We start from the raw sequence: 83,955 nt of genomic DNA, 5'->3' as shown, positions 1-83,955 counted from the left end.
GTTAGCATGGCTTTACTTGGGGCTTGGCGGGTGGAATGCGGGGTTGGGGGTATGGGGCGAGGGTAAGGCTGTAAGGCGTTTACCGCTCGAATAGGGTCGAGGCAAGGGCCGGAGTTTAGAGATGTGGGGCACGGGCGGTGTTTGGCAGCGTCAGGGACTTCGGTCGTTGCATGCCGCGCGGCCGGGTGCGGGGGGACAACGGGTAGCAGCTGACGCAAGCAAAAACGCTCCTCCCCAAGCTTAGCTTGGGAAAGGAGCGTTATGAAAACGGGCTATTACCGTTACATGACTCGGGATCTCGGCGGCGCGCTCAATCTTTCCGGCCGGATACCGCGGGAAGCGGTGCCGGCCCCGCGCAGCAGCGACAACTGGCTGCTCAGCTCTTCAAACCACGTCCGGTCGCGTGTCTGCAGCGCCAGATCGATCATGTCCAGCAGCTCAGCTTCCGAGCGGGCCCCTTCGGCGGCAATCGGTTCGACTGCGGCGAGCGCCGCTTCCACCGTCGAGCCGATGATGGATTCGCGATCCGATTCCAGCACTTTTACTTTCACTTTGCCTCCGTACGAGTCGATGCGCTCCACGTAGCCCCGAAACTTCTCGTCGTTGGCCGTCTTGCCGGATATCCAATCGCCTTCGTTTAATACAAACGGCAGCTTCCGCATCGTCATCCCCGTCCTTCATCGTAAAATATCGTTAATCGGCCAATTTTAGGCCAAGTGTTACTCTAACGAATACAGTTATTACTGTTAGTATATGCATTACAGTTATCTCTGTCAAGGGACGTCTGCCCAGCGGTTGGGAGATGTTTGAATGGAACCTGATGCGCTCAATATTCGCTCGTGATGAGCGGCGTACCGACCGTAAGACGCCAATGCCCGTTCGTCGTGTCGCGATGAACTGCCGCCTGCAAAGCAATGTTATGGCTGCCGCTGCGTATCGTGCGGTGTAGCCGCTCCGTGCTGTATGAAACGCTATAAGTCCCCTCATCCTTGTACGTCTCCAGCGGCTTCGCCGTGAAGCTGCGGGCGATAGCGGCAAGCGCCGTTTCCGGCTTTACTCCGGGCGGGAGCTCGCCCTGCAGCTGTGCGGTCCACGCGCCGTCCAAGCCGAGCTCGGCGAGGCGCTCCTCGGCGCCTCGCTGCCACCCAAGCAGCGACTCCGGGTCCGCCAGGCGAGGGGCGTCCAGCTTCACGATGAGGAAGCTGGAGCCGCCGTCGCCGGAGCCTGCGAGCAGCAGTGTGGCGCGTCCGCTCGACGCGCTGCCGGCAGCGCGGTCGGCGGCGGCTGCCTCTGTGGCGAGCGGGACATCGCTTGTGGCGCGGTAAGCGGCGGCATCGCCTACGGTGAGCGGGACACTGCTGGCGGGGCGGTTGGAGGCGGCATCGTCGGCCGCCGCTTCGGTCGCGGCAGCGTGCAGCCCGAGCGCGTGCGCTGCCGCCATAGCGGCCGGGCTTGCCTTCTCGGCCGAGCCAAGGTCGACGCTGCAAAATCGCAGCGTCACCGCCGGCGGGGCGGCGAACTGCGCCCCGGCCCCCGCGATCAGCGCGGCGGTATCCGCCGCCGCACTAGCGCCGACGACTTGCGGTGCCGCGGCAGCCGCCACCGCATCGGCCGCGGCTGCCTGCTGGCCAGCCTCAGCTGCTGCTACGGCGTTTGCTGTGGCCGTTTGCAGACCGGCGTTGGCAGGCCTAGCCAATGTCCGCGCTTGTGCTACGATTGCCCGGGGGCCAGCGTTGGCAGCCCCAGTTGCCGCTACCATGTGCGCTATAGTCGTAAGTTGGCCAGTGCTCGCTGGCCAGTTTAGCCCTCCTGACTGTAGCCGATCACTTATTACTCCTGCAGCCAGTAGCAACCCTGCGGCAAGTAGCAACCCGAATTGCTTTCCGCGTGCATGCATCGGTTTGTTTATCCGACATTCAGACCGAGTATCCTGTACGCCCGCTTCACCCACCACGATATAGCGCCGCAACGCCGGCCACGAAGTCGTTGGCGCCAGAAAGCGTGCCTCCTGCAGACCTTTTCCACCAAGAACTAATCCATTATCCGACTCGTTCCGCCGCACCGACACTCGCCCTCTCATGCCGCTCACCCCAAAAATCCGATTCTATCAATCTAGTAAATAGAATCTCCATTCGTATCACGTTTTAAACTTGCAGCGAATAACTATTCATTGCCTTTGCCGAAACGGTCGGAGAACTCGAGCCTCTCCGTGCTGCCGATACATCGGGAAGTCGGGGAGCGCTCTCGCGGATGTTTGGTTCCGCTATACATTCGGACTTGCGCAGACTACCCGCTGCCTTGTAAAATAAGCATGTCAGCATCTGTACTGCGAGTCGTGAAGCACACGCCGCTCCCCTTCTATCGAAGGGCGGGCGGCTTTTTTATTTCATGTAAGGAGGATGGAAAGAGATGGGCTTTCATGAGGAGTATGAAGCATATGTCAGTCGGCATGCGCAGCTGCGAAAAGGCGAAAGGCTGCGCCGTTTGGCAGAGGGACACGGGCATGCGGAGAAATTGTTTTTGCAGCAAGTTTGGTGGCCGGCGGTCGGGCATTTCGACTATCTCCACCCGGAGTATGAGGTAGTGGACTTTAAGGATGGATCGAGGTTCCTCGACTTTGCCTACGTTCGAAACGGCGAGCGCGTCGCCATTGAGATCGACGGCTTCGGTCCGCATTTTCGCGACGCTAGCCGCCAGCAATTTGCCGATCAGCTAATTCGCCAAAATCACCTTGTTCTGGACGGCTGGCACGTCATCCGGTTTGCCTATGACGATGTGAAGGACAAACCGCGCCGCTGCCAGCAGATCGTGCAGCAATTCATCGGACGGTGGTACGGTGCCGACCGGCCGTTCAAGATCGAAGGTCTGTCGCTCTATGAGCAGGAATTGATGCGTCTTGCCGCTCGCAACCCACAGCCCATCACTCCGGCTGATGCAGCCGCCCGCCTTGGTGTGAGTGACCGCTATGCACGCACGCTGCTGCACAGCCTGGCGCAACGTGCCATCCTTATTCCGGCAGCCGGCCGGCTCCGGATTCGGGCTTATCGGCTCCATCCGAATGCCCGGCAATCCGGCACTCCATTATAATTCGAGGTTGATGGCAGGCGTTAGCGGAACCACGTTCCGTTATTTCGTGCAAATGCGAGATATCGCTGGCACTTAACGGAACACTGTTCCGCTATTACCGTTCCGTATGCCGAAAATAAGCCCGATTTGCCCCCAACCGGAACAAATAACGCTCTCTGGTTCCGCTAATTTGGGGAAATACTCGGGAAATCGCCTGTTAACGGAACTGGGTTCCGCTATGCCGCGCGCTTGATTCAAGTCCGGAGATCCGACCCTCTCCGTACAGTCTCTTGCGTTGCGGGTCCTACCCTGTGCAGTCACCGGCATTCACCGTGATGTACCGTCAAACACGGTCCAGCGCACGCTCCACCGGGTGCGGCCCGTGGCGAAGTCATTACCAACAGGCGATTTTCCCGGCTCCCACAATGAACGTTCGCCAACGGTGCCGCGCGCTTCGCCTCCGCGGTCCGTTGCCGTGCGAAACCCGCTTCCGGGCGGACTTTGGGGGAAATCCGGCACAGGCGACCCTATGCCGACCCGCCCACCAAGTTCAGTAATGGGAAATCTCGATCAAATTGCCGTCCGGGTCGCGCACGTAGACGGACATCATAGGCCCCACGGCGCCCGTTCGCTGCACCGGCCCTTCCACAATGTCGACGCCGCAGCTTTGCAAATGCCGGACGACGTCCGGCAGCGGCACCCCAGCGATGAAGCACAAGTCGGCAGAGCCCGGCAGCGGCGTCGCCGCTTTCGGCTCGAACTCCTTGCCCGCTTCGTGCAAGTTGATCTTCTGCCTGCCGAATTGCAGCGCTTTGCGTCCCGCTCCGAACGTGATCTCTTCCATACCGAGCGCTTTCGTATAAAAACGGCACGTTGCCTCGATGCTTCGCACCGTCAATACCAAATGATCCAATCGGTCAATTCTCATCATCGCAAGCCGCCTCTCTAACCGTGGGGAGAGAAACCCCTAAAGGAGTATTTTAGAAGATGGACTTTCAAATTTTGCACAGTAAAACTCGCTTCGTAAGCCGGATGTTGTGAACATTTCACACCGAATCAGCGCCCCGCACCTTATAGCGACGCAGGCGACATAAAATAAGCAAACCACAGGTTGGTCATCCAAATGTCGAGCGCAACAAAATACAGCAGCTCGAGTCCGGCGTTGCGGTAGTCGGCATCGCGGTGCAGCAGCTTTGTGGAGACGTAAGCCAGGACGGCGATGAGCGCCACAATGGCCAGATGCGCCGCCACAGACTGCACGGCGGGCGGCATAAGCTCGAGCGCCTGCGGCTTGCGATAGTCTCCGAGCAGCACTAGCTTGGAAGCCAAATACAGCCCGAGCGATATGCCAAAATGCAGCGCCGGATGATTATCGTAGTGGGCTTCCCGCAACGTGTACAGCACAAGCAAATAAGCGGCCGGAAGCACGATCCACTTCAGCGACAATAGCGCCGTCAGCAGAGCGATTCCCCATAACAGCGGCAACGTCTCGGCGCTGCGCTGGTAATCGGCGCCTGTGAGCTTATCGGTCCGGGTCCGGTACGGCTCCAGATTGGATGTGTAATGGACCAGGTACGAATCGTCCCCCTTCGGCTCGAGCCACACTGCCAAAGCATGTCCTTGCCCGTCGTAAGCAAGCGCCGGATAATCGGCGAAGCCGGCGCTATGGCTGACCAACGCCGCGGGCAGCTGCGGTTTACCGCCGGTCAGTCCGATCCGGTATACCTCTTGGCTTGTCAGCCTGCGATTTTTCACATACACCGAGGAAACGACCAGCTCGGAGGTGCCCGGCGGATTCGCAACAAATGCCGGGTGCAGAACGGTATCCGATACGTCGGCTCCTGTAGCGGCATCGCTAGTTCCGGCGGGAACAGCGGCGGAACCGGCGGGCACAGCGGCGTCCCTTTTCACCGGCAAATCGAGCCGGATCTCTTCCGCCGCTTGCGGGCGGTCGCCGGGGAACGTCAGGAGCCGGGCGTAGCTTTTGCCCGATTTGGAGGAGCTGATCGTATACGCTGCTGTCCAGACGGACCGGTCGCTGCCGACCGCGATATGTTCCAGCCTGTTGTAGGAAGCGAGTTCTACCTCCTTCAGCTTGCTTTGCAGCACCGGCTGCAGCGAACGTGCGGCGAGTTTGACGAAACCGAGCGAGACGCGCCCGTTATGCTCAGTCGCATAAACGACGCCGACTCCCCCGTCTGTGGGGTCTGATGCTGCAGCCAAGCTGCTGATGTTAGGCAGGTCGAGTTTACTCCACGTCACTTCGGCGCCTTTCCGGTATACGCCCGCATAGAGCGCTTGCTCATCGTAGCGGAGCAGCACCCGATCGCTCCCCGGCACGCCGCCCCCAACCGCGCTCAGTCCCTTCATTCCGCCTCCCTCCGCCAGTAGCCGCATTGCCGACCAGGCGCTTCCGCTCCATTCTGCGCCATACAGCTTGCCCCCGTCCCCGATCCACACCGCGCTGTCCGCCGTAAGCTGAGCATCGCTGAACAGCCCGGGTGCAGGCAGCGGCCTCGTCGTTTCGGCTGCATTGCCTTCTGCGTCCGTCGTCACCATAACCAGCGAGTCGCCGGACCGGTAGGCAAAAGCTCCTTCGCCAAGCATTTGTACCGTTTCCGCCGCTGTAGCCGGATGTGCCAATACCGTCGCCCGGCCGAAAGGATTGGGATAAGGTTTTATTCGTTCGTTCGCGAGCAGTACGGTCTGGATGAGTCCGATAATGACGGCCGCCGCCGCGAAAGGTATAACTCTGATCCATTTGCCCATGCTTGTCGTTCCCCATGCTTTCGTCCATAGTATTGATGGCTTGCGAAACTTCCGCCCGCGCGTCGCGACGCTACCGGTGCATCGTCGGGCCCCTTTGCAGCGCCGCCAAGAACCAGATGATTGGTATTCGGCTCCGTCCTTTGACAATCCTTCCTTTCGCGTGAAAAAACTGCAATTTTGTCGAATCTGCAGGCATGCGAAGCGGCGGAACCTTACCCCTTAGTCCCCTTCGCAAAATGAAGCGCATTTCCTGGCCAGCAAGGAAATGCGCTCATAGTCGCCGCCGGCTCCCCCGGAACGATCGTTACCGACCGTCTGAATCGAACAGATAAGAAACTAGCGAAGCGGCAAAAGTCTCGTCTAACGCCGCATGCCGATTCAGAAGCCGGTACCACATCGGTCCGTAGCATAAATCAGCGATTAGCTCCAGATCGGCATTTTGCGGCAACTCTCCGCGCTGCACGCCGCGCTCCAATATTCGGATCAACGTTTGCCGCCGCGACGAAATGAAAGTTTCGCGAAAGACGCCGGCGAAGTCCGGGTTGAGCTGCGCTTCCGCCATCAGACTGCGTACGGTTTCACCTGTGCCCTCCGTGAGGGAACGGAAAGTTTGCTTCAAATATTGGTGCACGTCGCTTATCAGCTGTCCAGTATCCGGACTACCAATTTCACTTTCCGCCTGAAGCATGAGCGCCTCCATCACAATGAATGGAACGCCTGACCACCACCGATACAAGGTCGGCTTGCCGACACCGGCCTCTTTGGCGATCCTCTCCATCGTTAATTGGTTATACGAAGTCGTTTTCAAAAGGTTCAGCGTTGCCGTCATAACGGCTTCCAAAGCTTTCCGGCTTCTGGGACGGCCGGCGCCCGTCTGCTTCTCTTGTCGTTCATCCATTAGCCATCATCCTCATTTAAAATTCGATATTTACATTTCGTTACGTAACGTATTATAATTCAATCAATCAAACGTTACAATTCTCTCGAGGAGGCAAATGAGTATGGTAAATAACGTTAAAGGCCAACGTGCCATCATTATGGGCGGAACTTCCGGAATAGGGCTTGCGGCAGCCCGCATGCTGACCGAAGCCGGTGCGGAAGCAGTCGTCACAGGACGCGACAAAGCCAAGCTGGATAGCGCGCTGCAGCAACTGGGGCCGAGCGCTCAAGGAGCTCAATTGGATGCTGCGTCTTATGAAGACTTGAAAGCTTTCTATTCCCGCCAAGGCAGCTTCGACCATCTCGTAATCGCAGTTTCCGGAGCCAAAGGCGCCGGAAACTTCCGCGAGCTCTCGCTGAATGAACTGCGCGAAGGGTTTGACGCAAAATTTTGGCCCCAAGTCATGGCGGCGCAGCTCAGTCTGGATACGCTCAGCAGCAATGGCTCCATCACTTTCCTGACCGCTATTTCGGCTCGTAGCTCCGCCCCGGGTATTGCCGGACTCGCCGCTATCAACGCTGCGCTGGAGTCTATGGTTCCCATTTTGGCGCTTGAGCTGGCCCCTATTCGCGTAAACGCGGTATCCCCGGGAGTCGTCGACACCCCGTGGTGGAATTGGATGCCGGAAGAACAGCGGGTTGCCGCGCTGAAATTTTACGAACTGCAGGCGCCAGTCGGAAAAGTCGGTCAGCCGGACGACATTGCCAAAGCAATTTGCTATTTGATCGATAACACGTTTGTAACCGGAACGGTACTCGAAGTCGATGGCGGGTTGCGCCTGAAATAGATCAATTCTCCAGCCAGCGCGGAATGCTACGGCAAAGAGTGGCCGTGGCCACAGGCCGCGGTTGGAGTATGGGGGCAGCGGGCAGTCGGATGCCGTACAGCAGAGCGCGAATGCCAAAGCCTAACCCCATGCAAAATGCTTCCGCCAGCGCGATGCGCAGCTTCGGAAGCATTTTGCCTATTGCGAATCCTTGCCTGAAGCAGTCGCAATATCGTCATCAGGTTATCCGCCTCTTCCCTGTCCTTTTCGCTCCTCACATTTTATTCGCCTCGTTAATTATTACTAGTATATACTATATTTCGGCATAACGAATCTTTAATGAGCGAGGTGCGGCAATTGGAGCTGAACGATGCGCAGGAGTGGATTAAACGTTTTTACGGGGAACGGGGATGGACCGATTACGGCCCTTTCATACGAGTCGGCTTTCTGATGGAAGAAGCGGGCGAGGTAGCGCGGGTTGTCCGCACGTACGAGATCGGCAGAGGACGCCCGGACGAAGCCGACCAGCCGAAAGCCGAGCTACGCCGGGAGCTTGTCGGAGAAATCGGCGACGTCCTGGGAAACCTCGCGTTGCTGGCAGGCCTATACGGCATCACGTTGGAAGAAGCTTTCGACGCACACCGGCAAAAGCTGCTCAAGCGATTTGAGGAGTAGGCTGAGACGAAGCGGCTTGCGTGCTTACCGGTCTAGCCGGTGCGTTTTGCTGGTGCGTTTGGCCGGTACGTTTGGCCGGTACGCTTCGCGGGAAACGCATACCGAGCACGACCCAAACGAAAAACAACCGCCGCGGCCCCCTGCAGGCCATAACGGCGGTTGTCGATTTTCCTTATATAGCCACGTTCTGATTCGTTATCGCTATATCCTGTTCCTCGCTCCCGGCTTGTCCCGGGTTGAATTCTTTCTCGCTCTTGGCGATGACGACGGCGGCTACGCTGTTGCCGATAATGTTCGTAATCGCGCGCGCTTCCGACATGAAGCGGTCTACGCCGAGCAGCAGCGCCATCCCTTCGACCGGAATGACGTTGTTCGGAACTGCCGCGAGCGTTGCCGCCAGCGTGACGAAGCCGGAGCCGGTAACCCCTGCCGCCCCTTTGGACGTCAGCATCAGCACGCCGAGCAGCACCAACATTTGCACTACGGTCAGCTGAATGCCGTACGCTTGCGCGATAAAGATCGCCGCCATCGACAAGTAGATCGAAGTGCCGTCCAGGTTGAACGAATACCCGGTAGGAACGACGAGACCGACGACAGACTTCGAAGCGCCGAACTTTTCCAGCTTCTCCATGACCCTCGGCAATGCCGATTCGGAAGAAGAAGTTCCCAGCACGAGCAGCAGCTCTTCTTTAATATAGGCGAGCAGTTTGAACAGGCTGAATCCGGCCATGCGGGCTATCGAGCCGAGAACAATGACGACGAAGAGAAGCATGGTCAGGTAGACGGAACCCATCATTTTGCCGATGGAGAACAGCGAGTGGACCCCGAACTTGCCTATCGTGTAGGACATCGCGCCGAAAGCCGCAATCGGAGAAACTTTCATAATAAGGGCTACGAGGCGGAAAAACACTTCGTTCAGCCGCTCGAACAGTGCCGTTACCGGCTTGGACTTTTCTCCGAGCGCGGCCATAGCAAGACCGAACAGTACGGAGAAGAACAGCACAGGCAGCATGTCGCCTTTGGCAAAAGCGCCCATGACGTTGTCGGGAACGACGCTGGACAGGAAGTCCATGAAGCCGTGGCTCGATTCCGCCGCTTGCTTCGTATATTTCGCCACGTCGGCGGCTTTGACGGCACTGTGGCTCATCCCTGCGCCAGGCTTGATTACATACATGACAGCGATTCCAATAGCCATCGCGAACGTAGTCACGATTTCAAAATACAGCAGCGCCTTGCCGCCGATTCTGCCGATTTTTTTCATGTCCCCCATGTTCGCGAAGCCGACGACGATCGTAAAGAACACGATCGGGGCAATGACCATCTTGATCATTTTGATAAAAATGTCGCTGATCGCCTTGCACGTATCCGCCCATTGCGGGAATGCCATGCCGACAACGATACCGATAATAATGGCGGCCAGCACTTGAAGCGATAAGTTTTTCCACAGTTTCATTCGGATACCCTCCATTTCGGATTTAATTGCTCTTCTCGCGCTTTTTCCGCGCCACTCCCGATTCGTACGCAGCGGCCACTACCGCACTGCGCACCCGTTCGGCCACTTCGTGATTGAACACCGTCGGAATGATGTAGTACTCGTTCAGCTCGTCGCCCTCCACGACGGATGCAATCGCTTTGGCCGCGGCGAGCTTCATCTCTTCGGTCACGCGGGAGGCCCGGCAATCGAGCAGCCCTCTGAACATGCCCGGAAAGCACAGCACGTTGTTAATCTGGTTCGGATAATCCGATCTTCCCGTCGCCATAACCCGCACATAAGGCTCCGCTTCTTCGGGCAAAATTTCCGGCGTCGGGTTCGCCATGGCGAATACGATCGGATCGGCCGCCATGTTCCGAACGTCGTGCGCTTTGAGCACTCCCGGACCCGAGACGCCGATAAATACGTCAGCGCCGCGAATGACATTGGGCAGCGAGCCCGTTTCTCCGTGCGGATTCGTATGCTCGGCGAACCATTGCCATCCCGGATTGTCGTACGTCCCGCCGCGCTGGATAGCGCCGTGCCGGTCGACGCCGACAATATTGACGGCTCCGGCGGCGATAAGCATTTTGGCGCATGCCGTGCCTGCCGCGCCTAAGCCGCAAACGACGATTTTGCAATCGGCGAGCTGTTTGCCCGTGAGCTTCAGAGCGTTGAGCAGGCCGGCGAGAATAACGACCGCCGTCCCGTGCTGATCGTCGTGAAACACGGGGATGTCGAGCTCTTCGATGAGGCGCTGTTCGATTTCGAAGCAGCGCGGCGCCGAAATATCTTCCAGATTGATGCCCCCGAACGTCGGTGAGAGCGATTTCACGATGCGGACGATTTCGTCGGTGTCTTGCGTAGCGAGACAGATCGGGAACGCATCGACCCCAGCCAGCTGCTTGAACAGCATCGCCTTGCCCTCCATTACCGGCATCGCCGCTTCGGGTCCGATATTGCCTAGACCGAGCACTGCCGAGCCGTCGGAGACGACAGCAACCGTGTTCCTCTTGATCGTCAGAGAATGGGCCAGCGCCGGCTTCTCCGCAATAGCCGTGCATATTCTTGCGACACCCGGGGTGTATACCCGCGACAGATCGTCCCGGTTCTTGATCGGGAATTTCGGATTCGTTTCGATTTTCCCGCCCAGATGAAGCAGGAACGTTTGGTCCGAGACGTGCGCGACGCGAACTCCGTCCAGCTTCCCGACCAATTCGACAATCAAGTCGGTATGCTTCGCATCAAAAACGTTGACCGTAATATCCCGCACGGTCGCATGTTTATCGGTACGCACGACGTCAATAGCTACGATATCTCCGCCGGACTCGCTGATCGTGGTGGCGATCGATCCGAACGACGCCTTCTCTTTTTGCAGTTCCAGTCTTATAATGACGCTCGTATTCGCGCCTGTCGGAATCGACATAAGGTTACCGGCTCCTTTCCGTATAAGCTGCGGGCGCTTCAGATTCACATGATATCGCTTTCACTCCGATCGGGGAATCATTTGGCCATATTGTCCTTTTTGGTCTTTTAGGTCTCGGGAGAAGGGGGCAAAGACTGCCGCGCCAACCGCCCGCTAGCATGATACAAAGTCGCGCATCCGGCACCATAACCCGCAATAGCCATAACGACAACAAAAAGGCGATCCCAAAAAAGCGGATCGCCTCGCAATACGTATGCCGTTATTTTCGCTTCACCCGGTACCGGTTGACAGGCCTGCCGACGCTGCCGTAATGGACGTCGAGAGCGAGCACGCCGCTCTTCTCCAAATGCTCCAAGTACCGCCGCGCCGTCACTCTGGCAATGCCGACGCCGTCCGCCACTTCTTCGGCGGAACGCGCCTCCTCCTGTTCGAGCAAATAGCCCATAATCTGGTTCTTCGTTTGCTCCTGCAGCCCTTTGGGCAGCGCATTCGGCGCAGAGCCGCCGCCACTGCCGCCGTCCCCGTGCTGCAGCATGCGGTCCAGGTCCGTCTGCGACAAGCTTGCGCGCGCTTCGATCTGCGTCCGCAGGTTGCGGTAGTGTTCGAGCGCCCTTTTCACCCGGTCGTACTTGAACGGCTTCATGATGTAATCGACTGCCCCAAGCTGCAGCACTTTGCGGATCGTCTGCGTGTCGTTCGCGGCCGTAATGGCGATAACGTCGACGTTGACAGGCTCGGAGCGCAGCTGCTGCAGCGTCTCGAGTCCGTCCTGCATCGGCATGAAAATGTCCAAAATCGCCAAGTCCGGGTGCAGCCTGCGAATGAGCTGGGCCCCCTCCGCTCCGTTGCCGGCCGTGCCGACGACGGCAAATCCGGCCGTCTGCTCGATAAATTGGCGGTGAATGTCCCGCACCATCGGATCGTCTTCAATCAACACAACGCGAAAATGCTGCGGCCGCCCTTTAATCATCAGCCGTCACCGCTCCATTCCGCTTCATCGGGAACGTGATCATAATGCTTGTTCCACCGCCCTCGGTCGACTCGATTTTCATCCGCCCGCTGCCCTTTCTCAGCACGTTGCCGACCAAATACATGCCGATGCCGCGGCCTTCGCCTTTGGTCGAATAGCCTCGCTCCAGAATGCGCGCTTTGGTCTCCTCGTTCATGCCGCAGCCGTTGTCTTCAACGAGCAGCGAACACACTTCGTCGTCCTGTTCGATGCTGATCAGAACTTCCTTCTTGCCCTGCTGCTTCTGCAGCGCTTCAAAGGCGTTCTCCAGCAAATTGCCGAGCACAACGACCATGTCGTGCGTATCGAGCGCTTCCGGCAGCGTCTCCATCCAGCTCTGATCGTCAAGCTTGACGTCGATGCCGAGCTCTTTGCCGCGGCTGATTTTGCCGAGCAGGAGCCCGGTAATGCTGTCGCTGTGAATCCGTTTGTTCATGAAGCGGCTCAGTTCCTCGTGCTGCTCCGTAATTTCGTATAAATAGTCCATCGCTTTTTGCTTATTATCCAGCTGCAGCAAGCCGCCGATGGCGTGCAGCTTGTTTTTGTACTCGTGGCTCTGCACGCGGAGCGCCTCGACGAAAGCCTGCACGCCGGTCAGCTCCTCGGCCATTTTGGCCACTTCCGTCCGGTCCTGCATGACGGCTACGGCCCCCACTACTTTGCCCCGTACCGTAATCGGAACGCGGCTCGCCATCATCGGCACGGAACCGATGAGCAGCGTTTCGTTGTGAACGGGTTCGCCAAGCTGCAGCGTCTCGTGCAGCCGCGACTCCGGCAACACTTCCCGAATCGGCTTCCCGACCACGTCTTCGCTTATCTTGAGCATTTCCTGCGCCTTCTCGTTGAAAATCGTCACGTTCTCCCGGCTGTCGATCGCAATGATTCCTTCGTGCATCGCCTGAAACGTGGCCGTCCGTTCGACGAGGAGACGCGCGATTTCCGACGGCTCGAGATTGAACATTTGTTTTTTGATATGGATCGCGAGCAGCCACGAGCCCCATACGCCGAACAAAAGCGTGAACAGCGCGACGACATACGCTTCTCCCCTCATCTGCGCCACGATTTCGGAAATTTTCGGCAGCAGCTTTCCTACCAGCACGACCCCGATCTGATCGCGGTTTGCGTTCATAACCGGGACGAACGCCCGCAGCGCCGTGCCCAGCTCCCCCTTCGCCTTGGACAAATACGTGTGCTCGGCGAACGAAGGTCTTTCGTCGGTGCCGCCGGACGGCGTGCCGATTAACGAGAGCGACGGATGCGTATAGCGGATGCCGTTCATATCCATGACGACGATATAATCGACATCGTTCACGATGCGAATGCGTTCCGCCACGCTCTGCAGGCCCGCCCTGTCGGCGGGAACGGACAAGCCTTGCGCCACCGAAGGGAGCTCGGCCACGGTCCGGGCGGTGACGAGCAGCCGTCCGCCAAGCTCCTCCTCCTGCAAATTGACGACATAGCCCGTAAGCATAATTCCGCCGATGCAAATGGCGAACAGTACGATGCAGAACGAAAACAGGGTGATTTTCCACTTGATGCCGATTCGTCGAATCACTTATAGCCACCTCGAAATGAGCGCGCTTTCCTTCACCATCATAACTTATGTTACACTGAATTCATAATATCGGGTATCGACTCGCATTCGCAGGAGGCAGGCATGAAGGGGTATTTGGGAATCGGTTTGTTCGTCGTTATAGGGCTCTTGGCTGCGTTCATCGTCGGATTTTACAACCAGCTTTCCGCAGGCCCCGTTGCCATCGACGACGACAAACCGGTCTCGGCCGAAACATCGTCATCAAATTCAGTTATTCGGTAGCGGAAAATACGCCGAAAGGCCAGGCGGCGCTGAAATTTGCCGAACTGGTCGAACAGAAGACGAAGCAAAGCGTCAAGGTCGAGCTGTTTCCGAACGGCATTCTGTACAACGAGACCGATGAAGTGCAGGCTCTGCAAAACGGCAACGTGCAAATGATTGCGCCCAGCTTCTCCAACATTTCCGAAGTCGACCCTTCATGGATGATCTTCGACCTCCCGTTCGCCTTTCCTTCCGACGATGCCGTTAACGACGCGTTTCGCGGCGATATCGGCAAACGGCTGCTTGCTTCGCTTGCGTCCAAACAAATTGTCGGCCTCGCTTTTTGGAACGGCGGCTTCCGCCAGATCACCAGCAACAAAGGTCCGATCGTGCACCCTTCCGATCTGAGAGGGCAGAAATTCCGCATCCAGCCGAGCAAAGTGATCGAGGACCAATACCGGTTGTTCGAGGCGAAGACGTTCTCGATCCCGTTCAACCAAATATACCGAAGTCTGGAAAATGGCACTGTCGACGGGGAGGAAAACAGCATTTCGAACATTTATTCCAAAAAAATGTTCCAGGTGCAAAAATACTTGACCATGACGAACCACAGCTACCTCGGCTACGGAGTGCTCATTAACAAAACGTTCTGGGACAAGCTTCCGCCCCGCATCCGGCAAAGCGTCAAAGAAGCGGTAGACGAAACGACGGAGTGGGCGAACCGCAATGCGGTTCTCGTCAACCGGAGCCAGTGGCAGGACATGCAGGCGAATTCGCAAATGCAAATATACCGCTTGAGCAAAGCCGAGCGGGAAGAGTGGCGCCGCGCGTTCGAGCCCGTGATCAACCAGTACGGGAACGTCATCGGCGTGGACTCCATGCGCGATCTGGAGCAAATCCGGCTCAAATACGCCGATACGGTTCCCGCGATTCAGTAGGACCCTCCGCATAAATGGTTAGCGCGATGTCAATCGCGATGTCGCCGTCCATGGCCGAGACGCCAGGATTGCGAGATATGTCGGAATGCCCGGGCTGAGGACGCAGGCATGCGGGGAATGCAGGTGATGCCGGGCGTGTGTGGCAAGCCGGGGGCCGGGATGCCGGGCGTATCCGGGATGCCTGCCTTGTTACCCTCCGATCAAAGCCAGCACCGCCGCAAAAAGGCTGCCGGCGATCCCGGCGATCGTCATCGCCAGCCCGCTCACGCTGCCCCGCAGCTCCGATTCGCGCACAAGCCGCCCGGTGCCGATGCCGTGCGCGGCCGTGCCGACAGCGGCGGCGACGGATACGTCGTCGCGGACGCCGCACAGCTTCAGGAAGGCCGGACCGCACACGCTGCCGAACAGGCCGGTAATGACGGCGAACACTGCGGCGAGCTCGGGCTTGCCGCCCAGCATCCGGGCGATGTCCATCGCAATCGGCGTCGTAACGGACTTGGCCATCATGGCCGGCACAAGCGTCCGGTCGCCGCCCAGCGCCCATACGAGACAAGCCGCGCTCGCCATCCCGGCCGCCGTTCCCGCCGACACGGAAGCAAGCAGCGGCGCCAGTGAGTGCCTTAGCCTCCGCATATTTTTATAAAACGGTACGCCGAGCGCGATCGTCGCCGGGCCGAGCAGCACCTCGATCCAATCGCCGCCGACCTTGTACGCCTCGTACGGAATCCCCGTGGCCGCCAGAAATACGATAATTCCGCCGGCAGCGACGAGCAGCGGATGGATCGCAGGCCATTTGCGGTTGACCGCAAGCCCGGCCATGTAGGCGAGCCCCGTAACGACTATGCCGAACAGCGGATCGTTAAAGTTCATGCTTATGCTCGCGCTCCTCTCCCCGGCTGCGCCGCCCGATCAGCTGCATCGCCTTCCCGGTCACGAGCAGCACGACGAAAGCGCTGAGCGTAAGGCTAAGCGCCGCCGTCAGCAGCTGCGTTTTCAAATACGGCCAGAACGCCATCGTTCCGACGATCACCGGCGCGAAAAACAGCATTAGATGCTTGACGAGAAATTCCGCTGCCGCCTCGACCCACGCCAGCCGCACAAGCCCGAACTGCAGCGCCAGCGTGAACAAAATGAGGCCGATCACGTTCGCCGGAAGCGGAACGTGAAGCAGCAGGCGAACGGCGTAGCCGGCCGCCTCGAAAGCGAGTAAAATGACGAGTCCGAGCAAGATGGGTACCGCCTCTCTAGCGCATTTACGTCACTAGTATTATAGCGGAATGCGGGCGGATCCGCAGGAAAAAATGGCTCCGCCGAAAGCTTGTGCTTCACGGCGGAGCATGGTCTGCTCGCACCCCTGGGAAGGTTAGAGCAAGGAAGAAATCGCCACACTAGGAGTAATCTTGGTTTAGGCAGAGAGGCCAGAGACTCCATGCTATGGCTTTCATCATTTTTTTGAACATCACGTGGTTCGTTATCGCCTCGTATATAACCTCCCCCTGCAGCATTCGGAAACAGGAGAACGCGTTTTTGTTTTTATTCGTGCTTGCCTTCAACATTAGCGTAACGTGGATTCCGCTGGATGAAGGATAAGCCTCAGCCGAGTCCGGGGATTTCGTAAGGCCGGTAAGCAGGATAATGCTCCTGGCCTGGGACTGTAAACTATTTGGAAAGAAGAGCGCAGAAAAATAGACCGTCCTCGCTCAAGGTTTTCGATCTGCTTGGATGCAATTGTAATGTTTCGGGAGCTTAGGGCTGCGCTGCGGAATGGGAATGTGGGTCCCCGGCATCGCCCTCACTCGTGTTCCCCTGAATTTGAAACCAGTGGGACGGAACACGAGTTCAAAGGCTGATACTTACGAAGCGAGTTTTGCTACGCAAAACTTGTAGCTCCCAGGGCCCACATTCCCATCCTCCGCTGCGCCTTTCTCGGGCAGTCTGAATGTTTGCGATTGTTTATGCAGCAAGCTTAGTCTTCTTGCCTACACCCTTCTCGTCATATACACCTGGGACACGTTCGTTTCGAATCCGGCCTCCTGCAGCAAAGCGATCGCTTCGTGGTCTGCCGGAATGTTGAACGCCCGCTGCGGCAGCCCCGCCTCTGCGCCGAGCACTTGCCCCAGCAAGCGGCGCAGAAGCGCTTCACGGTCCGGCCGGCCCGCCTGCACTGCACATTGGTACAGCGTTGTCGACGCATGGGCAAGTCCGGCATCGAAAACACGCTTGAAAATGGCATAGGCAGCAGCGTTCCCTTCCTCATCGCACAAAACGACAGCCTCACCGTCCCGTACGCTCGCCCATTGCGTCTGCCATGGCGTCAGCGGTTCGTAAAAATCGAGCCGGGCGGCCTCTTGCGGCCTGCAATGCCGCACCGTGTAACGGACTGCCGCCCCCGTCGCAATTGCCATCCCTGCCGCCGCATCCGTAGCGCCTGACGCATGCGGCGCCTCCTCCGAATTCGCCGCCTGTTCCCCGCTGCCGGCCTTCCGCTGCATAATCAGCAAGCTGCCTGCGACGGAATACCCCATGTCCTTGTACAGGGCGATCGCCTTCACGTTGTCCTCAATCGCTTCCAGCGTGGCAAGAGTGACCTGCTGCTTGCGGTAAAGCTCGAAAGACGCCTCCAGCAGCTCCCTGGCGACGCCGCGCCGCCTGTGTTCCGGGGCGACTGCCGTCCCGCCGTTCCATGCCACCCGCTCCCCGCCTATCGTACGGAACCCGTTCACGATGATACCCGCCGGCACGCCGTCTGCGAACGCCACGACGGAATGCTCGGCCGACAAGCTCTCGTTGGCCATCCGCGCCAGGAAGGCGTCGGCGGTCATCGCGACATTCGCATAGTACCCTTTGAAGCCTTCGTTCCATGCCTGCAGCACATCGGTTAACGTGCATTCGCTCATTAGCTTGATGCTTAACGATTCCACAGCTCGCGCCACCCTCTCTTCATCAAACCGACTGGTCGGTCATTATACAAGATTAGTGTAAGCGCTCCCGTTTCGTTTGTCAACGGGCGATTCCCCTTGGCGCTAATCGGGCGCCGATTTGATTATGCCGATCGCGGTCTAAACGAACGTAAGACGTTAAAAACTGACGTATGTGTCTTGCCAAGCGAAACCGCTTGGTACAGGTGCCCGCCTGACGAGATGAGGCACGTTTGCCGCAAGATGCCAGCGCCTTCCAGTACGATACTCTTTCCGCTTCATGGCGGAATGTAACGACGGTTCGATGGAAACACGGAAGAAAAGGCCCCGAGTCCGGCCCCTGTTCCGAACAGACGCCGCTGGAGGAGGAAATAGAGCCCTTGTTCGCTAATCAGAGACTTCACAGACGCTGATTTTCAGCCTAAATGGAAAGACCAGCCTTTAGCGTCGTGAAAGTCGTTCCATGCGAATTTTCGTCGCTATATAGAGCACAATCGGGCCTTACCCATTCATTCCGTCAAATCGTCGCTTAATAGCGCCCCGCAAGACGCTGCATAGCGCATCGGTTCTTTAAGCAGGACAGCTTTGGGTACGAGCAGCTTTACTTGCAGGATAGCTTTGTGTACGGGCAGCTTTACTTGCAGGACAGCTTTGCAGACGGGCAGCTTTACCTGCTGGACAGCTTTGCAGACGGGCAGCTTTACCCTGCTGGACAGCTTTACAGACGGGCAGCTTTTCTTACAGGACAGCTTTGCAGACGGGCAGCTTTTCCTACAGGACAGCCCCGCCTACAGGACAGCCCCGCCTGTCCGAATCCATTCAAGCCTAACTCCATCATCGCCAATCTGCGCCGATCCATCCCGGTAACGCTTCGTCATCCGAGAAGCTTTTCAAGCCGCAGCACCATGATCTTCAATGCACTCTAACGCTTCAACTTGCAAAAAAAATGCTGCCCTTAACGTGGTCGTTAAGGGCAGCATTTTGCCGGGGCTTACAGCTTTACGACGTTCTCGGCTTGCGGGCCGCGATTGCCTTGCACAACGTTGAATTGTACGCGCTGGCCTTCGTCGAGCGACTTGTAGCCTTCGCCTTGAATGGCGCTAAAGTGCACGAACACGTCGTTGCCGCCTTCAACCTGGATAAAGCCGAAGCCTTTCTCCGCGTTAAACCATTTTACTGTACCTTCTTGCATAGCTAATTACCTCCTCATTACCTTATTTACATGACTCTTTATTTTCGACAAATAAAAATTCACATATTGTCAAAGGCACCCGCGATCCCATGAGAACCTTGGACCATATGTGAATCAGGTTATCACTTGCGATTACCGATATCATACCACGTTTCCCAGCTCAATACAACTCCTCGCCGCCGCTGTCTGCCCCGGCCGTACATAACCGCTTCCGCCGCTGGTCAATAATATTCCTGTTCATCCAGACATTACGCTCAGGAAACGGGGGTAGCGGTCGCTATGGAATCCATCGAAGAACTGACGGCGCCTTTTCTGCTGCCGGGGGCGGGAGAGCGGGCTTCGACCATGATCCTCATGGTGCACGGCTTCACCGGGTCGCCTCTGGAATTTCGCCGGCTCGGGCATTACTTGAACAGGCACGGATACACGGTGCATGCGGTAAGACTGCCGGGACACGGCACGACGCTCAAAGACATGACCAGGACGAGATGGTCCGATTGGTGGGCGCACATCGTGAGCTCCTATGAAGACGTCATCCGCTTCGGCGGCAAAAAAATCGTCGCAGTCGGCCACTCGATGGGCGGCCTGCTGGCGCTAAAGCTCGCTGTGGAAAAAAAAGTGGACGGGGCCGTATGCCTGTCGACCCCGATATATATCCAGAAACGGCTCGCTTGCGTCGAAGTGATGAAACAGTGGCTGGGCAACTCCTCCAAGTCCGCTCCCGCCGCTCCTGCCGCAGCCGAATCGTTCTATTACGCGAAGCCTCCGCTGCAATGTTTGATCAGCCTGTGGTTTCTGCTGAGCCATGTGAAGCGCTCCTTGGCGCAAGTAAGAACGCCGCTCCTCATTACGCAGGGAAGCCGGGACGAAGTGGTGCATCCTAGAAGCGCCGATTACATTTACGGCAATACGTCCTCGCCCTTTAAAGCCATTAAATATTACCCGAATTCGACCCACGCCATTTTAACGGATCATGACCGGGATCAGCTTTATTCGGACATTTACCATTTTGTCAATCGGATTATCGGCTAGCGGCGCCGGCGGCCTAGTCCCACACTTTCGGCCTGTCCAGTCCGGCCATCCGCATATATTGCAGCAATTGCCCCGTATGCACGGACTCGTGATAAGCGATCCGGAGCAGCATGTCGCCGAGGGTGCGGCGGTAGCCGACGTCGCTTCGGTCAATGACTGCCGCACTGATGTCTTCTTCCGCCAATCCTGACACATACGTCAGAAAATCTTGAAAATACGGCTCGGACAGCTCGATCTCCGTTTCCGCGGCGGTAACCGGGATCGAGTCGAAAGGGCCGCTCTCCTCCGCTTGCAAGGAACCGCGGTTCATCAATATACGCTGGTACCAATAGGTGGCGGTCCATACATGCCGGATCATCTCCCCGATCGACATCGCTTCGCCGTCCGGCTTCCAGTCCAGCATCTCCTTCGGTATCGCTCTCCAGCACAGGATGGAACGCCGGCGCGTTTCCCGGAAATTGTATATAATCGCGTCTTTGGCCGTGAGCATGCGTTTTCCTCCTTATTGTTCGGCGGCTGATTCAGTCAGCTTCGCACAAAGCACTTCCAGATTCGTTTTGAAGTCCGATGTAAAATACCAGCTTCGATAAGCTTCCGGCACCTGCACCGCGTCCGGGCTGCCTCCGCTTCGCACGAGGTGTTCGGCCAAAGCGAACATATCTTTCAAATAGGTCCGGGCCTTACCGATCGCGTCCGGCGAGCAAACGGGCCCGTGGCCGGGTACGATAATTTCCGCTTGCAGCGCTTCCACCTGATCCAGGATGTGCAGCCACTCTTGCGGGTTGCCGAATCTCAGGACGAGATGATGGCCGGAGAGCACCAGGTCCCCAGTTATGGCGATTTTGTCTTCCGACAAGTAGACAAAAGCGTCGCTTTGCGTATGTCCCCCGCCGTATGTGATCAGCTGCGCGCTCCGCCGGCTGCCATGCAGCGTAATCTGCTGCTCGAACGTGATCGCCGGCAGCGTATAGACGACATTAGGGAGCGCTCTCATATACTCGCGATCGCTTGCGACTTCCCATTCCATCTCCATCCGAAGCTTGGCATCGCTCACCTGCTTGCTTTGCTCTTCCCATTCGTCAATCGCTCTGTGAAGAGCTTCCGGCTCGGCCAATTGCTGGGGCAACCGTTCTTTCGCGAACGCGGCCATAATATCACGTGTCCGGGAAGTAGAGATGATCTGCGCCGCAGGCGCAAACACTTGATTGCCAAACGTATGGTCCGCGTGCCAATGCGTGTTGAACACGTAAGAAGCCGGCCGGCCGGTCAGACGCTCCGCAGCGTCCCGCAGCTGCTCGGCGGCTTGAATCGTCAGAAACGTATCCACGACAAGCGTCGCGTCGCCAAGATCGACGATAGCCGCATTGCCGAGCGAACCTGTCCCCGGCACCGATATGGCGGCGTATACTCCCTCCGCCGCTTGCTCAAGCCGAAAATGCTTGTATTCCGGCAAGTCTCCCACATTACATTTCGCCATTTCGGTCCCCCTGCTCAAAAGTATGGGCAACGCTCGCATTACGAAGGCTTGGTCTCCCGCTCGAGCCGCGACAAGATCGCTGCGGCCTCTTCATTCGAATGGCCGCACATTTCCTCCGCGGGCTTCAGGCTGGCGCACACGGCGGGACGCTCCGGCATGCCGAACAAACGGCACCGGTTATCGTCCGCCAGTTGTACGCACCGTACACCCGCCGGCTTTCCTTGCGGCATTCCGGGAATGGGCGATGAGATCGAGATTACGATACAGCAAGCCGCACAGCCCACTCTGCATTCCAACGGCAAGCCCTCCCTTTATATTCGCAGCCAGCTATCCAGCTCCTGCTGCAGTTTGCTGATCCCTTCGCGTCTTAAGCCGTACGCGACGGCCGAATCCCCGACGACATAAGAACGGATCAAACCGGCGGAGCGAAGTATGAGCATATGCTCGTATACCGTGCTTTTGGCCAAACCCATATGCTTCACCACATCGATATAGCTCTGGGGGCCGCCGCGCAGGAAACGGAGCATTTTCAGCCGGTTCACGTCGGACAGCCCCTTCGCCGCTTCCTTCAACAGCCGGGACGGCTCCTCTTCGTCGTACTTCGACGTATCGAAAGCGTAATGGCACAGGGTGACATGGTCGAACGTAAAAATCCAGTTGAGCGGAGCGGCGTGATATTGCGGCGTCAAAACGAGCTTCTGCAGCCGCTCTTGCTCTTGAAATACGAGGCCGTTCGTCACTTCCTCAACGAAAGCGTCCGCGTCGGCCATACGCTTCAGCTGCCGCATCCGGTCTGCGGCTTCTTGCTGCAGCAGATTCAGCGGCTCGCGGTCGATATGGGCAAAATACGCCTCGTACCACGCTTCGAGATAGGACGCGATTTTATCCCGCAAGCTGCCGAGCTCCTCGGGAAACTGCTTCATATACGGCGACAAATGCTCGTAAATGTCCCCTGCGCTTTGCTCGCGAAGCCACGACACGAATTGGCCCGCTTCCGCAAACGGGCACGCCTCCGCCAGAAGATGAATGAACCCCATTTTGCTGAATTTGCCGGCCTTCTCATCTTGGGCAAGCGCCGCCTGGACCGGTTCGGGCAGCTTTTTCCCGATGGCGGCTTCCCACTTCTTGTCCCGGTCGGAGCGGCGAAGAACGCTTTTGCATACGTACGTTAAAAAGCTTGTGACGAACTCGTGAGTGTCTTTATAGGTGAACTGCAGCTGCATGAAAAGCTCCTCCATCCGGCGGTATGACGGCAATTCCCGTCTGCTCTCATGCTCCTATGTTACTTAATGCGCAAAGCGCGGTCAACAAAAATAACGAAAGCGCATATATTTCGTTATTTAACGAACTACTTTACGTTTCTGAAATTATGTACTATAATCAGCGCTATCGCATCCATAACTTGCCTCGAAAGGAAGTACATACGATGAACAGCATTTGGCGCGAACGAACTTTTGTATCGTTTTTATGCGGCCAGACGTTGGCCCAATTCGGCGCTGCAATCGCCACCTTTGCGATCCCCTGGCTGCTGCTGCAAAAACCGGGTCCGCAGCCAGCACGGGGCTCGCTTTTGCTATCGGCTTCATCCCTTATTTGCTGCTTTCTTTGCCGGCGGGCGCGTGGGCAGACCGGCTGAGCCGAAGCAAAATGATGATATGGGCGGATATCGGACGCGTGGCGCTCATGTCGACCCTGCCAGTCGCCTTCTTTATAAGCGGGGAGACGCCCGTCCTGCTGCTGTTCGCGGTTCAGGCCGGTCTCAGTGCATTTGCTGCGCTGTTTGACGCAGCGTACGGCGCTTACTTGCCGCTGATCGTCGACAAAGACAAGCTGGGCAGCGCGAACAGCGCCATGCAAAGCGGCACGTCGCTGAGCCAGATTCTCGGTCCGGTGCTCGGCGGCGCTTTCGTCTCGTGGTTCGGCGGGAGCGAAGTGCTCATGTTAACGGCAGCCACCTACCTCATTTCCATCGTATCTATCATGAAAGTGCGCCGCAGCGAACGGCAGCAGACACGGACAGCGCAAAAACGCCGATTGCTCACAGAGATCGGCGAAGGCTTTGCGTATGTATGGAATCACAAGCTGATTCGAACGACGGGGATCTTCTCCATGCTGGCCAACCTCGTCATCCCGGCTACTTATGTAGCGCTCTTGTACAAGCTGCAGCGCGAGCTGCACGTGGCGTCGGACGTAACCGGATACGTTCTGGCGAGCTGGAGCGCCGGCATGGTGGCGGGCGGGCTCGTGTACGGGCGAATCAAGGCGCTGCTTTCGCTCAAGCAGCTGCTTGTCGCCGTACTCGTGCTCTGGATGATCCCGCCCGCCGTTCTTGCCGCAACATCGCATACAGGACTCATCGCGGCCGCTTACGGCTTGTCGGGGTTCGCCGTTTCGGTGTGGAACATCGCCTTGATCACGCTTCGCCAGACGTCCGTCGCTCCGGACATTATGGGCCGGGCGATGACGAGCATTCGGCTTGTGGCATGGTGCTCGCTGCCTGTCGGCAACATTGTCGGCGGCGCCGTCACGCAGGCGCAAGGCACGACAGCCGTGTTCGCCATCGACGTTGCTGTGCGGATTGCGATGCTGTTGTTAAGCGCGTTTATGTTTAAGCAGATGAATCAACCGGCCGCAAACGAAGATGAGCCGGCGCAGCCGCTGAAACCGGCGTCGTGAAGCACGGCTCCAAGCGTCCGGCTGCCGCGGGCGAACCCGCACGCGACTCGCGTTGCCGCAGGCATGCTCCGCCTAGCCGCTTCTGAGCGCAGCGGCTCGCGTTGCTGTCGGCATGCTCCGCTTAGCCGCTTCATAGTGCACCAGCTTGTTTTTATCGGCGGTAAACCGTGTTCCCGCTAACCATCGTCCACATGACCTCGAACCGGTCGTTCAAAAGCACCAGGTCCGCATCCGCCCCCGGGGCGATGCGGCCTTTTGCCGTCAAGCCCAGCAGGTCCGCCGGCGTTTGCGTCGCCATAGCGGCGGCGTCCCGCAAAGGGATGCCTGCGCGAACGGCTTTCGCCAGCGCCTCGTTCATCGTCACCGTACTCGAAGCGAGCGTGCCGTCCGCCAGCCTGGCCACCCCGTGCGACACCGTAACCTCATGCCCTCCGAACGAGTATGTGCCGTCGCCGAGCCCCATCGCTTGAAGCGCGTCCGTGATCAGCACCATGTTGTCCGGCCCCTTTTCCCGGTGCAGCAAGCGGACGATGGCCGGATGAAGATGGACGTCGTCGACGATCGCTTGCACGCTGACATCGCGTTCTTCAAGTGCGGCCACGATCAGCCCGGGATCGCGGTGATGAATCGGCCGCATGCCGTTGAAGCAATGAGTGACATGGCTCGCTCCCGTCCGGAACGCCATCTTCGCTTCCTCATACGTGGCATCCGAATGGGCGACAGCCGCGATAATGCCGCGCTCCTTCAAAAACGCGATCATGTCCAGCCCGCCCGGCAGCTCCGGCGCCAGCGTCACCATGCGGACGAGCGGTCCGGCTGCGCGTACAATCGCACTCATCTCCTCGAGGTCGGGATGGCGCAAAAACTGTTCGTTCTGCATCCCTTTCCGCTTCGCGTTCAAATACGGACCCTCGATATGGATGCCGGCGATGCGGGCACCCGGCTCTTTGCCGACTACCCGTGAAACGCTAGAAATCATCGCCATTAGGTCCTCAATCGACGAAGATACCGAGGTCGCCAGGAACGACGTGCAGCCGGTTCGCGCGCAGGCGGCGGATACCGCCTCCACGCTGCGGGTCGTGCCGTCCATCATGTCGTAGCCATCGGCGCCGTGAATATGTACGTCGATCATGCCCGGCAAGAGCATATGGCCGTTTCCGTCCATTTCCCGGTCAGCCGCATACTCGGCCGCATGATCGCCAGCCGCAACCGCTTCGATAGCCGTGCCGCGCACGAGTACGCATCCCGGCCGCGGATCGGGGCCGTCAATCAGGCGTACGTTTCGGATCAATGTTGCGGTCATAAGATCCCTCCTTGTCAGCGCTTCCTGGCAATAAGCGATTGAAAATGCGGCTTGCCCGCTTCCAAAGGAACGGCGTGAAAATCCTCGACGTCAAAATACTCCTTCACGGCAGCCTGGATCGCATCATCCGTATAGAAAGAAAACAGCCGCTTCGGCTCGCACCAATCGTCGTCCCAAATTTCTTCCGATTTGCGGCCTCCGTACACCCCCATATAAAAAATGCCGCCGCGTTTCAAAACTCTTCGGATTTCCAGCAGGACGCCCCCCAGCTCGTTCTTGGGCACGTGCAGCAAACAATTAAGGGCATAAACCGCTTCGAAGCTTTCGTCCGCGAACTCCAGGTTATAGAAGTCCATAACCATAGCGTTTAGCCCCTGCTCCCGGCAATAGCGCACCATCTCTTGAGACAAATCGGTGCTAGTTACCTCATAGCCGCAGTCCTTGAAAAAGCGGCTGTCCCTCCCCGTGCCTGCGCCTATTTCCAGCACTGCCGTTTTGCCCTCCTGCCGCAGCAACTCCGCAAAAGCGCCCCGCTCCCTCACTTTCCATTCGGCTGCAGTAGACTGCGACCTGCGATGCGCATCCTCATCGTACGCTTTAGCCAAATTGATCTTGGTTTCCGACAGCACAGCAACAACCTCCTTTGACGGCTTCTTTCCGCTCCATACGCCAAGTATAACACCCCGGGATCGCAAGATTAAACGGCTTGCGCCGTCCATTTGGTTACATGCCGCTTGACGCAATAGTAACCATTGGTTATTATATAACCATAGGTTATTAATAGTGATACAAAACGGCGGCAACTCGTCGCCGAAAGGAGAACACCGTCCATGCCACGCCTGCAGGAAAAACGCGCGGAAGAAACGAAGGCCGCCATTGTAGCGGCGGCGAAGCAGCTGTTCGGGGAAAAAGGCTACGAAGCGGTCACGATGCGGGAGATCGCCAAGGAAGCGGGCTGCTCCCATACGACCATCTACATTTACTTCAAAGACAAGGAGACGCTGCTGCATCATTTGTCCGTTCCGCCGCTTGAAGAGCTGCGCGGACGGATGGAGACAGCCGCAAGCGAGCCGGGCGCTTCCGCTGTGGAACGGATGCAGAAGCTGAGCCGGGTATTTATCGAATTCTGCCTCGGCAACCGCGGACTGTACGGAATCTTCTTCGGTGTGAACTCGGAACGGGTCGATACGGCTTCCCCGTCCTCCGAGATCAACCGGCTGCGGCTCGGCTTGTTTAACTTGCTGCGGCGGACGCTGGGGGAAGCGCTCGGCTTGCCCGACGGCGAGCGGCTGCTCGCTTGCAGCCGGATTTATTTTTACCAAATCCACGGCATTGCGGCCACCTACTCCCATTCGAAAGAGTCTGCGGACGCGCTGATGGAGCGCTTGACGCCAACCTTCGACGAAGCCGTCGCGGTGTTGATGCTCGGATTTAACGCATTGCAATCCAACAAGGAGGTTGGCAAACAATGAAAATCGAAGCCATTTCAAACCGGGTATGGAGCTTGAAAACCTGGATCATCATTCCTGTAACCGTATGGGCCGTTGCCGACGAGGATGGGCTCACGCTGATCGATGCCGGCATTCCGGCAATGGCGGGCGGCATTTTGCGGTTCGTGGAACAGTCCGGGCTCCAATTGCGGCGAGTCGTTTTGACTCACGGGCATTCCGATCACATTGGCGCCCTGAAGCGGGTGCTCGCCGTGCACCGGGTGCCGGTGTACGCTCATCCGGACGAGATTCCGTACATGGAAGGCCGTCTTCCTTATCCGCGCCGGCGCAAAGCGGTTCCCGTCATCGCGCCCGGAGACGTGCTTCCGCTCGAAAGCGAAGGAGACCGCCTGCTGCCGGTCGGCGGCCTCGTGCCGTACCACACCCCGGGCCATTCGCCGGGACACGTCGCCTATTACGAGCCGGAGGCCGGCGTTCTGCTCGCGGGCGACCTCTTTACCTCCAAGCGTGGCACAATCCGGCGTCCGATGGCGATGTTTACTGCGGACATGGCGGAAGCCGTGCGCAGCAGCGCCATTGTCGACCGGCTTCGCCCGGCCCGGCTTGAGGTGTGCCACGGCGGACCGGTGCTGCATCCGGCGGAGCAGATCGAGGCGTACCGGCAGCAAGCGTGGAAACGAATCGGAGCGAATGCGTGACCGTACGTGATGCCAAGCAGAAACAAATCATCCAAGGAGCGAAAATTGATGATTATTATCGAAAGCATCGTACTGGGTTTCTTTTTTCTGCTTGAACTTGCATCGCTGGCCGCTTTCGGCTATTGGGGCTTCCACGTGAATGCCGGGGTGGCGGCGAAAATCGCCATCGGCATCGGCGCCCCGCTCGTTGTCGCCATTGTCTGGGGGCTGTTCCTCGCTCCAAAGGCGTCATTTTCCATCGTCCCTATCCCTGCCCGCACTGCGCTCAAGCTCGTCGTATTTCTGCTGGCTTCCGCCGCTTTGTACGCAGCCGGGAGAAGCTCTCTCGCCATGGCCATGGCGGCTGCAGCGGTGGTGGAGACGGCTTTGGTGTATGTATTGAAGCTATGAACGTTGTTGCCGCATCCATGTGCGGCCGTTCATAGCTTCTTGGCGATCAGCCCTAATAAAAACACGAACAGTGCCGCCCCGGCAATGGCAGGAACGACGGGAAATCCGGCGATGACCGGCCCCCACGAGCCGAGCAGCAGCGTGCCGAGCCATGAACCGACGAAACCGGCGATCATCGCCCCGAGTATCCCGGCCGGCATGCTGAACTTCACGAGCGCCTCCCCGATGTATCCGATCACTATAGCGATAACGATGGAAATGATGACACTCAGCATCGCAAATTCACCTCTATCCTATCCCTATGAAGGCGAAGGACGAACGGTTCGGGCTTTCCGCCAACTATTGACAACCGCCGCGCAAAAGCGGTAGGCTAAATAAATCGAAGCAATCGGATAAAAGACCGGGACCCCTTCTCGTCAAGGAGTCCCGGTCTAACTCTTTATGTTCGACGACAAAGAAGAAGCGGATGTGACGCGCCATGCTGAAATCTGTTATTTTGACTTGCCTCGCCGCCTTGGCCGGCGTATTCGTTTTTACGCTCATTCATATGCCGATTCCGTGGCTGCTCGGGCCGATGATCGCTGTGCTGATCGGGAATAAATTGCTCAAGCTGCCGCTTGCCTGGCCCGGTTATATCCGGGACGTCGGCATTTTGCTCGTCGGCTACTCCATGGGGCTGTCGCTGACGAAGAGCGCGCTGGCGGAAGTCGTCCGCGAGCTTCCCTCCATGCTGCTTATGACGGTGCTGCTAATGACTCTTTGCACGGTCATCGCCATCGTGAGCTCCAAGCTGTCCGGCATCGATTTCCCGACGATGATGACGGCGAGCGTGCCCGGCGGACTGACGCAAATGATTACGCTCGCGGAAGAGTTTACGCATATCGACTTGACCGTCGTTACGTTTTTCCAGGTGATCCGGGTCATGATGATCGTCTTTTGCGTTCCGCTTCTGCTGTTCAGCCCGCTTCTCGGCGGGGAGCATGCGGCTGCCGCGGCGGCTCAGGCGGCGCATGCCCCGCAGCTGGCGTGGGGCGCGTTTTTGCTCAAGTTCGTCCTGTTTATGGCAATATGCGCTGCAAGCGCGTGGGCCGGCAAAAAAAATCAAGCTGCCGACCGCCTATATGCTCGGGCCGATGATCGCAACGGCTGTGGTTAATCTTTCCGGCTTTCACGGTCCCGCCCTCCCTACCCCGCTGCTTAACGCGTCGCAGTTCATGATCGGCAGCTATGTCGGGCTGCTGCTGCAGCCGGGGCAGCTGGAGCGCAAAGCCCGCACGATCACGCTGGCGTTCGGCGGCGGAGCCGTTCTTATCGCGGGCTCGCTATGGTTTAGCACCATCGTGAGCCGCATCCATTCCATTTCGCTGCCGACGAGCTTCCTGAGCCTGGCCCCCGGCGGCATGGATCAAATGGGTATTATGGCGCATGAGGTCGGGGGCTGACTTGTCCATCGTGTCGGGGATACCAGACTTTTCGGCTGCTGTTCATTTATTTCGTCGTCTCGGCGGCGCTGAAAGGGTTGTTCCGGTTTATGGCGCGGCGAAACATGCAGGCATGATCGGGCTTTGATTGGATCGCGGGCGTTGGTCGGGATTGGGACGGGGATTGGATCGAGGGCGTAGCCGGAGTCCGCACTTTGGGGTGAATCGCGGACGGGGATTGGATCTGGACAGAGATTGCATCTTGGGCGTGATTGAAGGCCGGATTGGATCGCGGGCTTGGTCGGGGTCAAAGTCGGGTTAGGGAACTATTGACTTGAGTATTATATTGTTGTCTAATTAGATATATATTAAATTAGAAGGTGACCTAATGCAGCTCGATAAAATCGTCGCATTCCACAAAGCGCTGTCCGATCCGATCCGGGTCAAAATGCTCGTGCTGCTCGCCCGCGGCGAGCTGAGCGGCCAGGAGCTTGCCGCCAGGCTCTACGTGGCGCCGCCGACGGTGACGCATCATGCCGCAAAGCTGCGGGAGGCAGCTTTGATTAAGGAGCGGCGCGAGCGGAATACGATTTATTTTGCGATTAACGAATATTTTATCCGGCAAAATTCGGCGGCTACGGTCAACTTGATTTTCGGCGCATGCCGGAGGAGGACGTTACGATGACAAGCGCGAACGAGCAGTTAAAGGAAGCGGTGCTCCGCAATTTTTTCACCAAGGATGGCAAGCTCAAACATCTTCCCGCACAGTACAAAAAGAAGCTGATCGTGCTCGAGCGGCTCGTATCCGGCCTTGAGCCGGGGAAGACGTATGCGGAAGCCGAGGTCAACGACTACATTCAGCGGTTTCATCCCGATTTTGCCACCATTCGCCGGGAGTTCATCATGCATCAGTACATGTTCCGCGAGCGGGAGCGGTACGAGGTCAATCCGCGCGAAATGTGGACCCGGTGGGAAGATGTCCGCTAGGGGGTTAGCGGAAATTTGTTCCGTTATCGTCCCATTTCCCCGGTATTTCCCAAAATTAGCGGAACGAGAGTACGTTATCTCCGTCTTTTACGCGAGAAGCACTCTTGTTCTGAACCGATAACGGAACACAGTTCCGTTAAGATTGATCCGGAGCCCCGCTTTCCGTGAATAGCGGAACTACGTTCCTTTATGGTGGCCAAGGAAAGTCGCGCGTGTGGACCACATGCTTTCCCACCTTCAACTAATCCGCCAGAACAAAAGAGGCCGCATCGCAGCCGAATAGCCGCGGTACAGCCTCTTTTTGATTCATCGCTTTATTTCTTCATACTTGTGTAAATATGAATGGCATCTCGCAGAAACGCTGCCGTTCCCGGCTGCTCCGCGTCATAGTGGGCCGTGAAGCGTTCGTCATCCACGTACATTTGGGCGAGACCCGCATGGCCTTCTTTGCTGTACTCGCTCCAGTAAAACATCAGCCACTGCTTATGCAATTCCGCCGCTTTCTGGGCCAGCTCGCCGGCAGGATCGCCGGTTTTGAACGCTTCGGCCAGCGTGCTCGTCATTTCCGCAACCAAACGCGCCGCTGCTTCATGCTGTTCCTGCGTCATGTTCATCAGTTTCTCGTTAGACTTGTCGACAACATCGTCGCCGTATTTCTCGCGGATTTCTTTCCCATACTTGTTCTCGTTGTCTTCCATCAGCTTCTGTTTGAAGCCTTCGAATTTTTCTTTATCGGTCATAGTGATTCTCCCTTCGTATAAGGCGATCGTTTTCTCCACGTTAGAGATCAGCAGATCCAACTGTTTTCGTTTGTCGAGAAGTTGCTCACGGTGTTCTTTCAGGGCGTCGGCTCCGTTGAAGGACGGGTCGGTGACGATTTGTTTGATCCGGTCCAGACTGACTCCCAGTTCCCGATAGAACAGGATTTGCTGCAGCCGGTCAACCTCTTTCTGACCATAGATCCGGTATCCGGACGAGTTGATTCTTGCCGGCTTAAGAATGCCAATCTCGTCATAGAACCGGAGCGTTCTGGTGCTGACTCCTGCGAGGCGGCCCAGCTTCTGCACCGTGTATTCCATGTTGCTCACCTCCCGACAACTTCATGCTACACCTTTACGTTACGTGAAGGTCAATCCTTATTTTCACGACATGAGCGTAAAATCGTTCGTTCGATTCGCGCCAAGCGCACAAAAGGCATGCCGCCGTATGGCTGCATGCCCCCATTCATTTAGCTCCGCCCGGCCTCAGCGGCTATCCCGTTACCCGGCTCACGATGTCCAGTACGCCCGTTCTCGTCAGCTTGCTGCCGCCGGACGCGATGACGCGAATCGTAGCGTGGGCTAGCGCCAGCGGGATGCTGCAAAACTCCAGTGCCGGCCCTTGCCCCAGCTCCGCGACATACGCATCGGCCAGCCGCAAATTTCGGTTCGTATATTCCAGCATCGCTTCCAGTCCCCATCCGTCGGGGAAGAAGTCGACGCCTCGTTCCAAATCCTCCGCTCTGTTGCGTATAATGTTGACCGCCTGCAGCCCTCTTCCAAAAGCGACCGCCTTGGCCATATCGGACTTCGTATCGTCGTGCCACAGCCACAGCTCGGACAGCATTTCGCCGACCATGCCGGCAACGCTGTACGTGTAGCGGTCCAAGTCGGCTTCCGTGCGGATGCTCCAGCCCGTCCCCACCCACTCTGCCATTTGCTCCGCCATCATCGCGATATAGCGGCGCACCGTCCCAGCGGCCGATTCCGGACACAGCAGCACCCACTCGTGGAGCCGCATCGTGACCGGAGGCAAGAGCGTCTCGTACGGAGACAGCACCTCCCGGATTTGCCGAATCGTATCCGAAGAACGGACCGCTTCCCCAAGCCGCTGCAGCAGCTCCGTTTTGGCTTCGTCCGCCAGCTCGGGATGATCCTCGATTTCGTCAATGGCCCGCATGCATAAATAGGCTGACGTCACCGCCTCCTTCAACCCGGATACCAAACGGCTGATCGGAATGTAAAACGTGCGGCTCGTCTGCTCCAACATCGTCATAGCTTCGTTCAGGATGGCGTCAGTAATGGGTAGTCCCTCCAGTAATTCGTGCTGCTTGCAGGCGCAGCATAGCTTCCCACCATCATACCATACGTTCGTTCGCGTTAGCCACTTTCCCGCACGTTCCCGCGGCCGGCCGCAAGCAAAAAAGCCCCGGTCCGCAAAGCAGACCGAGACCCCCTTACACCACCGCGCTAAGAACAAGAATAAAGATCAACCCCAGCACCGACAAAATCGTCTCCATCGCCGTCCACGATTTCAACGTCTGCGGCACGCTCATGTCGAAAAACTCCTTCACCATCCAGAACCCGGCATCGTTCACGTGCGACAGCACGAGCGATCCCGCTCCCGTCGCGAGCACGACAAGCTCGACGTTCGCCCCCGGATTTTGCGCCAAAATGGGGGCGACAATGCCCGCGGCCGTCGTCATGGCGACGGTGGCTGAACCTGTGGCGACGCGGATGAGCGCGGCGACAAACCAAGCGAACAAAATGATGTTCACATGAGCCTGGGTCGCAATCGCCGCAATCGCCCCGCCTACCCCGCTGTTAATGAGCACCTGCTTGAACGCCCCGCCGCCGCCGATGATCAAGATAATCGTAGCCGTCGGCGCCAAGCATTCGCTCGCAAAGCGCGATACCTCTTCCTTCGTAAACCCGCGCGCAAAGCCGAGCGTGAAAAAGGCAAAGACGACGGCAATCAGCAGCGCGATAACCTCGTTCCCGATAAACCCGGCGAACTGCGTAAAGCCGCTCTTCGCCTTCGGGTCAGCGATGCTCGCGATAGATCCGATCAGCATAAGCAGCACGGGCATCAAAATCGTCAGCAGCGTAATTCCGAAGCCGGGCAGATCGCGGCGCTCCTTCATCGTAAACTGCTCGGCGAGCTTCTCCGGCGGTTCGACCCGGATGCGTTTGCCGATATATTTGCCGAATAGCGGACCCGCCACGATGGCAGTCGGCAGTCCGACGATCAGGGAGTACAAAATCGTCGTGCCAAGGTCCGCCTTGTAGGCGTCGATGGCGATCATCGGTGCCGGATGGGGCGGGACGAGCCCGTGCACGGTAGACAGTCCGGCCAGGATCGGGATGCCGATTTGCAGCAGCGACATCTTCGTTTTCCGCGCGACGACGAACACGATCGGAATGAGCAGAATGACGCCGACCTCGAAGAACACGGGGATTCCCACGATGAAGCCGACGAGCATCATCGCCCAATGCACGCGCTTCTCCCCGAACCTGTCCACGAGCGTCGTCGCGATCCGCTCGGCACCGCCCGATTCCGCCATCATTTTGCCCAGCATGGTGCCAAGCCCGATGACGATCGCGATCGTTGCGAGCGTGCCGCCGAGGCCGCCGGTTACCGCTTTGATGATGTCCGCCGGCTTCATGCCTGCCAGAAAGCCGAGCAGCAGCGAGGACAAGAGCAGCGTTACGAACGGGTTCCATTTGAACCTGGCGATCAGAACGACAAGAAACACGATGGCGACGAGCGCCCAAACGATCAATGTTACATTGTGGCTGAGTCCGAACAAACTGCTCATAACAACCGCCTCCTGTAGCCGCAGCCAATATTCATCTGCGTTAGCTTTTCCATTATTCGGGAGCGTTATGAGCATTCAACTGAAGAAAAAGAATTCAATGCTGTTGTTTCGGCTTCGCATACAAATAGTCCAGCAACAGAACAGAAAAGTACATCCAGACAATCGTCACAGTCGAGAAAATCAAATACCACCATTCATCTTTAAACCAGAGCAAGTTCCATTTTTTATAGGCCAAATAATTAACGCCATGAAGAGCGATGATGACCGCAGCCTTCCAGCGCCACGTCAGTTTCAAAAAATAAATCAGCATCATGGGAATGGATACGGCGATAAAATACCAGGTTGAAATCAGAATCCGATAAATGACCGGATCGGGAAAAGCGGATGCGATGTAATTCTGATACCCTGACAGCGAAAATACCCATAGAATCGTAAGGACGAACATGGGAAACAAGCCGGTAAAGATGTTCAAATAATGCGCAAACGGCTTAGGACCTTTCAGCAGCGCTGCATAATAGGTTTTCGCGCCCCAGAAAAACGCAATCAGCGCTATCGGAGTCATCCAGGTCCGGTACCAGTTATGGCTATAAACGCCTAAAGCCAAAAACAGGTTTTCGATTAGTGCGTAAATGACGGACAACGTCAAAATCCAGAAAAATTTCAAACGGAATACGGCGACGAGAAGTGCGGTTGCCGAGACGGATAGTTGCGAAAAGACTTTTCCCAGCAGGTTATCGTCGAAAGGCTGGGTCTGAATGATTTTCGGCGCGTAGTCGTAGGCTCTCGTCAGCAAAAAGACGACGGTTTCAAAAAAAAGAACCTCCATTCCGCATAATGTCAAATAAAACGCAAAGGCAAATTTGCGTCTTTTGGTTCTGACAAGAATGAAGGTCATTTCGAGTATGGTTACAGCGTCCAGCACCAAATACCAAATCGTATTCGACCAAAAGTAATTCATATATGGATGCCCTCGCATCGTCCATACTCCATCGCTGCGCGGATACCAGCGTGCCGGAGGATTTTGGCAATGATTCTCAGCGATCATCTTCCATTATTTCCGGGCGGCAGTGCTTTATTCGAACGAAGTGCGAATCAGAGTGCGGCAGCTCCGATAATTCTGAATCGGTGTACAAAAAGACCGCCCCCGCAAAAAGCGAGAGGCGGTCTGCATTGTGCCAATTAATTTGTACTATCCCGCGACGGCGCGCACGCGTCGCCATCGCAAACACCTGCCGACGCAGAGCCGTCCGGCGCTTCGTTCAGCACGGTCAGCGGCTGCGACTCCTGCCACGCTTGCTGCAGGGCGTTCAGAAACATGTCGCTGGACTGAGCCCCGGAGACGGCGTACTTGCGGTTCAGCACGAAGAACGGCACGCCTCTGGCGCCAAGCCGGGCGGCCTCATCTTCGTCCGCGCGCACGGCGTCGGCATAATCGCCGCCGGCCAGCATGCGCGCCGTCTCGGCCCGGTCAAGGCCGGCTTCGGCAGCCAATTCGGCGAGCGTATCGCGATCGCCGATATGCACAGAATCGGTAAAGTAGGCTTGAAACAGCCGTTCGACAACAGGCTGCATCAAGCCGCGGCTCGCGGCAAAATGGGCCAGCCGGTGCGCATCGAACGTATTCGTCAAAATCGCCGTATCGAACCGGAACGTAAGGCCCGCCTCCTCCGCCTGAGCTGCCACATTGGCGTTCATGGCGATCGCCTGCTGGCGGCTCATGCCGTATTTCGCGGCCAGCATAGCGTGCACGTCATGGCCTACGTCGCGCGGCGAATTCGGGTCGAGCTCAAAGCTGCGGAACACGACCTCCACTTCGTCTTTATGGGCAAAACGCTGCAGCGCCGCCTCGAACCGGCGCTTGCCGATGTAGCAAAACGGGCACACAAAATCGGACCAAACTTCGACTCTCACTCGTCACACCTCCTTGGCGTTGAACTAGCAGTGTTAGGTTGCTTCAATTGCTCGACGCCATTCCTCCGGCTAAACGCCTTGGCGTTTAGCCGGCAAAGTTACGTTGCTTCAATTGCTCGACGCCGTTCCTCCTGCTAAACGCCTTGATCGCTCGGCTCATTGCGCAAGCTGGCCACGGGCGCCGCTCTGCTCGAGGCGCTTGGAATATGAGCCGTACGCTTTCCACACCTTGTAATTCAGCTTCCCGTAAAAGTCGACCAGCGTCGTCCAGTCGATGACAATACGGCGAATTCCGCGCTGCCGCAAAAAATGCACCCCCGCCTGCACGACGGCAAGTCCGTACCCGCGGCCCCGGAACGCGGCGTCGACGCCGAGCGGTCCGATGCCGCCAAGCTCTTCTTGAAACAAGGGAGCCCAGTATACGTTCTGTGCGATGAGCGGGGAACGGCTGTCGTTGATGCGGCAAAAGCCGACGATGCGGCCTTCCTGCTCCAGCACGACGAACTCCCGTCCGGTTCCGCCGCATTCGAAATAGCACAAGGCTTCGTATTCCCAGCGGCCTGGAAAGCAGCGGCGAAGAAACGCCAGCAGCTCGTCTTTCTCGTGCGCTTCGAGCATCCGCACCCGCGCCCCTCCTTCGAGCGCGGGGAGCTCTTCCGCAGCGCCGGTGCCGCCGTCATACACCGCCAGCAAGTCGTTTTCGACGCGCTGATCGTCCTGGTAGCCTTTGGCGCCGAACCAGCGGCGAGCCGCTTCGTCCTCCTGCGGGATCCCGGGGAAATAGTGCCACGGATCTTTGCCAAGCAGAATGGTTTCCGCACCGCATGCGGCGAGCGCCCGTTCCGCGCGGCTCAGCAGCTCGCTTCCGATGCCTCGGCCGCGATATTCGCGGGCGACGAGCAGCACTTGGATCCAGCCGGCTCCAGCCCTCAAGACGAACTCTCGCTGCTCTCGCCAAATTTTCGCGACGACGAAGCCGACGACCTGATCCGTCGCCTCGTCAACGGCCAGCCAAGATCCTTCCGGCAACACGTTCGCATCGCGAAAGCTGTTTTGCTTCAGCAGCTCCTCGCGCATCGGAAATCGTTCGCCCAGTTCCCGGTTCCAGAGCTCGCACATTTGCGGCAACCGGTCTTCCGTCAGCGGCACATAGTTCATTTGATCGCCCTCCCTCGTACTTTTTCAAGGATATCCGGCTTACGCCATCCATTTGGACATGCTCGTTTACCCCAGCGGTATCCGTTCAAGCATAGGCGCAGCTTATACTTGCTGGATGGAGCAAGCTAGAACATGGATCGGATCAAATTGTGCAGCCGTGGCCGCAGCCGCAAAATGTGGTCGGTCCGGCCGAAATGGACCCGGTTCGTCAGCAGAATGATTTGCAAATCAACCTCGGGATCGAGCCACAGGCTCGTTCCGGTGAATCCGGTATGCCCGAACGAACGGCTCGACAGCAGATCGCCGCCGGACGATATGTCGGCCGGATTTTTCAATAACCAGCCAAGGCCGCGATATTCGCGGTCGTAAGGCGTAAAATTTCGGGTGGACAGCGCCACGGTCGCCTCGGAGAACAGTTTTCTGCCCCGGTATACGCCACCCTGCCGGAACACGGAGACAAAGTTCGCCAAATCGGCAGCCGTGGAAAAAAGTCCGGCATGCCCGCTCACGCCGCCGAGCCGCTCGGCCTTCTCGTCGTGCACGATGCCGAGCTTGTAGCCGCCCAGTTCCTCGCTATATTCGGTTGCCGCATAGCGTTCCGGTTCGAACGACGGGCAAAATCCGGTATCGTTCATATCCAGCGGCTCAAATATTTCGCGCTTCACAAAGGCGTCGAACGGTTCCCCGGTCACTGTCTCGATAATGCAGTACAGCAAAATCATGCCGAGGTCGCTGTAGACGACCTTCTCCCCCGGCGGACGAAGCGGCTGACTGCCGATCACGCGCGCCAGCAGCTCTTCGCGGGAGAGCTTCAGCACCGCCTTTTTGTCGGTCAAGTCCGCCGCCAGCCCGGACGTATGCGTCAGGAGATGGAGGATGCGGATCGGTTCCCCTTGACCTTGGCGGAAATCGGGCAGGAAAGCGTCGACCGTATCCGATAAAGCGATTTTGCCCTGCTCCAGAAGCTTCAGCGCTGCCGGCAGCGCGGCTACTACTTTCGTTAATGAAGCGAGATCGAAGACAGTGTCCACGTTCATCGGCGAAACTTGCGGATGCACCGTGCGGTTCCCGTAAGCCTTGTGCAGCAGCACGCCGCCCTTATGCGCAATATGCAGCACGGCGCCGGGGATGTGGCCCGCGGCAATTTCACGTTCCAGAAACAAATCGACGGCGCGGAAATCGGCTGCGAACGTCATGGATACATACCCCCTCGGGTTCGGCTCCTCGTAATCGTTGTACGGTTCGATTATACGTTTCGCCAAAGGAGGGAGCAAATGATTTTTGCGATGGTTCCGCCCTAGACAACGTTCATGGAGATCATTTGCTCATCGAGCCGTTTGTGCCGCTCCATCGCTTTTGCGTATATAGCGTGGGCTTCGGCGTCAGGATTGACGACCGCGGTAATCGGGCTTTCCAGAGCGCCGATTGAAGCGATGCAGCCAAGCTCCTCCAGCGCAAGGATGGCTGCGCCGCGCAGCGAACCTTCGCTTACGCCGGAAAGCATAATTTCCTCCCCGAGACAATCGGCGACAATTTGCGGCCAGGCCGACGACTGCAGGAAAGCCGCTCCGGTCGCCACGACGCGGCGCTGCCCCGGTCTTGCCGCATCGAGGCGGCGCTTCAACAGGGCGAAACGGATGGCGACGCTTTCGAGCACGGCCCGGTACATGTCGAGCGGCGAAGTCGCTGCCGTAATGCCGGCGAACACCGCTGTACGGCCGTCAATCCAGTCCGGACTGCGCGCCCCGAGAAAGAACGGAAGCACGGTCAAGCCGTGCCCGTCCGGCGGCATGGCGACTACGTTCGCTTCGATCTCGGCCGGGGCGCCGAGCAGCAGCGACTTCCTGGCCCATGCGACCGCGTTCCCCCCTTCCGACAGCGCCATTCCGCCGGCGAACCGCCGCCGGTCGACACGGTAGCACCACTGCCCGGGATCGGCGATCGCGGCTTTCCCGGCTTCCCACACGATGCGCATCGAGCCGCTGGTGCCGAGCATGAAGGCCATTCGGCCGTCGTCCGCACAGCCTGCGCCGATGTTCGAGCATGCGCCGTCGCCTTTGGCGGGAAACCACGGCACGTCCCGCAACTGCGGCCATCTCTCTGCATACTCGGCTCGTAACCCATGACACGGAGCGTCGGAAACGTCCGGAAGAGCGGCCGGATCGAGCTTCGCCGCACGAATCGCCCGCTCGCTCCAGATCAGCCGGCCGATGTCGAACAGGCCGGTCCCCGATGCCATCGACGTCGAAGCGGTTACCGTTCCGAACAGCCGGAAATACATATAATCTGCGGCCGAGAGCCAGAAGCGGGTCGCTGCGTAAGCCGCCGGTTCGGCCTCGGCGAGCCAGAGCAGTCGCGCCGGCCAGAAGCTCGAATGAACCGGACACCCGGTTTCGCGATGCAGCTGCCCGGCATCCGGTGCGCTCCGCAACCGCGCCGCATGTGTGGCCGAGCGGCGATCGGCCCAAGTGAAGATCGGCGTTGTCGGCCGCATGTTTTGATCGACGCCGAGCATGCTATGCCAAACATACTGAGCGCCACTCCGGCTATAGCGCTATCGTCCGGCAAAGCTCGGACCGTCTCGTCGATCACTTCGGCGACATGGTCGATTAAAGCGTAAGGATCGACCGCAGCTTTGCCGCTCGAGTCGACGTCAAGCTTATAGGTTCGCTGCGCAAGAGGCCCGAGCTGGTTGGCGCGCGTGTCAAACAGCGCTGCGCGCACCGACGAAGAGCCAACGTCTATCGCTAGAACGAGCGAAGGCTGTTTCATGCTGCAGCCTCCTTCATTGCAAGTTGGCGTGACGCTCGTCAAGCTCCCGGTCTTCGACGCGCAAGCTCCGCTGGACTTGCCATGCAATCGCATCGCCTATGAGCAGCAAAGATTGCTCGAACAGGGAGCCGGCATGCTGTAAAGTAGCTACAGCCGTACGCGCGGGAATAGTCACGAGAATGTCGCTAAGCCCTGGATTAACAGCGACGGCCGAGACGAGAGCAACTTTCGCGCCCGTACGCCGCGCGACGTCCATATGGGTCAATGTAGCCTGGGTTTTCGCCGACGCCGATACGGCGACAAGCAGATCGCCTTGCCCGATCGAAGGCGCACTGGTCTCACCGGCCACGTACACCGTCAGTCCGATATGCATAAGCCGAATCGCTATGGCCCGGACCATCAAACCGGAACGGCCTTGGCCGCTGAAAAATACCCGCTTGGCGGCGATGAGCGCCTCGGTCAAAGCCTGAAGCTCAGCCGGGTCGACGGCATCGGCAATGTCCCGGAGCTCGCTGAGAATGACGGACAGACGTTCCTGACTCGGAGTGCGATCGTAGGTGCTCATTTGCTCCCGCCTTCCGACTTCAGCACGGCGTGGCCGCCGATCACTCCCCGGAGCGCGGCGATGCTCTTCATCGTCGGGGAATCGTCCTGCTGCGATCTGAACCGCGCTTGCAGCGCTGCGGAAATCGTCGGAGTCGGGACGCGCAGGCGGATCGCCTCCTCGACGGTCCAGCGTCCCATACCCGAATCAGCGGCATAACCTCGGATGCTCTCCAAGGCCGGATCCGGCCGGAGGGCCTCGATCAGCTTTTCGAGCAGATGCGAGCGAATGGAACAGCCGGCCTGCCACGCTTCGAGCGTAGCGAGAACATCGACGTCGATATCCGAAGCCGCCAAAAGCTCATAGCCTTCGCCATAAGCTTGCATGATGGCGTATTCCACGCCGTTGTGAACGGCCTTGGCAAAATGTCCGGCGCCGCTGCGGCCCACATGCGCGCAACCGCCCTTCGCCGCCAGCGCATCGAAAATCGGCTTCAGCCGTTCGAAATCGGACGGATCGGAGCCGACCAGCAGCCCGCATCCGTTTTGGGCTCCTTGTACCCCGCCGCTGACCCCGACATCGACTAAAGTGATGCCCTGCTCGCGCAGCTCGGCGGCCCGGCGCAAAGTGTCGCGAAAATCCGAATTTCCGCCGTCGATGACCAAATCGCCAGCGCCTAGCGCCGCCTTCAACTCAGTGACGGCGGCTTCCGTCGGTGCGCCGGGAGGCGTCATTATCCAAACAACGCGGGGGGCTTCAAGCGCTTCCGCCAGCTCCGTGATGGATCCGGCCACCTCAAGTCCACGTTCTCCCGCGGCCGTTAACGCAGCCTGATTCGCGTCGAAACCGACGACCCGGTGTCCGGCGGCATGTAGCCGGCCTGCCATCGCGCCGCCCATCTTCCCTAGTCCGATAAATCCGATGTTCATGCTCCCGCTCCTCGCTTATCTGAATATCAGAACCTTTCATTCTCAGCTTACTTGAATGGGAGCTTTTGTATATAACGCAGGTTTAGCTTTTATAACAGCGCGTAAAGGGATTTAATACAGGAGCAGCAAAATAACGAGAAGGATGAGGAACGCCGACATCAAGGCGAGCCCCGCGGCGGCAAACCAGATGATCGCGGACGGCGATTCGAACGACTCTTCGTTGATTCGCTTTTGTTTGGTTTTGTACCCGGCCGCCGCCATCGCGATGACGACGCCCCCGACGAGCACGGCCCCGATGCCGACAATTGCGGCCAGCGTATGGCCGATATGTTCGTACGTCGTCGTGCGAAACACGACCCCCGCCGCCAAAAACCCGAGCCCGATAATCGTGATGGCCGTTCGTACCCACGCCAGAAAAGTCCGCTCGTTGGCAAGGTGCTGCTGCACGTATTTAAAATCCGTCCGTTTTCGTTCCATCCCAAACAACCTTTCTTGCGTTAAACTCATTGCTATCTTTGCCCTGCTGCCGCGGCGTCATCCCGCGCTGCTTACTTATGAAAACTTCTATCGAAGTATTTTCGGATAAAACTCGCATCGTAAGCCGGGAAGTTTTCATGATGTAAGCAATGCATTTCGGGGCTTCTTTGCTTTAAAGAACTCAAACATTCCTTATGACGCTGTTTAAAAACATCGCTGCTTAGCGGGAACGTTCCGAACTTCGCATCTTTATCTTTTTAGCAGCGTAGATTCATGGTTCACCGATCGTGCTGCTCTAGTCGCCCGACTTTCTGCTGCTACAGGAAATCCTCCCTTTAATATGGCCAGAATCTCCAATGAAGGCGTAGTTAGCGGGAAAACCTCCAGTAAAATCGGCTGTATGTCCTTGCTTTGGGGGAATTCGTCGGAATTAGCGGCGGGTTTTCCCTGTAGTTGGATAAAATCGCTTCAATCAGCATCACTAACAGGAGGGATTCCAGTTAAGCCTCGATCATGTGTTTCATGTTATAGCTAGCGCGATGGCGGCGGCCGGGATGGTCGTCGGGAAACACTCCTATCGGAGGTTCTTCGATGATGAGCGGCCTCCGAGTTTCTTTCTTCCGATGAGGGCCAAGAGCCTGGCAAGACGCAAACGGAGCAATAGCGACCGTGATTCTTAAATTGAAGAATATGAAGGCGCAAACGAAGCAACAGCGACCAGATTCTCTAATCAAAGAATCTGGAGACGCTGTTAGGGGGCGTTTTAAAGAAACCAGGCCAATAAAGACCTCAGAGTCGCTGATACCGTCGTTTGGTCTTACTGCAGAGCACAGTCGTTCGCTATTTGCCGCTTTTTCTTTTTTGGGCGTTAATAGCGTATGAGGATGCGCAATTTAACGAATTTGTTCCCTACAGAGCCAGCGAATGTCATTCGACCACCGTGCTACGAGCTAGTGGGCGCCGTCCAATATTCTTGCTGCGAGCCGGCGTGTATCGTTCAAATCACCGTGCTACGAGCCAACAGGTACCCTTCAAAATCCTTGCTCCGAGCCAGCGGGTACCTTCCAACATCCTTGCTGCGAGCGAACAGGCACCGTCCAACATCCTTGCTCCGAGCCAACGGGCGCCATCCAATATTCTTGTAGCGAGCCGGCGTGTATCGTTCAATCACTCGGCTGCGGCCAACAGGTACCCTTCAACATCCTTGCTCCGAGCCAGCTGATACCCTTCACCCCCTTGCTGCGAGCCAACGGTTTCGATCAGTCACCCTCCTCGCCGCAAAGCAACGCCGCCCCGCCCCTCTCTCCCGCAATGCTCAATACCGGGAGCAGAAACTGTGATAAACCAGGGTTACCGCGCAAGCGGCCATCCATGCTGCAAAATGACCCGGCAGCTCTGACATGCGGAGCTGCCGGGTCATTTTGTCATACCGGTATTCAAGCACGACATCAACGTCATAATGCGGTTCCACGATCACGCAACTTTTCAGTTACTTATAGTTGACAAGCAACCCCAGAGTTGCTTATACTCGATATATGAATTGGGATAAAGACGCTATATTCAAAGCACTCGGCGACTCGACTCGGCGGCTTATATTAGACGAACTATCCGAACGCAGCGAGATGACATTGTATGAACTTACGGTACGTCTCATTATGAAGCACGACCTTACCATTTCTCGACAGGCGATAGCTAAACATCTTTCTGCATTGGAAGATGCAGGGCTAGTAAAATCAGAAAAAAAGGGAAAATATCGAGTGCTTATTTTCAACAACGAACCGCTTAAAAATTTGCTGAAAGGATGGATAGAGTAATTTTAATGAAAACCTTCTGACGAATGTATGGGTTTTTCTGATTAGAGCCAGATTGTTAGCAGAACACCAACGCCGCAAATATCAAAGGAGGGAAGACATGATGAAAATCATTGTTGCCAGTATATTCGTTCAAGATCAAGACAAGGCATTGGAGTTTTATACGGAAACGCTCGGCTTTGTAAAAAAGCATGACGTTCCCGTCGGAGAATTCAGGTGGATAACGCTTGTTTCTCCCGATGAGCAGGACGGTACCGAGCTTTTACTCGAACCGAATGACCATCCTGCCGCCAAAGAGTATCAAAAGAAAATATTTGCCGATGGCATCCCAGCAACAATGTTTGGCGTTGCAGATATTAATAAAGAGTACAAACGATTATTGGAAACCGGCGTGAATTTTACTATGGAGCCGACAAAAATGGGCGAGCTCACAATAGCTGTCTTCGACGATACATGCGGCAACCTTATTCAGATTGTGCAGAAGTAACTTGATGACGAAATTTCGGTGCTTAAAAGAAAAAAGGAGTTGAAGCAACCGATATTTCAGATGATGGCCATGGCAGGTTTTGAATTTAACAAGCTACACACCAAGGCGATATAAGTTGTTTAAAGTAATGGAAGACGATAGCTCAGAATGAAACGCCTGATGTTTGGGCGTTTTTTCTATTGCTCAGAACTCAACAACCAATGATAACTTGGCCAAAAAAATAAAACTCCCGCCGGCCTGCAGTGCCGGTAGGAGTTTGCCTCGTTTCAACTTTGTTTCGCTTGCTTTTTTGCCGCGTAGGCGGCTTTGATTTCCTCGCGAAGCTGCGCGTTCGTCTTGCCGTCGGTGTTAATGTGCAGCTTGGCGGCGATTTTGTGCAGCCTGGCTGTCGCTTTCGCCTGCAACGCTTGCTTGATCGCGTCGCGAAGCTGCTGATTCGTTTTTCCCGCGGTATCGATGCCGAGCTGCGCCGCTCTCTTTTGCAGCTGCGCCGTTATTTTTTGCTGTTGCGCCGCTTTTTTCTGCTGCAGCGCCGCGTGAATTTCTTTCTTTAGCTCGCTTACGGTCTTGCCGTCTATGGCGATGCCGAGCTTTTGCGCCCGCCCCTGCCAATACTTCAGCTGCGCGGCTTGCTTCTCTTGCTTGGCTGATCTGCTGGCGGCAGCCGGGGAGCCGTGCGTCCCCGCCGCATAAGCCGGTACGGCGGCAAACAGCATGGCGGCAGCGGCAAGTCCGCCGATCCATTTTTTGTTCATGTGCTTCTCCACCTTTTGGCGATATTGGGCGCTTCCACCCTGCATGGACATCGTAATGCGCACTTGTTGCAAAAATATTTCAGCTCGAAGGCAGCGTCACGCGAAAACAAGTGCCCTCTCCGATTTCCGACTCCACCGAAATGGTCCCGCCATGCGCTTCGACGATATATTTGGCGATCGTGAGACCGAGGCCCGCGCCCTGCGTATGCCGGCTCGAATCGGCTTTGTACAGGCGGTCGAACAGCTTGTCCGCTACGTCTGCGGGAACGCCCGGCCCGTTGTCGCAGACGGCGATGTGCCACGCGTCCGCACGATCCGCGAGCGTCACGCAAACCTTCGTCCCGGGCGGATTGTGCTTGACGGCGTTGTCCAGCAAATTGAGCAGCACTTGGCGAATCCGGTCCGGATCGACATCCGCGAACGCGCCGCCCGCAACATCCGTGCGCACCTCCATCGTTTTCTCGTCGAACCTGGAGCGCATTTGCTGAACCGTCTCGCGGACTAAGGCGGCAAGATCGGTCCGCTCCTTGTTCAGCTGGACGTGGCTTTCCTCGAAGGCGGACAGCTGCAGAAGATCCTCGATCAGCTGGCTCATCCGGCGCGTTTCCTTCAAGGCGATCTGCGTGAATTCCCGCTCTTCTTCCTCCGACAAAATGCCGTCAGCCAGCCCTTGCAACGAAGCGCGAACGGTCGTCAAAGGGGTTCTAAGCTCGTGGGAAATTTCCGAGATGAACTGTCTCCGGCTTGTTTCGACCCGCTCCAGCTTCTCCGCCATGCCGTTAAACGAGCTCGCCAGATCGCCCAATTCGTCATTCTCCTTATACAACACGCGCTCGCTGAAATTGCCTTCCGCAATGGAGGCCGCCGCCTGCCTCATATCCTTGAACGGACGAACGAACCGCCGGGATACGAAAAAAAGAATGAAGCCAACCGGCACCGTAATACCGAGCGAGACGAGCACCAGGATGCGGTCGATCCGTCCGGTCAAACTCTGAATGTTGCTGACGGGCGTATACACGAACGCCGCTGCCTCAATTACCTTCCCGTACCGGAGCGGAAATCCGACGATGAGCATCCGTTCCTCGTCGTTTTCCTGGAACGGGGCGATCAGGTTCATCTCGCGGCCGTCCTGCACTTGCTTGACCCAGCGGTTGATCGCCGGCTGCTCGCCGAAATTGAGCAGATCGCCTTTCATATAATTCATTTTTTGCCGATGATGCTAACCCGTACGTCCGCGGCATTTTCCAGACCCTTCAGTTCCTTGGTCAGCTCCTGGGACGAGTACGCTCCTTGGCGGTATAGCCGGAACGTCTCATCCACGTGCGCGGCGTAATTTTCCAAAATTCGCCTGTTTTGCTGGTAGACGTCCCGTTCCAGGAAATACCCGATCAGCAGCGACACGCTGGCGACCGTCACGATCAGGAGTGCCAAGTACACCGTCAGCCATTTGCGGAAAACGGTGTTCACGGGGAAGCCACCTCGAATTTATAACCGAGCCCCCATACGGTGATAATTTGCCAGCCTTGCGAGGCATCGCCCAATTTGGCGCGCAGCCGGCGTATGTTGACGTCCACGACGCGGTCTTCCCCTTCGTAATCCGGTCCCCAAATTAAAGCGATCAAATCTTCGCGGGTAAAGATGCGGTTGGCATGCTGTACGAAAATAAGCAGCATCTCGTATTCTTTACGGTTCAGCGCAACGGGAAGGCCGCCTACGAACACGGTGCCGGCCGACGTTCGGACTTCCAGGTTGCCGAAGCTGTAAACTTTGTCCGCCGCCGCTTTTTGCGGCAGTGCGGTATGCCTCATGCGGCGCAGGACGGTATCGACGCGGACAACCAGTTCGTTCGGATCGAACGGCTTGACCATATAATCGTCCGCGCCCAGCTGAAGACCCTCGATCCGGTCCTGGACTTCCCCTCTCGCGGTCAGCATAATGATCGGCACGTCGGAGGTGCGCCTGATCGTTCTGCATACGTTCCAGCCGTCCATGCCGGGCAGCATCACATCCAGCACAATGAGGTTGTAGCGCTCCTTCTCCGCTAAGGCGCAGGCCGCCATTCCGTCTGAAGCCGTATCCACTTTATAGCCCTTTTTCTCCAAATAGAGCTTGGTGATGCGCACAATATTCGGGTCGTCATCCACTACGAGCAGCTTGTCCACGATACCCCCTCCTGCCACTATTATAGCTTACTCACCGCTGCAAATCGTCTAAAAGAAACGCAATATCGTTATTGTGGATATGAATGAGCCGGTTCGCGCCAAGCGCTCTATACGTGAGCCGCGAATACTCCCTCCGGGTTACGACGTAGATGTTCTTGTCCGTCCAAGGCCGGCAAATTTGCAAATAACGGCAGCTCAAGTTGAAGCTGTCCTCGAACAAATAAATGTCCCCTATCGGAACTGCCGGCGGCGTCCAGCTTTTCTCATCCGCCGTGTCGACCGTAATGATACGGCTCACGCCCATCGCTTCCAAACGCGTTTTTCCGGAATTGTTGTTGACGAGCGCGTAGTAATCGATTCCTTTGCGCCTGAGCTCGGCAATGAATTGCAGCCCGGCTTGATTCGGAGCGGATACTAACATGTACGGCCGGTTTCGCGCAGCTTCGTTATCGGACATCGTTTCTCCTCCTTGTGGAGACAACAAAAAGAAGCTGTCCGAAGAGGAACTCTTCTCGCAGCTTCCATGCACACAGTGAAACACAGTGTTACATATACGATGTTGTTGCCTCTCCAGTATGACGCTTACGAGGTTAGCTGCCGGATTCGGACGTGAGAGTCGCCCTACCCGGCCGTTACCGGCCGGGATTCACCCCTGGAGCCGAAGCGATGGACGCCGCAGCCCTTTGGTTCCCCCGTTCCCGCCGCGAAGCGGGACTCAGCGAATTCAATCTTATCCTGTATATTACGCCCCTGCAGCCGGTTTGTAAAGCGCCGCCAGCTGGCGCACAGGCCTGTCTTTCGGCGTTTATACCGGCTCGTTCGCCGGCCGCGGCACTTTTCTGCCGAACGACATCCAATACAGGAGCGCGCTCGCCACGACGACCACGCACAGGAACAGAATGAGATTGCCGTACAAGTAAGCGCGCGCTTCCGACAGGAGAGGGTGAAGCGGGAAGGCGAACAGCCGCTGTTCCAACGCTTTGGCGACCAATGCCGTCACAACCGCCCCCGAAATCGTCGAGGTCATATTAAAGAACCCCATGCCGACGCCGATTTGGTGGGAAGGCAATATTTGCGTTACGCTTTCCGTCAATGCCGTCTGCACGAACGAAAATCCGATGTACATCATGATCAGGGCGACCCCGATATACCATACCCACATGCCTATTGATGATGATTGCACCAACAAGCTAAGCGAGATCAAGGCCAATCCCAGATACACGACAAAATGGCTGCCGCGCTTCACCGTCATATTGCCGGCCACTCTGCCGAAGATGACCGCGCTGATCGCTCCGGGGAACATGACGAGCCCGATATTTTCCGTAGACAAGCCGTACATTTTGCTCAACATGAGCGGGATTACAAACATGACGGACATGACGGTGCCGAAAATGAGAAAACCGATGATGAGCCCGGTACGGTACAGCGGGTTGGAGAACAGGCCCGGATCGACGAACGGCTCCTTCGCGCTGCGGATTCTCACGATAAACAGAAGGAGAGCCGCGAAGGCGGCGAGCAAATAAATCCAGCTCCCTTCCGTCGTAAACAAGACAACCAATGACACGACAACACCCAGCAGCACTGTCCCGATCAAATCAAGATTGCCCGCCTTGCGCTCCTCGTTCGGCAAATACTTTCGAAAAAAAGGAACGGCTACAAGCACGGGTAGCGGAATGAGAAACAAATATGCCCAGTGCAGCGAGCCCGCGACATATCCGCCGAACACGGGGCCGATTCCGACCGCGAACGAAGCAGTCGACGTGATGACGCCAAACATTTTCCCCCGCTCTTCCGCCGTAAAAAAGCGGGCGACCATAACGAAGACAAGCGCCGGGATGGCGGAACCGCCGACTCCTTGCAACGCCCTGGCTACTATGACGGCGGGGTACCACGCTTGCAAAACGAAGCCGAGTGCAGATCCCAGGCTGTAAAGGACGATGCCGATCGTGATCAGCTTCCTGACAGCATATATGTCGGAAAGCTTGCCGAACACGACCATGCCGATGCCGAAAAGGATAAAAAAGATGGTCACGACCCAGCTTACGCCGGAGGCGTCAAGCCCGAACTGTTGGGCAATGCTCGGCGTGGATACGTTGAACACCGATTCGTTCAACACGGCAAAAAAGATGACATAGTAAATCCACAGCACGCTTTTCTTGATGCCGGGACTTCCCGCTACAGGATTGGCATTACTCTCCACAATGTTCATTTCTCTATGCTTCCTTCCTCTTTGTTTTGTTCACCTCCCGATTATAGCATGCACCATATGCGGCGATTTCTCATCGATTGCTATGTTGCCTTCCTTTACATGTCACGTTTCGGCGCCAATTCGATCGCCTGCTTCAGCGCCTCCTTGATGCTCTGCTCGTCGGCAATCCCTTTGCCGGCAATATCGAACGCCGTTCCGTGATCGACGCTGGTGCGAATGATCGGCAAACCTACGGTGATATTGACCCCCGCTTCCAGCCCGAGCACTTTGACGGGACCGTGCCCTTGATCGTGATACATGGCGACCACAATATCGAAGTCTCCTCGTGTCGTACGGAAAAAGAGTGTATCGGCCGGAAGAGGTCCCTGAACCTGCATGCCTTCTTGCTTGGCACGCTCTACTGCCGGGACGATTTTCTCCTCCTCTTCCCCGTATCCGAACAAGCCGTTTTCTCCCGCATGCGGGTTTATGCCGCACACGGCAATTCGCGGGTTCGCATAGCCCGCCTTTTGCAGCGTTTCATGAGCCATGCGGATCACGTTGTATACGCGCTGCGGGTTAATCATACTGACAGCGTCGATAATGCCTACGTGAGTGGTCACATGAATGACCTTCAGCTTAGGCGCCGAGAGCATCATGGCAAAATCTTTCGTTCCTGTCAGTTCAGCCAAAATTTCGGTATGGCCGGGATAAATATGGCCCCCTTTATGCAGAGCCTCTTTGTTCAAGGGCGCCGTGCAAATGGCATCGATCTGCCCTTCATTCGCCAGCTCGATCGCTTGCTTCAAGTACATGAAAGCCGCGTGTCCCGCTTCGGCCGACACTTGGCCGAACGGGAGATCGGCGGGGAGCAGCTTCAGATCCAAACAGTCGACGGTGCCAAACTCATACTTCGCCTCCGTCAAGGACGATATCGAGCGAACCTGCAATTCGCTGCGGACTACGCGTCCGGCCCGCTCCAATATTAGCGCATCGCCTATGACGAAAGGACGGCAGCCATCGTAGACAGACTTATCCCCGAGCGCCTTCATAATAATTTCAGGGCCAACGCCCGCTCCGTCTCCCATCGTTATGCCAATGACCGGTTTCGTCATCATTGCCGCTCTCCCATCTGATTATGAATGAATTGCATCGCCCGCCATAAAGACATGTTGTTGCCAAAAGCGCCCGCTTTGGTCACCGTTGCCAAACGGGCCCCGCCAAGCAGCGTTCCGTATGGAATACCGGGCTCCACTTCGCTTAGCAGTTCAATGCCGTGCACTCCCAAGTACTTGCACACGGCCTTGGCCGTATCGCCGCCTGTCAACACAAGCCCTTTGACCGGCACAGCGGTAACAGCCTTGCTGGCGATCGCCCCCAACGTGTCTGCGATCCGGTTGGATACGGCTGAAGGCTCCAGGCCCAGTGCCCCACCCTTTTCTCTCGCCGCTCTGACTTGCTCCGGCGAAGAGCCGGCGTGCAAGGAAACATCCGCCCCTTCGGTCAGGGCGGCCCTTACTTCAGCCAGGCAGCGTTCGATTTCTTGCTCTCTCTCCCCGGAAGAACCGATGGCAGCGAGCGGGTCCATCTCTACAGCAGTCACGTTCGCCTGCCGGCCCACCTCCGCTACTTGCTCGCGCGTAATTTGCGATATGCTGCCCGCGACCAACATGACCGGCCCTTGGACGGGCGGCTTCGTGTGGCGATACTCGGTTTTCTTCGGTTGTCTCATCGTTAGCACAAACTCCGCCAAGCCCGCAGACCCTGCCCAGAGAACCCGCGTGCCGAACGTTCGGACTAGCGCGGCAATCAGTTCAAGGTCACCGTCGGTTTCCGCATCGAAAACGAACAACCGGGTCCCCGTCTGCATGGCTTCCTGAATAGAACGGCACACCGCCTCTACGCCTTCTTGAAGCAAGGATAAGCGAATATTGGTACATTCTTTTCCAGATTGACCGCGGAGAATACGCGCGATGTCCGAATCCGGCACCGGAGTTTTCGGATCTTTTGCCATTTCCGTTTCGTGAACAGGGGTGCCGTTCAAATAATGGATCCCGTTCACGGTCGTGCGGCCGATTCTCGGAAAAGCAGGCGCGATAAAAGCCGCCTCAAACCCGAACGCGTCCATAACGCCGCTAATTTCCTGTCCGATGTTCCCTCTCAGCGTGGAGTCCATTTTTTTATAAATCCGGGCAAAGCCTTTGTTCTTTAACGCGAGCGCCGCGCTTTTCGCCCGTTCGTAAGCCATCTCTCCGGCGATGGAGCGGCTGTCGATATCAATGACAATGACATCCAAATCGTTATCTTCGTCCGGGATCGACGTCCAATCGAAAATGACCTGCGTCTTCAAGCCGCTTCTGGCAAATTGGACCCCGGAGTCCGATGCGCCCGTCAAATCGTCTGCAATAATGGATATCTGCTGCACTTTATTGCCTCCTGGTATAAAAAGGAGAAGTCCCGGTCGGCCCGGGACTGATGGGTCTCCAGTTTTAGTTTGCTGTAATGCCTCGCCGCTTGGCCCACCAAGCGGTAACGATTGGAGCCAGAATCGCCGTTACAATGACGCAGGATGCAACCAGTGCGGTGGCTGACGGTACAACCGGAGCATATACCGCGTTCGCTGCCGCTACGGCTGCCGGAACGCCCGCCGCGTTACCCGCCGTAGTTGCCGCGGCCAGGCCCGCTACACCGTTCCCTCCGGTTAGCCGGTCCGTCGCCATCAAGGCCAAGCCCGTGATCACAACAACCGCTACGCCCAGCAGTATTCCGAGCACGCCGGCCTTCCACACGTTGCCCAAATTCAATCCGGCCCCGAGGGCGAAGGCGAAGAACGGAACAAGCACCGGAACCGCTTTCGCCAAAAACTCGCGCAGCTCCCGATCCAAGTTGCCAAGGATCATGCCGATGATCAGGGGAAGGATGGCCCCCACCAACGTTTGCCACGGAAATGCTGCCAATCCGGTGACGCCGAGCGTCACCATGGTCAAGAAAGGTCCCGATTCCAAGCTCATGATCGAATAAGCGCCAACGTCCTCTTTTTTGCCGAACTGCCCCATCAGCGCCATATACAGTCCGCCGTTGGTGTCGTTCATCGCGGCTACAATAGCAAGCACGGACAACCCGGCAAACATGCCGCCTTCAACCATGCCGTTACCCAGAAACTTGCCGGCGATGAAACCTACGAGCACGGCGACAAGGATTTTGGTGATCAGAAGGGCGCCGCCCTTTTTCAAAATATACGGTGTTGCTTTGAAATCGATCGTTGCCCCCATGCATACGTAAAACACAGCCAGCATGGGCAGCGCGCCGGTCATCAGGCTCCGGTAAACGAACCGAAAGTTTTCGGAATCGTCGGGAACAAGGTGTTCACAATCGCCCCTACGAGCAGCGGGATGATCATCATACCGCCAGGAATCCGTTCTATGGTCGCCTTAATCTTCACAACATGCGCCTCCTAGTTGTTGTTTATTTTTGAAACATGTTATTGAATTTGTAAGCGCTACGCATCTCATTATAAAGAGTGGCGACCTTAACATCAATTGATATTATGTTTCATTATTCAACGTTTTGTTCATTTTTCTCCACAATGTCGTGCGGTTGATGCCTAACCTTTTGCATGTCTTGGACTGATTCATACCTTCCTCCTGAAGCACATGCATGATGATTCGCCGTTCAATTTCCTCCAGAGATCCCCTTAGATCTATCGGCGCGAAAGCCGCCGCCGCATGCAAATCCGCCGATTGCTTGTATCGCTGAAGCACCAGCGCTGCATCTTTGTGCTCGACATAATTGCCTTTGGTTAGGATGAGCATTTCATGAACGGCGTTTTCCAGCTCGCGCAAATTGCCCGTCCAATGATATTGCATCAATTCATCCATCGCCGCATCGCGGAAACCTACGATTTGCTTGCCCGATTGCGAGTTATAGGACGCAATGCTCACCCTTATGATTTCATCCAGATCCTCCATGCGTTCTCTTAGCGGCGGAACCGTAATATGCAGCTCGCTCAGCGCGGCAATGAGATCTTGGTTATAATCTGCCCTGCTCTTCAGCCGATTCAACGTGGTCGAAGAAGATGCCAGAAAGCGTATGCTTTTATACTGCCTGATCACTTTGAGCCACTTGTCCTGCGACGCCCGGTCCAGCCTGTCCGCATTGTTCAAATAAATCGTCCCTGCGAAGCCCGTTTCCGGCAGCGCGAGCTCTTCCGCCGTCCCCTTGAGCAGTGCATCCAGTTCCTGCTCCGCTATTTCCCCGCACGGAATCATATAAAATCCTTGGCCATGCCGTTTGCTCGCGGAATGAATCGCTTGGGCAAACGCCGACTTGCCGGTCCCTTTCTCTCCCGAAATCCACACATTGCGGTCGGTCTCGGCGTATTTCAACGATCGGGATATCGTTTTCTTCAGGACGGAGCTCGACCCGACCAACTGATTGAAGGTGACCAGCCTTGACGGAATGTAGGCCGCGAATCTTCGCTCATTTCTCCATCTTTCAACGGAGTCGAGGCTGACCAAATAATGGAAATGCGATGCGTTTCCGCGCGCCATGACGCTCGCTTTATACTGCCGGTCGTTCACATGGAGAAATTGCTGCAGGTCTTTGGCATCCGGCGTTTCCTCCAATTGTTGAATCAGCTTGTACAGGATGGGGAAAAACAGCTGGATCCCTTTGCCGCTGACGTCGTCTTCCGTTTTTCCGCCTATCATGTTGCCGGCCGCATGATTAAGATACATCACATTCTTGTGCCGATCCAAAGCAAAAATAGCCCTCGAGTCGCTATCCATCATTTCCCGATAAAACTCCACTTTCGCTTGCCCTTGCCTGTACACGTCGAACACTCTTCGCACTTCCCGGAACATATCGCTTACCGATTCCCGGCCGGACGTAATCAGGATCCCGTGATAGCCCATCTCCTGCGCGGCACGCACCGTGACGACGTCGCCCAGAACAATTTTCACGTCGGATTGAAAAGCTTGCTCCAGCGCACCCTTCACTTCCGCCGGGTCCCCGATGGAAAAGGTAGGGATGTCGAACTCCAGCAGGCTCGACACTTCCGAGACCGCTTTACAGATGTTGGGGAAACCGATAATGGCTACTTTGGAGTTTGTTTTCCTGACGAGCGTTAACACGCGCAATATATCGTAACCGGATACAGGGATATCTACGACCGGAAGGCTCGTATGCTGCCGAATCAGGCTCGCCGTCCCGCCGCGGCTGACGACCATGTTGTAGCCGCGCTCTTCGGCAAGCTGTACGAGCGGCAGCGCTTCCTGCAAATCCGCCACTTCCACATCCATGCGAATCGCTGTTTCTTCCCGCACCATCTCCATTAGCAGATCTCGCAATCCGATATAGGGAGCTATCGCCAATACGTTAATTTTCATGTTTGTGCACCTCGTTGTTTGTTTCATAATGAAACACTTTGTTAAAATTATAATACATATGGCCGGTATGTCCAAACTCTTCGGGACCGGGTCTATGTATGCAGTGGCCATGCGGTCGTTTGGCGAGATACGGCGTCTGGAGACTTCGTCGATCCATCAAAGCAAGGTAGCGGCACGGGTAGATAAGGCGCTAGCGGCTCTTGTACGTGCCGTCGTGAGCCATTACGCGCTCGCAGAGGCCTAAATGGCCGTTGCGGTTTCGGGATGGTGGTGCGATTGGGGGTAGCGAGTGCTGTGGAGATGCGGGGCTGTGGAGGTGCCGGGCTGCGAAGCTGTGGCGGGTGCGATTGCGAGGAATTGATCGATGTTGGGCTGTCAGGCTGTCAGGCTGTGGGGCTGTGGGGCTGTGAGGATGCGAGGCTGTGAAGGTGCGGGGCTGTGAGGATGCGAGGCTGTGAAAGTGCGGGGCTGTGGAGACAAAGTGAATGCATTCGCGAAAGAGGAGCCGGCTGACGCCGTCCTAATGGACGATCGCGTTTCCAGCCCCGCCTTTCGGCGCAATTCCTGTTCGGGGCCGGGAGGGGACAAGGTTTTGCGCCTCGCTATCCTATTAAGAAAGATCCAAAATAGGGCGATAACGCCCCTTCCGAACCGCCCGAAACTTGCAATAAAGAATATTTTCTCTATATTGCGACTCCAGTGACTCTTTTCAAGGCCGATTTTACGAGAAAATACGTTCAGCGCCCGAAAGTTCCATGAATAGCGTACAAAATTCGCTGCATGCGAATTTTGGGGCCCTAACCAGGGTTATACGCCTCTTGTTCCAATAGAGCGCCCCTACAGTCTCTGCATAGAGAATTTGGTCTCTATGCAGTGCTGCCGCGAGCAATAACGCAGGATGATGAAGAGCAAGCGACTTATACCCTAAAGAGAACTGCCGGATGAATATGGGCAACGTATCCGTAGACACCGTATCGGCTTACGGCGCCCTCGATGAGGCACGCGTCCACCGGCGTTAAGCGACCGCGAGTCGCCCGCCGCATTGCCCTCCGTTACAGCTCCGGCTTAACGCCTTGACGTTAAGCCGGCGGCGAGACGCCTGCCGCATTGCCGACAAAACAAACAGACTGCCGGAGCACAAGCCCGCGGCAGTCTGCTTCGGTTTTGCTTACCCTTCGAACACGTAATCTTGCTCGGCCGTTTCGTCTTTGCCGTTCTTGAGTCCAACCACGCGGAAAATAACGGTCAGCACCACGGCGACGACGATATTGACGATCAGCGCGTACAGTCCGGAGTAAATGGTCGTGCCGGCGCCGAGTCCGAAAGGAAGTTTGTACTGGTTGCCGAAGCTGGTGGAAGCCGCCATATACGTACCCCACACCATCGCGACGAACCAGCCGATCAACAAAGCCCAACGGTTCAACCAATTGGTGTACAGCCCGATAACGACAGCCGGCAGCGTCTGCAAAATCCAAATGCCGCCGAGCAGCTGCAAATTGATCGCATCCTGCTTGTTGATCAAAATGATGAACGCCAAAGCTCCGATTTTCACGAGCAAGGAGAACCACTTGGCCACATTCGATTCCTGCTTCTCGGTGCAGGTTTTATTGATATATTCCTTGTAAATATTTCTCGTAAACAGGTTCGCTGCGGCAATGGACATGATCGCCGCCGGCACCAGGGCCCCGATTCCGATCGCGGCGAAGCCGAAGCCGGAGAACCAGTCGGGGAACATCCTCAGGAAGAGCTGGGGTACGGCATCGTTGCCGTTCGTTACGTTGACACCCGCAGCAATGGCCATGAAACCGAGCAGCGCGATGATGCCCAGAACGAACGAATAAGCGGGCAAGAGCGCCGAGTTGCGCTTAATGACCTCGCGGCTGCTGGAGCTGAAAATACCGGTGAGCGAGTGCGGGTATAAGAATAAAGCGAGGGCAGACCCAAGCGCAAGCGTCGCATAAGGCGCGTACGCTTTGGCGCCTAATACGACCGCAGCTTTATGTTTGGCAGCGGCAGCATCGAAGATAGGCCCGAATCCGCCGAGCTTATACGGAATATAGATGATGGCTACAATGATCGTAATATAGATCATGAGATCTTTGACGATGGCAATTGCCGCCGGCGCCCGAAGTCCGCTGTTGTACGTGTAAATGGCGAGAACCGCGAACGCGATAATGAGAGGCAGATCGCCGGCAAGCCCGCTGCCCGTAAGCCCCATAGCTTCCAAAACCGCCTGCATGCCGACCAGTTGCAGGGCGATGTACGGCATCGTGGCGAGAATGCCGGTGATGGCGACGGCCAGCGCCAGCGAGCTGCTGCCGTACCGTCCGCGCACAAAATCCGATGCGGTCACGTAACCGTGTTTTTTGGCCACAGACCAAAGCTTCGGCATTACAACGAACACGAACGGATAGATGATGATGGTATAGGGCACGGCGAAAAACCCGATCGCCCCTTTGCCGTACATCGATGCAGGTACAGCGATAAAAGTGTATGCGGTATACAAGTCCCCGCCAAGCAAAAACCAGGTCACGATCGTTCCGAACCGTCTGCCGCCAAGTCCCCATTCGTCCAGCAGCTCAAGATTGCCCTTGCGCCAATTGGCCGATACGAAGCCGAGAATCGTCACAAATAAAAAGAACAACAAGAAAACGGTAAGCGCTGTCCAGTTCATCAGTCTGCCCCTTTCATCCGAGTCATCATCATGGATGCGTCATGTCTTGGATTTAGTAGCGAAATAAACGATTGCGGTCAGTATAGCGCTGATAATGACCCACAGAAATTGGTACCAGTAAAAATAAGGAATCCCCGCCAGCCTCGGCTCGTTCCCCGCATAAAACGGCGGCCATAGCGTCGCAATAAACGGGATAAGCAATAGAATGTACCAGAGCCTGCTTGCTTTTTTGCTTGGACTCGTCATAGCATGAGCTCCTTTCCCTGCAGTAAGATGTGAACATTCCGTGAACATTTTTGCACAAGAAAGCGTTTTCGTCAATGAAAATATTCGCCTTGCGCTGCCGGCTATAATTGCACATAATGAGCAATAGCCGAAACAACACGACGAGACGAGGGAACTGCATGACAAATTTGCGCATCGGCACCATATTTCAGGCTGGACATTTCATAGGCGGCGTTCAGTGGCTGCTGTTCATGTTTGCGAATACGGTAGTGATTCCGATTTCCATCGGGGAGGCGTTCGGGCTCCCTGCCGCCAACGTTAGCGCCTTGGTGGAACGATCCTTTATTATCACGGGGGCCGCTTGTCTCCTTCAAGCTTTGTGGGGGCATCGTTTACCTCTCATGGAAGGGCAGTCGGGCTTATGGTGGGGAGTTATGCTCATTTTGGCTTCCGCAGCAGGGGCATCCGGCGAAAGCGCCGCCCAGCTGGGCGGGGAGCTGGCGGTTGGCATCATCGTATCGGGCGTGCTTATGGCCGTATTAGGCTTTCTCGGACTTGGGCGCATCTTGCGCCAATGGTTTTCGCCAGTTGTGATGGGGACGTACTTGTTTTTGCTCGCATGCCAGCTGTCAGCGACCTTCTTCAAAGGAATGGTCGGATGGTCGCAAGGAGGGACCGTCGATATCGGCACGTCTATCTTGTCGCTCGCTGTTATCGTTCTGGTTATGTGGCTGCTCCTGAAGGGGAAGGGCAAAGTGAGCCAATTTGCCATTTTAATCGGCATCAGCGCGGGCTGGGCCGCTCACGCCCTGCTGTTTCCCGGCAAAACAGGTGCCGCTGCAGGCGGCTTTCACTTCATCGAATGGTTTCCGCTCGGGAAGCCGGCGTTCAATATTGGCATTATGGTGACTTGCGTCCTCACCGGCTTTCTGAATACGACGAATACGATTTCCAGCATTAAAGCGGCTGAGCCGTTATTTGAGCGCCAAGTCCCGGAATTCCGCTACGCCTTCTCTTTTTTCTGGTCCAGTATATTGGCCGTCGTTTCCGGTTTGCTTGGGCTCGTTCCATACGCTCCTTACACGTCATCCATCGGCTTTCTGCGCTCGACGCGCATTTTGGACAGGGCGCCTTTCATATGGGGAGCGCTGCTGTTCATGGCATTAGGCTTCGTCCCTCCGCTCAGCCGGTTTTTCTCTACTATGCCGGTGAGCGTCGGGGACGCGGTTCTGTTCGTCGCCTATATGCAGCTGTTCGGATCCGCGCTGCAGCAGCTCGAAGGCATCCGATTTTCTTACCAGTCGATATACCGTATCGCGGTTCCGCTAATGACCGGATTATGCATCATGATCATGCCTCCGGCCGCTTTCGCCTCGCTTCCCGTACTCGTCAGGCCGCTGCTTGCCAACGGGCTGCTGATCGGCATCCTGCTTTCGGTCGTGATCAACAATGCATTTCGTTGGAGCGACGAAGAGGGCGGCGGCACCCCGGCCCGTTGAAATCCGGCCATCCGAGAGCGCTACTGGCATGGTAAATTACGATAAATTCCACCATACGTCCAAGCAGCCGGGATTTTGTCTACATACCATAGAAGTGCAACCAACTTCTTTCCCGAGGGGAGGTTCACGGTATGGCATATATGGGTGGCTTGGGCTGCTCTTGCGCAGGCTATGGAGCTGGCATGTTCACGAGCACAGGGGTTATTCTCGTACTCTTCATCCTGCTTGTAATTATTAGCCGTACTTTCTTCGTTTAGTTCAATAAACTCGAGGTGCCCCATGGCGATTAGGCCGTGGGGCACTCGAGTTTACGGGCCGCGGGAGCTATGCTTTGTCAATTTCGTCCTTGTCCACGCATCCATTTTTTTGACGTGCCTTTTCCCCACCGTCGACCCGTACAGGAGCGGGACGCTGACCATCGTAAAGAAGTGTGCGCAACCGAAGTTGCGAGTTTTCTCGCAGATCAGTCCGGCGGCTGCTGCGGAACCCTAGAAAACATTTTAATGATACAGTTGCAAAATCGATCCGTCGCACGCGCCAGCCGCCATTCAGATGCCACATAAGGAGATTCTATTCCTTGTAACCGGCTAGCCAAAACAAGCAGAATCGTTCCCGTTCCCGTCCTGCAGCAAGCGGCGATACTGCTCTAAAGTTTCGCGCGCGATGACGCGGCTGTCGTAGCGGGCGAGCCGCTTTTGGGCGGATTGTGCCATTCGCTTGGCGGCGTCGCGATTTGTCAGCTGCTTAACGACATAGCCGGCCAGCGCCGCAGCATCGCCGGGCGGGACGGTGTAGCCGGTGTCCCCGTGTTCTACCAGCTCCCCGAGCCCTCCGGTCTGCGAAACGACAAGCGGCGCCCCCTCCCTCATCGCTTCGAGAGCGACGATGCCGAACGGTTCGTACAGGTTGGTACGACGCACACCCCAGCACGCGCAAGAAGCTTCTCCCGCTCCTTCTCCTTCACACGGCCGGCAAACCGGATGCCCTCTCCGTAAGGCGCCGCTTGCCGCTCCAGCTTTTCCCGGAAAGGCCCTGTCCCGGCTACAATAAGCCGTGCATCAGGAACGCAGTGCAAAATGTGCTGCATCGCCTCGATGAGCACATGCACTCCTTTCTCGTACACGAGTCTGCCTATATAGACTATGAGGTTTTCCCGTACATGGGCCCGATCATCCCGATCCTCCGATCGTGCGGCCGGATCGATGCCGTTCGGAATGAATGCCATCTTGTCGGCCGGCACGTGAAAATGGCAGCGCAGCTCGCTTGCCATCGCCCGGCTGCAAACGATAATGCGCTGCGCGTCGGCGCACAGCTGGCGCTCCTGCCGCAATATGCCGCTGTGCAGCTCGGAAGGCAACTGACCCCGGCGGCGGCCGATTTCCGTCGAATGCATCGTCACCGCCAGCGGCAAGCCGGCAGAGCGGGACAGCTCCGCCGCAGCGGGATGTACGAGCCCGTCATGGGCATGGAGCACATCCGGCACGATCCCATACTGGAGCAATTGGGCGGCACGGCGGGCCAGGCCGACGTTGACGGCCAGCACCCAGTCCGCAAACCCAAAACACTCGGAGGAAACGGGCAATCCGACGCGGTGAACGTGCACATCCCCGGCTTCTTCATAAGCGGCTGAGCCCGGAAGCTTGCGGGTAACGACGTGAACCGCGTGGCCCAGCATCGCCAAATGCCGCGCCAGCCCCGAAACGGCTCTCGCCTGCCCGCTTGCGCACGGCGCGTACTCCCAAGTAAGCATCAAAACCGTCAGCCGCCCCTGTGCCTGCCCTTCAGGGGACGCTTTGGCCGGGAGGAGCAGACGCTTGCTCCGGCTCCACTCGGGCGGGCGCTCGAACGCTTCGGGGCTTAAAGCGGGCGCGCTCAGCGTAATGCGGCCGGCAGCCTGCCCGCCGCTTGCCTCCGGCGCGGAGCGGGGAAGCGCATAGACTGTATAAGCTGAGAAATACGGGTAGTCCGTCTTGTACTCGCCGGATGCGGCGCGCTGCCGGACGGCTTGTTCCGGCTCGGTTTCGCAAGGCTTGAACGGCAGCCAGCGGACGATGGACTTTGTCCGGCTATAGCGAGGCCACACGCGGCTCCCGCTTAGACGAAACGGCGCGGAATGCACAATCGGCACGAATTGGCGGCCTGCCGTGACGATCCCGTATACCGCTACATAAGTGCATCCCGGCTGCAGCGGACCAAGCGAGCAGGAACGCCTTTCTCCCCCAGCCACGGCTGCTGCGCCCGCCTTCACGTTATCCGCAGCGGCCCCCGTTATGGAAAACGGCAACGGGAAATCCCGGTACGCCTTTCCCTTTGCACTGTACAGGCGCAGCACTTTCGGCATGCACTCCCAAGCGGCCCGGCAATAGGCGCACACGATCGACTGCGTTCGCGCGGAAACCGACCACGATACGAAGACGATCAATCCGGGGCGGATGGCCGCCGCGATCCGGTCTTCCTCCACGGGAGCGTCTGGAGCATCGGAAGCAAGGTCTGTCGCTGTCACCTGCGGTCACTCTGCGCTTTCTCCAGCCGGCCCGCTGACTATATGCATAAAGTGATCGTATTTGTTCGAAGCCGCCAGAAGGGAGTCGTACTCCTCTTTCGAGACGGAGGGAAACTCGCGTACTTCCCCGTTATAATAATGGGCGACGATGCGCGCGGTTTCCTCGTCATACGTCACATGCGTAATCTGCTTTGATTCGAGCGGAATCATGTTCATTCGGCACGCCTCCTTAGGTTGCATATCATTCCATTCCAGTACCGACCGCGTAAAAGTTCAATGATAGACTCCATGCAAGGGCGGTTCGGCAAAGTCACCCTCGGCTTCGGCAGGCGGCAGGTTAAAGGGAACAGCCGCATCCCTTTGCCGCCGGCGAGAATGGCCGCTGTCCATGCGCCCGCTCCTTTCGTCGGATGACGGATCGCGGGTGAGGGCGACGCCCGGCGCAACGCCTTCCCTCGCAGCTGCCGCAGCCGCGCTGCGGTCAGGCGCAAGCTTCGCATACGCCTCCTGCATGCCTGCGGCGATCGTGTTCCAGTTATACTCCGCCAGCAGCTTATCGTAAGCGCGGTCCGCCATTTGCCGCCCGAGCTCAGGCCGATGCAGCAAGTCCGTCACGTGCCAGCGTAGCGATTCGACGTGGCCGGGCAGCGCCTTGTAGCCGTCGGTTCCGTGCCGGACAATTTCCGCAAAACCGCCGGTATCGGCGACGACGACCGGCCTGCGGAAGCTCATCGCTTCCAGCGCGACGATGCCGAACGGTTCGTACAAGCTGGGGAAAGCGCACACGTCCGCGGCCTGATACAGCCGGGCCTTGATGTCGTCGTCGACGTAGCCCCAGAAGACGACCCGGTCCCCCAAATGCCCGGCCTGCCGCTGCAGCTCTTCCTGCATCGGCCCCGTCCCGGCGATGACGAGCTTCGCCCGCGGCACTTCGGCCAAAATGCCAGGCAGCGCCTCGATCAGAAGCTGCACGCCTTTCTCGTACACGAGCCGTCCGACGAAGAGCACGATGCGGTCTTCCGGGGAAAACCACGAGCTTTTGATCTCGTGCCGGGATACGTCCGGGTCCGGCGGCTCCTCCGGCAAATGGACCCCGTTCGGGAAAATATCGATTTTATGCTCCGGCAATTGAAAAATGCGCTGCAGCTCCTCTTTCATATAGCCGCTGCAGACGAACACCCTGCCGGCTTCGTACGTAAGCTGCCACTCGAGCTCGTGAATGCTGCGCTGCAAGTCGCCGTGGAGCTTGCCCTGGTTCCGCCCCCATTCGGTCGCATGGATGGTAGCCGCCAGCGGAATGCCGTAACTATGCTTGATTTCCCTCGCGGCATGGAACACCATCCAATCGTGCGCATGCAAAAGGTCGATGCGTCCGCCGGCTTCTTTCCAACGGACGAGATGATCGACGATAGCCACATTCATTTCAAACGTCCAGTGGTAGAAGTCGGTATCCCCTGAGCATAAAACCGGCAGCCGGTGAACGTACACTCCGTTTCTCACTTCGAACGAGGGAGCGTCTTCGTGCTCGGTAGTAACGACGTGCACGATTTCCCCGCGCGCGGCGAGCGCTTCGGACAAATTCGCCACGGCGCGGGAGAGACCACCTACATATTTGGGCGGGTATTCCCAAGCCAGCATGAACGTGTTCGGCCTGTCCGCGGTTTGCTCCAAAACGCGCAGCCACCGCTGCCTGTCCGGAATAATCGAAACCGGCGAGCCGGCATGTACAGGTATATAGTCCGAATAACGGATCTCGGGAAAACAGTTGTCCATCCGCTCCAGCTCCGCGAGCAGCGCCTCGTCGATCCGGGCTTGCTCCGCCATGTCGCATAGCAGATGAAAGCGGCCGAGATGGTCTTTCATTCGGGTGCAGGCGTAATCTACGACCGTCTTGCTGTCCATAATGAAGGCCCAGTCGCTGCTTTGCGCCAGCATCAGCTCGCGCGCCGCCTGGTTCAGCGCCCGCTCCTGCAGCGAGGACGGCATACCGGAGCGGCTAACCGGGTCGCCATAACGGCCGGCAAGGCGAATCATGCGTTCTTCCGCCTGGTGCAGATGGCGGTATATCCAGTCGTTCGCGCCCTGCAGCCATACTTCCGCCGAGTGACCCCGCCCCCAGCTCGATTCGTTCACGAGACCCGGTTCGGCGGGCGGCTCCGCGTCCAAATATTCGGACAGCGCGATGAGCCGCAAATGCTTCTGATCGTGATACATTTTGCGGCACAGGAGCTCGATCCACATCGGCCCTTCATACCACCAGTGCCCGAACAGCTCGGCATCGTAAGGCGCGACGATGACCGGCTTCCTGCCCGGCGGCAAACGCCACTGTTCGGCGTGTTTGCGGCAGCTGTAAATAAAATGCCCCGCATGCTCGGCGGCGGCTCTCCGCGCCCACTCGGGGTTGTACGGCTCCTGATGGAGGCCGTGCCCGGTAATCCGGAAATATTTGAGGCCCGTGTTGACCCGGTCCCCGTTCGGCAGCAAGTACGGGCGGATGTACTCCCATTCCTCGCGGTCGTGCCAGCCGAGATCCCAGCCGATATCGCGATAATATTCCCGATAATCGAAATGGCCGGGGTAACCTTCGCTGGCGCTCCATACTTGCTCCGCCGACCGCATGTCCCGCGGAAACACGGTCACTCCGTACGGCGACCTCACCGGGGCGTACAGATCGCCTTCCGCGGTCTCCGCCGCACATTCGATGGCCGAGGCGTCGGCAATGCAATACTCGATGCCGAGCATGCCGAGCATCCGGTCGATACCGGGCGTGATCCCGCACTCGGGCAGCCACATGCCGCGCGGCCTCAGGCCGAAATGGCGCTCGTACTCGCGGATGCCGGTCGCCAGCTGGGCTCTGATCGCTTCCTCCGTTTTCACGAGCGGAAGAAAGGCATGCGTGGCGGCGGAAGTGATAATCTCGATTTTGCCTAAATCCTGAAATTGCTTCAGCTTGGCGATGATGTTGCTGCCGCATGCCAAATAAATCGCTCTCAGCACGCGGAAGCGCTCGGCGTACATAGCTGCGACCGGGTATAGCCGGCCGTCGCCCCACAGCCGCTGCCGCTCGCTCTCCGCCAGCCGGATCAGCTTGTCCAGGTGCGCCAAATATCTTTGCTGCATAAGCGGATCGCTGAACATCGCGAGCAATGTCGGCGTTACGGATATCGTTAAGCGAAAATCGACGCCGTCGTTCAGCAGCCGGTCCATCGCCTCGATGAGCGGCAAATACGTATCCGTCATCGCTTCGTAAAACCAGCGCTCCTCCAAATAGTCATCCCGGTCGCAATGGCGGACGTAAGGAAGGTGCGCATGCAGCACCAGAGCTACGTATCCTTTCAACTGGGGCTTCGGTTTCCACTGTTTGAGCATATCTCCCTCGCTTTCTCCCGCTACCGGCCAGCCTTGAACGCCCGGAAATTTTCAAAATAATACGGCGGGATATAGCCGTCGCCTTCTCTCTCTCCGGCTTCGGCAACGATCTCCAAGGCCGGCTCCCCCCAACCGTACTTCGCATCGCGCGGCGTATGCACGAAATTCGATCGAATCAAAGGCACGAACTGTCTTTCCCACGTATACACGCCCAAGTCGGCGGCATAAGTCGCATTGGCGTTCACGCCGTGGATGTACCAATTGTTCGCCTCGGGAGTCAGCTCGATGTCGCGGGAGGAATTGGCATTATGTCCGTTAAAATGAAGATAAGTGACGTCGTAGAGCCTGAGCACCTTCGGTAAAACGCCCCAGTCGCATTTGAAATGCTGCGAGGCGAGCCATTTTTTCCGGTTGCTCACTTCCCAATAGGCATATAGGGAATGGGCGTCCCGCACCATCAGATGAAGCAAGTCTTTGTGATACAAGTCGGGTGGCTGAAAACCCGACAGCATTGCAGCGTTTATGGCGAATCCCTCCATTGTCACACCGAAAAGCTGTAGGCGGCACCGGCCGCTTCGCTCACGAGCTGTCCCCACTGGACCGGAGGAACGATGTCGACGACGGCTTTGATCTCGATGCCGCCGAAATCGATGCCGGGCAGCTGATCCATCGTGAGCCGGTTCGTCACCATTCGCGCCAGCAGCCCCGGGAACTTCTCTTCCATTTGCTGCAGCCGGTAAAGGCCCGTTTCGAAATTTTTGCGCGAGGCGTTGACGGAACCGATAATGCATTTGTTTTCCAGCACGATTTCCTCGTTCAACCGGTCGGACGGGATTTCCAGCTTGCGTTCTCCGGCCGTCACCCCGAGCAGCGCCAGCACGCCGTTCGGGCCGAGCGCGTCGATCGCTTCGAACGCGAGCGGGCTGTAGCCCGTGCACTCGAAGATCAGGTCGATTTTCCCGCCGAGCTGAGCCGCGTAATCTTTCAAGCCAGTCGATCCGCCGCCGGCAGCCGAGCCCGATCCGCCCGCCCCGTCCGTTGCGCTGCCTCCTCCCGCCTGCTTGTACTGCGCCCCGGCGGCGCGTACGAGCTCGGCGGACAAACTCGTCTCAGGCGGCTTCGACCAAACGTACGTGTCGAGCCCGAGACAGCGGCACGTCCATGCCGCCAGCAGGCCGAGCGGCCCGGAACCGAGCACGAGCGCGGTGCGGGGCTCCCAGACGAGCCGCTGCTGAATGTGCTGCACCTGATCCCACACTTTTTCCACGATGCTTTGCGGTTCCGCCAGCATGCCGTAAGCGAGGCAGGAAGGCGGCACTTTCACCAAGTAGCGGGCATCCTCCACGTAAAATTCGGACAAGTAGCCGTGTCTCCCCTTAATGCCGCGCTCGGTATATTGGCCCGATTCGCAGTAATCGGCCCGCTCGTTGCGGCAATTCACGCAAGCCGGATCGCTGCACGGCCGGCGCACGAGCGCAGTGACCAGGTCGCCGGGGGCGAGAGCCGCTGCCTCGTCCGCCTCCACGACGACGCCGAGCGATTCGTGCCCGTTCGTCAAATCCGTCTCGCCTTGCGGCGGCATACCGTAATGCTCGGTCAAAATCTCTTTGTCCGTCCCGTCGAGACCGATGCAGAGCACGCGTACCTTCACGTCGCCCGGCCAGCGCCGCTCCGGCTCCGGCACGTCGACGACGGCAATTTTCGGCTCGGACTGGACGTTCAGCACCCGAACGGCTTTCATCGCACTTCCTCCAATACTTTCTGCTCGCTCATGTCCTCTTTCTTGCGCGGCTCGGCGGCAAAGCTTTTCAGCTTGGACAAATATTCCTGCACGACTTTAATGAAGGTGGCGTGGGACCAGGTGAGCGGCGAAACCGAAAGCGGGTCGGCCGTGTACGGGTTAATTTGCTCCGCCATCACCCCGGACTTCAGCGCGTGCGTAACGGCCCAGCGGATGAGCGATTCGGGCTCCGCCAGCTCCTGCTCGGACTTAGCCTTGTCGATAAGCCATTCCGCATACCAGAGCGTGCAAATAAACCATGGATTGCCGGGCACTTTGCCGATATCTTTGCTGACTTGATGATAGAAGTCGTTTTCGTAGCGGGCGAGCCCGCCGATATCGGTTTGCACCCACAGCCGGCGCTTCACCTCATCCATCGTCCGCACCATGCGGGGGTCGTCCGCGGCGATAAGCCCGAAATCGAACAGCGCATACAGGCAAGCGTCGACGGACGCGTCGAGCTCGTACGTCTTTTTTTCCGCGTTCCAAATGAGACCGCGCCCGAATCGCCCCTCTTTGTCCGAATACAAGTGCGTCTGCGCCGCTTTTTGCACCAGGGCGGCCCGGTCGCGGTAATGGCTCGCCCGCTGCGGATCGCCGTGGTATTCGGCAAAATTGCCTGCCGCCAGAAGCCCCGCATAGACGCTGGCCACCGTGAACGAAAACACGCCGTGCCTTTCTTCCCACAAATCGTAGGATGGCAGCGGCAAGCCGGACTCGTCCATGTAACCCGCCACAAAATCGGCCGCCGGCCGGACGAGCCGCTCATAGTCGTCGGCCGAATCGGGCAGCGTATTCGCCTGCACATGATGGTGCCACAGCGTGTACAGCACGAGCGCGGTCTCGTCTTCCTGGATCGGAAGCTGCTTCTGCCCTTCGGCGTTCACCCACGGATGCCAGCTGGAGCCGAGCGAGCCGTCCGCATTGTATTTGTGCAGCAAACACCCTTCCTTCGAGAGCGCAGCCTTGCAAAAATCAAAAAAACGCCTCGTCAAATCGTGGTAGCCGGCCCGGTCGAGCGCATGGGAAATGAGCGCTCCGTCCCGCGGCCACATGTACGAATACGTGTCTTTGTTGAATTTCAAAATGTCCGAATCGTTGGCTGCGATAATCGCGCCGCCATTGTCCATGTTGGTGCGGATCAAGAGCAGGCTCCTCTTGTAGCAGGCGGCGATTTCCGGAGACAGCCGGTTCAGCTCGTGCTTGTCCTTGCGGACCCACTCGGCCCAGTATTCGCCGGTGCGCTGCAAGCGGGCTTGCGGCGTCGCCGCGCGGATTCGCCGTTCCATGGCGTAAATTTCGTCCAGCCTCGTGCCGAAGCACACCCAGAACCAGCCTTCGCTTTCGCCGTTTGCCGGCACTTTCAGCTCCAGCTCGATCGTGCCGTCCACAGACCCTTGCGAGATCGGGTAGCGGCCGAGCTGCCCGTCCTGCGCGTCCCGCCACGTCCCCTCCAGCCCGTGAATTTCTTTCTGCCCGGTAGCGTAGCTGCTTGGCGCCGACCCCGCTTGGCCGGCGGCGCAGCACGACAACGACATGTAGCGGTGGCCTTTATAAAACACGAGAGAGTTGATATCCGGATCGTAAAACACCGTATCTCCGATCGCCGTGCCGTAAATATGCAGATCCAGATGGAAGTACAGCTTGACCGTCCGCTCGCGGTCGAAACCGTTCCGCACTTTCACTTTGCGGATCATGACGTTGTCTTCCGCATCGATGCCGTCCTGGATTTGCATGCGCAGTCCGAACCGGTCGTGACGGCAAGCCACATTCGTGACCAGCGAGTCTTCCCAATAGGACGCATCCTTGATCATGTCGCGGTCGTCAATCCAGCAAAACCCTTCCGGACACCATACGCCAAAATGCGACAAATGATCGAGCGCATGATTTTCCATCCCGATGCGCGGATAATAAATATCTCTGATGTTGTACGTGAGATCGAAATTGATCAAAACGTTCCCGTTGCTAATAGGAAAGTCTCTTGCCACGCCCGGTCCCTCCTTATTTTGCGACTTTGAGTAATTTGCCCCAAACAAGCCACAAACATGCAAACTTGGCGCGGCTGGCACTGTCTTGGCAACGGAGCCGCGCGACGTTTAAACCGGACGCATAATAAGCAGACTGGAAACAGTAACTATTTAGACCGGGTATAGGGCGTGGCGTATGAACATCTTCCGAACGATACTGCAAGGAATGCTAAAGAAACCCGCTGATGCGGCGAACGCCGGGCAGTCCGATATGGCATATGAACCGGAAAATGTACCCGGCGTCAAGCCGACGCTGGTCCATACGCTGTACGAATTTCAAGACTGTATGGACCTGACGCACCGGGCTTATCCCGAGATTGGGGTCGATGTCCTTTACTTCGGGCATCTGGTCGACAACCACCAGCTGGCTCAGGACGTATTAAACCCGATTTTGCATATCCGCGCCGACGAAGTGCATATGCTGCTCAGGCAAACGCAGTTTTGGCCCGCTGCCGATTCGAAAGAGCTGATCGAAGGAATATTGTCCGGGCAAGTCGCCATTTTTAACGGTGCGGACACTTATCTTGTCAACGTATCCGGCCCAAAAGAGCGACAAGTATCGACTTCCGAGTCGGAAACGGTCATTACCGGCCCGCATGACGCTTTTAACGAGCAAGCAGGGGCCTGCCTGTCGCTCATCCGCAAACGGGTCAAAAGCTCCCATCTGAAGGTGATCAAGCTATCCGTCGGCGAAGTGACCAAAACGGACGTGTACATTTTATATATTCAGGATATCGCCAACATGCTGTACGTGCGGGAAGCGATACGGAGAATTACGAATATCGAAATCGATGCGGTTCACGATTCCAACATGCTCATTCAGTATATTGACGACAACCCGATGTCGATTTTCCCGCAGTTTCTTACGTCCGAAAGACCGGATGCCATAGCCTCCAAATTGGCGGCCGGTCGGGTCGTCGGCATTGTCGACGGAAGCCCGTCGGTGTTCAGCGCGCCTACTTCGTTCTTCGAATTTTTTTCGTCTTCCGACGATTATTACCAGCGTTGGATGCTGGGCACGGCTACCCGTTTGCTGCGGTTTTTGGCGTTCGGCATCACGATTACGTTTACGGCGCTATACGTTTCGGTCACCACGTATCATTACGAAATGATTCCCGAGAACTTGCTTCTGACTATCGCCGAGTCCAGAAGCAAAGTGCCGTTCCCTCCCGTTTACGAGGCGCTGCTCATGGAGACGACCATCGAGCTGCTCAGGGAAGCCGGCGCCCGGCTGCCGACCAAAATCGGACAAACGATCGGCATCGTCGGCGGTATCGTCATCGGGCAGGCGGCCGTGCAAGCGGGACTGACGAGCAACATTTTGATCATTGCCGTCGCTTCTTCGGCCATCGCTTCTTTCGTCATTCCCAGCTACGTCATGAGCGCGTCGATTCGCCTCATTCGTTTCGGGTTAATTTTGCTGGCGGGGTTGTGGGGTAATTTCGGACTCGCGATTGCGCTCGCGGCTATTGTCATTCATATGAGCGGCTTAACGAGCCTGGGCTCCTCTTATTTAACGCCGGTCGCGCCATTCAAATTAGAGGATTGGCGGGACATTTTCATAAGAGCGCCTTTCGGGTTGCTGGTGAAACGTCCGACGCAAGCCGCCCCCCCGAATAAAGTGAAAAATAAAATGAGGAGATAGGGATAAGTTGAAAACCGAGGAAAAATTGTCGCCGTTTCACTCCGTTATCCTCATCCATATGATTCAAACGGGGGTTGCCTTGTTCAGCCTGCCCCGGGTACTGGCCGTACAATTCGGAACGAACGGATGGCTTGCGGTTTTCCTGTTCGGCGCAATTGTGGCCATTCATATTTGGCTTATGTCGTATGTGTATCGCCATTCTGGCGGAAGATCCATATTCGATATATTGGAACAATCCATTCCTAAGTTCGTTCTTTCTCCCGTCTACATCGGGCTCATTTGCGTTTGGGCCATGCTGTGCTGTCTCGTCTCGAAAGAATATATCCTGATTTTCAAAATGGTCGCCTTTCCGACCACGAACCCGATGATTTTCGAACTCGTAGTCAACCTGCTTACTTTGTGGCTGCTCGGCATGGGCGTTTACAACATTGCGAAGGCAGCGACCGTATTTTTCTGGTTCGTAATCTGGATGGTCTTCCTGCTCACTTTCTTTTACGGGGAATTCAGATGGGCGAGGCTGACGCCTTTCGTGTTTCAAGGAGGAGAACTCAAGATGAAGGAGTTATATTCGATCTACGCCGCTTTCTTCGGCTACGAGCTCGTCCTTCTTCTTTTCCCCTATGCCAATCCGCAAACGAAATTGATGCGCGCCGCGATGGCAGGCAATGGCCTTACAGTGGCCGTTTATCTGTATACATGCTTGATTGCCTTCGGCTTTTTCAGCCTGCAGCAGTTGAAGGAGATGCTGTTTCCGGTGCTGGACCTGCTAGCTTATATTAAACTTCCTTTTATCGAACGAATCGAAAACTTGTTGTACGGTTTCTTTTTGTTTACGATACTGATCACTGCTGTCATGTATGTCTGGTCCGCCAAAGAAGTAAGCCGAAGAATGTTCCCCCGAATCAAAGGGGGCGTTCTTGGATTTATCATTTTGACGCTCGCTTACCTCGTTTCCTACATTCCCGACGTTTTGAGCGAAGTGCTTGATTGGCTTCAAATATTTAGCGTTATCGAGTTTTGGATTGCTTTCGGCTTGCCGGCGCTTGTAGGCTTGGTACTGCTCGTTCAGCGAAGGAGAGGCCAGCCGTCCAATGGGTAACAGATTCGCGGTTTGCTTATCGCTGCTGACGATGGCCGCGCTCTCCGGCTGCGGCGATCAACGCATTCTCGAAAAGGTCGGTTTTACCCAAACGACCAGCTACGACTTGCTGCCCGACGGCAGGTTGAAAATTGCAGTCGCGATTCCGAAAGCGGACCCGGAAGCCGAGCTGTCGAGGCAGCTGCTGACGACAACGGCCCTGAGCAGCAAAGAGGCGCGAATCAACCTGTCCAGGCAAACCAATCTGATCCTTGTCAGCGGGCAAATGCGCAACACGCTGTACGGACTGTCGCTTGCCAAAAGCGGGCTCTGGAACCACATCGATACGCTGATGCGGGATCCGTCCATATCTCCGCAGGTGAAAGTCACGGTTGTGAACGGCGATGCGGAGAGCCTCCTCAAGAAAAATTATGAGCAGCATCCCAGGACGGGCAAGTATATAGACCGCCTATTGGAAAAAGAAGCGCAGGAGCAAGCCGTCCCCAAAGTGACGTTATACGAATTCGCCAGAAATTATTTCGACGACGGTGTCGATCCTGTCGCCCCGATTGTGAAAGACGACGGCGACTCTGTCATTGTTGACGGAATCGCCTTGTTCCGGGACGACAAGTATGCGGGCAGAATCGAGCCCGGCGACTCGATCATTTTCGCTTTGCTGGAAAGAGATTTCAAGAAGGGCGAGATCAGTATAGAATTGGCCGGTGAAGAGGGCAAGAAAGAAATCGTGATGTTCAGCTCGTTGATCAGCTCGAGGAAAGTCGAGGTTGGGCATGGCGATGCCGGTACCAGGACCGTCAATATCAATGTCGACGTCAAAGGCTCCATCCTCGAATATATCGGCCGCCTGAAGCTGAGCGACGATGCCAACCGCCACGAGTTGGAGCGGAAAATTTCCGAGCACCTGTCGAGCCGCGGGAACCAACTGGTCGGCATGATGCAGGAGAAAGGAACGGACAGTCTAGGGATCGGCATGTACGTAAGGAACAGCATGAGCTATGCCGCGTGGAAGAAGCTGAATTGGCGCGAGGAATTTCCGGACGTGCAAGTGAAATGCAATATCCACGTGAAAATCAAAGATTACGGGAAGTTCCGCTAAGCGGTTAGCGATGAGCGTGCAGCTCATCGCTTTTTGCAGCTGCGGCTGTTAGTGAACTGTAAGTTTAGTGTAAGTCCGCTCTGCTACAATAAGGTCACTAATTTTCTCAGGAGGATTGATGAGCGTGAATGGAGGATGAACAGGAGAGTTTGGTTCAGCTATGTCGTATTAGCGCTTCTAACGCTTGCTTTGCTCGTTCCCCAAGCCTATGCGGCGCCTTACTATCTGGATTTGCCCGCGAGTTTCAGTGCAACGGAGATTACGGATACTTCCATTACCGTTCAGGTTTTTACACCAGGGACGGATCAGCGGGCAATCACATTCAGTGCAACTGTTTTTTCAACGGAGCTTATGGAGATTTGGCCGACAACGTCAAAAATTCCGGCATTTACACGATCAAAGGGTTGAAGCCGAATACAAGCTACAATTTCCGATTGCTCGGCAACAATTCGTACGACGGCAGGCAATATAAAATTGAACAGTCATTCACTACGTTAAAAGATCCCATCCCTGACGAAGCTTCGCTCAGCGTCAAAAACGCGACCTATACGGAACTGACTTTGCAAGTCGACTTTCCGGTATCCGGAGCTCCTGACAACAAAGTCGAATTTATGAAAAACGGAGCTTGGGCCGATATTTCCAGCTATTTGGCCAAAAAGAGCGGCGATTACGTCGTCAAAAATTTGGCTCCGAACACCGCTTACAAAGCCAGAGTTTCATGGCGGGGCAAAGACAACTCCATCAAAACGAAAGAAAAAGACGTCTCCACTTTGCGCTACAGCGAACCGTTCGTCAGCGTAGTAAGCACAGACAATCTTGAGGCGCTTACTTTGAATGTCGTGTACCCCGTCTCCGGAGATGCGAACAACGATATCAAGCTTGTCAGCGGCGATCACGTGTATACGCTGAGCATTCCGCACAAGGCAACCGGTTTTTACAATTTTAACAATTTAACGCCGGGCACGAACTACACGGCCGTCCTGACCTACAATCTCGGAAACGGTATGAAACAAGCCACCTTCCCCGTCCGCACCAATTCGTACGGCGCCGCGTGCAAAAATGCGGAGCTGACGAACGCGATCAAAGCCGTGATGGGCCGCAACCCTAACGGATCAGGCACAACAGGAGAATGCAACCCTTATTTGTACGACAAAAGCGGCAATCTCTCGGCCGGCTCCTCGACCGTGCAAGAAAAAGTGGAGTTTTACTTTGGCCGAACCAAGACCGGCGTGAAAAACAGCGAGCACCCTTTCAACAAGCTGTTCTTCGAAAATCTGGACTACGGGATTTATTGGTACGGCAAAGACAATGTGGCGCAAAAATACAAACCCGGCATCGACAATCCGTACTACGATCCCAAAAAGCCGACGGTGATCTACGTGCATGGCTGGGAAAAGGATACGGTCTCGAAATATTTCAGAGAATCGGGAGCGTCGTACGACTTTGACGATAAACCGATGCAAATTTTCAACCTATGGCTGGACGCAGGCTACAATGTGGGCGTTTTTTACTGGAACCAGCTTTCCGATGACGATCTTCCCGGCGTTCCGTTCCAAATTACCCGTCCGGAATGGACGGAGTCCAAGATCTGGTCTACAAAAGGCGATGTAGGAATGCGCTGGAGAAAACCGGGCGGGAGCTTTGAAACCGTCAATGTGCCGCAAAAAAGCGCGGGAGACCTTTTTTACGACGAGTACGTTGCGGCCATGGCGAATCAGCAAAACAAAAATATCCAAATCGTAGGCCATTCCTTGGGCCACCAAATGGCCATTTATTTGGCGAAAAAGGTGTGCGATACGAAATCCGGCCTTTGCCCGAACCGGCTCACTTTGCTCGATCCGGCCAACACCGCGGGTCAGCGGAATTACACGGTCAACGGCTGGCGCCAACCGATAACCAGCGTCATTAACGATTACGCTTCCGATTTGATGAAAAAGGGCATCGCGATCGAGCTGTATCAATCCAGCAATCTGATGGAGCTGCCCGGGAACGAGAACAATATGAAGCTGAAATCGATGGCTTCCTATGTTCGCCTGGAGCCCGATTTTACAAGCAAGTACGGTATTTTTGATGCGCCGGCCAAGCAGCACGTTTACGCGAGGGATTGGTATTTTCTTTCCAAAGCATTCAGCAAAATTCCCGTTGTCAAAGTAGAGCGCGTCTGGAACTGGTGGTGGTATACCGATGTTATGAAAACGGATACCAAGTACAATACGGTCCCGTTCGCCAACGCCTCCATCGACGATATCAAGAAAACCATGAATGCGGCCAAAGCGAGCGACAAGAGAGTGAGATTCGAGCAACGCGGCGGAAAAAATTCGTTCGCCCTCTCCGACGATGATTTTACGGAAAACGTGTACACCTACGCGGACCCGCCTCCGCCGAGCATTACGAACCCGCCCCCGGGACCCGTTCTGCCTCCTCTTAATCCGTACATTCCCGGTTACCGGTGAAAAACAAACTCCCGTGCTGCTCTCTGCAGCGACGGGAGTTTATTCATTTCGTTGAAAGCTACCCCCCGCGGGAGTGGCTTGCTTTTTTAGAATCCGTTATGTTGGACAAGATCCAGCCGATTTCCGTACAGATCTTCGAATACAACCTCGACTCCCCAAGGTACCTCTTTCGGTTCGCCGTAAAACTTCACACCGTTTGCCTTCATTTTCTCATAGTCGCGATAGCAATCGTCCGTTTGCACGACCAGGAACACATGGTTCGCCGCTTGAGTGCCGATCCTTTCCGCTTTTTCATCCGTGTCTGCTTCGACAAAAACAATTGCTGTTTCCGAATCTTTCGACGGTGCGACGGTTACCCATCGCATTCCGTCACCGAATGCATTGTCCGTTACCAATACGAACCCTGCCTTGTTGATGTAGAAATCAATAGCCTCGTCATAGTTTTTTATCAACATCGTAACATGGCCTATTTTTTTCTTCATGTTTTCCCTCCTTATTACTTTGGCTCCCCATGATCGCTTCATGAACAGGAATTTTTATTCCAATAAACCAAACAACTCGCGGAGATAATCCCGACGCCCATGCAAAATACGATGAATAATAACGTCATTTTCAATAACCCTGTAAAAAACCAGATAAGGATGTACGACAATAAATCGATATCCACGTTGTACAAGCGTATAGTCCTCATCCGACAACACCGAACCAATATGGGGAAAATCCGCCAAACTTGCCATTTGGCTGTCTAACTTTTCCAACAAGTTTTCTGCAGCGGAAACATTGTCTTGTGAAATATACGAAAAAATCTCATCGATATCATCAACTGCTGCAGGCGTATATTTGACCTTACTCTTTTGCGGCATTAATTTTCCTCCGCATTTTTGCTATTACTTGGTCATGTTCAATCAATTGCTCTCCTTCGGCCACTTGCTTTTCCGCGACTAACAACTTCGATTGCAGTTTGATGCGGGCTTCCATACGCCGAAATGTTTCATGGCTCATGACGACCAAATCCGCTTCTCCATTGCGTGTAAGTATGACGGGTTCATCTATTTCATGGCAATATTTCGAAAATCCGTTGTAGTCCTGCCGAATTGTAGTCGACGGCTTAATATTCAACTTCTTCATCCCCCTTTCATAGCATTATTCTGACGATATTGTATCATTATTCTTATCGTTATCGCCATCTTATCCGCAATAGCCGCAAGCTGTTGAGCGTAACGATGAGCGTTGCTCCCATATCGGGGAAGATCGCCATCCACAGCGTAAGCCAGCCCGGAACGATAAGAAGCAGCGCCGCGGCTTTAATGAGCAGCGAGAACGCCATATTTTGCTTGATGATGGCCAGTGTCTTGCGGCTCAGCATGATCGTGTGCGGGAGCTTTGCCACATCGTCCGCCATGAGGGCGATATCCGCCGTCTCGAGCGCGGTATCCGTGTCTGCTCCGCCCATGGCGATCCTTCCCGCCGCCATTGCAACAAAAAAAAAAAGCGAGGGCTCAGCCCCCGCCTTCATTTTTACGCATTCACCGCAGCTTCCTCTTTCATTCGTTTTCTGTCGGAAATTTTAATTTTGCCGACGAAGACGCTGAGCACCGCTCCCAGTACGACGAACAACAGTCCGAAGAGGAACACGCTGTGCAGCGAATCGACGAGCGCCGTTTTCAAAACCGGAACGAGCTGCTGCGTCAAAGCTTGCGGCATTTTCGCCAGCGACTCGGGGCTCAGCAGCATCGAATACAGCCCTTGCGGATTGTTATGAATCATCGATGTCATTTGCTCAGCCATGCCTCCAGCCTGCGCTGGCATTTGCTTCATCATCGGCACTAATTGCTCCGTCAAAATGGCGCCCGATTTATGGTTCATAATCGCTCCAAGTATCGTCATGCCGAACGTACCGCCGATTTGCCGGAAAAATTGGCTCGAAGACGTGACGACGCCAAGCTCGGATTTCGGGAAGCTTTCCTGCAGCGCGAGCGTCAGAAGCGGCATCACAAGCCCCATGCCCAATCCGATGACCATCATATAACCGGTTGCGGCGAGCTTCGACGTATCGATCCCCATTGTAGTCAAAAGGATGAACCCGGCTGCCATCACAATCATGCCTACCGCCATCTGTTTGCGCACGCCGACTCTGAGCACGATCTGGCCGCCAACGATGCTGGTCACAATCATCGTAATCATCATCGGAGTCATTACCGTTCCCGACGCCGAAGCGCTGATGCCGACAATGCCTTGCATAAAGAGCGGAACGAACATAATGGCGCCGAACATGCCGATGCTCATCAAAAAGCCGATACCGTTAATGACGGTAAACGTACGGTTTTGAAACAAGCGAATCGGAAGGATCGGTTCCGCGGCTTTCGATTCAAAAGCAACAAAGCCGACCAGCGAAACGACGGATAGCGCGAACAAGCCGATAATTTGCCAAGAACCCCAGGCATAGTCGTGACCGCCGAACGTTAACGCGAGCAACAAACTAACGACGCCGACAATCAACGTGGCGATGCCCGGCACGTCGAATTTGACTTTTTCCGCAGCTTTCTTATGCTTCGGCAACGCCATCGCAATCAGTATCGTCGCCAAAATGCCGACCGGCAAATTGATGTAGAAGACCCATCTCCAATTCAGCGCATCGACAATCCAGCCGCCGACTTGCGGCCCGATGATCGAAGAGAGACCGAACAAGGCGCCGAATACGCCCTGCCATTTGGCACGCTGCTTGCCGGTGAACATGTCGCCGATAATGATCATGGCCATCGGCATCATAATGCCGCCTCCGATCCCTTGCAAGCCGCGGAACAAAATGAGTTCCGTCATATTTTGCGACAGCCCGCAAAGGGCCGAACCGGCAATAAACACGAGAAGTCCCGTTACATATATGGCTCTGCGGCCGAGCAAATCGGCGAACTTGCCGGCAATCGGCACTACGACGGTCGAACTGAGCATGTAAGCCGTCGTCAGCCACGTCATGAAGCCGAGCCCGCCCAGCTCGCCGACGATCCGCGGCATCGCGGTGCCTACGATCGTTCCGTCGAGCGCCCCAAATAGCATCGCAATCATCAAGCCAACAATGAGCAAGCCTTTATTTTTCATTACCGATGCCGATTCGTGAACGTTATTTTGTGTCATTTCCATAGTCATCAATCCTTTATGTCGTTAATGTTTGTCCGTCATGCCCGCCAGCTTTTCAAACGTGGCTACGAAACGGGCAAGTTCTTCTTTACCGATTCCGGAAAAATAACGGGCGATAATTTCTTTGGTTAGATCTTTCAACTGGTCCAATGCTTGCTGCCCTTCTTGCGTAAGCTCAACTAAAACTACCCTGCGGTCGTGCGGATCATGAATGCGGGCGACCAAGTTCGCATGCACGAGACGGTCGATCATGACCGTAATAGCGCTCGGCTTCACTTCCATTTTCTCTGCTAGCTGCGTAAGTTTGCACTGGCCTTGTTCTTTGATGAAATGAAGCATAAAGAACTGGGGACCTGTGATGCCTATCCCTCTTTGCTCATTCAATTTGCGGTAATCCATCGCCATTTTCCGCCGCAGCGCTTCGTTGGCTGCCATAAATTTTTGGATATAGACGTTCAGGCTTTCGTCCATGTTCAACCCTTGCTTTCTTATTAAATTGTTTGAACTTCAACTTGTTTAATATTTAAATTACTTAAATAAATTATCATGCCCGCGCCTCGATGTCAAGGCAACGAAATAAATAACAAAATAACCTGCTCTAGCCTGGATAACAGGCTAAAGCAGGTCATCGATAAATAATCCAAATAACGGACATACTAAATCCTAACGAATCAGTCAAAATAAATCGCGTTCGTCACAGCGGCTAGCAATTCCTTGCCGGCCTCGTCGAAATGGCGCCAAACCTCCGCGCGGCAAAACGTGCGTCCTTCCGCAGCGGGGAGCAGCAGCGTCAGCGCCCCGTCCTCCTCCGCAATGTGCTCGAGGGCGGTGCCGCGATTGTCGATCAGCCGGATGCGGTCCCGGGCTCTGAGCCGCTCGGCTGCCATCGTCACTTCCTGCACGGTTCCGGCCGGAACGGCGTCGCCGATGCCGTACGTGCCGCTGCGCAGCTCGACGAACGGTCCGTCCGGAGCGTAGCTCAGTACGACATGGCCGCGGTCGATGCCGCCCAGAATGCCGTGGACCGTCTTCGTCTCGCTGAGCACCCAAGTGGTAGGACAGGCGTGGCGAACATACGGGTCCGGCCGGTGCGTATCGCTGCCTCCTACCGCCGTCAGGCGCCGGCCGGCTACGAGCTGGGCGTGCCACCAGTCCAGCGTCGCCTGATTCATCTCCCGCCACGGGCCGTTCCAAATTTCCACCCAGTCGAAATCGACGTCGAAATCCCACAGCCACGGGCAATTCGGACAGTGGGGATGATTCAGCACGATTTTGGCGCCGCGCTCGCGTCCCGTGCGGATGCGGCGATGCACGTCATCCATGCCGGACACCCGGAAATCGTCCAAGGGATCGGGTACGCCGAGGAAATTGCTGTGCCCGAAGTTCGTCGTGAATTCCAGCCCTGGAATCATGACCACTTCCGTCTGACGCGGGTACGCCGCATTTTGGCTGGACGTGTTATGGTCCGTCATCGCCAGGAAGTCGCAGCCGAGCTCCTCCATAATGCGCGCGTTATCCTCCAGCGTGTAGGAGCCGTCGCTATGCACGCTGTGCATATGCAGATCGCCCTTCAGCCAGCGCGGCGTTTGATGATAAGACTGCACCGTGACGATCACGGTACACCCGTCCGCCGGCACCTTGTAGGCATTATGCAGGACCGCCCATTCCCCGGGAGCGAGCGGACCCGGACTGTAGCCCGGCGTCGCCTTCTCCAGCCCGAGGCGGAATTCCGTGCGCGCCCCGCCGCTCCAGCCGCGGACGCGCTCCCGATCGCGCACGCCGAGGTCGATGACGGCTTTCGGCTCCCCGCGCGACTCTACATCATAACTGACGCGGATTTCCTCCACGCCCTCCGGCAGCTCGAACGGAATTTCGATATACCGGCTTTCTTCGTCTTTGCGAATGTCGCGCCTCACCGTCAACACGGTTACCTTCTGCTGCTGCTCCACGCGGCTCCCCTCTTTCCTATTCTTTGTTTGCTCCCAGCATGATGCCTTTCACAAAGTAACGCTGCACGTATGGATAAATAATGATCAGCGGGATCAAGGCGATGACGATGCCGGCCATCCGCACGTTCGTCGTTACGATGAAGTTGCTGGAGGTCGCATCCGAATCGATGATCATCGACTTCAAAGCGATTTGCAGCGTATATTTGGCATGGTCGGTTATATAATAGAGCGCCGGAGTGAAGCTGTTCCAACGGCCGACGAACTCGAACAGCGTGACGGTCGCAATTCCCGCGCTCGACAGAGGCAAGTACATCGTGAAGAAGATGCGCAAATCGCCCGCGCGTCCATTCGCGCCGATTCGGCCATCTCGGACGGCACGCTGAGGAAGAAGTTGCGCATAAGCAAAATGCTGAATCCGGATACGAGCGAATAATTAATAAGAGAGTACAGCGTGTTCAAGAGGCCCAAATCTTTATTGACGATATACAGCGGCACCATAATCGCTTCGTTCGGCACCGTCATCGTGAGCAGAATGAAGCTGACGAGCAGCTTCTTGCCCGGCAGCCCTTGCTGCACGAGAACGTACCCGGCCATGGCGGTGAGCAGGACGTGGGCGAACGTGCCCGCAAGCGTGACGATCACATTGTTCAGAAACGGCTGCCACAGCTGCAGCCGGGTCCATACGATCGAGAAGCCTTCCGTGCTGAACTGCTTCGGCCACAAAATAATGTCGGGCTGCATCGAAGCGAGCCCCGTCGAGAACGCCAATGCGAACGTATTGAGCAGCGGCACGATCATCGTCAGGATCAGCAGCAGCAAAAAGACAATATTGACAGTATCGAACACCCGGCTGGCGAAGCTGGAACGGTCGGTTTGCATCGTGCTAAGTTCACCCCTCGTCGTACCGGATGATCGCCCGCGCCGCGAACGTAAGGACGAGCGTCATTACGATCAGAATGAAGCTGGACGCGGTAGCGATGCCGATTTTGAATTCCTGAATGCCCTTGGTGTACGTGTAGTACATGATCACGTCCACCTGCTTGGCGATCGCTCCGTTGCGCATGACGACAACCTGGTCGAAAATGCGCAGCACGCCGAGCACGTTCAGCATGACGACCACCTTCATCGTATTGTACAGCTGCGGAATCGTGACGAAGCGGACAAGCTGCCAGCGGTTCGCCCCGTCGATGCGCGCCGCTTCGTACAGCGACGGATTGATGCCCACGATCGTAGCCAGGTACAAAATGCAATAATAGCCCATGTCCTTCCAAACGGCGGACAAAATGAGCACCCACCGGGCATAAGCCGGATCGGACATAAAGTTGATCGGTTTAGGTGCTCCCGCCGCCTTGAGCAGCATATTGACTATGCCGGTGTCCGGAGACAGCATCATGATCCAGATTCCGCCGACGACGACCCACGAAAACAGGTGCGGGACGTACACGATCGTTTGCGTCAGCTTTTTAAACCAGGTGCGCGTCACTTCGGTCAAAGCGAGCGCCAGCACCACCGGCATGATGTAGCCGACAAGCAGCGTGCCGCCGGCGATGAGGAGCGTATTGGACACTGCTTCCCAGAAGCCGGAGTCGCCGACTACCGTCATGTAGTTGGCCAGGCCGACGAAGGGACGGTTGCCGATGAGCCGGTAGTTCTGGAAGCTGATGATAAAGCCGCGGATGAGCGGATAGTATGAAAACAGCACAAAATAGGCTACAACCGGAAGCATCATCGCATAGACGGACTTGAATTTCCAGACCGCTTTCAAGCGCACATTCACCGCCTTATTGGATTCCTCGAATTCCTCTCGCAGAGATGGAGAAGGGGGAGTATGCTGAGGCACCATACTCCCCCGTTCCGTCTAACCGTCAGTCGATCAATTTTTTCGCTTTGAGCTCTTCGCGCATTTTCTTGACGGCGTCGGCCGCCGGCATTTGACCCGTGATCGCCTTGAAGGAATAGTCCGTAATGATCTTCTCGGCATCTGTCCATTTGCCGGAAGGCGTCAGCTCCAAAGTGGCGTATTTCATGACCAGGTCTTGCGCTTCCTTGACGCCCGGCAGCAGGCCGAACGGGTTCGGCACATTTTTGTTGTACCAGAACGGTACGCCGTGATCCATCGCATGGTCTTTGCCGGTTTTCGTCAGTTCGATTTTGCCACCGTTGTCGGTCCAGTCGTTATCCTTGATGCCCAAGCTGCCGAGATAGATGGCGTCCTTCGTGTGCCACCATTCGATGAACTCCCACGCGGTGTTCGGATGCTCGGCGTTGACCGGGATGACCCATACGTCCGGATCACCGCGGCGCAGCATGAACTTGCCGTCCTTGTCGGCGATGCCAGGCAGCCCCTTCGCTTCGAACGCCGTGTTCGGATCTTGCGTCTTCCGCGTGTTGTTGAGCATGCCGACCCATGCGTCCCAATATGTGATCATGCCGACGCGGTCGCTCAGGAACAGGTTGCGCATTTTGGCGGTATCGTTCGTAGTGAAGTTCGGATCGAGAATGCCTTCTTTATACAGTTTGTTAAGCCACTCGTAGACCGGAATCGCCGCATCGGTCGAGTACGGAACGTCCAGCTTGCCGTCTTTCTCGACGTAGCGCTGTTTCAGGCCGGCGGCGCTGAAAAATCCTTGCAGCTCGTACATGCCTGCGGTCGACAGGCCGTACGTATCGGCTTTGCCGTTGCCGTCCGGATCTTGCTCCTTGAAAGCTTTAAGCACGTTATAGTAGTCGTCGAGCGTGACCGGATCTTTCAGGTTCAGCTTCTTGATCCAGTCCTCGCGGATGATCGGCATCGTGCCGCCCTGGTACTTCGTGAACACGCCGTAAATTTTGCCGTCCTTCGTTTTGACCTGGTCCCATTCGCCGGTCGGGATGACGTTCGGGTCGGACAGCACTTTCGATTGCTTGACTTTATCGGTCAGCGGGGTCAGGATGCCTTGATCGATGAACAGGTTCATCTTTTCCTTGCTGATTTGCAGTAGGTCGAACTTCTCGCCCGAAGCGATGGCGGCCAGCAGCTTCTGATCGTAGTCGGAGGCCGGTTTGTCGAGCTTCACTTTAATGCCCGTAAGACGTTCGATCTCTTTCTCGAAAAGGGTGTTTTCTTCCGGCGTTTTGCCGCCGATGACGCCGGCCATAATGTGCAGCGAGCGCTCTTCCTTCTTTGCATCGCTCTTGGGGGCGTCGGCCTTCGGGGAAGCAGCCGCGTCGCCGCCGCTTTGCGCCGGCGCGCCACCGTTTCCGCTGCAGCCGGCCACTATGGTCCCGAGCAGCATGGCCGCCAAGGCGGATTGAACGATCTTTTTCGATTTCGGAATCATGGATACCCTCCTGTAAAGTTGGTCTGATTCATCCGCAGCTTCTACTTTCGATGGAGAAACAAACTCCGTGCCGTAACCGTCCCTTTCGCCGGATCACAAGCTTCCGCCGATCTCCCCCTTACTTTGGCGTATGCGTTTACAAAATCTTAATAAAGCGCTTTCTCTTTAGCTGTGCCAATGAGCTTGACACCGTCGGCCGGACCGCTGGCGGCAGCGGCGATCTCCCCCGCTCGGGCAAAATGTCCCTATGTACAAACTCTGCACCGCTTCGGCGCATTCTCGGGCGGCATGTCGATCTTTGGCACGTTCGGCATCGTTAAACCGGTTTAATTGAGCTCATAAAGGAAACCGGCTAACATTCATTAAACCGGTTTAACAACTTCTGTTTTGATTATACATGATCGCCCGAGCCTCTGACAATAAGTTTTAGGGAAATTTACAAGATGTTTAATCCCGCCCAAGATACCGTGTTGCAGTTACGCAAATGCACTTGGAGATGGGACCGAACCCATGAACCCTTGAAATGCACCTCTGTCAAGAAAGTAGACACAACTTAAGCCGCCTGGAGCTGCTCATAGTACCTTTTTTCGCATTGATGTGGGGTCAGATAACCGATCGACGAA

80 protein-coding genes, 5 pseudogenes and 1 riboswitch are annotated in these 83,955 nt (G+C 56.5%); of the genes and pseudogenes, 23 read left to right on the top strand and 62 right to left on the bottom strand.

Translation table 11 applies throughout. From position 1 onward, the window contains the following. Positions 1-281 precede the first annotated feature (281 nt). Complete coding sequence (locus SD70_RS17575) at positions 282-662, bottom strand: IDEAL domain-containing protein (protein ID WP_197081070.1); 381 nt, start codon at positions 660-662, stop codon at positions 282-284. Between the two features lie 164 nt (positions 663-826). Next, a complete protein-coding gene (locus SD70_RS34965) occupies positions 827-1,696 on the bottom strand; it encodes a YwmB family TATA-box binding protein (protein WP_197081069.1) in 870 nt (289 codons plus the stop codon). Between the two features lie 713 nt (positions 1,697-2,409). On the opposite strand from SD70_RS34965, the gene SD70_RS17565 reads away from it, so the two are divergent. Continuing rightward, complete coding sequence (locus SD70_RS17565) at positions 2,410-3,087, top strand: hypothetical protein (RefSeq protein ID WP_041048836.1); 678 nt, start codon at positions 2,410-2,412, stop codon at positions 3,085-3,087. Positions 3,088-3,616: 529 nt separating this feature from the next. Here the strand turns inward: SD70_RS17565 and SD70_RS17560 are convergent. The 3 genes from SD70_RS17560 to SD70_RS17550 form a co-directional block, all read right to left on the bottom strand. Then, positions 3,617-3,997: a VOC family protein gene (locus SD70_RS17560; protein WP_231571273.1), complete on the bottom strand. Its 381-nt coding sequence runs from the start codon at positions 3,995-3,997 to the stop codon at positions 3,617-3,619. Positions 3,998-4,137: 140 nt separating this feature from the next. Continuing rightward, positions 4,138-5,835 (bottom strand): hypothetical protein, encoded by a 1,698-nt coding sequence (locus SD70_RS17555; protein WP_041048834.1) that lies wholly within the window; start codon positions 5,833-5,835, stop codon positions 4,138-4,140. A gap of 304 nt (positions 5,836-6,139) precedes the next feature. Then, complete coding sequence (locus tag SD70_RS17550; RefSeq protein WP_041048833.1) at positions 6,140-6,733, bottom strand: TetR/AcrR family transcriptional regulator; 594 nt, start codon at positions 6,731-6,733, stop codon at positions 6,140-6,142. Positions 6,734-6,836: 103 nt separating this feature from the next. On the opposite strand from SD70_RS17550, the gene SD70_RS17545 reads away from it, so the two are divergent. Together SD70_RS17545 and SD70_RS17540 are read left to right on the top strand one after the other, a co-directional pair. Next, on the top strand, positions 6,837-7,562 hold the full coding sequence (locus SD70_RS17545) for an SDR family oxidoreductase (RefSeq protein WP_041048832.1): 726 nt from the start codon (positions 6,837-6,839) through the stop codon (positions 7,560-7,562). A gap of 318 nt (positions 7,563-7,880) precedes the next feature. Beyond that, the gene (locus SD70_RS17540) at positions 7,881-8,216 is read left to right on the top strand and encodes a MazG nucleotide pyrophosphohydrolase domain-containing protein (protein WP_394297984.1); all 336 of its coding nucleotides are present in this window, start codon (positions 7,881-7,883) and stop codon (positions 8,214-8,216) included. A gap of 172 nt (positions 8,217-8,388) precedes the next feature. Here the strand turns inward: SD70_RS17540 and dctA are convergent, their stop codons facing one another. From dctA to SD70_RS17520, 4 genes are all read right to left on the bottom strand, one after another. Beyond that, positions 8,389-9,684 carry a C4-dicarboxylate transporter DctA gene (dctA, locus tag SD70_RS17535; protein ID WP_394297983.1) on the bottom strand — a complete coding sequence of 432 codons (1,296 nt, stop codon included), beginning with the start codon at positions 9,682-9,684 and terminating at the stop codon, positions 8,389-8,391. Positions 9,685-9,691: 7 nt separating this feature from the next. Next, complete coding sequence (locus SD70_RS17530; protein ID WP_041048830.1) at positions 9,692-11,113, bottom strand: NAD-dependent malic enzyme; 1,422 nt, start codon at positions 11,111-11,113, stop codon at positions 9,692-9,694. 259 nt (positions 11,114-11,372) lie between these two features. Continuing rightward, a complete protein-coding gene (locus SD70_RS17525) occupies positions 11,373-12,083 on the bottom strand; it encodes a response regulator (protein WP_041048829.1) in 711 nt (236 codons plus the stop codon). Next, positions 12,076-13,677 (bottom strand): ATP-binding protein, encoded by a 1,602-nt coding sequence (locus SD70_RS17520; RefSeq protein ID WP_041048828.1) that lies wholly within the window; start codon positions 13,675-13,677, stop codon positions 12,076-12,078. Before SD70_RS17520 ends, SD70_RS17525 begins: the two co-directional genes overlap by 8 nt. Positions 13,678-13,779: 102 nt before the next feature. On the opposite strand from SD70_RS17520, the gene SD70_RS38225 reads away from it, so the two are divergent. Both SD70_RS38225 and SD70_RS17515 read left to right on the top strand, forming a co-directional pair. Beyond that, positions 13,780-13,938: a hypothetical protein gene (locus tag SD70_RS38225; protein WP_231571271.1), complete on the top strand. Its 159-nt coding sequence runs from the start codon at positions 13,780-13,782 to the stop codon at positions 13,936-13,938. Continuing rightward, on the top strand, positions 13,911-14,855 hold the full coding sequence (locus tag SD70_RS17515) for a DctP family TRAP transporter solute-binding subunit (protein WP_331436805.1): 945 nt from the start codon (positions 13,911-13,913) through the stop codon (positions 14,853-14,855). Before SD70_RS38225 ends, SD70_RS17515 begins: the two co-directional genes overlap by 28 nt. A 189-nt stretch (positions 14,856-15,044) precedes the next feature. Here the strand turns inward: SD70_RS17515 and SD70_RS17510 are convergent, their stop codons facing one another. Continuing rightward, positions 15,045-15,725 carry an LrgB family protein gene (locus SD70_RS17510; RefSeq protein ID WP_041048827.1) on the bottom strand — a complete coding sequence of 227 codons (681 nt, stop codon included), beginning with the start codon at positions 15,723-15,725 and terminating at the stop codon, positions 15,045-15,047. Further along, a complete protein-coding gene (locus tag SD70_RS17505) occupies positions 15,715-16,083 on the bottom strand; it encodes a CidA/LrgA family protein (RefSeq protein ID WP_041048826.1) in 369 nt (122 codons plus the stop codon). The genes SD70_RS17510 and SD70_RS17505 overlap by 11 nt, the downstream gene beginning before the upstream one ends. A 206-nt stretch (positions 16,084-16,289) precedes the next feature. Between SD70_RS17505 and SD70_RS36150 the strand changes: the two genes are divergently transcribed. Further along, positions 16,290-16,445: a hypothetical protein gene (locus SD70_RS36150; RefSeq protein ID WP_156158073.1), complete on the top strand. Its 156-nt coding sequence runs from the start codon at positions 16,290-16,292 to the stop codon at positions 16,443-16,445. Between the two features lie 389 nt (positions 16,446-16,834). Here SD70_RS36150 and SD70_RS17500 read toward each other — a convergent pair whose 3' ends face one another. Beyond that, on the bottom strand, positions 16,835-17,776 hold the full coding sequence (locus SD70_RS17500) for a GNAT family N-acetyltransferase (protein WP_041048825.1): 942 nt from the start codon (positions 17,774-17,776) through the stop codon (positions 16,835-16,837). 602 nt (positions 17,777-18,378) lie between these two features. Here SD70_RS17500 and SD70_RS36145 point away from each other — a divergent pair. Beyond that, positions 18,379-18,699: a hypothetical protein gene (locus SD70_RS36145; protein ID WP_156158072.1), complete on the top strand. Its 321-nt coding sequence runs from the start codon at positions 18,379-18,381 to the stop codon at positions 18,697-18,699. Between the two features lie 65 nt (positions 18,700-18,764). Here SD70_RS36145 and SD70_RS17495 read toward each other — a convergent pair whose 3' ends face one another. Next, positions 18,765-18,965: a cold-shock protein gene (locus SD70_RS17495; protein WP_041048823.1), complete on the bottom strand. Its 201-nt coding sequence runs from the start codon at positions 18,963-18,965 to the stop codon at positions 18,765-18,767. Between the two features lie 279 nt (positions 18,966-19,244). Between SD70_RS17495 and SD70_RS17490 the strand changes: the two genes are divergently transcribed. Further along, on the top strand, positions 19,245-19,997 hold the full coding sequence (locus tag SD70_RS17490) for an alpha/beta hydrolase (protein ID WP_041048821.1): 753 nt from the start codon (positions 19,245-19,247) through the stop codon (positions 19,995-19,997). 13 nt (positions 19,998-20,010) lie between these two features. Here the strand turns inward: SD70_RS17490 and SD70_RS17485 are convergent, their stop codons facing one another. Genes SD70_RS17485 through SD70_RS17470 form a run of 4 tightly spaced genes read right to left on the bottom strand, consistent with a single transcriptional unit; the run spans position 20,011 to position 22,697 of the window. Then, positions 20,011-20,487, bottom strand: a complete 477-nt coding sequence (locus SD70_RS17485; RefSeq protein ID WP_041048820.1) for a DinB family protein — start codon at positions 20,485-20,487, stop codon at positions 20,011-20,013. A 12-nt stretch (positions 20,488-20,499) separates the two neighbouring features. Continuing rightward, positions 20,500-21,474 (bottom strand): MBL fold metallo-hydrolase, encoded by a 975-nt coding sequence (locus tag SD70_RS17480; RefSeq protein ID WP_052487569.1) that lies wholly within the window; start codon positions 21,472-21,474, stop codon positions 20,500-20,502. Between the two features lie 38 nt (positions 21,475-21,512). Next, a complete protein-coding gene (locus SD70_RS17475) occupies positions 21,513-21,770 on the bottom strand; it encodes a YkgJ family cysteine cluster protein (protein ID WP_041048819.1) in 258 nt (85 codons plus the stop codon). Between the two features lie 15 nt (positions 21,771-21,785). Continuing rightward, positions 21,786-22,697, bottom strand: coding sequence for an ArsR/SmtB family transcription factor (locus SD70_RS17470; RefSeq protein WP_041048818.1), 912 nt, complete (start codon positions 22,695-22,697; stop codon positions 21,786-21,788). 23 nt (positions 22,698-22,720) lie between these two features. On the opposite strand from SD70_RS17470, the gene SD70_RS38220 reads away from it, so the two are divergent. After that, positions 22,721-23,110 carry a hypothetical protein gene (locus SD70_RS38220; protein WP_231571278.1) on the top strand — a complete coding sequence of 130 codons (390 nt, stop codon included), beginning with the start codon at positions 22,721-22,723 and terminating at the stop codon, positions 23,108-23,110. Beyond that, positions 22,996-24,150 carry an MFS transporter gene (locus SD70_RS17465; RefSeq protein ID WP_331436804.1) on the top strand — a complete coding sequence of 385 codons (1,155 nt, stop codon included), beginning with the start codon at positions 22,996-22,998 and terminating at the stop codon, positions 24,148-24,150. The genes SD70_RS38220 and SD70_RS17465 overlap by 115 nt, the downstream gene beginning before the upstream one ends. Before the next feature lie 151 nt (positions 24,151-24,301). On the opposite strand, the gene nagA is transcribed toward SD70_RS17465, so the two are convergent. Both nagA and SD70_RS17455 read right to left on the bottom strand, forming a co-directional pair. Then, the gene (nagA, locus tag SD70_RS17460) at positions 24,302-25,453 is read right to left on the bottom strand and encodes an N-acetylglucosamine-6-phosphate deacetylase (protein WP_041048816.1); all 1,152 of its coding nucleotides are present in this window, start codon (positions 25,451-25,453) and stop codon (positions 24,302-24,304) included. A gap of 14 nt (positions 25,454-25,467) precedes the next feature. Then, positions 25,468-26,082 (bottom strand): class I SAM-dependent methyltransferase, encoded by a 615-nt coding sequence (locus SD70_RS17455; protein WP_231571270.1) that lies wholly within the window; start codon positions 26,080-26,082, stop codon positions 25,468-25,470. Positions 26,083-26,283: 201 nt separating this feature from the next. Here SD70_RS17455 and SD70_RS17450 point away from each other — a divergent pair, with 201 nt between their 5' ends. The 3 genes from SD70_RS17450 to SD70_RS17440 are packed head-to-tail and all read left to right on the top strand — an operon-like array spanning position 26,284 to position 27,992. After that, a complete protein-coding gene (locus tag SD70_RS17450; RefSeq protein WP_041048815.1) occupies positions 26,284-26,925 on the top strand; it encodes a TetR/AcrR family transcriptional regulator in 642 nt (213 codons plus the stop codon). Further along, positions 26,922-27,602, top strand: coding sequence for an MBL fold metallo-hydrolase (locus SD70_RS17445; RefSeq protein WP_041048814.1), 681 nt, complete (start codon positions 26,922-26,924; stop codon positions 27,600-27,602). The genes SD70_RS17450 and SD70_RS17445 overlap by 4 nt, the downstream gene beginning before the upstream one ends. Positions 27,603-27,650: 48 nt before the next feature. Continuing rightward, positions 27,651-27,992, top strand: coding sequence for a YrdB family protein (locus SD70_RS17440; protein ID WP_041048813.1), 342 nt, complete (start codon positions 27,651-27,653; stop codon positions 27,990-27,992). A 29-nt stretch (positions 27,993-28,021) separates the two neighbouring features. Here SD70_RS17440 and SD70_RS17435 read toward each other — a convergent pair whose 3' ends face one another. Next, positions 28,022-28,267, bottom strand: a complete 246-nt coding sequence (locus SD70_RS17435) for a GlsB/YeaQ/YmgE family stress response membrane protein (RefSeq protein ID WP_041048812.1) — start codon at positions 28,265-28,267, stop codon at positions 28,022-28,024. Positions 28,268-28,470: 203 nt separating this feature from the next. Here SD70_RS17435 and SD70_RS38215 point away from each other — a divergent pair, with 203 nt between their 5' ends. From SD70_RS38215 to SD70_RS34960, 3 genes and pseudogenes are all read left to right on the top strand, one after another. Then, entirely contained in the window at positions 28,471-29,148 is a 678-nt protein-coding gene (locus SD70_RS38215) for an AbrB family transcriptional regulator (RefSeq protein ID WP_231571269.1), read from the top strand. Beyond that, a complete protein-coding gene (locus SD70_RS38210; protein ID WP_231571268.1) occupies positions 29,141-29,434 on the top strand; it encodes an AbrB family transcriptional regulator in 294 nt (97 codons plus the stop codon). Before SD70_RS38215 ends, SD70_RS38210 begins: the two co-directional genes overlap by 8 nt. 367 nt (positions 29,435-29,801) lie before the next feature. Then, a pseudogene (locus SD70_RS34960) lies at positions 29,802-30,400 on the top strand (DUF2087 domain-containing protein). A gap of 314 nt (positions 30,401-30,714) precedes the next feature. On the opposite strand, the gene SD70_RS17415 reads toward SD70_RS34960, so the two are convergent. The 12 genes and pseudogenes from SD70_RS17415 to SD70_RS17365 all read right to left on the bottom strand — a co-directional run bounded on the left by SD70_RS17415 (position 30,715) and on the right by SD70_RS17365 (position 41,768). Next, positions 30,715-31,479, bottom strand: coding sequence for a MerR family transcriptional regulator (locus tag SD70_RS17415; protein WP_041048809.1), 765 nt, complete (start codon positions 31,477-31,479; stop codon positions 30,715-30,717). A gap of 172 nt (positions 31,480-31,651) precedes the next feature. Continuing rightward, on the bottom strand, positions 31,652-32,434 hold the full coding sequence (locus SD70_RS17410; RefSeq protein ID WP_041048808.1) for a squalene/phytoene synthase family protein: 783 nt from the start codon (positions 32,432-32,434) through the stop codon (positions 31,652-31,654). Between the two features lie 181 nt (positions 32,435-32,615). Continuing rightward, a complete protein-coding gene (locus SD70_RS17405) occupies positions 32,616-33,977 on the bottom strand; it encodes a GntP family permease (protein ID WP_041048807.1) in 1,362 nt (453 codons plus the stop codon). Positions 33,978-34,071: 94 nt separating this feature from the next. Continuing rightward, on the bottom strand, positions 34,072-34,935 hold the full coding sequence (locus tag SD70_RS17400) for a hypothetical protein (RefSeq protein ID WP_041048806.1): 864 nt from the start codon (positions 34,933-34,935) through the stop codon (positions 34,072-34,074). A 221-nt stretch (positions 34,936-35,156) separates the two neighbouring features. Next, entirely contained in the window at positions 35,157-35,888 is a 732-nt protein-coding gene (locus SD70_RS17395) for a DsbA family oxidoreductase (RefSeq protein ID WP_041048805.1), read from the bottom strand. 156 nt (positions 35,889-36,044) lie between these two features. Next, positions 36,045-37,046 (bottom strand): GNAT family N-acetyltransferase, encoded by a 1,002-nt coding sequence (locus SD70_RS17390; RefSeq protein ID WP_041048804.1) that lies wholly within the window; start codon positions 37,044-37,046, stop codon positions 36,045-36,047. Between the two features lie 125 nt (positions 37,047-37,171). Further along, positions 37,172-38,242 (bottom strand): serine hydrolase domain-containing protein, encoded by a 1,071-nt coding sequence (locus SD70_RS17385; RefSeq protein ID WP_052487568.1) that lies wholly within the window; start codon positions 38,240-38,242, stop codon positions 37,172-37,174. 101 nt (positions 38,243-38,343) lie between these two features. Beyond that, positions 38,344-39,021, bottom strand: a complete 678-nt coding sequence (locus tag SD70_RS38205; protein ID WP_231571275.1) for an FGGY-family carbohydrate kinase — start codon at positions 39,019-39,021, stop codon at positions 38,344-38,346. Between the two features lie 114 nt (positions 39,022-39,135). After that, positions 39,136-39,818 (bottom strand): annotated as a pseudogene (locus SD70_RS38200) (FGGY family carbohydrate kinase); the annotation flags it as partial. A 13-nt stretch (positions 39,819-39,831) separates the two neighbouring features. Continuing rightward, the gene (hxlB, locus tag SD70_RS17375) at positions 39,832-40,383 is read right to left on the bottom strand and encodes a 6-phospho-3-hexuloisomerase (RefSeq protein WP_052487567.1); all 552 of its coding nucleotides are present in this window, start codon (positions 40,381-40,383) and stop codon (positions 39,832-39,834) included. Then, a complete protein-coding gene (gene gnd / locus SD70_RS17370) occupies positions 40,380-41,291 on the bottom strand; it encodes a phosphogluconate dehydrogenase (NAD(+)-dependent, decarboxylating) (protein WP_041048802.1) in 912 nt (303 codons plus the stop codon). Before gnd ends, hxlB begins: the two co-directional genes overlap by 4 nt. A gap of 111 nt (positions 41,292-41,402) precedes the next feature. Then, positions 41,403-41,768, bottom strand: coding sequence for a YidH family protein (locus tag SD70_RS17365; RefSeq protein WP_041048801.1), 366 nt, complete (start codon positions 41,766-41,768; stop codon positions 41,403-41,405). Between the two features lie 1,535 nt (positions 41,769-43,303). Between SD70_RS17365 and SD70_RS17360 the strand changes: the two genes are divergently transcribed. Both SD70_RS17360 and SD70_RS17355 read left to right on the top strand, forming a co-directional pair. Continuing rightward, positions 43,304-43,582 (top strand): ArsR/SmtB family transcription factor, encoded by a 279-nt coding sequence (locus SD70_RS17360; RefSeq protein ID WP_041048800.1) that lies wholly within the window; start codon positions 43,304-43,306, stop codon positions 43,580-43,582. Positions 43,583-43,682: 100 nt separating this feature from the next. Continuing rightward, the gene (locus tag SD70_RS17355) at positions 43,683-44,066 is read left to right on the top strand and encodes a VOC family protein (protein WP_041048847.1); all 384 of its coding nucleotides are present in this window, start codon (positions 43,683-43,685) and stop codon (positions 44,064-44,066) included. A gap of 266 nt (positions 44,067-44,332) precedes the next feature. Here SD70_RS17355 and SD70_RS17350 read toward each other — a convergent pair whose 3' ends face one another. From SD70_RS17350 to SD70_RS17285, 12 genes and pseudogenes are all read right to left on the bottom strand, one after another. After that, positions 44,333-44,821 (bottom strand): hypothetical protein, encoded by a 489-nt coding sequence (locus SD70_RS17350; RefSeq protein ID WP_041048798.1) that lies wholly within the window; start codon positions 44,819-44,821, stop codon positions 44,333-44,335. A 79-nt stretch (positions 44,822-44,900) separates the two neighbouring features. Continuing rightward, positions 44,901-46,025 carry a sensor histidine kinase gene (locus SD70_RS17345; RefSeq protein WP_052487566.1) on the bottom strand — a complete coding sequence of 375 codons (1,125 nt, stop codon included), beginning with the start codon at positions 46,023-46,025 and terminating at the stop codon, positions 44,901-44,903. Beyond that, positions 46,022-46,288, bottom strand: a complete 267-nt coding sequence (locus SD70_RS17340; protein WP_041048797.1) for a hypothetical protein — start codon at positions 46,286-46,288, stop codon at positions 46,022-46,024. Before SD70_RS17340 ends, SD70_RS17345 begins: the two co-directional genes overlap by 4 nt. Then, positions 46,285-46,983, bottom strand: coding sequence for a response regulator transcription factor (locus tag SD70_RS17335; RefSeq protein WP_052487565.1), 699 nt, complete (start codon positions 46,981-46,983; stop codon positions 46,285-46,287). Before SD70_RS17335 ends, SD70_RS17340 begins: the two co-directional genes overlap by 4 nt. A 31-nt stretch (positions 46,984-47,014) precedes the next feature. Beyond that, positions 47,015-47,440, bottom strand: coding sequence for a hypothetical protein (locus SD70_RS17330; protein WP_041048796.1), 426 nt, complete (start codon positions 47,438-47,440; stop codon positions 47,015-47,017). A 107-nt stretch (positions 47,441-47,547) separates the two neighbouring features. Continuing rightward, a riboswitch (cyclic di-AMP (ydaO/yuaA leader) is annotated at positions 47,548-47,714 on the bottom strand. A 74-nt stretch (positions 47,715-47,788) separates the two neighbouring features. After that, positions 47,789-49,192, bottom strand: coding sequence for an MFS transporter (locus tag SD70_RS17325; RefSeq protein ID WP_052487564.1), 1,404 nt, complete (start codon positions 49,190-49,192; stop codon positions 47,789-47,791). A 95-nt stretch (positions 49,193-49,287) separates the two neighbouring features. After that, complete coding sequence (pdxA, locus tag SD70_RS17320; protein WP_041048794.1) at positions 49,288-50,289, bottom strand: 4-hydroxythreonine-4-phosphate dehydrogenase PdxA; 1,002 nt, start codon at positions 50,287-50,289, stop codon at positions 49,288-49,290. Continuing rightward, positions 50,286-51,596, bottom strand: a complete 1,311-nt coding sequence (locus tag SD70_RS17315) for a four-carbon acid sugar kinase family protein (RefSeq protein ID WP_041048792.1) — start codon at positions 51,594-51,596, stop codon at positions 50,286-50,288. Before SD70_RS17315 ends, pdxA begins: the two co-directional genes overlap by 4 nt. A 64-nt stretch (positions 51,597-51,660) precedes the next feature. Beyond that, positions 51,661-52,613, bottom strand: a pseudogene (locus SD70_RS17310) (2-keto-3-deoxygluconate permease). Positions 52,614-52,716: 103 nt separating this feature from the next. Then, the gene (locus SD70_RS17305; RefSeq protein WP_041048791.1) at positions 52,717-54,558 is read right to left on the bottom strand and encodes a sigma-54-dependent Fis family transcriptional regulator; all 1,842 of its coding nucleotides are present in this window, start codon (positions 54,556-54,558) and stop codon (positions 52,717-52,719) included. Positions 54,559-55,726: 1,168 nt separating this feature from the next. Beyond that, the gene (mctP, locus tag SD70_RS17290) at positions 55,727-57,232 is read right to left on the bottom strand and encodes a monocarboxylate uptake permease MctP (RefSeq protein ID WP_041048787.1); all 1,506 of its coding nucleotides are present in this window, start codon (positions 57,230-57,232) and stop codon (positions 55,727-55,729) included. A 39-nt stretch (positions 57,233-57,271) separates the two neighbouring features. Next, positions 57,272-57,478, bottom strand: a complete 207-nt coding sequence (locus SD70_RS17285) for a DUF3311 domain-containing protein (protein WP_041048786.1) — start codon at positions 57,476-57,478, stop codon at positions 57,272-57,274. Between the two features lie 158 nt (positions 57,479-57,636). On the opposite strand from SD70_RS17285, the gene SD70_RS17280 reads away from it, so the two are divergent. Further along, positions 57,637-58,956, top strand: coding sequence for a uracil/xanthine transporter (locus tag SD70_RS17280; RefSeq protein WP_052487563.1), 1,320 nt, complete (start codon positions 57,637-57,639; stop codon positions 58,954-58,956). 731 nt (positions 58,957-59,687) lie between these two features. Here SD70_RS17280 and SD70_RS40420 read toward each other — a convergent pair. The 7 genes and pseudogenes from SD70_RS40420 to SD70_RS17250 form a co-directional block, all read right to left on the bottom strand. Next, a pseudogene (locus SD70_RS40420) lies at positions 59,688-60,706 on the bottom strand (glycosyltransferase family 4 protein); the annotation flags it as partial. Positions 60,707-61,465: 759 nt separating this feature from the next. After that, positions 61,466-61,675, bottom strand: a complete 210-nt coding sequence (locus tag SD70_RS17270) for a KTSC domain-containing protein (protein ID WP_052487560.1) — start codon at positions 61,673-61,675, stop codon at positions 61,466-61,468. Beyond that, positions 61,672-61,788 (bottom strand): hypothetical protein, encoded by a 117-nt coding sequence (locus SD70_RS38195; RefSeq protein WP_231571274.1) that lies wholly within the window; start codon positions 61,786-61,788, stop codon positions 61,672-61,674. The genes SD70_RS17270 and SD70_RS38195 overlap by 4 nt, the downstream gene beginning before the upstream one ends. Then, positions 61,733-64,828 (bottom strand): 1,4-alpha-glucan branching protein domain-containing protein, encoded by a 3,096-nt coding sequence (locus SD70_RS17265; RefSeq protein ID WP_082053444.1) that lies wholly within the window; start codon positions 64,826-64,828, stop codon positions 61,733-61,735. The genes SD70_RS38195 and SD70_RS17265 overlap by 56 nt, the downstream gene beginning before the upstream one ends. Before the next feature lie 20 nt (positions 64,829-64,848). After that, complete coding sequence (locus tag SD70_RS17260) at positions 64,849-65,367, bottom strand: DUF4912 domain-containing protein (RefSeq protein WP_231571267.1); 519 nt, start codon at positions 65,365-65,367, stop codon at positions 64,849-64,851. Positions 65,368-65,369: 2 nt separating this feature from the next. Then, on the bottom strand, positions 65,370-66,569 hold the full coding sequence (locus SD70_RS17255) for a glucose 1-dehydrogenase (protein ID WP_041048783.1): 1,200 nt from the start codon (positions 66,567-66,569) through the stop codon (positions 65,370-65,372). Then, positions 66,566-68,596, bottom strand: a complete 2,031-nt coding sequence (locus SD70_RS17250; protein ID WP_041048782.1) for a glycoside hydrolase family 15 protein — start codon at positions 68,594-68,596, stop codon at positions 66,566-66,568. The genes SD70_RS17255 and SD70_RS17250 overlap by 4 nt, the downstream gene beginning before the upstream one ends. A 175-nt stretch (positions 68,597-68,771) precedes the next feature. On the opposite strand from SD70_RS17250, the gene SD70_RS17245 reads away from it, so the two are divergent. The 4 genes from SD70_RS17245 to SD70_RS33485 all read left to right on the top strand — a co-directional run bounded on the left by SD70_RS17245 (position 68,772) and on the right by SD70_RS33485 (position 74,928). Then, positions 68,772-70,280, top strand: coding sequence for a spore germination protein (locus SD70_RS17245; RefSeq protein ID WP_041048781.1), 1,509 nt, complete (start codon positions 68,772-68,774; stop codon positions 70,278-70,280). Positions 70,281-70,287: 7 nt separating this feature from the next. Next, the gene (locus SD70_RS17240) at positions 70,288-71,379 is read left to right on the top strand and encodes a GerAB/ArcD/ProY family transporter (protein ID WP_041048780.1); all 1,092 of its coding nucleotides are present in this window, start codon (positions 70,288-70,290) and stop codon (positions 71,377-71,379) included. Further along, the gene (locus SD70_RS17235; protein WP_041048779.1) at positions 71,372-72,475 is read left to right on the top strand and encodes a Ger(x)C family spore germination protein; all 1,104 of its coding nucleotides are present in this window, start codon (positions 71,372-71,374) and stop codon (positions 72,473-72,475) included. The genes SD70_RS17240 and SD70_RS17235 overlap by 8 nt, the downstream gene beginning before the upstream one ends. 359 nt (positions 72,476-72,834) lie before the next feature. Then, positions 72,835-74,928 (top strand): hypothetical protein, encoded by a 2,094-nt coding sequence (locus tag SD70_RS33485; protein ID WP_052487559.1) that lies wholly within the window; start codon positions 72,835-72,837, stop codon positions 74,926-74,928. Between the two features lie 86 nt (positions 74,929-75,014). Here the strand turns inward: SD70_RS33485 and SD70_RS17225 are convergent, their stop codons facing one another. The 11 genes and pseudogenes from SD70_RS17225 to SD70_RS17180 form a co-directional block, all read right to left on the bottom strand. Further along, positions 75,015-75,410: a VOC family protein gene (locus tag SD70_RS17225; RefSeq protein ID WP_041048778.1), complete on the bottom strand. Its 396-nt coding sequence runs from the start codon at positions 75,408-75,410 to the stop codon at positions 75,015-75,017. A gap of 54 nt (positions 75,411-75,464) precedes the next feature. After that, positions 75,465-75,791 carry a type II toxin-antitoxin system RelE/ParE family toxin gene (locus SD70_RS17220; RefSeq protein WP_041048777.1) on the bottom strand — a complete coding sequence of 109 codons (327 nt, stop codon included), beginning with the start codon at positions 75,789-75,791 and terminating at the stop codon, positions 75,465-75,467. Then, the gene (locus SD70_RS17215; protein WP_231571266.1) at positions 75,775-76,056 is read right to left on the bottom strand and encodes a type II toxin-antitoxin system Phd/YefM family antitoxin; all 282 of its coding nucleotides are present in this window, start codon (positions 76,054-76,056) and stop codon (positions 75,775-75,777) included. Before SD70_RS17215 ends, SD70_RS17220 begins: the two co-directional genes overlap by 17 nt. Before the next feature lie 49 nt (positions 76,057-76,105). Then, positions 76,106-76,387 (bottom strand): annotated as a pseudogene (locus SD70_RS17210) (hypothetical protein); the annotation flags it as partial. 59 nt (positions 76,388-76,446) lie between these two features. Beyond that, positions 76,447-78,024, bottom strand: a complete 1,578-nt coding sequence (locus SD70_RS17205; protein ID WP_041048838.1) for an MDR family MFS transporter — start codon at positions 78,022-78,024, stop codon at positions 76,447-76,449. A gap of 63 nt (positions 78,025-78,087) precedes the next feature. Continuing rightward, positions 78,088-78,534, bottom strand: coding sequence for a MarR family winged helix-turn-helix transcriptional regulator (locus SD70_RS17200; protein ID WP_041048773.1), 447 nt, complete (start codon positions 78,532-78,534; stop codon positions 78,088-78,090). Between the two features lie 200 nt (positions 78,535-78,734). Beyond that, entirely contained in the window at positions 78,735-80,012 is a 1,278-nt protein-coding gene (locus tag SD70_RS17195; protein WP_041048771.1) for a CehA/McbA family metallohydrolase, read from the bottom strand. Positions 80,013-80,028: 16 nt separating this feature from the next. Further along, complete coding sequence (locus SD70_RS39835; RefSeq protein WP_331436803.1) at positions 80,029-80,196, bottom strand: hypothetical protein; 168 nt, start codon at positions 80,194-80,196, stop codon at positions 80,029-80,031. 32 nt (positions 80,197-80,228) lie between these two features. Continuing rightward, positions 80,229-80,891 (bottom strand): carbohydrate ABC transporter permease, encoded by a 663-nt coding sequence (locus SD70_RS17190; protein WP_231571264.1) that lies wholly within the window; start codon positions 80,889-80,891, stop codon positions 80,229-80,231. A 10-nt stretch (positions 80,892-80,901) separates the two neighbouring features. Beyond that, positions 80,902-81,789, bottom strand: a complete 888-nt coding sequence (locus SD70_RS17185; RefSeq protein WP_231571263.1) for an ABC transporter permease subunit — start codon at positions 81,787-81,789, stop codon at positions 80,902-80,904. Positions 81,790-81,877: 88 nt separating this feature from the next. Beyond that, positions 81,878-83,332, bottom strand: coding sequence for an extracellular solute-binding protein (locus tag SD70_RS17180; RefSeq protein WP_041048767.1), 1,455 nt, complete (start codon positions 83,330-83,332; stop codon positions 81,878-81,880). Positions 83,333-83,955 lie beyond the last annotated feature (623 nt).

It is taken from the genome of Gordoniibacillus kamchatkensis, assembly GCF_000829455.1.
Classification (GTDB): domain Bacteria; phylum Bacillota; class Bacilli; order Paenibacillales; family NBRC-103111; genus Gordoniibacillus; species Gordoniibacillus kamchatkensis.
Note: the sequence above shows the minus strand (reverse complement) of the source record. Positions and strands in the feature narration are given on the sequence as shown.

What these genes read in the sequence shown, in the direction of transcription:
- SD70_RS17560 (WP_231571273.1), bottom strand. Translation starts at nt 3,997, where the DNA reads ATGATGAGAATTGACCGATTGGATCATTTGGTATTGACGGTGCGAAGC.
- SD70_RS17200 (WP_041048773.1), bottom strand. Translation starts at nt 78,534, where the DNA reads ATGGACGAAAGCCTGAACGTCTATATCCAAAAATTTATGGCAGCCAAC.
- SD70_RS17485 (WP_041048820.1), bottom strand. Translation starts at nt 20,487, where the DNA reads ATGCTCACGGCCAAAGACGCGATTATATACAATTTCCGGGAAACGCGC.
- SD70_RS17540 (WP_394297984.1), top strand. Translation starts at nt 7,881, where the DNA reads ATGAGCGAGGTGCGGCAATTGGAGCTGAACGATGCGCAGGAGTGGATT.
- gnd (WP_041048802.1), bottom strand. Translation starts at nt 41,291, where the DNA reads ATGAACATCGGATTTATCGGACTAGGGAAGATGGGCGGCGCGATGGCA.
- SD70_RS17410 (WP_041048808.1), bottom strand. Translation starts at nt 32,434, where the DNA reads ATGACGATGTTGGAGCAGACGAGCCGCACGTTTTACATTCCGATCAGC.
- SD70_RS17245 (WP_041048781.1), top strand. Translation starts at nt 68,772, where the DNA reads ATGAACATCTTCCGAACGATACTGCAAGGAATGCTAAAGAAACCCGCT.
- SD70_RS17265 (WP_082053444.1), bottom strand. Translation starts at nt 64,828, where the DNA reads ATGCTCAAACAGTGGAAACCGAAGCCCCAGTTGAAAGGATACGTAGCT.
- SD70_RS17450 (WP_041048815.1), top strand. Translation starts at nt 26,284, where the DNA reads ATGCCACGCCTGCAGGAAAAACGCGCGGAAGAAACGAAGGCCGCCATT.
- SD70_RS17470 (WP_041048818.1), bottom strand. Translation starts at nt 22,697, where the DNA reads ATGCAGCTGCAGTTCACCTATAAAGACACTCACGAGTTCGTCACAAGC.
- SD70_RS17405 (WP_041048807.1), bottom strand. Translation starts at nt 33,977, where the DNA reads ATGAGCAGTTTGTTCGGACTCAGCCACAATGTAACATTGATCGTTTGG.
- SD70_RS17510 (WP_041048827.1), bottom strand. Translation starts at nt 15,725, where the DNA reads ATGAACTTTAACGATCCGCTGTTCGGCATAGTCGTTACGGGGCTCGCC.
- SD70_RS38205 (WP_231571275.1), bottom strand. Translation starts at nt 39,021, where the DNA reads ATGCGCATCGTGTGGGAAGCCGGGAAAGCCGCGATCGCCGATCCCGGG.
- SD70_RS17180 (WP_041048767.1), bottom strand. Translation starts at nt 83,332, where the DNA reads ATGATTCCGAAATCGAAAAAGATCGTTCAATCCGCCTTGGCGGCCATG.
- SD70_RS17480 (WP_052487569.1), bottom strand. Translation starts at nt 21,474, where the DNA reads ATGGCGAAATGTAATGTGGGAGACTTGCCGGAATACAAGCATTTTCGG.
- SD70_RS17495 (WP_041048823.1), bottom strand. Translation starts at nt 18,965, where the DNA reads ATGCAAGAAGGTACAGTAAAATGGTTTAACGCGGAGAAAGGCTTCGGC.
- SD70_RS17360 (WP_041048800.1), top strand. Translation starts at nt 43,304, where the DNA reads ATGAATTGGGATAAAGACGCTATATTCAAAGCACTCGGCGACTCGACT.
- pdxA (WP_041048794.1), bottom strand. Translation starts at nt 50,289, where the DNA reads ATGATGACGAAACCGGTCATTGGCATAACGATGGGAGACGGAGCGGGC.
- SD70_RS17400 (WP_041048806.1), bottom strand. Translation starts at nt 34,935, where the DNA reads ATGAATTACTTTTGGTCGAATACGATTTGGTATTTGGTGCTGGACGCT.
- SD70_RS17325 (WP_052487564.1), bottom strand. Translation starts at nt 49,192, where the DNA reads ATGAACATTGTGGAGAGTAATGCCAATCCTGTAGCGGGAAGTCCCGGC.
- SD70_RS17255 (WP_041048783.1), bottom strand. Translation starts at nt 66,569, where the DNA reads ATGAAAGCCGTTCGGGTGCTGAACGTCCAGTCCGAGCCGAAAATTGCC.
- SD70_RS17225 (WP_041048778.1), bottom strand. Translation starts at nt 75,410, where the DNA reads ATGAAGAAAAAAATAGGCCATGTTACGATGTTGATAAAAAACTATGAC.
- hxlB (WP_052487567.1), bottom strand. Translation starts at nt 40,383, where the DNA reads ATGAGCACCTACGATCGCACTCCGAGTCAGGAACGTCTGTCCGTCATT.
- SD70_RS17345 (WP_052487566.1), bottom strand. Translation starts at nt 46,025, where the DNA reads ATGAATTATATGAAAGGCGATCTGCTCAATTTCGGCGAGCAGCCGGCG.
- SD70_RS17390 (WP_041048804.1), bottom strand. Translation starts at nt 37,046, where the DNA reads ATGAACTATGTGCCGCTGACGGAAGACCGGTTGCCGCAAATGTGCGAG.
- SD70_RS17565 (WP_041048836.1), top strand. Translation starts at nt 2,410, where the DNA reads ATGGGCTTTCATGAGGAGTATGAAGCATATGTCAGTCGGCATGCGCAG.
- SD70_RS17205 (WP_041048838.1), bottom strand. Translation starts at nt 78,024, where the DNA reads ATGAAAAATAAAGGCTTGCTCATTGTTGGCTTGATGATTGCGATGCTA.
- SD70_RS17215 (WP_231571266.1), bottom strand. Translation starts at nt 76,056, where the DNA reads ATGAAGAAGTTGAATATTAAGCCGTCGACTACAATTCGGCAGGACTAC.
- SD70_RS17525 (WP_041048829.1), bottom strand. Translation starts at nt 12,083, where the DNA reads ATGATTAAAGGGCGGCCGCAGCATTTTCGCGTTGTGTTGATTGAAGAC.
- SD70_RS17355 (WP_041048847.1), top strand. Translation starts at nt 43,683, where the DNA reads ATGAAAATCATTGTTGCCAGTATATTCGTTCAAGATCAAGACAAGGCA.
- SD70_RS17190 (WP_231571264.1), bottom strand. Translation starts at nt 80,891, where the DNA reads ATGCAAACCGACCGTTCCAGCTTCGCCAGCCGGGTGTTCGATACTGTC.
- SD70_RS17270 (WP_052487560.1), bottom strand. Translation starts at nt 61,675, where the DNA reads ATGAACATGATTCCGCTCGAATCAAAGCAGATTACGCATGTGACGTAT.
- SD70_RS17385 (WP_052487568.1), bottom strand. Translation starts at nt 38,242, where the DNA reads ATGACGTTCGCAGCCGATTTCCGCGCCGTCGATTTGTTTCTGGAACGT.
- SD70_RS17445 (WP_041048814.1), top strand. Translation starts at nt 26,922, where the DNA reads ATGAAAATCGAAGCCATTTCAAACCGGGTATGGAGCTTGAAAACCTGG.
- SD70_RS17575 (WP_197081070.1), bottom strand. Translation starts at nt 662, where the DNA reads ATGCGGAAGCTGCCGTTTGTATTAAACGAAGGCGATTGGATATCCGGC.
- SD70_RS17555 (WP_041048834.1), bottom strand. Translation starts at nt 5,835, where the DNA reads ATGGGCAAATGGATCAGAGTTATACCTTTCGCGGCGGCGGCCGTCATT.
- SD70_RS17435 (WP_041048812.1), bottom strand. Translation starts at nt 28,267, where the DNA reads ATGCTGAGTGTCATCATTTCCATCGTTATCGCTATAGTGATCGGATAC.
- SD70_RS17220 (WP_041048777.1), bottom strand. Translation starts at nt 75,791, where the DNA reads ATGCCGCAAAAGAGTAAGGTCAAATATACGCCTGCAGCAGTTGATGAT.
- SD70_RS17490 (WP_041048821.1), top strand. Translation starts at nt 19,245, where the DNA reads ATGGAATCCATCGAAGAACTGACGGCGCCTTTTCTGCTGCCGGGGGCG.
- SD70_RS17235 (WP_041048779.1), top strand. Translation starts at nt 71,372, where the DNA reads ATGGGTAACAGATTCGCGGTTTGCTTATCGCTGCTGACGATGGCCGCG.
- SD70_RS38215 (WP_231571269.1), top strand. Translation starts at nt 28,471, where the DNA reads ATGCTGAAATCTGTTATTTTGACTTGCCTCGCCGCCTTGGCCGGCGTA.
- SD70_RS17350 (WP_041048798.1), bottom strand. Translation starts at nt 44,821, where the DNA reads ATGAACAAAAAATGGATCGGCGGACTTGCCGCTGCCGCCATGCTGTTT.
- SD70_RS17260 (WP_231571267.1), bottom strand. Translation starts at nt 65,367, where the DNA reads ATGGAGGGATTCGCCATAAACGCTGCAATGCTGTCGGGTTTTCAGCCA.
- SD70_RS17530 (WP_041048830.1), bottom strand. Translation starts at nt 11,113, where the DNA reads ATGTCGATTCCGACAGGCGCGAATACGAGCGTCATTATAAGACTGGAA.
- SD70_RS17280 (WP_052487563.1), top strand. Translation starts at nt 57,637, where the DNA reads ATGACAAATTTGCGCATCGGCACCATATTTCAGGCTGGACATTTCATA.
- SD70_RS36150 (WP_156158073.1), top strand. Translation starts at nt 16,290, where the DNA reads ATGGCTTTCATCATTTTTTTGAACATCACGTGGTTCGTTATCGCCTCG.
- SD70_RS17285 (WP_041048786.1), bottom strand. Translation starts at nt 57,478, where the DNA reads ATGACGAGTCCAAGCAAAAAAGCAAGCAGGCTCTGGTACATTCTATTG.
- SD70_RS17305 (WP_041048791.1), bottom strand. Translation starts at nt 54,558, where the DNA reads ATGAAAATTAACGTATTGGCGATAGCTCCCTATATCGGATTGCGAGAT.
- SD70_RS17330 (WP_041048796.1), bottom strand. Translation starts at nt 47,440, where the DNA reads ATGTCCGATAACGAAGCTGCGCGAAACCGGCCGTACATGTTAGTATCC.
- SD70_RS38220 (WP_231571278.1), top strand. Translation starts at nt 22,721, where the DNA reads ATGACGGCAATTCCCGTCTGCTCTCATGCTCCTATGTTACTTAATGCG.
- SD70_RS17365 (WP_041048801.1), bottom strand. Translation starts at nt 41,768, where the DNA reads ATGGAACGAAAACGGACGGATTTTAAATACGTGCAGCAGCACCTTGCC.
- dctA (WP_394297983.1), bottom strand. Translation starts at nt 9,684, where the DNA reads ATGGAGGGTATCCGAATGAAACTGTGGAAAAACTTATCGCTTCAAGTG.
- SD70_RS17545 (WP_041048832.1), top strand. Translation starts at nt 6,837, where the DNA reads ATGGTAAATAACGTTAAAGGCCAACGTGCCATCATTATGGGCGGAACT.
- SD70_RS17415 (WP_041048809.1), bottom strand. Translation starts at nt 31,479, where the DNA reads ATGGAATACACGGTGCAGAAGCTGGGCCGCCTCGCAGGAGTCAGCACC.
- nagA (WP_041048816.1), bottom strand. Translation starts at nt 25,453, where the DNA reads ATGACCGCAACATTGATCCGAAACGTACGCCTGATTGACGGCCCCGAT.
- SD70_RS17440 (WP_041048813.1), top strand. Translation starts at nt 27,651, where the DNA reads ATGATTATTATCGAAAGCATCGTACTGGGTTTCTTTTTTCTGCTTGAA.
- SD70_RS17550 (WP_041048833.1), bottom strand. Translation starts at nt 6,733, where the DNA reads ATGGATGAACGACAAGAGAAGCAGACGGGCGCCGGCCGTCCCAGAAGC.
- mctP (WP_041048787.1), bottom strand. Translation starts at nt 57,232, where the DNA reads ATGAACTGGACAGCGCTTACCGTTTTCTTGTTGTTCTTTTTATTTGTG.
- SD70_RS38225 (WP_231571271.1), top strand. Translation starts at nt 13,780, where the DNA reads ATGAAGGGGTATTTGGGAATCGGTTTGTTCGTCGTTATAGGGCTCTTG.